78 protein-coding genes, 2 tRNA genes, 1 rRNA gene and 1 pseudogene are annotated in these 93,622 nt (G+C 43.6%); 45 read left to right on the top strand and 37 right to left on the bottom strand.

Annotation, left to right across the window (positions count from 1 at the left end):
- Positions 1–4: 4 nt before the first annotated feature.
- A 5S ribosomal RNA gene (rrf, locus tag JMX83_RS07500) occupies positions 5–118 on the top strand.
- Between the two features lie 171 nt (positions 119–289).
- Complete coding sequence (locus tag JMX83_RS07495; RefSeq protein ID WP_201600187.1) at positions 290–1,660, top strand: hypothetical protein; 1,371 nt, start codon at positions 290–292, stop codon at positions 1,658–1,660.
- A 56-nt stretch (positions 1,661–1,716) separates the two neighbouring features.
- On the opposite strand, the gene JMX83_RS07490 is transcribed toward JMX83_RS07495, so the two are convergent.
- Complete coding sequence (locus tag JMX83_RS07490; RefSeq protein ID WP_201600184.1) at positions 1,717–1,977, bottom strand: DUF1289 domain-containing protein; 261 nt, start codon at positions 1,975–1,977, stop codon at positions 1,717–1,719.
- A gap of 188 nt (positions 1,978–2,165) precedes the next feature.
- Here JMX83_RS07490 and JMX83_RS07485 point away from each other — a divergent pair, with 188 nt between their 5' ends.
- The 3 genes from JMX83_RS07485 (at position 2,166) to JMX83_RS07475 (ending at position 5,676) form a co-directional block, all read left to right on the top strand.
- On the top strand, positions 2,166–2,819 hold the full coding sequence (locus JMX83_RS07485; protein WP_201600181.1) for a YqiA/YcfP family alpha/beta fold hydrolase: 654 nt from the start codon (positions 2,166–2,168) through the stop codon (positions 2,817–2,819).
- A 110-nt stretch (positions 2,820–2,929) separates the two neighbouring features.
- Positions 2,930–4,816 carry a DNA topoisomerase IV subunit B gene (parE, locus tag JMX83_RS07480; RefSeq protein WP_201600178.1) on the top strand — a complete coding sequence of 629 codons (1,887 nt, stop codon included), beginning with the start codon at positions 2,930–2,932 and terminating at the stop codon, positions 4,814–4,816.
- Between the two features lie 131 nt (positions 4,817–4,947).
- Positions 4,948–5,676, top strand: coding sequence for a lysophospholipid acyltransferase family protein (locus tag JMX83_RS07475; RefSeq protein ID WP_227675779.1), 729 nt, complete (start codon positions 4,948–4,950; stop codon positions 5,674–5,676).
- Between the two features lie 141 nt (positions 5,677–5,817).
- Here JMX83_RS07475 and JMX83_RS07470 read toward each other — a convergent pair whose 3' ends face one another.
- A complete protein-coding gene (locus JMX83_RS07470) occupies positions 5,818–6,600 on the bottom strand; it encodes an SDR family NAD(P)-dependent oxidoreductase (RefSeq protein ID WP_075106519.1) in 783 nt (260 codons plus the stop codon).
- 294 nt (positions 6,601–6,894) lie between these two features.
- Here JMX83_RS07470 and JMX83_RS07465 point away from each other — a divergent pair, with 294 nt between their 5' ends.
- Positions 6,895–8,334 carry a hypothetical protein gene (locus JMX83_RS07465; RefSeq protein ID WP_201600175.1) on the top strand — a complete coding sequence of 480 codons (1,440 nt, stop codon included), beginning with the start codon at positions 6,895–6,897 and terminating at the stop codon, positions 8,332–8,334.
- 137 nt (positions 8,335–8,471) lie between these two features.
- On the opposite strand, the gene JMX83_RS07460 is transcribed toward JMX83_RS07465, so the two are convergent.
- Positions 8,472–10,142, bottom strand: coding sequence for a mechanosensitive ion channel (locus JMX83_RS07460; protein WP_201600172.1), 1,671 nt, complete (start codon positions 10,140–10,142; stop codon positions 8,472–8,474).
- 462 nt (positions 10,143–10,604) lie between these two features.
- Between JMX83_RS07460 and JMX83_RS07455 the strand changes: the two genes are divergently transcribed.
- Positions 10,605–11,336 carry an FKBP-type peptidyl-prolyl cis-trans isomerase gene (locus tag JMX83_RS07455; protein WP_058025059.1) on the top strand — a complete coding sequence of 244 codons (732 nt, stop codon included), beginning with the start codon at positions 10,605–10,607 and terminating at the stop codon, positions 11,334–11,336.
- Between the two features lie 93 nt (positions 11,337–11,429).
- Here JMX83_RS07455 and argA read toward each other — a convergent pair whose 3' ends face one another.
- Entirely contained in the window at positions 11,430–12,752 is a 1,323-nt protein-coding gene (gene argA / locus JMX83_RS07450; RefSeq protein ID WP_201600169.1) for an amino-acid N-acetyltransferase, read from the bottom strand.
- Between the two features lie 340 nt (positions 12,753–13,092).
- On the opposite strand from argA, the gene JMX83_RS07445 reads away from it, so the two are divergent.
- Positions 13,093–13,680: a hypothetical protein gene (locus tag JMX83_RS07445; RefSeq protein WP_058025061.1), complete on the top strand. Its 588-nt coding sequence runs from the start codon at positions 13,093–13,095 to the stop codon at positions 13,678–13,680.
- Positions 13,681–13,821: 141 nt separating this feature from the next.
- On the opposite strand, the gene JMX83_RS07440 is transcribed toward JMX83_RS07445, so the two are convergent.
- Complete coding sequence (locus JMX83_RS07440) at positions 13,822–14,808, bottom strand: patatin-like phospholipase family protein (protein ID WP_201600165.1); 987 nt, start codon at positions 14,806–14,808, stop codon at positions 13,822–13,824.
- 301 nt (positions 14,809–15,109) lie between these two features.
- Here JMX83_RS07440 and recG point away from each other — a divergent pair, with 301 nt between their 5' ends.
- The 7 genes from recG (at position 15,110) to ahr (ending at position 25,758) form a co-directional block, all read left to right on the top strand.
- Complete coding sequence (gene recG, locus JMX83_RS07435; protein WP_201600162.1) at positions 15,110–17,461, top strand: ATP-dependent DNA helicase RecG; 2,352 nt, start codon at positions 15,110–15,112, stop codon at positions 17,459–17,461.
- A gap of 73 nt (positions 17,462–17,534) precedes the next feature.
- Positions 17,535–18,218 (top strand): TetR/AcrR family transcriptional regulator, encoded by a 684-nt coding sequence (locus JMX83_RS07430; RefSeq protein WP_201600160.1) that lies wholly within the window; start codon positions 17,535–17,537, stop codon positions 18,216–18,218.
- Positions 18,219–18,320: 102 nt separating this feature from the next.
- Positions 18,321–19,661 (top strand): efflux RND transporter periplasmic adaptor subunit, encoded by a 1,341-nt coding sequence (locus tag JMX83_RS07425; RefSeq protein WP_201600159.1) that lies wholly within the window; start codon positions 18,321–18,323, stop codon positions 19,659–19,661.
- Positions 19,658–22,750, top strand: coding sequence for an efflux RND transporter permease subunit (locus tag JMX83_RS07420; RefSeq protein WP_201600158.1), 3,093 nt, complete (start codon positions 19,658–19,660; stop codon positions 22,748–22,750). The genes JMX83_RS07425 and JMX83_RS07420 overlap by 4 nt, the downstream gene beginning before the upstream one ends.
- A gap of 52 nt (positions 22,751–22,802) precedes the next feature.
- Entirely contained in the window at positions 22,803–23,513 is a 711-nt protein-coding gene (locus tag JMX83_RS07415) for a helix-turn-helix domain-containing protein (RefSeq protein WP_201600157.1), read from the top strand.
- Between the two features lie 65 nt (positions 23,514–23,578).
- Complete coding sequence (locus JMX83_RS07410) at positions 23,579–24,541, top strand: DMT family transporter (RefSeq protein WP_227675778.1); 963 nt, start codon at positions 23,579–23,581, stop codon at positions 24,539–24,541.
- A gap of 215 nt (positions 24,542–24,756) precedes the next feature.
- Positions 24,757–25,758, top strand: coding sequence for an NADPH-dependent aldehyde reductase Ahr (gene ahr / locus JMX83_RS07405; protein WP_227675777.1), 1,002 nt, complete (start codon positions 24,757–24,759; stop codon positions 25,756–25,758).
- Positions 25,759–25,938: 180 nt separating this feature from the next.
- Here ahr and JMX83_RS07400 read toward each other — a convergent pair whose 3' ends face one another.
- Positions 25,939–26,874, bottom strand: a complete 936-nt coding sequence (locus tag JMX83_RS07400; RefSeq protein WP_201600156.1) for a LysR family transcriptional regulator — start codon at positions 26,872–26,874, stop codon at positions 25,939–25,941.
- Positions 26,875–26,971: 97 nt separating this feature from the next.
- On the opposite strand from JMX83_RS07400, the gene JMX83_RS07395 reads away from it, so the two are divergent.
- From JMX83_RS07395 to JMX83_RS07370, 6 genes are all read left to right on the top strand, one after another.
- Complete coding sequence (locus JMX83_RS07395; RefSeq protein WP_201600155.1) at positions 26,972–27,406, top strand: DMT family transporter; 435 nt, start codon at positions 26,972–26,974, stop codon at positions 27,404–27,406.
- 8 nt (positions 27,407–27,414) lie between these two features.
- Positions 27,415–27,876 carry a DMT family transporter gene (locus JMX83_RS07390; protein ID WP_201600193.1) on the top strand — a complete coding sequence of 154 codons (462 nt, stop codon included), beginning with the start codon at positions 27,415–27,417 and terminating at the stop codon, positions 27,874–27,876.
- Between the two features lie 394 nt (positions 27,877–28,270).
- Positions 28,271–29,263, top strand: coding sequence for a DUF1852 domain-containing protein (locus JMX83_RS07385; protein ID WP_201600153.1), 993 nt, complete (start codon positions 28,271–28,273; stop codon positions 29,261–29,263).
- A 57-nt stretch (positions 29,264–29,320) separates the two neighbouring features.
- Entirely contained in the window at positions 29,321–30,349 is a 1,029-nt protein-coding gene (locus tag JMX83_RS07380; protein ID WP_201600151.1) for a methionine synthase, read from the top strand.
- 38 nt (positions 30,350–30,387) lie between these two features.
- Positions 30,388–30,900, top strand: a complete 513-nt coding sequence (locus tag JMX83_RS07375) for a flavin reductase (RefSeq protein WP_201600148.1) — start codon at positions 30,388–30,390, stop codon at positions 30,898–30,900.
- A gap of 38 nt (positions 30,901–30,938) precedes the next feature.
- Positions 30,939–31,754: a sulfite exporter TauE/SafE family protein gene (locus JMX83_RS07370; RefSeq protein WP_201600147.1), complete on the top strand. Its 816-nt coding sequence runs from the start codon at positions 30,939–30,941 to the stop codon at positions 31,752–31,754.
- Positions 31,755–32,633: 879 nt separating this feature from the next.
- Here the strand turns inward: JMX83_RS07370 and truC are convergent.
- The 8 genes and pseudogenes from truC to hisF all read right to left on the bottom strand — a co-directional run bounded on the left by truC (position 32,634) and on the right by hisF (position 41,350).
- The gene (gene truC, locus JMX83_RS07365) at positions 32,634–33,392 is read right to left on the bottom strand and encodes a tRNA pseudouridine(65) synthase TruC (RefSeq protein ID WP_201600146.1); all 759 of its coding nucleotides are present in this window, start codon (positions 33,390–33,392) and stop codon (positions 32,634–32,636) included.
- Between the two features lie 180 nt (positions 33,393–33,572).
- A complete protein-coding gene (glmS, locus tag JMX83_RS07360) occupies positions 33,573–35,417 on the bottom strand; it encodes a glutamine--fructose-6-phosphate transaminase (isomerizing) (RefSeq protein ID WP_201600145.1) in 1,845 nt (614 codons plus the stop codon).
- A 183-nt stretch (positions 35,418–35,600) separates the two neighbouring features.
- Positions 35,601–36,977, bottom strand: a complete 1,377-nt coding sequence (gene glmU / locus JMX83_RS07355) for a bifunctional UDP-N-acetylglucosamine diphosphorylase/glucosamine-1-phosphate N-acetyltransferase GlmU (protein ID WP_201600144.1) — start codon at positions 36,975–36,977, stop codon at positions 35,601–35,603.
- A 167-nt stretch (positions 36,978–37,144) separates the two neighbouring features.
- Positions 37,145–37,750 (bottom strand): phosphatidylglycerophosphatase A family protein, encoded by a 606-nt coding sequence (locus JMX83_RS07350; RefSeq protein ID WP_201600143.1) that lies wholly within the window; start codon positions 37,748–37,750, stop codon positions 37,145–37,147.
- A 3-nt stretch (positions 37,751–37,753) separates the two neighbouring features.
- Positions 37,754–38,785: a thiamine-phosphate kinase gene (gene thiL / locus JMX83_RS07345; protein ID WP_201600141.1), complete on the bottom strand. Its 1,032-nt coding sequence runs from the start codon at positions 38,783–38,785 to the stop codon at positions 37,754–37,756.
- Positions 38,786–38,814: 29 nt separating this feature from the next.
- Positions 38,815–39,645, bottom strand: a pseudogene (gene nusB, locus JMX83_RS07340) (transcription antitermination factor NusB); the annotation flags it as partial.
- A 215-nt stretch (positions 39,646–39,860) separates the two neighbouring features.
- The gene (gene ribH, locus JMX83_RS07335) at positions 39,861–40,382 is read right to left on the bottom strand and encodes a 6,7-dimethyl-8-ribityllumazine synthase (protein WP_058023462.1); all 522 of its coding nucleotides are present in this window, start codon (positions 40,380–40,382) and stop codon (positions 39,861–39,863) included.
- Between the two features lie 185 nt (positions 40,383–40,567).
- Entirely contained in the window at positions 40,568–41,350 is a 783-nt protein-coding gene (hisF, locus tag JMX83_RS07330; protein WP_201600137.1) for an imidazole glycerol phosphate synthase subunit HisF, read from the bottom strand.
- 185 nt (positions 41,351–41,535) lie between these two features.
- Here hisF and JMX83_RS07325 point away from each other — a divergent pair, with 185 nt between their 5' ends.
- The 4 genes from JMX83_RS07325 (at position 41,536) to JMX83_RS07310 (ending at position 45,371) form a co-directional block, all read left to right on the top strand.
- Positions 41,536–42,699, top strand: a complete 1,164-nt coding sequence (locus tag JMX83_RS07325) for a homoserine kinase (protein WP_201600135.1) — start codon at positions 41,536–41,538, stop codon at positions 42,697–42,699.
- Between the two features lie 72 nt (positions 42,700–42,771).
- Positions 42,772–43,101, top strand: coding sequence for a hypothetical protein (locus tag JMX83_RS07320; protein ID WP_227675776.1), 330 nt, complete (start codon positions 42,772–42,774; stop codon positions 43,099–43,101).
- Positions 43,102–44,022, top strand: a complete 921-nt coding sequence (locus tag JMX83_RS07315) for a class II glutamine amidotransferase (RefSeq protein WP_201600133.1) — start codon at positions 43,102–43,104, stop codon at positions 44,020–44,022. It abuts the gene before it with no gap.
- Positions 44,023–44,072: 50 nt separating this feature from the next.
- On the top strand, positions 44,073–45,371 hold the full coding sequence (locus tag JMX83_RS07310) for a PDDEXK-like family protein (RefSeq protein ID WP_201600131.1): 1,299 nt from the start codon (positions 44,073–44,075) through the stop codon (positions 45,369–45,371).
- On the opposite strand, the gene JMX83_RS07305 is transcribed toward JMX83_RS07310, so the two are convergent.
- The gene (locus tag JMX83_RS07305; RefSeq protein ID WP_201600129.1) at positions 45,343–45,903 is read right to left on the bottom strand and encodes a YchJ family protein; all 561 of its coding nucleotides are present in this window, start codon (positions 45,901–45,903) and stop codon (positions 45,343–45,345) included. The two genes, JMX83_RS07310 and JMX83_RS07305, sit on opposite strands and share 29 nt — an antisense overlap.
- A 58-nt stretch (positions 45,904–45,961) precedes the next feature.
- The gene (locus tag JMX83_RS07300) at positions 45,962–46,678 is read right to left on the bottom strand and encodes a metal-dependent hydrolase (protein WP_201600127.1); all 717 of its coding nucleotides are present in this window, start codon (positions 46,676–46,678) and stop codon (positions 45,962–45,964) included.
- Positions 46,679–46,804: 126 nt separating this feature from the next.
- On the opposite strand from JMX83_RS07300, the gene JMX83_RS07295 reads away from it, so the two are divergent.
- Together JMX83_RS07295 and acnA are read left to right on the top strand one after the other, a co-directional pair.
- The gene (locus tag JMX83_RS07295; protein WP_201600125.1) at positions 46,805–47,845 is read left to right on the top strand and encodes a DUF3025 domain-containing protein; all 1,041 of its coding nucleotides are present in this window, start codon (positions 46,805–46,807) and stop codon (positions 47,843–47,845) included.
- A 296-nt stretch (positions 47,846–48,141) separates the two neighbouring features.
- The gene (acnA, locus tag JMX83_RS07290; RefSeq protein ID WP_201600122.1) at positions 48,142–50,982 is read left to right on the top strand and encodes an aconitate hydratase AcnA; all 2,841 of its coding nucleotides are present in this window, start codon (positions 48,142–48,144) and stop codon (positions 50,980–50,982) included.
- 116 nt (positions 50,983–51,098) lie between these two features.
- Here acnA and JMX83_RS07285 read toward each other — a convergent pair whose 3' ends face one another.
- The 7 genes from JMX83_RS07285 to gltX all read right to left on the bottom strand — a co-directional run bounded on the left by JMX83_RS07285 (position 51,099) and on the right by gltX (position 56,547).
- Positions 51,099–52,187, bottom strand: coding sequence for a DNA polymerase beta superfamily protein (locus JMX83_RS07285; RefSeq protein ID WP_201600119.1), 1,089 nt, complete (start codon positions 52,185–52,187; stop codon positions 51,099–51,101).
- A gap of 78 nt (positions 52,188–52,265) precedes the next feature.
- Positions 52,266–53,042 carry a nucleotidyltransferase domain-containing protein gene (locus tag JMX83_RS07280; protein WP_201600116.1) on the bottom strand — a complete coding sequence of 259 codons (777 nt, stop codon included), beginning with the start codon at positions 53,040–53,042 and terminating at the stop codon, positions 52,266–52,268.
- A 155-nt stretch (positions 53,043–53,197) separates the two neighbouring features.
- Complete coding sequence (locus tag JMX83_RS07275) at positions 53,198–53,851, bottom strand: LysE family translocator (RefSeq protein ID WP_201600114.1); 654 nt, start codon at positions 53,849–53,851, stop codon at positions 53,198–53,200.
- Positions 53,852–54,124: 273 nt separating this feature from the next.
- Positions 54,125–54,200 (bottom strand) — tRNA-Glu (locus JMX83_RS07270).
- A gap of 148 nt (positions 54,201–54,348) precedes the next feature.
- Positions 54,349–54,424 (bottom strand) — tRNA-Ala (locus JMX83_RS07265).
- Positions 54,425–54,546: 122 nt separating this feature from the next.
- Positions 54,547–54,912 (bottom strand): hypothetical protein, encoded by a 366-nt coding sequence (locus JMX83_RS07260; protein WP_201600112.1) that lies wholly within the window; start codon positions 54,910–54,912, stop codon positions 54,547–54,549.
- A 114-nt stretch (positions 54,913–55,026) separates the two neighbouring features.
- Positions 55,027–56,547 carry a glutamate--tRNA ligase gene (gltX, locus tag JMX83_RS07255; RefSeq protein ID WP_201600109.1) on the bottom strand — a complete coding sequence of 507 codons (1,521 nt, stop codon included), beginning with the start codon at positions 56,545–56,547 and terminating at the stop codon, positions 55,027–55,029.
- 373 nt (positions 56,548–56,920) lie between these two features.
- Between gltX and rsmH the strand changes: the two genes are divergently transcribed.
- The gene (gene rsmH, locus JMX83_RS07250) at positions 56,921–57,952 is read left to right on the top strand and encodes a 16S rRNA (cytosine(1402)-N(4))-methyltransferase RsmH (protein ID WP_227675780.1); all 1,032 of its coding nucleotides are present in this window, start codon (positions 56,921–56,923) and stop codon (positions 57,950–57,952) included.
- A 242-nt stretch (positions 57,953–58,194) separates the two neighbouring features.
- On the opposite strand, the gene JMX83_RS07245 is transcribed toward rsmH, so the two are convergent.
- Positions 58,195–58,353, bottom strand: a complete 159-nt coding sequence (locus JMX83_RS07245) for a hypothetical protein (protein ID WP_201600107.1) — start codon at positions 58,351–58,353, stop codon at positions 58,195–58,197.
- A gap of 14 nt (positions 58,354–58,367) precedes the next feature.
- Between JMX83_RS07245 and ftsL the strand changes: the two genes are divergently transcribed.
- The 6 genes from ftsL to JMX83_RS07215 all read left to right on the top strand — a co-directional run bounded on the left by ftsL (position 58,368) and on the right by JMX83_RS07215 (position 66,477).
- A complete protein-coding gene (gene ftsL, locus JMX83_RS07240) occupies positions 58,368–58,853 on the top strand; it encodes a cell division protein FtsL (RefSeq protein WP_201600106.1) in 486 nt (161 codons plus the stop codon).
- Positions 58,850–60,934 (top strand): peptidoglycan D,D-transpeptidase FtsI family protein, encoded by a 2,085-nt coding sequence (locus JMX83_RS07235; protein WP_201600105.1) that lies wholly within the window; start codon positions 58,850–58,852, stop codon positions 60,932–60,934. Before ftsL ends, JMX83_RS07235 begins: the two co-directional genes overlap by 4 nt.
- Before the next feature lie 67 nt (positions 60,935–61,001).
- Complete coding sequence (locus tag JMX83_RS07230; RefSeq protein WP_201600104.1) at positions 61,002–62,744, top strand: UDP-N-acetylmuramoyl-L-alanyl-D-glutamate--2,6-diaminopimelate ligase; 1,743 nt, start codon at positions 61,002–61,004, stop codon at positions 62,742–62,744.
- Positions 62,745–62,827: 83 nt separating this feature from the next.
- Positions 62,828–64,276, top strand: a complete 1,449-nt coding sequence (locus JMX83_RS07225; protein WP_201600100.1) for a UDP-N-acetylmuramoyl-tripeptide--D-alanyl-D-alanine ligase — start codon at positions 62,828–62,830, stop codon at positions 64,274–64,276.
- Positions 64,277–64,279: 3 nt separating this feature from the next.
- The gene (gene mraY, locus JMX83_RS07220; RefSeq protein WP_075106486.1) at positions 64,280–65,398 is read left to right on the top strand and encodes a phospho-N-acetylmuramoyl-pentapeptide-transferase; all 1,119 of its coding nucleotides are present in this window, start codon (positions 64,280–64,282) and stop codon (positions 65,396–65,398) included.
- Between the two features lie 128 nt (positions 65,399–65,526).
- Complete coding sequence (locus JMX83_RS07215; protein ID WP_201600190.1) at positions 65,527–66,477, top strand: putative RNA methyltransferase; 951 nt, start codon at positions 65,527–65,529, stop codon at positions 66,475–66,477.
- 35 nt (positions 66,478–66,512) lie between these two features.
- On the opposite strand, the gene JMX83_RS07210 is transcribed toward JMX83_RS07215, so the two are convergent.
- Complete coding sequence (locus JMX83_RS07210) at positions 66,513–67,295, bottom strand: YdcF family protein (protein ID WP_201600097.1); 783 nt, start codon at positions 67,293–67,295, stop codon at positions 66,513–66,515.
- Positions 67,296–67,646: 351 nt separating this feature from the next.
- Between JMX83_RS07210 and JMX83_RS07205 the strand changes: the two genes are divergently transcribed.
- Positions 67,647–67,907, top strand: a complete 261-nt coding sequence (locus tag JMX83_RS07205; protein WP_201600095.1) for a hypothetical protein — start codon at positions 67,647–67,649, stop codon at positions 67,905–67,907.
- Between the two features lie 113 nt (positions 67,908–68,020).
- On the opposite strand, the gene JMX83_RS07200 is transcribed toward JMX83_RS07205, so the two are convergent.
- Genes JMX83_RS07200 through JMX83_RS07190 form a run of 3 tightly spaced genes read right to left on the bottom strand, consistent with a single transcriptional unit; the run spans position 68,021 to position 71,923 of the window.
- The gene (locus tag JMX83_RS07200) at positions 68,021–69,595 is read right to left on the bottom strand and encodes an aldehyde dehydrogenase (NADP(+)) (protein ID WP_201600093.1); all 1,575 of its coding nucleotides are present in this window, start codon (positions 69,593–69,595) and stop codon (positions 68,021–68,023) included.
- 10 nt (positions 69,596–69,605) lie between these two features.
- The gene (gene araD1 / locus JMX83_RS07195; protein ID WP_201600091.1) at positions 69,606–70,604 is read right to left on the bottom strand and encodes an AraD1 family protein; all 999 of its coding nucleotides are present in this window, start codon (positions 70,602–70,604) and stop codon (positions 69,606–69,608) included.
- An 11-nt stretch (positions 70,605–70,615) separates the two neighbouring features.
- Positions 70,616–71,923, bottom strand: coding sequence for an MFS transporter (locus tag JMX83_RS07190; RefSeq protein WP_201600089.1), 1,308 nt, complete (start codon positions 71,921–71,923; stop codon positions 70,616–70,618).
- Between the two features lie 216 nt (positions 71,924–72,139).
- Between JMX83_RS07190 and JMX83_RS07185 the strand changes: the two genes are divergently transcribed.
- Together JMX83_RS07185 and JMX83_RS07180 are read left to right on the top strand one after the other, a co-directional pair.
- Positions 72,140–73,873, top strand: a complete 1,734-nt coding sequence (locus JMX83_RS07185) for an IlvD/Edd family dehydratase (RefSeq protein ID WP_201600088.1) — start codon at positions 72,140–72,142, stop codon at positions 73,871–73,873.
- Positions 73,874–73,974: 101 nt separating this feature from the next.
- The gene (locus tag JMX83_RS07180) at positions 73,975–74,691 is read left to right on the top strand and encodes a FadR/GntR family transcriptional regulator (RefSeq protein WP_201600087.1); all 717 of its coding nucleotides are present in this window, start codon (positions 73,975–73,977) and stop codon (positions 74,689–74,691) included.
- Between the two features lie 174 nt (positions 74,692–74,865).
- Here the strand turns inward: JMX83_RS07180 and JMX83_RS07175 are convergent, their stop codons facing one another.
- Complete coding sequence (locus JMX83_RS07175; protein ID WP_201600086.1) at positions 74,866–75,762, bottom strand: hypothetical protein; 897 nt, start codon at positions 75,760–75,762, stop codon at positions 74,866–74,868.
- 325 nt (positions 75,763–76,087) lie between these two features.
- Positions 76,088–76,231 (bottom strand): hypothetical protein, encoded by a 144-nt coding sequence (locus tag JMX83_RS07170; protein WP_201600084.1) that lies wholly within the window; start codon positions 76,229–76,231, stop codon positions 76,088–76,090.
- Between the two features lie 223 nt (positions 76,232–76,454).
- Between JMX83_RS07170 and JMX83_RS07165 the strand changes: the two genes are divergently transcribed.
- Positions 76,455–77,015 carry a PepSY domain-containing protein gene (locus tag JMX83_RS07165; RefSeq protein WP_201600082.1) on the top strand — a complete coding sequence of 187 codons (561 nt, stop codon included), beginning with the start codon at positions 76,455–76,457 and terminating at the stop codon, positions 77,013–77,015.
- A 486-nt stretch (positions 77,016–77,501) separates the two neighbouring features.
- Here the strand turns inward: JMX83_RS07165 and JMX83_RS07160 are convergent, their stop codons facing one another.
- The 4 genes from JMX83_RS07160 to JMX83_RS07145 form a co-directional block, all read right to left on the bottom strand.
- Positions 77,502–77,780, bottom strand: a complete 279-nt coding sequence (locus JMX83_RS07160; protein ID WP_201600080.1) for a YkgJ family cysteine cluster protein — start codon at positions 77,778–77,780, stop codon at positions 77,502–77,504.
- Between the two features lie 64 nt (positions 77,781–77,844).
- A complete protein-coding gene (locus JMX83_RS07155; RefSeq protein WP_201600078.1) occupies positions 77,845–79,050 on the bottom strand; it encodes a hypothetical protein in 1,206 nt (401 codons plus the stop codon).
- 100 nt (positions 79,051–79,150) lie between these two features.
- Entirely contained in the window at positions 79,151–80,695 is a 1,545-nt protein-coding gene (locus tag JMX83_RS07150) for a hypothetical protein (RefSeq protein ID WP_201600076.1), read from the bottom strand.
- Between the two features lie 88 nt (positions 80,696–80,783).
- Positions 80,784–81,686, bottom strand: a complete 903-nt coding sequence (locus JMX83_RS07145; protein ID WP_201600073.1) for a helix-turn-helix transcriptional regulator — start codon at positions 81,684–81,686, stop codon at positions 80,784–80,786.
- A 409-nt stretch (positions 81,687–82,095) separates the two neighbouring features.
- Between JMX83_RS07145 and JMX83_RS07140 the strand changes: the two genes are divergently transcribed.
- From JMX83_RS07140 to JMX83_RS07110, 7 genes are all read left to right on the top strand, one after another.
- Complete coding sequence (locus JMX83_RS07140) at positions 82,096–85,179, top strand: type I restriction endonuclease subunit R (protein WP_201600070.1); 3,084 nt, start codon at positions 82,096–82,098, stop codon at positions 85,177–85,179.
- Entirely contained in the window at positions 85,173–86,807 is a 1,635-nt protein-coding gene (locus JMX83_RS07135) for an HsdM family class I SAM-dependent methyltransferase (protein ID WP_201600066.1), read from the top strand. The genes JMX83_RS07140 and JMX83_RS07135 overlap by 7 nt, the downstream gene beginning before the upstream one ends.
- Positions 86,800–88,017 carry a restriction endonuclease subunit S gene (locus tag JMX83_RS07130; protein ID WP_201600063.1) on the top strand — a complete coding sequence of 406 codons (1,218 nt, stop codon included), beginning with the start codon at positions 86,800–86,802 and terminating at the stop codon, positions 88,015–88,017. The genes JMX83_RS07135 and JMX83_RS07130 overlap by 8 nt, the downstream gene beginning before the upstream one ends.
- Before the next feature lie 38 nt (positions 88,018–88,055).
- Positions 88,056–88,487 (top strand): hypothetical protein, encoded by a 432-nt coding sequence (locus JMX83_RS07125; protein ID WP_201600060.1) that lies wholly within the window; start codon positions 88,056–88,058, stop codon positions 88,485–88,487.
- Between the two features lie 83 nt (positions 88,488–88,570).
- A complete protein-coding gene (locus JMX83_RS07120) occupies positions 88,571–89,500 on the top strand; it encodes a hypothetical protein (protein ID WP_201600058.1) in 930 nt (309 codons plus the stop codon).
- 350 nt (positions 89,501–89,850) lie between these two features.
- Entirely contained in the window at positions 89,851–90,294 is a 444-nt protein-coding gene (locus JMX83_RS07115; RefSeq protein WP_201600056.1) for a hypothetical protein, read from the top strand.
- 68 nt (positions 90,295–90,362) lie between these two features.
- Positions 90,363–90,743, top strand: a complete 381-nt coding sequence (locus JMX83_RS07110) for a hypothetical protein (RefSeq protein WP_201600054.1) — start codon at positions 90,363–90,365, stop codon at positions 90,741–90,743.
- Positions 90,744–90,964: 221 nt separating this feature from the next.
- Here the strand turns inward: JMX83_RS07110 and JMX83_RS07105 are convergent, their stop codons facing one another.
- From JMX83_RS07105 to JMX83_RS07095, 3 genes are all read right to left on the bottom strand, one after another.
- Positions 90,965–91,225, bottom strand: a complete 261-nt coding sequence (locus JMX83_RS07105) for a helix-turn-helix transcriptional regulator (RefSeq protein ID WP_227675775.1) — start codon at positions 91,223–91,225, stop codon at positions 90,965–90,967.
- Positions 91,226–91,391: 166 nt separating this feature from the next.
- Positions 91,392–92,303: a recombination directionality factor gene (locus JMX83_RS07100; RefSeq protein ID WP_201600051.1), complete on the bottom strand. Its 912-nt coding sequence runs from the start codon at positions 92,301–92,303 to the stop codon at positions 91,392–91,394.
- 140 nt (positions 92,304–92,443) lie between these two features.
- On the bottom strand, positions 92,444–93,568 hold the full coding sequence (locus tag JMX83_RS07095; RefSeq protein WP_201600049.1) for a YqaJ viral recombinase family nuclease: 1,125 nt from the start codon (positions 93,566–93,568) through the stop codon (positions 92,444–92,446).
- Between the last annotated feature and the right edge of the window lie 54 nt (positions 93,569–93,622).

Here is a 93,622-nt window from a genome sequence, read left to right as displayed (position 1 = left end):
CTTTGCTGACGACAATAGCGCGATGGCCCCACCTGATCCCTTCCCGAACTCAGAAGTGAAACATCGTTGCGCCAATGGTAGTGTGGTTCGCCCATGTGAGAGTAGGTCATCGTCAGCTCTCTATTCTAAAGTAAAAGCCCCCTTCGCTAACGCGGAGGGGGCTTTTCTTTGTCTAGCATTAACGTTTTGTTCGTTTTAATATTAATTCAGCTATTTATTTTTTCAACTATAATTAGTCTCAATCAGATATGATAGAAAACTTAACTTATAAATTTTACAGATAAATATTATGTCAATTAAAGATTCAAAATCTTCTAGTTCACACCCGAGTATTATGTCTAAAGGTAAAAAAGAAGTTTTAGGTAGTTATGATTTTTTCACTACAATAGTTACCTTATACTCTACTGATGCTGAAGGTTGGGAAGAAGTAAAAAATTGTATGGTTCGTTTGAAATACTGCATATCTAAAAATGAATATATATCTTATAAAGATTATGATACTTTATCTAAGGTTATACCCTTAATATTTCATGAATATACTCATTTCTATGATTGCTCTTCTACTGTTTGGGGTGCTAGATACCTAGATATGATGGCGAAAGCGTATACAGCTGATAATCTTACTCATGGCGGGAAAGAACAAGACTTCCACCATGCTAAAAAATTCCATGACTTGATAAGATTTTCTCGTTTACCAGAATATTACACAGAAAATACGAAAGTCAAAGATGATAGTCGACCTTGGGATTATTTTGAATCTATAGGCAATAGATTTTCTAGTTCAGGTGAATTAACTGATCATCCGATAGTATTTACATGGTTTCTTAATAAGAATGGAGAGCAATTAGTAAGATCACCAATATCTACAATTTCTTTGTTGGAGTGTGCTGCTATGGCACAAGAGATCAATAAGAATCTTTTTCTTATTGATTTATTAGAGAAGGCTGAAAGGACTATTGAACTCAACATATACAGAAATAAAATTCTCGACTATATCTATAATAGGGATATCACTGAGTATTCAGTTTGTGCTCATCTTGTAGCAAATAAATGTCAGGAAACAGATATATTTCTTGCTTATAAAGTATCCGCGGTACTCTCTCGCCTTGTATTAAACACCCCGTCTAGCGTATTTTTACAAATAGCTGAACATTGTGACTTTGAAAGTATATTTGGTTGTACGGAATCAGCAGGTGAGTACATAGAAAAAATTAGAAAAGGATTGAGGTATTTAGAGCCAGGTTTTTTATATTATCTTATATGCCGTGCCATGTCCGATGGAAAACTAAATAAATTAGATGAAGGCTTTTCATTAATTTGTGCTAGCCTTCAAAAGCTCGGTGTTAATTATGAAGACCTGAAAAATGAGTCAAGAAAAGAGTTTCTAGAGTATTCTAGAGTAGCAGAGTCTTCGAAAATAGAGAGCATTTCTATGATAGCAAAGGCTGGTCAAAGGAATTATGAATTAAATAACTGGAATAATTTTAAGATCGACTTTCATCGTCTAAGTTTACCACCGGCTCGCCTAGATGATTTTAGTCAAGTGGACTTAATTTTAGCGGATGCTAACTCTTTGAAGTCAGTATGTCTAAATAAAATTGAAGAAGAGCTTTCAGTAGGGGAAAGTTGGGTTATAAAGTTTGTAGATGCTTGTGCATGAAAAGTTTAAGACTAAGAATTAAACTTTTAAAAATCCTATATTCAAATCTATATTTCCTAAAACAACTCACCCATCTCAATATCTTCCTCAAAATCAAACCCTAATTGCTCGTTTTTACACAGCCGCATGAGCTCAATACGTAGCTTACGTCCTGCGATCAGCCTTAACACCTCGCGTTGCTGCTCTGTCGTCATATGATGCCATCGTTGGCGCTCGGCTCGACTGCGCAGGCAACCAAAGCAATAGCCTTTTTTATTGCTTTGACAGACACCGATACAAGGGTTGTCAATGTCGAACAGCTCAAACTGTTGATTCATGGCGACTCCATTGCTATTACTGTCATTCCTTTGACTGGCACAAAACGATTATGACCATATTATTATGTCGCAAATACCGACTAATAGTGTGCCGTTTTATTGTTATTATTTTTGTGCATCGGGTGCTATGCTTAGCGTCACTGGCCTATATAAGACAATCATAACAAAATTAATAAGTGAGATGATACGTGAACCTGATTTATATCCATGGACTGGACAGCGATGCGAACTCAACCAAAGGGATGCTGTTAGAAAAATATTGTCAGCATCATTATTCTGATATCACGGTACTGCGTCCTGATTTGAATAAATCGCCTGCGCAAGTGCGTGAGCAGCTGTTGTCATTGATAGAAGGGTTAAATAATAGCAAAGATGAGCAGACGGGATCGTCCAATACGGTATTGGTCGGTAGCTCATTGGGTGGGTATTTTTCTACCTTAATCAGTAATCAAATAGGTTGTCCTGCATTGCTGCTAAATCCTAGCACGCAGCCTCATATTACTCTACAGCGCTTTTCTGATAACTCAGTATCAAATCAAGATAGTAGTGATGAGTCATCGGATAATAGCGTCCTACATACGACGGCGGGCGGCTGGCGTATTACGCCGTCAGATTTACAGTGGTTTGCAGATCATCAGATATTCCAAGTCACTTATCCCAATAAAGTTGCTGTACTGCTCAAACAAGGCGATGAGCTGTTAAATTCTAAACTGTCTCAAGCTTTTTACGAAGGGCAGGGCACATCGTTAACCGTACAAGCGGGCGGCGATCATCGCTTTAGTGACTTCGGTGAGCAGCTACCGATGGTAATAGAAGTGATACAGGGTTTAGTAAAGTCTTAAAGAGACGACATTATATGACGTGAACGATGGACTATTGACCTTAACGTCGCTGTTTTTGGTTATAATGGTTTTATAGAGTTAAACGTACATGAATAGTTAAGGATGCATTTGTGAGTCAATATAATGCGCAATCGTTAGAAGTTTTAGAAGGGCTTGAACCCGTCCGTCGTCGCCCAGGTATGTATACTGACACCACGCGACCAAACCATTTGGCGCAAGAGGTCATTGATAACTCGGTGGATGAAGCATTGGCGGGTTATGCCAAAACCATCAAAGTGCAGCTGCATAGTGATGGGTCACTGTCTGTCGAGGATGACGGGCGCGGTATGCCGACTGATATTCACCCTGAATTTGGTCAATCAGGTATTGAGCTGATTTTGACCCGTTTGCATGCGGGTGGCAAGTTTTCGACCTCTAATTATGAAGTATCAGGCGGCCTACATGGAGTGGGTATCTCTGTCGTCAATGCGCTATCAACTCGCGTTGAGGTTACGGTATGGCGTGATAGCACACAGTTTGATATGGCGTTTGAGAAAGGCGCACCCGTGACGCCGTTGACGGAAGCGGTCAGCTCCAACAAACGCAAACGTGGTACCAGAGTGCATTTCTGGGCCGATGGTAGCTTTTTTGATACGCCAAAATTTAACGTTAAGCAGCTCAAGCACAATCTAAAAGCCAAAGCGGTTTTGGCCGCGGGACTAACGATTGAGTTCACCGATGATATCAACGATGAAAAGGTCGTTTGGCAGTTTACGGATGGGGTTGTCGAGTATCTAAGCGAGCAACTGGATGGTCTTGAGACATTGCCAGAAGCACCGTTTTATTATAATTACGATGCGAAAGCGGGTGAACGTGCTGCCATTACCTTTGCGTTGTCTTGGTTGCCTGATGGTGGCACACCGATTCAAGAAAGCTATGTCAACCTTATCCCGACAGCGCAGGGCGGTACGCACGTCAATGGACTGCGTACAGGTATTTTAGAAGCATTGCGTGAGTTTTGTGATATTCATAACTTGCTACCGCGCAGTGTGAAGCTAACCGCAGAAGATGTCTGGGATGGGGTGAACTATATCTTATCCTTGAAATTCTCTGAGCCGCAGTTTTCTGGACAGACCAAAGAGCGCCTATCGAGCCGTGAGGCTGCTGGCGCTGTACAGACCTTGGCAAAAGATGCCTTTAGTTTGTGGCTAAACCAACATGCGGACATGGGCACGCAAATCGCTGAATTGGCGATTAATAAAGCAGGACGTCGCCTAAAATCAGCCAAAAAAGTCGCCCGTAAGAAAATCACACAAGGACCTGCACTGCCAGGTAAATTGGCAGATTGCCGCGGTGATCTGCGTGATGGTGCGGAACTGTTCTTAGTAGAGGGTGACTCGGCAGGTGGTAGTGCCAAGCAAGCACGTGATCGTCACTATCAGGCGATATTACCTCTGCGCGGTAAGATTTTGAATACGTGGGAAGTGTCCTCAGACACAGTGCTATCCAGCCAAGAGATTCATGATATCGCCATTGCAATCGGTGTGGATCCTGCCTCTGATGATCTGTCCGAGCTGCGTTACGACAAAATATGTATCTTGGCAGATGCTGACTCTGATGGCCTACACATTGCGACGCTGATCTGCGCGTTATTTGTGAAGCATTTCCCTGCGCTAGTGGATGCTGGTCATTTATTTGTGGCCATGCCGCCGTTGTACCGTGTGGATGTGGGTAAAGAGGTGCATTACGCGTTAGATGAGCCAGAGCTTGCGCATATATTAGCCAAGGTACCGGGCAATAAAAAAGCGCAAATTACCCGCTTTAAAGGACTGGGTGAGATGAGTGCTGAGCAATTGCGCGAGACGACGATGAGCCGTGATACACGCAGGTTAGTACAGCTAGATATGGATGATATGGTATTGACCAATGGCATTATGGATATGTTACTAGCGAAAAAACGTGCCGCTGATCGCAAGTCGTGGCTTGAGAGTAAAGGTGATTTGGCTGATATTTCTTAAGTGTCAGTAGTGAGTTTTAAGAAATGTATGTACAAAATATCGTAATGGGTCATTACTTATATTTATAGCTAAGCATTTTTTGCCATAGTAAAAGCACGCAAAAATCAGCCTCGCCTTAGAGGCTTAATGTTATGATGTCAGTATATTCATTATATTATACTGTCATGATACCAAAGATTTTTAAACGCTCTAAGTCTGATGCTGCTCCATCTACGCGCTCAAAAATACTGCCGAATCTTAGTAGAGAGCAGGTGGGTGAAAACGTGCCTAGGCGTGGCAATAAAGTATCGCCCATCATTGGCTCTTGGTTGATGAAAACAGCAGGATGGCGGACAGTCGGTGAGATACCTAATATCTCTCAGGCCGTGGTATTGGCACTACCGCATACCTCTAATGTCGATGGGGTTTACGCGATTCCTAGCTTATTTGCGCTGGATTTGAAAATTAGTATCATGGGTAAGCACACATTATTTAAAGTGCCTGTATTTGCGCAATTATTGAATTGGATAGGAGTCATTCCTATCAATCGTAGTGATAAAGGCTCAGTACTACAATCAAGTATCGATAAATTTAAAACGGGCAAGCCGCTGTTTTTGGGATTAGCACCCGAGGGGACACGGGAATATACCGAGAGCTGGAAAACGGGGTTTTATTATTTGGCCGTTGGTGCTGGTGTTCCTATCTTGCCAGTTGCGCTAGATTATAATACCAAGGAAGTTCGTTTTTTGTCTCTGGTCCATCCAACTGGCGATATCGAAGCAGATTTACCCAAAATCTATGCCCAGTACCAAGGCGTGATGCCGCGCCACCCTGAGCGTTTATCACAGCCACTACAGGATATTAATAACGCAGCTGAATAAAGCTTGTAACAGTATTATCGGTACTAATTTTAATAAATTTCTATAATTTAGCTCCAAAGATAAAAAACCCTTGATATTAAATTATCAGGGGCTTTTTTAAATAGGATCGCTTTAGTATCTATCCATCAGACAGCTAATATACTAAAACTGTGGCTGCCCATTAGATGCGCTGACACCACCATCAACTGGTAGATTTACCCCAGTAATCATAGAGGCATCATTACTGGCTAAAAAGGTAATGGCGGCGGCAATATCTTCTGGTGCTGCCAAACGTCCAAGTGGACAACGGGCTAGAAACTTATCTATTTTACTGTCATTGTCTTGAATAGCAGTCGTCATATTGGTTTTGGTCACGCTTGGGTTGACGGCGTTGACACGCACACCGTCAGGGCCGTGATCCATTGCTAGCGTACGCGTCAAATTGGTGACGCCCGCTTTGGCAGCGTTATAGGCGGCCATGTTCCAGTCACCGCCCATACCTGAGAGAGATGAGACATTGACGATATTGCCTTTGGTGGCGATTAGATGAGGCATGGCGGCTTGGCAGACATAAAACGTACCATTTAAATTGATATTGATAGCCGAGTGCCAATCTTCAGAGGATAGGTTTGTTATTTTACCTTGAATCGCTTTTCCTGCGTTATTTACCAAAATATCAATCTTCTCGAACTTATCAATCGCGCTGCTAATCATCCCTTGTACTTGGCTTTGTACGCTGATATCACAAGTGACACATAGGTAATTGTCGGTATGAATCCACGTATGATCTTCTGGGAATTCTGCTGCTGTCTGCTCTAATGTTTCAGCCGTACGTCCTACCAAAACGACTCTCGCGCCTTCCTCGGCGAAGCGAATAGCAGTTGCCCGGCCAATACCTGAACCTGCTCCAGTAACGATGACGGTTTTTTCTTTAAAACGCTTCATAATGCTCAATCCTTGTTATTATATAGTGCTTATTAAAATTCGATAAACGTACCTGACATTGATATGCGAGCGCAGCTTATAACTATAAGATCCACGCACAAGCATTGCTGCTTTGATATCATCATAACAAGTCATTACGTTGAAAGCGACTGTGTCTGATAGTGCTTATGTAGCGTAATTTTACATTCGTAAAAATGTTGAAACGCTGATAACTATATTTATAAATATGCCACCATTTTAATCAGCCAAAATGCCATTCATCACATATCATAAGATTATAAAGGGCTAGAATCTGTGTCTCATTTGTCTACTACAATATCCGATGGGGGCTATCTTGCTAGTGAGCTGGCCTGTTACTTACAGACAGCAGCGGTAGACATCGCTCTGGCTGGTATGCAGACTATTGAACAGCAATATGATGCTCGCTATAGCGCCCGCCACTATTATTACCAGCTCTCGGCGGGCAAGCTGCAGCTGCTGGCACTGACATTATACTTGCCCATGAGTACAAGCTCAGCTGATATTGAGCGAGCACGTATGACTGCTGTAAAAGCTGCGCTGGCATGGCATAAATCATCATTGTCTCAAAATGAACATGTTGCAGAGACTCATGATGTTTTGGTTTTTGATATTCAGCTTACGGATGTCACTGTAGAAAATGATAAGAAAAATACTGATAGTCAGGACAGCAAGCAATCAAATCACTTGCAACATGCTTTTGGTGCTCGTTATTTTTTAGAGGATTTAGTTGTAGACATGAGTGAGGGCGGGCAGCAATTGCAAGTCTTCAGCTGGCACGACTGGCATTCAATACTGGTTGCGGTACAAACATCCTGCGAGTTGTGGCGGTTTTTGAATTATCACTTAGAGCAACTACAATATTCGGCTATCAGCCATGTCCCAAGTTTTGTATCAGAAGAAGTGTTAGTCGCTGAATTTTTGCAAAGCGCCTCTTTATTCACACCTGCGATCACAGTAGACAATGCACTTATCAAGTATGACATTCAGGATAAACCCAATCCAGCATTGGTGGCCATGGCGCTTGCATATAAGAATCAGAGCACGACTGCGCAGATGTATCAACAGCATATGCAGCAGGCAGCCACGCTATGGTCACAGCTCAGTACACAAATGATAGCAGCATATGCTGATAAGCAGACATTTAATAATGACCAAGAATCATCAACCGAGCCGCTAGGGTTTCGTTGGCAGCATCAATTATTAGATGAGTCTCTATTTTCGCGTCATGAGCTGATCCGTACGCTATATAGGCATCCTAAGCAAAGTAAGGCGCTGCAACAAGATGGTTATATCGTACATCAGCATTCTTACGAAAGTTTGGGTCGGCATTATGTACTGATATTTTATGGACAAGATGCTCAAGCACACAATAGCAAAAATGCTATTCAACCGAATCTAGCCAAGATTGCACAGGATGTTGCGACTCGATTGCCAATAGCAGAGCTGCATCATATCGTTGTACTCGGTATCGACTTTATTACTGAGGCAAATGAAACGTTTATCGACATTGATGTGTGGATTCAGTCAGTGGACGCGATGACGCAAAGAGAGCGGCAGCTAACGAAGCAAATACAACAACTAAAGAGTAAAAAATCGCATCAAAGTATGCAAGAGGCGGAGAAGCAAACCGCTCAAAACTTTGAGAGTCATCCTCAATCTGACAACTTGCCTCAAGTACGTCTAAGTCTTTCTATACCGGCGCGAAAGAAATAATGAGCATGTAACATACTTTTAGAATTGAGCTGGGTATTCTACTAGAAGCTGCTGTAAGACTAATTTATACTGACACTCACAAAAAAAGACAGCCTAGGCTGTCTTTTTCTTATCTAAGAGTAGGTAGTTATTGATACTTATTTATTGATGTCATCGTTAAGATCATTACTAGGAAGGATTTGATCACTGTTATAGATATCATTGGTATCAGTATCTACGCGAGGAGTGTCAATCACATCAGTGCGCAAGCTAGTCGTTGACGTGCTAGCAGCTGAAGGTGTGTTGTCACGCACTGAATCAGCAACTTTTTCTTGCGTTGATGAGCTTGGCTGCAGCGTAGATTTTGCTTTTGCTTCGTCGCGCTCACGATCCATTTTATCTTGCATTTTACGTAGGAAGCGTGCGGCTGCTTCTTGACCACCAAGACCAAATGATAGGGCAAAGGCGACGGCGACGGCACCTAGCGTTAGGCCAAATGCTAGATTCACGATTGAATCTGCAATACCCATTGCTTTTAGACCCATAGCAAGTACAAGGCCCATAATCAATACACGGACAATGTTTGCTAAGAATTGTGAACCTTGCTCAGAACGCTCAACAACACCCGCAATAATATTGGCAAGCCAGAATCCGATAAACAGGATAATTGCACCTAAGATGATGTTAGCGCCAAATGCGATAAACATCGTAATAATAGCTGAGATAGGCTCGAAACCTAGTAAATCAGCAGCTGCAATAGCAGCAAATAGCATAGCAAAGAAGATAATCGCATAAGCAACTAAGTCAGAGATTCTCTTATCACCCATAGTCTCTTGCAAGCCAACTTTGGCAGGCATTTGATTGATTTGAGTGTTTTCAAGCAATCCTTTGACGATATTTGCAACCATACGTACAACATAGAAAGTCACAAACAAGATAGCCACTGCCATGAAGATGTTTGGCAATGCTTCCATGATTTTGTTTAGCATATTGGTCGCAGGGCGAGCAATAACGTCGATTTTTAATGCGTTCAAAGCAGCAATAATCGTTGGGATAATAACTACTAAAAATGCTAGCGAACCGGCAATATTAGGTAGGCTGTTTTGTTCACTTAAGCCAGCTTTCGTCGCTAACTCTTGAACATTAAAAGTAGAAACAAGGTTGGTTACAATGCCGCGTACGACTTTGGCAATGATATAACCAACGACAAAGACCACACCAGCGATTAGAATGTTAGGGATAAAGCTGAAGATTTTGTCGACCATATTTGTCAATGGTGCAAATAAACCATCAAGCTCTAGCTGACCGAGTACCATGGTCAAAACAACCAATAAGATGAACCAATAAACCATATCAGCGATGGTGCTGCTCATCGGTTTTACGCCTGCTTGTGCGCTTAGACGCTCGTCCATTGTTGTTTTAGAAAGCGCCGCATTGATTGCAGTGCGTGCGACAGTGGCGATGACCCAACCAATCACACCAAGCGCAATCGCACCGATGAGGTTAGGGATAAATGCCAATACTTGATTAACCATATTTGCAAATGGTGCCGAAATTGAGTTTAAATTTAGTTGGCTAAGCGCCCCTGAAATAGCAATGATAAAGATAAACCAAAAAACAATCTTGGAGATAATTCCCTCAAGATCGTAAGTTTTACCGGTTGAAGAGTTCATGCGTTGATTAAGATTGACTTTAGAGAGCACACCGCGGACAAGTGCTGCAATACCGAGTGCGACCAGCCAACCAATGATAAATATCAAAATAGCGCCAATGATAGAACCGATAGGCCCACCAAGATAACCGTTAAAAGATGTGTACATTGGGTTCATCTTATCCTCCTTGAATCATCCTATAGGTAACACTCAAAAGTATTGTTAGTACAATCACTGTTGAACGAGACAAATATATAGATGGTTTATTATAAATAGTGTCTTTAAATTGAGTTAGGCGAAGATATTATAATTTTCGAATAAAGAGGATTATCAAAAGTATCAGTCTGGTTTTTAGTTATCGCTTTGCTACTGACGCTCATATATCAACGATAAATACCAACATTCGATTACTTATCTCCTTAACCAATTTAGCTTAGCCTATGTATTGATGGATTTAAAGATAGAAAGCTTTACCTGCCACTATATTTGTGTGATAACTTGTTATTATAATAGGAAATATTAACACAGACTGTACATTCGCCCGATAATTTCATGTAAAGCGTGGTTCCCAAAACTAAGATTTGTTATTATAGAGCAATGTGACATCTCGCCACTATTCTTACAATCAGAGAGTAATCTATGAAAAAAATCACTACTTTAAGCATTAGTGCCCTTGCTAGTGCTATGTTGTTAATGACAGGCTGTAGCACCAATAACGGCAGTCAAGAAACAGCTGCTCAAAGCGTTTCTATCACTGAACAGAGCTCAGCAAGTGAAAAAGTGGGCTATAGCTTAGGATTCATGATGGCAGAAGGCAATAAAGAAGCTGTCAAAGATTTGAACCTGGATACTTTTGAAAAAGGTTTCCGTGATGGTTACGAAGGCAATGATTCAGCATTGACCCAAGAGCAAATGCAAGAAGTATTGATGACGTATCAAAAAGAGCAAGAAGAACAGTTCGCAAAAGACATGCAAACCAAAGCGACAGAAAATAAAACTGCTGGCACAGCATTCTTAGCAGAAAATGCGAAGAAAGAAGGCGTGAAGCAAACAGATTCTGGCCTGCAATATAAAGTATTGAAAGAAGGTACAGGTAAATCGCCAAAAGCAACTGACGTAGTGGAAGTGAACTACGAAGGTAAATTGATCGATGGTACCGTATTTGACAGCTCTTATGAGCGTGGTGAGCCAATTGAGTTCCCACTAAACCAAGTAATCGCTGGCTGGACGGAAGGTCTACAGTTGATGAAAGAGGGCGGCAAGTACGAGTTCTATATCCCATCAGACATCGCCTATGGCGAAGCGGGTAACGCTGGTATCGAGCCAAACAGCACGCTTATCTTTACGGTTGAGCTATTGAAAGTAAAATAATGCGTGATTGAAGCATTAATCTATAAAAAAGCCTTCATAATCATTATGAAGGCTTTTTTATGAGCAAAGGTTTTATATCAGTTTGGCTATAAACTATAGGTTTTTTTGAAAGACTTTAGAGTTACGACCATTGTGATACTTCTCCAGACGTGCTGCTGGCAAGGCACTTGCCTCAACTTCCGCAAAGCCTTGCTCCACGAACCAATGCGCGGTACGAGTGGTCAATACAAACAGCTTGTACAAACCATGGCTGCGCGCTTGCTGCTCTAAAAATGCAAGCAAATCAGCACCGCGACTGCCACTACGATATTCAGGGCGTACGGCAACGCAAGCGATTTCTGCGGACTCTGCATCTAACGTATGTAGCGCTGCACAACCCAAAATCATACCATCACGTTCGATGACGCTATAGTTATCGATTTCTTGCTCTAAGCGTTCACGTGAGCGGCTGACTAAGATACCTTGCTCTTCTAGAGGGGATAACAGCTCGATAAGGCCAACGACGTCATCGATATTGGCACGGCGAATTTCTTCGTAAGGATCATGGCTAATCAGCGTACCAGAACCGTCACGAGTGAATAATTCTTCTAATAGTGCACCGTTTTTGGCATAAGAGATGATATGTGTGCGATGGACACCTTGGCGGCAAGCCAAACTGGCGCAATTCAAGAAGTAATTGATTTCACAGTTCAAATCACGGTCACGTAAGAAGCGATCCACTTCGTTTGGAATCATCTCATGTAGTAAACGATCACCATCATTGATACCTGCTTCTTCACCCAAAAATATCAGCTTATCAGCACCCAGCTCAACCGCAGCGCTAAGCGCAACGTCTTCAGCGAGCAAATTGAATACTTCACCCGTCGCAGAGTAGCCCATAGAGCCTAAAATCACGATATGGTCATGCAGTAGGTTATTCTTGATGGCCTCAACGTCAATAGAGCGCACTTCACCCGTCATTTGATAATCAATGCCTTCACGAATGCCATAAGGGCGCGCCGTGACAAAATTGCCTGAGATGGCATCAATACGTGAGCCGTACATCGGCGAATTAGCCAATCCCATCGATAGCTGTGCTTCGATCTGTAAGCGAATCGCGCCAACCGCTTGCAGGATAGCGGGCATTGCGGCACGCGGCGTGATACGAATGTCTTGATGCAGCGGAGATTCAATATTATCGTCTTTTAGGTTTTTTTCGATCTGCGGTCGCGCCCCGTGTACCAATACCAGCTTGATACCCAAGCTATGGAGCAATGCAAAGTCATGAATCAGCGTGCTGAAGTTAGGATGATTGACCGCTTCACCGCCAAACATAATCACGAAGGTCTTGCCGCGATGCGTATTAATGTATGGAGCAGAGTTACGGAACCAATGGACGTATTCAGGGTTAATCTGTGGCATGGAACTAGTAGTCATAATGGGAGCAGTAGTCGTTAGAATAAGAAAAAGGGCGTAGCAAAAAAATGCCTAACGCTAAAGATTTACCATAGCAAAAAACGCGGTTATGAGCTATCTTTTATTTCAGCTGTGTTGAGGTCTTTTATTGCCCATCAGTGATATACACAACCTCAACACGGGGTTAATGTACACACAAATGCTTTTTGCTATGCTAAGCGCTATTGCTTTACTGTCAATGAACGAAGATAATCAATAAAAATAATGAATCTGATTCTTTTAATTATTGACTATGTGTTAAGACAACTCAGTTTTTGCCATCTGTGCTTTACCGATATATCAATCAGGGATAATGAGAATTATGAAAAAAAGTAACCAATTTGCTAGCCCATTTAGTGCTTGGAGCGGTCATCGCTTATTTCACGTTGTTGCCGGTACGCTCATCGGTGCGATGGTAGTCACGCAGGCATCTGCCATGCTGCCGACACCAGAGCAAGCAGTTGATAGCTCAATGGCAGTTCAGGCCAATACAAATGCGAGCAGCAACTCAAGTGCTCAAGCAGTCAATAGCAAAATCACAGCATCGTTGGTCAGTGTTGATGCCAATGGTCAAGAAGTACTCGTCCCTGTCGATACAAATACTCGTTTGCAATCAGGTAACGTATTGGAATATCAAGGATACTTTACCAACACTAATGCTGATCGCGTTCGTAAAATGACGGTCACCATGAGTATCCCAGATCAAGTAGAATTGCTTGGTACAGTGGCACCTGAATTCCCATATGGTAGTGTCGATGGCAACAACTTCGCCCGTATGCCACTACGTACCAAAGTAGACAACCAGCTACAAGATGTCGCGCTCAAGTATTACAAAGCGGTTCGTTGGGATCTTGAAGGTGTCGGCTTGAATGACACCGTTGCAGTAAAATATCGCGCGCGTGTTAAATAACGCTAAGACTTTTATAGTAAAAAATTCGCCAGATATTGATGTTTATTATTGAAAAAGCACCACCGTTTATAACGGTGGTGCTTTTTTATGCATTGAATCTAATGTCGCTTGAATCTCTTGATGAGTACGCAATAGAGTTAATCAAAGCGTTGCGTATTTGCTAGTAGATTTCTCTCGAATCAGCTGTTTGATGGCGTTGATTTGTGGCGTTGTGGCTTGTGCACCTGCTTCTATCAGCGTACGACGCTGCCTGGTATCTATTGAGCTATTACGACCGACATTTGGCGTAATAACAATGTCCGCGCGATCTCGTTCGCGGCGTATTGATGAGGAGCGACTGGTAGGGGATACGATATTGGTTTCGAGAAATCCCCAAAAGTCGCTTAATGAGCTGATGGTTAGTGCTCTATTATCAGTAGGGCCATTGACTTGAGCGGCAGTCACATCAACGGCAATCACAATATCAGCGCCCAAGTCGCGTGCACTATCAACGGGTACGAGGCTGACCACGCCACCGTCAATATATTTTTTGCCTACTTTTTCTGGAATACGCGGGGCAATAAAAATATTAGGCACGCTACAGGATGCTTGGACAGCAAGCCCTGCATCACCCGTGGTCAGCACGGCTTTTTTTAGGGTGTTTTTTTCTGCTGCAATGGCGGCAAAGGTAATTGGAAAGTCTTCTATGACTTGTCCGCGAACTTTTTCATTCACAAAGTTTTTGAGTTTGATGCCTTCGACAAAGCCTTGATTGGACAGTGTGAAGTCCGTCAACTGGCTATCGGTGGTGGTCAGTGCCAATTGCTCAAGCTGTACCGGCGTGTAACCACTGGCATACAGGCTACCGATTAAGCTGCCGACACTCGTGCCGACGATCAGTGTTGGTTTAATGCCATTCTCTTCTAATGCCTTTATCACACCTACATGAGCAAACCCTTTGGCACCGCCGCCACCCAAGACCAATGCGACGCTAGGTAACTCCACGATAGGCTCTGGCGTTTGGGGTATTTGAGCAGTGGGTGTTAGGGTACTGCAAGCACTGACGCATAACCCAACTATGGCAAGCATACTAAGACGTAATATGCTTAAACCTTGATAAGACGGTCGATACAGAGCAGAGTCTGACATAAAAAACACCTTATAAAATGACCGTGATTTATAAAAACCATGATGCAGAAAAACCATGATGTAGAAAATAAGACAGCTACTATTCATATGATAGATGTAAACAAGTTGTCTTAAGGGGTTTTGCAGTCATGACGGAATAGCTTAGCATAATTCATTGACTGTTCAGCTATAATGAGATGAATCGATGTTTATATTTTGCTGTTTTTACGGGTAATTTTATGACAATCTTTCTTAGGTGAGTTATATTTAAAGCAGTCGACGACGCAGATAAAAATAATAAATAACCTTGTTAGGATCTTTGATGCCAGTATCGGTGAATGTTTCTTCAGCCAATTCAGCAGACCATATAAGGCCTGACTTGCCACCCTCGGCGTTAGATATGCCAGTGACGGCGTTGGCAGGTGTCGGGACAAAGGTGGCTGAGCAATTGGCACAATTGAATATCAAACGGATATTTGATTTACTACTGCATTTGCCGCGTGATTATGAAGATCGAAGTCGACTGGTATCAATCGCAGAAGTGGCGCACGGACAGTCGGCTATGATTACCGGACGCGTGGTCCATGTCGATACTAAACGTAGCGGTATGACCGTCACTGTGGACGATGATACAGGCACCATAGCTTTGCGGTTTTTTAAAGTCTATCGCGGCCTTGCGCAGACCATGAATCTGGGGACGCGATTACAGCTGTTTGGTGAAGTCAAAGTCAGTCGTTACGGCAAACAAATACACCATCCTGAATATCAAATTATCACAGATCATATAGCCACGACCGATACGGGCCTACAGCCCATTTATCCTAGTGTGAAAGGCTTGCACCAAAATAAGCTACGCACTTTGATCAAACTGGCCCTGCAAACAGTTCGTAGTCAGGGTCTACCGATGACGCTGTTTACGACTGAAGACTTCGCAGTCGTGGCTGACTTACCATTAGTGCCTTTTGAGCCAGCCAAATCTGTACTGCTAGAGACAGACTTTCCAGAAGATATTTTTTCGACATTAGCGCGAAGTGTGCCTGATCATGTGATTGGTAATAGTGTGAATAGGCCTACTGCGTCCGTTTACAACGTCAATAATGATAGCCATAGCGCGGCTGCTCGCATCGCTCATAGCAACGTTTACAACTTAACGATATTTGAAGCGCTAGTACTGCTACATACACCGCCCACCTACACCAACGCAAGCCAGCAATATAAACTGTTGACCCAACTGACTGCGCGTACTCATGCTGCCTGTCAGCGCTTGATTATCGAAGAGTTGACCGCCCATCAGCTTAGCTTACTGTATCGTCGTCAGCAGCTGCATCAGCATAAAGCGCCTAAATGTACGACCCACAGTTCGCTGGCTGATAAGCTATTTGGCGCATTGCCGTTTGATCTAACAGGTGCACAAAAACGAGTGATGAAAGACATCACGACTGATATGGCGACCTCTATTCCGATGCTACGACTGGTACAAGGTGATGTGGGCGCTGGCAAGACTTTGGTTGCAGCAGGAGCGGCGGGTTATGCGCTTGATAGTGGCTGGCAGGTAGCAGTAATGGCTCCGACTGAGATTTTGGCAGAGCAGCATCTTGTAAATTTTAAACAATGGTTTGAGCCGCTCGGTATCGGTGTCGGTTGGCTTGCTGGTAAGCAAACTGCTAAACAACGCCGTGAGGCATTGGAGGCGGTGAGTGAGAACACGGTACAAGTTGTTGTGGGTACGCACGCGTTGTTTCAAGAGCAAGTGCAGTTTGCCAAGCTAGGCCTCGTGATCATTGATGAGCAGCATCGATTTGGTGTTGAGCAGCGCATGGCACTGACCAATAAAGGCGTGGCGAATAGTACACCGCATCAGCTAATTATGACCGCTACCCCCATTCCGCGAACGCTTGCCATGAGTGTTTACGGTGATATGGATACCTCTATCATTGATGAGCTGCCGCCGGGACGTACCCCAATTACGACGGTGACCATCGATCGCAATCGCCGCGATGAGGTGATCGAACGCATTGCCGTGAATTGCGAAGCGGGCAGGCAAGCTTACTGGGTGTGCTCCTTAGTAGAAGCATCTAGCGTGCTCGATGCACAAGCAGCTGAAGCCACGTATGAGGACTTAAATGAGCGCTTAGATATTCGCATTGGTTTGGTGCATGGCAAAATGAAATCCGCTGATAAACAAGCCATCATGCAAGCATTCAAGGCGGGTGAATTGGATTTGCTCATTGCCACAACCGTCATCGAGGTGGGGGTCGATGTGCCCAATGCATCACTCATGGTGATCGAAAATGCGGAGCGTCTAGGTCTGTCGCAGTTGCATCAGCTTCGCGGTCGCGTGGGCCGCGGCTCCACCAAAAGTTTCTGTGTACTGTTGTATCAAAAGCCCTTATCAGAAACAGGCACAGAGCGTTTGAACGTGCTACGTGATAGCACCGATGGTTTTGTCATCGCTCAAAAAGACTTAGAGCTGCGTGGGCCGGGTGAACTGCTCGGTAAACGCCAGACAGGCAATATTGGCTACTATTTAGCCGATCTTATCCGTGATGAGCAGTTATTTGCCATTGCGCAGCGTTTGGCGAAGCATTTGATTGCAGACCCTACCAGAAAAGCGGATGTCAGCCAACTGATTCACCGCTGGATGCCTGAGGCGAGTCGTTATACTAATGCTTAAAAGGGCTATTATTATATACCGTTTGGATATCTAAAACGTTTGACTCAATCAATTGATTGATTAATAATGACCCATGACTAAATTATCTGAAATTGACTTTGAAACCTCGCTTGATCGAGTCGAATCTGAACCTAATAGTAGCGCCGCCTCCATTTTACGATGCGCCGAAGCGCTGTTTTCGGCTAAAGGCTTTAAAGCGGTTACTACTCGAGATATCGCAAAAGCATCTGGCAAGAATATTTCCACCATTCACTTTCACTGGCAGAGCAAACGGTCGCTGTATGAAGCGGTATGCAGAATGCATGCTCGTCAGCTGTTGGCTTTTGTATCTCAAACGGAAGCCGCGATTGCAGATAGCACACTTGCGCCCGCCCAAGCGTTAGAGCAGTGGGTCGATAAAACTTTGGATTTACTGATTGAGAATCCAGCGATTGCTAAGCTAGCGTCACAGAATATCTCAGTACAAAATAACCCAGAAATGGTGACTTTGTTTGAACATGACATTCAAGTATTGGCACGGTTTCAAGGCTATCTGTCCACATTTCTTGGTCCCACTGACGATCACACTAAGCCATTGCGCCTGTTCACCTTGCTTTATTTTACCATCGGTATGTTTACTGACTCGTCACTACAACAAGCCACGCTTGGCGGGTCGGTTTATAAACAACCAGAGTTACAACAACAGCTTAAATCGTTTGCAAAAAATCTCGCAATGAGCTTGCTACAAAAGGATAGCGCACTAACCACTAATTCATAGGCTGTTCTGACTAGTGGCTGTCCAGTGATTGTTTTTGAGTAATGGTTTAAGTGAACGTTTAAGCGCTGCTTTTATTATTATCCGTATTTATAGAGACCGACTATGAGTGACTTTAAAGACCCTGATAATAAGCAAGAACCGACTAGCGGACAGCAAACCAATATTGAGATACCTCAACACGCTGAGCTACCACCGTATCGTCAATCTGATGCCTCATCTAAAAACTCTCCTGCAAAAATGCCATTATGGTTGTTGCCAGCATTGGTTGCGGTGCTTGTGATTGGAGTTGTGCTGGGTAAGTATTGGGGCAGTAGTACAGACGAGTTACGAGATGAGCCGGTAGCCTCTAGTGGTGTGGCAGGTGTCAATGAAGTTGATAGCACTGCGAGTACGGAGCAGTCTGTCTTGTCAGTAGAAACTGTTAGCCCAAGCCAAGATGATATCGGTCGCACACTCAGCGCTGATGGCACCATCAACGCCAAAGATATTGCTAATGTCAGTGCAAAAGTCAGTGGTGTGGCTATCGAGCGTGTATTGGTCGAAGAGGGCGACCGCGTGAGAGCGGGGCAAATGCTCGCCATGTTTGATACCGATGCGATGGAGCAGCAAGTGCTGCAAGCTGAGGCAGACGTGGCAGAGGCAGAAGCTACACTTGCCAACGCCAGCGCCGATGCGGCCCGCGTATTACCACTCATCGATATCGATGCCATTAGTAAACAAGAAGCCGATCGCTATCGCACTTCTGAGGTGCGTGCCCGTGCAGCGTTGCAAGCGTCCAAAGCCCGTTTAAGTAATCAGCGTTTGACCCTCAACAATGCCACAGTAGTCGCGCCTGTCAGTGGCATTATCAGTGAAAAAATGATCGAGGTTGGGCAGGTCGCAGGTGGTGAGCCATTATTTACGATTATCAAAGGCGGCATATTGGAGTGGCGAGCAGAGTTAGATCCGAAGCTGATTGGCGATATCAATATTGGCACACCCGTACGAGTAAGCCTGCCGGGTGATGATAATGTGATGGGGCAAGTGAGCCGTATCGCACCGACGGCAGATAATAATCGCCAAATCACGATTTATGCGAGCCTCGCTACTAATTCAAAAATCCGCGCTGGCATGTATCAGACTGGTGAGTTCCTGCTCGGCAGTGCCAGCACTCAAACGATTCCGAATAGCGCTATCGTCAGCAACGATGGCTATGATTATGTGATGCTAGTGACTGACCTGACCACGACAGAGGATAAGTCGATGGGTCGTATCAAACAACAACGAGTGACCTTAGGCGAGCGACTTGGTGAAAATGTCGCCGTACTAGAGCCATTGCCGAGTGACAGCCATATTGTGAAGCAAGGCGGTAGTTTCTTAAACGATGGAGATTTGGTGCGTATCGTTAATGGTGTGAGCCAAACCAGTACCGCTGTCAATACAGCAGCGCAGGCACAGTCATGAGTCTAAACGTCTCCGCTTACTCGATCAAAAACCCGCTCGTCGCGATATTGCTATTTGTACTCCTCACATTAGGGGGTATTTATGGCTTTATGAAAATGAAGGTACAGCAGTTTCCGGATATCGATTTGCCCGCTGTAGTGGTGACAGTCACGTTGCCTGGTGCCGCGCCCTCGCAGCTTGAAAACGATATCGCCAAGAAAATTGAAAACAAACTGACCAGTATCGAAGGCGTAAGTCATATCCGCACCACGTTACAGACTGGTGCTGCGACAATGGCGACCGAGTTTGTGTTAGAAAAAGACATTCAAGAAGCTGTCGACGATGTACGCTCGGCGGTGGGTGAGGTACGCGGCGATCTACCTGCTGCTGCTAATGACCCTATTATTACCAAGGTATCTACCGCAGGGTTCCCAGTAGTCACGTACTCTGTGGCTTCTGACAATATGAGCGTAGAGGATCTGTCGTGGTTTGTGGATGATACGGTCACCAAGCGGCTCTCTGATATACCGGGTGTGAGTACCGTCAGCCGTGTTGGCGGGCTTCAGCGTGAGATTACCGTTGCCGCTGATCCGATTGCGCTGAGTGGTTTAAAATTATCCATCTCGCAACTCTCGCAACAAATCGCGGGCATTCAGCAAGACAGCTCTGGCGGAGAGGCAGAAGTCGGAAATACGACGCAGACTATTCGTGTCCTTGGTGCGGTTGAGCGGGCGAATGAACTTAACGATGTACAAGTCGCCGTTCCTACTGGCGGTACGCAGGCGCTTGGACGGATGGCAAAAATCACTGATGGCGCAGCCGACCCAAGCTCGATTGCCAAGCTCGATGGTAAAACGGTGGTGGCATTTAACATCACTCGCTCGCGCGGTGCCAGTGAGGTCGATGTCATGGCGCTTGTCGATGATGAGCTTGCCAAGCTGACTGCTGATACTGGCAATATCAGTATCGAAAAAGTCTATGATCGCGCGACGCCCATTGCTGAGGATTATGAAGCCTCTCTACGGATGTTAATCGAAGGCGGTCTGCTGGCCGTGGTGGTGGTGTTCTTATTTTTGCGCAATATTCGAGCGACGATTGTTGCCGCTGTTGCCTTGCCTTTATCCGTGATTCCTACCTTTTTGGGCATGTATCTCTTTGGCTTTAGCCTCAATATCATCTCGCTACTGGCATTATCGCTCGTCATTGGCGTACTGGTCGATGATGCGATCGTTGAGGTCGAAAATATCATACGGCATTTGCGTATGGGCAAGACCCCTTATGAAGCGGCGATGGAAGCGGCTGATGAGATTGGTCTGGCAGTGGTAGCAACGACCTTTACTTTGATTGCGGTGTTTTTACCAACAGCCTTTATGGGCGGTATCGTTGGACAGTTTTTCCGTCAGTTTGGTTGGACGGCGGCGTTATCTATTTTTGCATCGCTTATGGTGGCGCGTTTGATTACACCGATGATGGCGGCATATATATTGCGACCTGAAAAAAACCACGTCGAGAAGCAAAGCGCGATGATGGGGTATTATCTCAAAATCGTCTCATGGACATTGCATCGTCGCTGGCTGACGATGGGAGCAACGCTGGTGCTGTTTGTGGCATCGCTTGGTCTGGTCAAGCTATTGCCAACCGCATTTATCCCTGATAACGATATCGATCAAACGAGAGTGGCGATTGAACTGACGCCTGATGTGGCATTAGAAGATACAGAACGGGTGGCAGCGCTTGCCAGTGCTCGTATTCTAGCCATGCCTGAGGTGACGAATATCTTTACCTCAGTGGGAGAGGCGCAGGCGTCGATGGGTGCGTCGGATGGTGGCGGCGGTAAAGCTGAAAATATTGCGGGCTTAGATATTGTGCTTGCCCCGCGTGCAGAACGAGGCACCAAGCAAGAGATCGAACGTAAAATTAGCCAGTTAATGACCGAAGTGCCGGGTGCTCGATTTACCGTTGGGCTATCAAGTGGCGGGGAGAGTGGATATAATTTTTCATTGACCAGTACCAATCCTCAACTGCTCGAGCAGACCGCCCAGCAAATCATGACGGAGATACGCGGACTGCCAAGTGCCGGCGCTGTCACCAGTGATCGCAGCCTGCCACGCCAAGAGCTGACGGTAACACCTGATAGACTGGCAATGGCTGATAAAGGGGTGACGACGCAAGACATTGCGACCACGTTACGTGTGGCGACTGTTGGCGACTATGAGCAGCGCTTGTCTAAGCTCAATCTAGACACGCGTCAGATTCCTATCGTGGTGCGTCTACCAGATGTTGCCAAGCAAAATGTCAGTCAGTTAGAAGGCTTATATGTGCCAAGTACACTGCCTGCTGGGCAAGGGGTACGCGTGGGCGAAGTCGCCACGCTTGATTTTGGTACAGGGCCTGCGCAGATCAGTAGGCTAGATCGGGAGCGTGCAATTAGCATCACAGTGCAACCAGCAGATGGCGAGCTAGGCGATTTGGTGCAAGCGGTCAAATCCGTGCCAACGATGCAGCAATTACCGCCTGCGATTACCATCATTGATCAAGGTCAAGCTGAGAACATGGCGGATCTCTTTAGTGGTTTTATCATCGCCATGTCGGTGGGTGTGGTCTGTATCTTAGGTGTTCTAATCTTACTGTTTGGTCGTTTATTGCAGCCATTTACTATTTTGATGGCACTGCCGTTATCGATAGGCGGCGCGTTTGTGGGTTTGGTGATTACCAATAGCAGTCTGTCGATGCCTTCGATGATTGGATTTATTATGCTCATGGGTATCGCAACCAAAAATTCGATCTTGTTGGTCGATTACGCGCTGATTGCTCAACGCCGAGGGCTGGCGCGTTTTGAGGCCATTATGGATGCCTGTCGCAAGCGTGCGCGGCCTATCATCATGACCACCATTGCGATGGGGGCAGGCATGTTGCCACTAGTATTTGGCTGGGGCGATGCCGATCCTACGTTTAGGCGACCGATGGCAGCAGCAGTATTGGGCGGGCTAGTGACGTCAACGCTACTCAGTCTGGTAGTTATTCCAGTTGTCTATACGTTGATGGACGATGTGTCAGGATGGTTTGCCAAATGGCTGGTGCCACATGGTAAACAGCGTGATATAAAGTAGTGAGCCGAATAACAGTATCGATAGGAAGAACGATGTATACGGGATACGATCAATGATCAATACACTCTCTATTAGGTCGTATACTCGTCAAACCCGCGGGCATTCTCATGACTTTCATCAGATTGTGTTGCCACTGCGAGGCGTGATAAATATTGAAGTGGCAAGCTATCGCGGTAAAGTGACGCCAAGCGAATGCGTCATCGTCAAAGCCAATGAAACGCACTACTTTAGTGCTGAAGAGAATGCCAAGTTTATCGTTGTGGATACAGACAGTTTGCCGTTACATATTTTGCATTCGGCACACATTGTTTTTTCGATCAGCGCGCCATTATTGTCATTTTTAGAATTTTCGGAGAGTCAGTTAAAGCATCAAATCAATCCTGAGATTGAAGCGTTGATGTTTGCTACCTTCTATAAATTGTTAGAAGAGCAAAAGCTGTTTTTTCAATACGACCACAGAATCAGAGAGGTCGTGTTTTATATCACTCATAACCTTTCAAAAACGCTCACCATAGACGTGTTAGCCAATATCGCTTGCTTGAGTCCCACGCAGCTCAAAAAGAACTTTAAGGCGCAAACTGAGCAGACAGTGACCGAGTACATCACCAAACTCAGAATGCAAAAGGCGCAGGTCCTACTACTACATACAGATTCTCCCATCGCTATCGTCGCTGAGCTGGTCGGTTATACCGATGTCAGTGCGTTTAGCCGTCGATTTTCACAGTATTTCGGGGTTGCACCCTCCACGCTAAAACACGTCTAACCAGTCAACAAAACCGTCCAATCTGCAAAGTATTTCATAATCAGCGCTCTATAATAGTATGATTCATGATAACTTTCGAGATGACCGTTATGTTGCAGATTCAATCTGGTTTGAGCGCAGTATTATGTGTGGTAGTCGCCAGTATCCTTTGGGGCACGACAGGGACTGCTTCTGCTTTTATACCTGATGTGAGTCCGTTAGGTATCGGGGCGTTTGCCATGGGTGTAGGCGGTATTTTACTGGTGTTAAATGCCAAAAAACACCTAGTTAGCGATAAAGTAAAACTACTGTCTCAGCCTAAAGTGTTACTCATCGGCAGTATCTGTGTTTCCATCTATCCTCTGGCTTTTTATTCCTCCATGCGTCTTGCGGGTGTGGCTATCGGCACTGTTATCTCTATTGCGAGCGCACCGTTTTTTACGGTCATGATGGAGCGTCTGATCAGCAATAAACACATCACTAGACGCTGGAAGATAAGTTTTGCCTTTGGCACGGCTGGTGTCGTCTTGCTAACCTTAGGGAAAATGCAATATTTGGACATAAATGCAACGTCGAGCAATCAGGTATTGGGTGTGTTGCTCGGTCTGATTGCTGGCTTGACCTATGCCACCTACTCGTGGTCAGCGCGCCAAATGATAGAAAATGGCGTCAATGCCAAATCAGCCATGGCAAGCATGTTTGGTCTGTCAGCCATCTTACTGTTGCCGTCATTGCTATTTACCAGTGACAACTTATTTTTAGACATTAAACATATCAGTGTTTCGTTATATATGGCCATCGCGCCCATGTTTTTGGGTTACCTACTTTTTGGTCAAGCGTTAAAAGCGATTGAAGCGAGCCGAGCGACACTTATCACGTTACTGGAACCTATTGTAGCGACCATACTGGCTATCATCATCATTGGAGAAGCTTTTTCTCCTATCGGTTGGCTAGGGATGGGGCTGATGGTGATCTGTTTATTATTACAAGTCATCAAAATCCCAAAGCCAAAAGTATCTCCCGAAAGTCACAGATTACCTATCAGCTGAAAATGCAGGTTGCGGTGGGTGAAGGTTAAATGTGAGGACTCAATCGCTATCAAGTATGACACTTTGTATTAGCCTAGTCCTAATTTGTTAAGTAGGGTGGTGCGCTCGAACAGCTCTTTGCTATAGTCGTTTTGGTTAATGTTATCAAAGAAATTTTTTATATCTTGTTATCGATATAAACCAGCCTCCATCCATACTAAAAACAAGGAATAATTATGATTAATGCATATGCAGCAAAAGAGAAAGGTGGCAAGTTTGAACCTTATGAGTACGATCCGGGCACTCTAGGCGATCACGAGGTAGAAATCGAAGTGCATAGCTGCGGTATCTGCCATAGTGATCTGTCAATGTGGCAAAACGAATGGGGTATGACCGAGTATCCGTTCGTGGGTGGTCATGAAGTCGCGGGCAAAGTCCTAGCAAAAGGTAAACACGTCAAGCATCTGGAGCTAGGCGATAAAGTCGGACTTGGCTGGCATAAAGGGTATTGCAACGTTTGTGATCTGTGTATCGATGGCGACCATAACCTGTGCCCTGAGCAAGAAGGAACCATCATTGGCAACCATGGCGGCTTTGCAGATAAAGTACGGGCAAAAGATACCAGTGTCATAAAAGTCCCTGAAGGCTTAGATTTTAATGCGGTAGGACCACTACTGTGTGGCGGCGTCACGGTGTTTAACCCACTTGTAGAGTACGGTATCACACCAACCTCTAGAGTGGCAGTTATTGGTATCGGCGGCTTGGGTCATCTTGCGTTACAGTTTGCCAATGCATGGGGCTGTGAAGTGACAGCGTTTACTAGCGAGTCGAAACTGGAAGAAGCAAAAGAGATGGGCGCTCATCACTCATTGAACTCACGAAATGATAGCGAAATCGAAAAAGTCGCAGGTTCTTTTGATTTAATCATCTCAACGGTGAACGTCGATATGAATTGGGATCTTGTCGTCCAGACCTTGAAACCAAAGGGCAAACTACACTTTGTTGGTATATTAGAAGCACCGCTAGAGATATCGGCCGCGCCCATGATTATGGCTCAAAAAAGCCTATCAGGCTCACCAGTTGGCTCACCATCGACACTGCGCAAAATGCTAGATTTTGCTGCGCGCCATGATATTCAGCCAGTAACTGAAACTTATAAAATGTCTGAGATCAACGAAGCATTTGAGCGCTTAGAAAGCGGCAATGCTCGCTATAGAGTGGTGTTAGAAAGAGAGTAGCTTCTAAAGTTATTAATTTAAAGATAGAGCGTTTTAAGCATAGTAGCGATAGGTCATTTAACAGATGACCTATCGCTACTATTTTTTTGTCTGATATACATGCTTGATGCTATTTTTCTTGTTCTATCTGAATTTTTCTATAAAGCTTGCGGCAGGTTATAGCGTTTCATTCATGGCTTCTTAGCTAACTTGCCAATACAGAGGCTCGCCGTAAACCTCAGCGAAATAATCAATCAAAGTTCTGACATTCAACGAGATGTGACGTGTATTCGGATAGATAGCGGCGACATGCTGAGGCGTCGTCTTGATAGCGGCCTCATAGTCAGGCAGCAGCTTCACCAATTTACCATTTTTGAGATGATCACCGATCAACCAATCTGGAAACAGTACAATCCCCATCCCTTTAAGCGCTGATACGAGCAACGACTCTGCATTGTTCGACATGAGCAATGCAGGGGCGGCAAATGGTGTCCAGTTTTCATTATCTTTCTTGAAAAACCAGCGGTTTGGCCCTGAAGAGCCCTTATAAACCAAGCATTTATGATGAGCCAAGTCGGATGGCGCTTGTAGGGTGTCGTGCTTATTTATATATTCTGGAGCGGCGGCAAGGTGATAGGTTTGCTCACCGAAAATACGTGCATGAAAGGACGAATCATTCAAGGTGCCAATCCGAAAAATAACGTCGGTGGCATAATGATGAGGATCCACAAAATCATCAGTGAGCGTCAAATCTATTTGTAATTTGGGATAGCGATGACTCAGTGCTGGTATCCAAGGTGCGATGTGCCGTTGACCAAAAAACACAGGGGCGTTAATTCTTAATAAACCACCCGGCTCTAAAGTCCTGTCTTGCAACTCCTTCTGCGCCGCATTCATGCTTTCGGTCATCGCATGTGCGTAGCTCATAAACACGCGTCCCGCCTCGGTAGGAATGACGGCGCGTGTATTACGATAAAAAAGCTGTTGCCCTAGCGAGTCCTCTAGTTGCTTGATGATACGAGACACTTTTGAGGCAGACACCCCTTCTTTTCGTGCCACGACAGAGAAACTCTGGGCGTTAAAGACGCTGATAAAAAACAGTAAAGTTTTTATGCTGATGTTGTCGACGGTATTCATCTGTGCAACTTATGCAAAAGTCATTTCTATATTATAGCGTTTTTCGTGGGTATAGGCTGCGCTAAACTACGCGGCATTGCTCATTGAGGATTGTTTTATGCAGATTTTATTGATACTGGTGGTGGTTTTAGGCGGTATGGGTTTGTCGGTCGAGGCTGGACTGCTTGGTCCCCTAGGCAGTCAGGTGGGTGAGCTCTGGGCGACGCTCAGTATTTTTGGCGTTGGGGCCGCATTGACGTTCTTTTTGATGCTGTTTTTTAGTCCACGAGAGAGCCCGTCGTTTTTCTCACAGCCGCCACTGCTATTGATTGGTGGCATTTTGGGGCCTGTCTATGTGGTGGTGTTAACGGTGGTCACACCCGTCATTGGGATTGCATTGACGATGATTGGCATACTTGCAGGTCAGGTCTTTCAGAGCTTGATCATTGACCACTATGGGCTGTTTGAAACCGAGGAGCGCAAAATAGATATTAGACGAGTGATTGCGTTAGGTTTCATTATTGCAGCACTCATTTTTATGGCAAAGGGGTAGACCACATGATGCTTATTTTAATGACTGTATTAGCGATAATTGGTGGTGCGACCTTGAGCGTACAAGCGGCATTGAATGGTCGGTTGGGTAGTAATGTGGGCGTGTTCAAAAGTGCGTTTTTGACGTTTTCTGTTGGTGCCGTGGTGACGGCCTTGCTGATTTTCTTCTTTGAGCCAAATCACGCGGTGACGTTGATGGATGTCCCTAAATGGCAGCTGCTTGGCGCATTGTGCGGTGTGCCCTATATCGTCATCATGGTAGTTGCGGTACAGCGTATTGGCACAGCTGTGGCTACGGTGGCGGTGATCTTTGGTCAGCTGAGCATGAGTGTGCTCATCGATAACTTTGGTTGGCTTGGCAATGAAGCGATAAGCCTGTCAGGCAGTCGCATTAGTGCGTTGGTGTGCTTAGCGATTGCGCTTTACTTTATTTACTCGAGTAATAAGCCTAAGCCTAAAGTAATCAGTTAAGTCCGTTTTACACGCTCTTAGAAGTATAAAAATTTGAAAGCCCACAACCCCTGCTATTCAATTCAGTGTAGTGGGGGTTATGTGTTTCAATAACTAGGACAGTATTTTATCACTCGTCTACAAACTCTAGTTATACGTCAATTATCTGTCCTATTCAATGACCAAAGCCCTCATTTCTCACTACTTATTTTTCACTACCTTATAGGCTTAAATCCTCTTTAGTTTAGTAGTCAGAACTAAAGAGGATTTAGCTACATTGCCTTTCAAACTGCCACTATCATGAATATTATTCATCTTATATTAAAATAGTATCGTTTTTATTCATGTGAGGATTTGGGTATGATTCATCCATACCGACATTTTGTTCTATTTAATATTAAGGTAGTGAATCGCCATGACTAAAGAATTTAGCTGTTCCATTAAGAGCATTCGTTTTGATGAAAACTATCAGCCTGCTGACAGCACGCGTCTGACGACGAACTTTGCCAATCTGGCACGCGGCGAGCAGCGTGAGGATAATCTACGCAAAACATTGACGATGATTAACAATCGCTTCAACGCGCTGGCGCATTGGGACAATCCAAATGCCGACCGTTATTCTGTCGAAGTCGACATCATTTCTGTAGACATGGATATTGCAGGCAATGGCGATGCTTTTCCTGTTATCGAAACGCTAAAAACGACGATCATCGATCACAAAGAAAACAAGCGCATCGATGGCATGATTGGTAATAGCTTTTCGTCTTATGTGCGTGATTATGATTTTAGTGTTGTACTCCCAGAGCACCGCGACCAGCAGTCAGACTCGCTCACGCCCGCAAATTTTGGCGAGCTACATGGCAAACTGTTTCAATACTTACTGAATTCAGAAGCTTATAAAGCCAATTTTGATAAAAAACCAGTCATCTGCTTGAGCGTCTCAACCAGCAAAACCTATTACCGCACTACCAATCAGCATCCGGTATTGGGCGTTGAGTACCAGCAAGACGAGTACTCCTTAACCGACGACTATTTTCACAAAATGGGCTTAACCGTGCGCTATTTTAAGCCTGAGGGCAGCGCCGCGCCATTAGCGTTTTATTTTGCGGGTGATTTGACCAGCGACTATACCGATCTTGAGCTCATCAGTGCAATCAGCACCATGGAGACCTTTCAAAAGATCTACCGTCCTGAGATTTACAACGCCAATTCAAGCGCGGGTCAAGTGTATCAACCCAGCCTGAACTACCAAGATTATTCATTGACGCAAGTGGTCTATGATCGCGTTGAGCGCAGCCAAATGGCGGTCAAACAAGGTAAATTTACCGAAACGCATTTTATCAAGCCTTACCAAGATATTCTTGAAACATGGGCGGCCAATTACGCTGTAAACAAGAACGTCGCTTAAAAAATCCAAATATAAAAGCGCACGCTACAACACCTAAAATAGAGAAGATAATACGACATGACTTTATTATTACCAACATCGACCGCTGGCAGCTTACCAAAACCCTCTTGGCTGGCAGAACCTGAGAAAATCTGGTCGCCTTGGCAACTCGACGGTGAAGAACTGATTCAGGCAAAACAAGATGCGCTGCTGGTGTCATTGCAGGAGCAAGTGCGAGCAGGCGTAGATATCGTCAGTGACGGCGAGCAGACCCGTCAGCACTTTGTCACTACCTTTATTGAGCATTTAGATGGTGTGGATTTTAACCAGCGCGAAACCGTGCGTATCCGCAATCGCTATGATGCCAGCGTACCGACAGTGGTTGGTGCCGTGAGCCGCCAAAAACCTGTGTTCGTCGAAGATGCCAAGTTTTTACGTCAGCATACTGACAAGCCGATCAAGTGGGCACTGCCTGGGCCGATGACCATGATTGATACGCTGTATGACGATCACTATAAGAGCCGCGAAAAGTTGGCATGGGAATTTGCCACTATTCTCAATCAAGAAGCCAAAGAACTAGAAGCGGCTGGCGTGGATATCATTCAGTTCGATGAACCTGCATTCAATGTATTCTTCGATGATGTCAACGACTGGGGTATTGCCACCCTTGAGCGTGCTATCGAGGGCTTAAAGTGCGAAACGGCGGTACATATTTGCTACGGCTATGGCATCAAAGCCAATAACGATTGGAAAAAGACGCTGGGTTCAGAATGGCGTCAGTATGAAAAAGCCTTCCCTAAACTACAGCAGTCAAAAGTTGATATTGTGTCGCTTGAGTGTCAGAACTCGCGCGTACCGATGGACTTGATTGAGCTGATTCGTGGTAAAAAAGTGATGGTCGGTGCGATTGATGTGGCGACCAATGACATTGAGACGCCTGAGGCAGTTGCTGATACCTTACGCAAAGCATTGCAATTTGTAGATGCCGACAAACTATATCCTTCGACCAACTGTGGCATGGCACCGTTGTCGCGCCAAGTGGCAACAGGTAAATTGCAAGCGCTGAGCGCAGGCGCAGACATCGTTCGTCAAGAGCTGGCAGGTTAAGCAGACGATAGTAATAATCCAAATTCGAGGTGTGAGTGATGAGTGAAGCAAGCAGTTTTAGAAACGCCATGTCGTTACTGACGACGGCAGTCAATGTGGTCACGACTGCAGGCGATGCGGGCATACACGGGTTCACTGCCTCGGCGGTGTGCAGTGTCAGCGACAATCCGCCGACCTTGTTGGTCTGTATGAATCAATCATCGCGCTCGCACCCCCCTTTTGTGGATAATAAAGTCTTGACCGTCAACGTACTTGGCGCACATCATGAGCACCTATCTAATGTTTTTGCCTCCAAGCTTGAGTCAGATGAGCGCTTTACCCATGGCGCGTGGCACACCTTAGCAACGGGCGCGCCTGTGCTAGACGATGCACTCGTCAGCTTTGATTGTGAGATTGAGCAAGTGCAAGCCGTGGGTACGCACAGTGTTTTTATGTGCCGCGTCGTTGCCATCAAGCATTCTGAGCGAGCGGGCGAGCCAGACGAGAGTTTAGTCTATTTCAATCGTCGCTATCACTCGGTTGGTCAAGTATGTCAAATTGACATGGCTTAACCTTATCCTTCCATCATCCAACCAAAAGTAACGATTCTGTGGAACTTATTATTTTTTTAATTATTGGGGCGGTAGCAGGGTTTGCAGCCGGTCTGTTTGGGGTGGGCGGTGGTACCATCATCGTACCGCTATTATTCATTGTTTTTACCCAAATGGATTACAGTCCTGATACGGTCATGCATTTGGCGCTCGGCACCTCGCTTGCCACCATCATCGTCACCTCCATCAGCTCGCTCATGGCGCACAATAAAAAAGGCGCTGTGATGTGGCCTGTTTTTAAAAATCTCACACCGGGCATGGCGATTGGCTGCTTTTTTGGGGCAGGAATTGCAGGCGCGATCTCGGGCGGTCATCTACAAATCATCGTGGGTACCTTTTTGCTATGGGTCGCCTTTAACATGTTTACTGGCGGCAAAAAGCGGCTAGGTTCTGATGTCAGTACTGGCGATACTGTATTACCATCAACACCTAAGCAGCTAGCAGCAGGGGCAAGTATTGGCGTGGCTTCTGCCATTTTTGGCATCGGCGGCGGCAGTTTAACGGTGCCATATCTCACCCGCTATAATGTGGTGATGCAAAAGGCAGTGGGCACGTCCGCGGCTTGTGGTCTGCCGATTGCGATTGCAGGCGCGCTTGGCTTTATGGTGTTTGGGATGAAAGAACACGTCAATATCCCCAACGCGATTGGCTTTGTGCATATTTATGCATTTTTGGGTATTAGCATCATGAGCTTTTTTACCGCAAAAGTGGGCGCAAAGGTCGCGCACCAATTATCACCGACATTACTAAAAAAATGCTTTGCGGTGCTACTCATGATTGTGAGCTGCTTCTTTTTGTATAAAGGGTTTTTTTGAGGATTTGGATTGGTGTGTTTGAAATATGAAGACTAAGAACGATATGATATTGCTTAATATTGAAAATCACGCCTAGTTTAGTAGTCTGGTATAAGTGGTTTTATTGATTTGGTCTATTTTGGGTGGTTTATTAATAAGTTTGAGTGGTAAGGTGACTGGTTCAGATAGGGTATAACTCAATAAAAATAAATATTAAATCAGACAATCTGAAATGATAGTATCCCAAGTTAATACTTACGGATTTGACAGCAAAGGTAAACTTGCTATCTTTTTAATATAAAGAAAATACCAAACCTTAACCTTTTTTAACTGGTTTGGAGTTTAAGAATATCGTAACTATTGCAAATACAATGGAAGCTACAACTAGAATTAATTGACTTAAATGTAAAAAATAGACTGAGCCAAATATAATAAAATATATACAAACTGATATAACCTCCAAGTCGTAAGTATGTTCTTTAAAGAACTTAAATATAATAATTAGAAGAAGCGCTATACCTACTACAAGGAAGAAAGTCCCATCAAGAAACATATCTTTCATAAAAAAATAGTAAACCAAAGCAAATATAATATAAACACCTACACCAATTTTTTTATAAATTGACTTTTTCTGTGTTGGCTTAGTATTTTCTAGGTTATCTCTCATTAAATTTATTAGCCTTTATCATCTAACATAAGATTGTAGGTCAACCATTTTTTTATGCTGATCTACTTTAATAATTTTTTACTATAACATCTGTTATTGAAAAACCGTCGATGTCTGTATAGCGCACTAATCATGAATAGAATATGTATGGTAAGCACACTGTGACTATTTCAGCGAGTTAAGACGTTGATATTATTAGCCTCCAGTCACGTTTTTAAGTCCTCCCTAGGAACTTAATTCTCAGCATCCTCTACCCAAGAAAACTCCTCTAAGATACGCATCCATTGATCGTCCAATCCTGCTTTTAGCAATAATGGCTCACCAGTGACCGGATGGCTGAGCGCCAACGTCTGAGCATGTAAGAGCATGCGCGTACAGTCATAATGAGTGCGAAAAAATCGCGTGTGCCGTATATCACCGTGGCTGGTATCACCGATGATATGATGGAATACATGTCTCATATGCCGACGCAGCTGATGCTTGCGTCCCGTCTCGGGTGTCAAGCGCACAAGGCTATAGCGGCTGGTGGCATGCTTTTTTGACACTGCAAATGGCAGCTCAATCTGCGCCAAACTTTGCCAGTGAGTCACCGCCTCTTGCGCGGGTTTGTCCACATTGGCAAACTTATCCGCGATTGCGTCGGGCTTAAAGCTAAGCGCATAATCGACCGTCCCTTGCTCTGGCATAAAACCGCGTACCACGGCCAAATACTGCTTGGTAACCCTACGTTCAGTAAAGGCTTCAGTCAGGCTGCGCGCCACCGCTGAGCTCTTGGCAAACAACAACACACCTGATGTCGGCTTGTCTAACCGATGCACAGGAAAGACATGACAACCGACTGCATTACGGGTGAGCTGCATGGCAAAGCGCGTCTCGCCTTTATCCAGCCAACTACGATGCACCAGCAGCCCCGCTTCTTTATTAATCGCCACCAGATGTTCATCTTCGTAGATGATGTCTATTTGGTTAGCGTTTTCGCTTTCGATTTCCATGTGTTCAATGCCTATACTGTAGAGACTAGAACCATATAAATGATGGATAGTTTCTTATTTCGTTATTCAAAAAAAATCCTTTGCCATCTCGTTGATACAAGATAGCAAAGGATGAATCGTCACACAATAGTATGATGGGTAATTTATTAATGAAAATTATAATAAAATCAATAACTTATATTATTCCACCGTTACTGATTTGGCAAGGTTACGCGGCTGATCGACATCGGTACCACGCATTACTGCTACATGGTAAGACAGTAGCTGTACGGGTACGCTGTAGACGATAGGGGCAAGCGTCTCGCAAACTGCTTTAACATATACCACATGTAGGCGGTCTTCAGCAACGATTTGGCTATCTTCACTAGCAAAGACGAACAGCTCGCCGTGACGGGCATGTACTTCTTGCATGTTGGCTTTGAGCTTATCGAGCATACTGTCTTTGGGTGCCAGCACTACGATTGGCATGTCCTTGTCAACAAGCGCTAGCGGACCGTGTTTGAGCTCACCGGCGGCGTAGCCTTCAGCGTGGATATAAGAGATTTCTTTGAGCTTCAATGCGCCTTCTAGAGCAATAGGGAACTGTAGACCGCGCCCTAAAAATAAGCAGCTTTTCTTATCTTCGAAGTGCTCCGCCATCGCTTTGATCGGAGCATCAAGGTGCAAGCTGGCATAGAGTTGACCGGGCAGCTTTTGTAGCTCGCCAAGTAAAGTACTTAGGTTTGCGCTGTCGATGCGCTGCTGTACTGCGCCTGTTTTTAAGATCAATAGCATGAGTGCGACCAGCTGGGTAGTAAAGGCTTTGGTCGATGCCACACCAATCTCAGGACCTGCAAGAGTTGGCAAGAATATGTCTGTCTCACGAACCAATGATGAGGTAGGCACGTTACATAGCGCTAGACTCACAAGGCCTGCTGGGTTTTGTTTTTTGATGTCACGCAGGGCTGATAAGGTATCGGCTGTTTCACCAGACTGAGAGATACAAATCACCAGCGAGTTGTCGAGTACCACAGGATTGCGATAGCGGAATTCACTGGCAACCTCAACAGAGCAGGATAGGCGCATCAAGCTCTCAAACCAATATTTAGCAACCATTCCTGCATGATAACTAGTGCCACAGGCGATAATTTGTACGTGCTGTACGCCTGATAACTGCGCTTCATTTCGTGCTAAAAAGTCATCACGTAAGGTTGACGCTTGGCGATTATCAATGGCCATCTCAAGCGTACGAGCGACTGCATCTGGCTGCTCATAGATTTCTTTGAGCATATAGTGCTTAAACTCACCTTTGTCAGCATTGTGCTGCTTGGCATCGATTTCATGCACTTCGCGGCTGACTTCCTCGCCATCGACATAGACTTTAATACTGTCACGGGTCAATTTGGCAATATCGCCTTCTTCTAGGTACATAAAGCGGTTGGTGACAGGCAGTAGTGCCAGTTGATCTGAGGCGATAAAGTTTTCACCAATACCAACACCGATGACCAAAGGCGAGCCTAAGCGTACCGTGACCAGCTCATCTGGTGTGTCCACGTGAATGATGCCAAGGGCGAACGCGCCATGCAGCTTAGGAATCACTGCGCGTACCGCTTCTAGCAAATCATTGGTTTGCTCATAGATGTCATGAATCAGATGCGCTACCACTTCGGTATCGGTCTGTGAGGTAAATACATAGCCTTTGGCTATTAACACTTCTTTTAACTCAGCGTAGTTTTCGACGATGCCATTATGGACGACGGCAATCTTACCAGATACGTGCGGATGTGCATTGCGCTGTGCAGGCTCACCATGAGTGGCCCAGCGGGTATGAGCGATACCGATATTACCATCAAAAAATTCTGGATTGATAGAGACAGCATCGACCAGCGCTTGTACTTTACCCACTTGACGCTCACGATGTAATTCACCATCACGAATGACAGTTAAACCAGCCGAATCGTAGCCCCGATATTCTAGACGCTTAAGACCTTCAAGCAAGATATTCGCAATATTGCGTTCAGCAACTGCGCCAACGATTCCGCACATGGCTTTTCCTTAAATTTGTTTTTTAATAATTCAATATATGATGGTATAAGACTAGTAAGTGTCGTTAGCTACCAATGCTCAGTTATTAGCTCAAAAGTATGATGAAGCAGTACCACCAAGTTTGCCGTACTGCTTAGGTTTACTCAAGTATGACGGCGATTGATCAAACTTTCGATAAATCAGTTATTTTTTAGTCGGTCGTTGAAAGTCATTTTTTTGTACCTGACGAGCTCGGCCAAATGCTAGAGCGCTACTATCAACGTCTTTGGTAATGACAGAACCTGCAGCGATGGTAGCCGTATCTCCGATGGTTACTGGCGCGACTAGGCTCGCATTGGAACCAATAAAGGCATTGTCTCCAATGATAGTCTGCGACTTGTTGACGCCGTCATAGTTACAAGTAATCACGCCTGCGCCAACATTGACATTGGCACCAACGGTTGCATCGCCGATATAGCTCAAGTGATTTACTTTACTACCTTGACCGATTGTTGATTTCTTAATCTCTACAAAGTTACCGACTTTGCTGTTGTCAGACAATACCGTATCAGGACGCAAGTGTGCAAAAGGTCCTATGTCGACACCAGCTCCAATGTTAGCGTGATCAATCACACAGTAAGGCTTGATATAACAAGCATTACCAATCTGGGCATTTTTGATCACACAGCCTGCTTCAATATAGACATTGTCGCCTAAAGTGCAGTCGCCTTCAAAGACCACGTTGACGTCAATAAATACATCTTGTCCGGCAGTCAACGACCCGCGAATGTCCACGCGCGTGGGATCGGCAAATTGAACGCCCGCTTCTTGTAGGTCGGCGACTATCTTGCGTTGCCACGTGCGCTCCAGACTTGCGAGTTGTTGGCGGTTATTAACCCCTTCAATCTCAAACGTATGCTCAGGCTCAATCGCCGCAATCGTAATACCATCAGCGACGGCCATTTTGACGATGTCAGTGAGGTAATATTCTTGTTGCGCGTTATTGTTAGAGAGCTCAGGTAAATATTTGTGCAGTAGCGCATTGTCTACGCAGTAAATACCACTGTTAATCTCTCTAATATTTTGCTCGTCAGCATTGGCATCTTTTTGCTCAACGATGGCTTCAATATTGCCGTTTTGGTCACGTTTGATACGACCCAACCCAAACGGATTATCGACAGTCAATGTCAGCATAGACATACCATCGGTATTGGCAGCTTTTAAAGCAGCTAATGTCTGGCAGCTGACCAATGGCACATCACCATACAGAATGAGACTTTGCCCTGATTTCGGTAAATCAGACAGTGTTACTTTGACCGCATGACCCGTTCCTAACTGCTCAGTTTGAGCAACCCAAGTAAACGTCGATTGTGTATATTGGTTGGTAATCTCTGATTTTACCTGATCACCGCCAAAACCATGGACAATGATGGTTTCATCAACAGTGAGCTGATGACAAGTATCTAATACATGGGCCAACAATGACTTACCAGCTAGGGTCTGCAAAACCTTTGGCTTTGCCGACTGCATACGTGTGCCTTTACCGGCCGCTAAAATAATTACAGAAAGAGGAGATGTCATAATAAGCCTACAAATGTAACAAAATATAATGTTGAATTATAGCGTAAAAACTTGCACATAAAAAATTATGACGTGCAGGCTTTGTAACTTGAGTACCCAAAACTTAAGCAAGCAAAATCAAATGAGCAAGAAGACTAAACCGAAGTAATTATTTCCGCGGAGCAATATCAAAAAGATATAAACATCATCACAATGATATAAATAATCAGCCAAATCACTGCTGCCATAATCCCTGCAATAATGTCATCCAACATTACCCCAAGGCCGCCCGCAACCTTTTTGTCTGCCCAGCCAATCGGTGGCGGCTTTAAAATATCAAATACGCGAAACAGGATAAAAGCGGTCGGTAGCCAGCCCCAAAACATCGGCAGCATCATTATCGATACGGTGCTTTCAGACGTAGGAAATACATAGGACAGAATATAAGATAATGGCAATAAGGTGATCCACATGCCAGCCCATTCATCCCACACAATATGCGGATCATCGTGTACCTGCATCAACTCAGACGTACGCCCGCAAATCCAAACACCAACCAAACACGATAAAATCGTTAGCACTAAAAAAGGGATAAAACCCAAGCTCATGAGCGGCACACCCACAATCAGACCACCAACCGTGCCCCATGTGCCGGGTGCGCGTCGAGGTAGGCCGCTGCCCAAACCTAGTCCGAGCCAATAAACCATGCGGTCAAGCATACTGGCACCGACTGGTAGAGGTGGGCAGTCATTTGCTTGTCGGATATCAGGCTTAGATAGGTGTTGATCAGTCATGGATTAGCCTGTGAAATGTTGATAACCGGTGAGATTGGGCCACGTAGAGAAGGGTGCAGATTGAGTCGGTGTGACTGGCTGATTTTGATAAAACAGTTCAAGACGTGAGTGATGAGGCGATTTGGCGTCTGTCGCAATAAAATCTGCGAGCGCAACGACTTCTCCAATACAAGTGACAGGCGTATTGGTAACAGGTGGTTCAATATGTGCAGGCAAGGTAAAAACCAATTCGTAGTCATCGCCGCCCGCTAATTGACATAACAAACGCTCAGATAACTCTACTGTGGCTAGTGACTCGCTACTCGGTAACTGATTTAAATGAATACGCAGACTAACTGAGCTTTGCTGACAGATATGTCCAAGATCTTGATAAAGACCGTCAGAGATATCGATCATCGATGTGGCACCAGCTCCTGCTAATGCTGCACCCAAAGCGATGCGCGGCGTCGGCATGTGCAAGCGATGCGCCAGTTCTATGCCTTGTGCGCTGTCAGGATTTTGTAACGCATAAGCGGCATCACCAAGGGTGCCTGAGACATAGATTTTATCGCCAACTTGTGCCCCTGAGCGATAAACAGCTGGTGTACCTGCGGCAAGCAACCCTTGCGCACTGACACTTAGCACTAGGCGCTCGCTACGGGTAGTATCACCGCCAATCAGCGTCACGCCAAACAGCTGGCAGGCATGAAACAATCCTTTGGCAAATGTCGTGAGCCATTCATGATTTGCTAGACGCTCAGGCAATGCCAACGCTAGCAAAATACTATGCGGCGTCGCACCCATCGCTGCAATGTCTGAAACATTAACCGCGACAGCTTTATAACCAATTTCAAACGCAAGCTTATCTACTTGTGCAAAGTCAGCATGAAAGTGACGGCCTTGAACCAATGTATCAATGCAGCTAACCAAGCGTGATCCTGCTGGCAATGCCATCACAGCCGCGTCATCACCGATACCTTTTTCGATACCCGTTAATGGCGCATGCGTGGCCTGCATCTGTGAGAATATACGCTCAATCAGCTCAAACTCATTCATGGCTAGTCTTAGTCTTTAGTATCGTTAGCGTTTTTCTTGCTCGCCTTGAAGTCACTGATATTGGCACTGGCTTTACTGGCACTACTGCGTTTGACATTGGCTTTGTTGGCGCTGATACGCGGCTTATTTGATGCAGTCGGTGCATTATCGATCGCGCTTTCTGTTTCAGCAGCCGCTTCGATATTGTCAGCCACCGTTACTTCAGCCGAATTTGCTTCAGATTGTTTAGCCGCCACTTTTTGTGACGTACGTAGATTGGCATTGGTATCTGCTTGTACCTCTAAAGCACGCAGCTCACCAGCCATTTTATCCAGTACCGCATTGATCAATTTATGAGCGTCAGTCGCGCCAAAGTGATTATTTAGCTTCATTGCTTCATCAAGCACAACCTTATATGGAATCTCCATACGGTTTTGTAGCTCGTACGCACCAATGAGCAAAATAGCATGTTCAACCGTATCTAATTTATCAACCTCACGATCGAGATGCTGACTGATAAGCGCATCTAACGCTTCAATTTGCTCTGGGATATCGCGCATCATTTCGTGATAGTAGCCGATATGGACGGTGTGCATAGCGTTGGTTGCGCGCGTGCGTGCCGCGATATCATGCGGTGCATTGTCTTTCCAGCCAAGCTTGCCATCTACATCAAAGCGGCGGTCGGTGACGAGCCACTCGTATAGACCTTGCATGGCAAAGCGGCGCGCCTTACGGATAGCAGTGTGACTGGTCTTATAAGAAGACTCACTCATATCGAAGGTTTGATCACCTGCACTACTGCTCGCTATACGGGTAGCTTCAGCTTGATTGGCTTGTGCGGTTTTCGCAGCGCTGATAGCGCGCTTGAGTTGGTCAGTCATAGGGGGTCTGTACCTAAATTTTTGAGATGATACCCAGTCAAAATATAAATAACAAAGTAGCTTTTTAGCTTTGTTTATTCAAAATTTTAAAGGGTATAGAAATACGGCGAAAATTCAAAAAATAGCCAATTATTTTGATAGCTGGCTTGTGCTATGGAGTGCTGCTATTGCTCAATAGCAGCACCAGTTAAACTAATAAATTTGGGCTTTAAAGCTTATGCTTCATCGATATCGTCGTCGATGTCTAGCTGTGATAAAACAGCGATCATCTCTAATACGACCATCGCAGCTTCAGAGCCTTTGTTGCCCGCTTTAGTACCAGAGCGCTCAATAGCTTGCTCGATGCTATCAGTAGTGATGATACCGTTGGCAACAGGGATATTATAATCCATTGCCACAGCGCTCAAACCTTTGGCCGACTCGCTGGCTACAATATCAAAATGCGGCGTGCTACCACGGATGATTGCACCCAATGCCACAATCGCGTCAAAACGGTCAGACTCCGCAGCGCGCTGGGCCACAAGTGGCAGCTCGAATGCGCCAGGAACGCGGATAACGGTAATGTTGCTACCCAATACACCATGACGGAGTAGGGCATCGATTGCACCATCGACCAATGACTCAACGACAAAACCATTAAAACGACCAACAACGATACCAATGCGAGCGTCAGCGTTCTGATGCAAGTTACCATCGATATGGGTCACGTCGTTGCGCTGCTGTTGTAAATTCGACATAAAAAATCCTTTGCTTAATAAGCGTTCAATTGAAATATAGGCGTCAATAAATAGCTAAATAGTCTGATGCGCTCAATCGACTTAGCCGCCTATTATTTTGGCGTTGCTCTAGTTAATTGAACGAAAATAAATGGTTAGCGCTATGATAGCATTTTTTTGGGTTTTATTTGTATATTACGAGCGTACTAAAGACGCATCTGTATCCCTTGTGCTGCCATATATTCTTTGGCCTCTTGTACCGTATACTCACCGAAGTGAAAAATACTGGCGGCAAGTACGGCATCGACGCCGCCTTCTAGTACGCCTTCTGCCAAATGTTGCAGGTTACCAACACCGCCTGAGGCAATAACAGGCACATTGACGCGGCTCGTAATTTGCTTCATCAATGCCAAATCATAGCCTTTTTTGGTGCCATCACCGTCCATCGAAGTGACTAGTAATTCACCAGCGCCCAGTTCAGCCATTTTGCTCGCCCAAGCGACGGCATCGATACCCGTTGGCTTGCGACCGCCGTGAGTGAAAATCTCCCAACGCGGCACAGTAATCCCATCGACGTTGATATCAGCAACGCGTTTGGCATCGATGGCCACAACGATACATTGGTTGCCAAACTTCTGTGCCGCTTCACCGACGAACTCAGGCGTAAATACCGCAGCTGAGTTAATTGCCACTTTATCTGCGCCCGCATTGAGCAAATTGCGGATATCAGCGATTTTACGCACGCCGCCGCCAACAGTCAGCGGAACAAATACCGTCTCAGCCATACGCTCGACCGTATGATAGGTAGTATCGCGCTCATCATTGGTCGCAGTAATATCCAAAAAAGTAATCTCATCAGCGCCTTGTTCATTGTAGCGGCGGGCGACTTCGACAGGATCGCCTGCATCTTTGATATCGACAAACTGCACGCCTTTGACCACGCGGCCATTGTCAACGTCCAAGCAAGGAATGATACGCTTTGCTAACATAGGGTCTTTCACCTTATAATCAATTCATAGGCGCTAGTCTAGCAAAATCACTGCTATTTCAGGCAGGTTTTCGCAAGATTATTACGCTTTTCACCATCGTTTTATCATGCGCGGTACAATTGCTGTCATTACCGCAGAAATTTATCCTATTTAACTTCTTATCCAATTGCTATAAGTGAGATGTCATGTCCGTCTATACCCAGTTAACCGACGACCAGTTTGCCGCCTTTTGCCAAAGCTTTGGCGTATCGTTTGCCCGCGCGATTCCGATCACTCAAGGTATTAAAAACTCAAACTGGTTTATTCAAACGACTGACGATGTAGATGGCACCTACTCTTACGTGTTTACGTTATTTGAAGAGCGTCCGCCCGCTGATATCGAAAAAATGGCCGTTATCCTCAATCAATTAAATGGCAAGCTACCAGTCGCCGCGCCGCTAGCCGTTATTGAATCAACTGGTTCGCAAACGGATGGCGATGATAAACGCTATGTCATCCATTATGAAGACAAAGCGATTACGCTAGTGCCGTGTCTAGCAGGTTCACATCCGGAGCAAACCACGCAAGCGATGTGTCATGATATTGGCGCAGCATTAGCGATGCTGCATGAGACACTCCAAGCACTGCAACCCAGCGAGCAGTACGGCGTGCCTTTGTATCCATGGAGCGACGTGCGTGACCGTGAAATGCAGTTCATGCCAGGTGACGAAGCCAAGCTGATGAGCGATATTTGGCGCTCTTATTCAGAATTACCACTAGCCACTTTGCCAAAAGGTCTGTGCCATTTAGATATGTTTGCCGACAATACCTTATGGAATCTACAAAAAGGCGAAGCGCGTTTGACAGGTCTACTAGACTTCACCGAAGTCAGTGTCGAGCATTACGTGATGGATATTGCCATTACTATCAATGATTTTTGTACCACGTGGGGCGTTGCAGAGCAAGGCGAATCCGTTAACTTTGACCGCAGTAAAATGGCAGCATTCTTACAAGGTTATGAATCGATCCGCCCGCTAAATAACGACGAAAACCGTGCACTACCTGTTATGCTGGCAAAAGCTGCGGTGATTTTCTGGTTATTACGCCTAAATGTGATTCACTACAACCGTACAGAAGGCCGTACTGGTGATAACATCATGGTCAAAAACCCTGACTTGATGAAACGTCTGGCCGCTTACCATTGGGCGCATGTTGAAAAATCGCAAAATACCGTATTTGTACTATTAAACAAACCAGACAATCAAATAGTCGGCGTGTTTAGCAGTATTACCCAAGCTGAGCAAGCACAAGAAAAATTAAATAGTAGTGAGTTTGCAATCAAAGAATATACGCTCGATCAATTATCGTAAGCATTGCTGATTCATTTATTCTAGTACCAATGCTAGTACTAATTTTAGTACCGAAACCTTAGAGGCGACCCCATGACCGATCAAGTTGATAACTGGCACAAACTGGCGCGCTTTGATACCAATATGCAAGGCGAGCTGCATGCCAATCTATTACGTAATAACGGCATAACTGTGTCCTTGCAGCCGCTCAGCGCGATCCCTGGTATGAACTCTGGTATCGTTCTGTGGGTAGAAGACACCGACTTGGTAGAAGCTCAACGCATTTTGGATACCATCCCAACTGATGGTGCCGCTTTGCTTGATGAAATGAGTGATGCTGACTTTGATGCGCTATCTGCCAATCAAAGCAATGCTACTCAAGGCAATTCAATAATAGACGACAATAACGGCGGTACTTTATAAATGTGTCAACTCTTAGGAATGAACTGTAATACCCCAACGGATATTGGCTTTAGCTTTGCAGGATTTCGCAAGCGCGGCGGGATGACGGACAGTCATGAAGATGGCTTTGGCATTGCATTTTTTGAGCGCAGCGAATGCAGCAATAATGACAAAACGAACGATGAGACGGCAAATGACTCAACGGGTTTGCGTTTGTTTCATGATAATCGTCCAAGCCATCTATCGCCAGTCGCTGATTTGGTCAATAATTACCCAATCAAAGCCATGAACGTCATCGCGCATATTCGTAAAGCGACTCAAGGGCAGAACTGTTTGGCAAATACCCATCCATTCGTCCGTGAAGTCTGGGGCGAGCAGTGGGTGTTTGCGCACAATGGACAGATGAATAGCGAATTTATCAAACGTTGTCAGCGCTTACAAGACAATGGCAATGCCGCGCATTGTCAGCCAGTCGGTTCAACTGATTCTGAGATGGCGTTTTGCTATTTGGTCAATCGTCTAAAAAGCAGCTTTAAATCGCGTCCTGATGACAAGACCCTGTTTAATTTTTTGACTACGCAATGTCGCTATCTCTCTGCCAATGGGTTATTTAATTGCTTAATATCCAATGGCAGGTGGCAACTGGCTTATGCGGGCAGCTTACTGTTTTATCTCACGCGTAAAGCGCCATTTGGTGAAGCCAAACTTGCTGATGATGATATGGCGATTAACTTTGGTGATGTGACCACAGACACAGATAAAGTCACGATTTTGGTCACTGTGCCATTGACTGAAAATGAGAAATGGCAACAGTTGGCTGTCAATGAATGCTTAATATTTCAAGATGGTGATGTCATTTATAAAGACAGTCCAAGCCAGCGCAAGTTTTTAACAGTGGACGAAGGCATTGCCATTGCACGGGAAGTTGGGGCGAGTGTTTAGGAATAAGTGTAGCAGTCAATATTAACATCGATGAAAAGTAACGAGCGATTATGGTCTACAATAATCTTTTTCAAGCGTTAGAAAAAATTGATCAGGCATCAACAGAAGAAGCATTCAATACAAAATATGGTTTCAATGTATTCTCCATTTTAAGAAGAGATGATGAAGAAGTGGGTCTACATTCTAAGTTTTTAGCGGAGCTTTTAAGTCCAACAGGTAGCCATGGTATGGATGCCTTTCAAAAACTATTTATCGACCAAGTAGTGAACGTAGCTGTTGGAAATCAAGACTGGGAACGTCTACCGCTTTGTCCAAATCAGAACTATATGTGTCAAACTGAAGTGGCTATCAAAAATTCTGGTCGGATAGATATTATTTTGAAGAATCATGAAAACATCATCGTTATTGAAAATAAAATCCACGCTTCGGATCAAGAAAAACAACTACAACGCTATTATGAAGCTTATAAAAATATAGGTTATAAACCAAAAAATATTTATATCTTATATTTAAATAAATATGGCGATCCAGTTGGTGCTTATGGTAAAGGGAATTTAAAAGATATTGATTTTGCGCAAATCAGCTATAAAGAGGATATTGCAAATTGGTTAGATGCTTGTATTGCTGAGGCAAAACAATATCCGCATATTGAGCACACGCTGTTACAGTACAGAAGATTGGTTGGAAAATTGACTGGTGATACAAGGTCGGCAAAAATGAAACAAGCACATATTGAATTGTTATACCAAAAAGACAATTTTAAACTGGCGCACGAGCTGAGTGAGTCTTTTGTAAGCTTTCAAATTGACCTGCAAAAGAAAGTGTGGGAAGGTCTACAAGAGGCTTTGAAAGCAAAAGGCTATACTTTTGAATTTTGCGATAAGAAATTACAAGTATGCGATTTTAGAGTAGCGGTCAAGCATTACTATAAGCCCAGAAATGCTTCGAAGCTATATGGGATACACTGCAAAATTGGTACGGTAAAGGCATATGATATTCATTGCTTTATACAAGTTAATGAAAACATTTACTACGGTATGACTATTTCTCAAAATACGATGCGCCTTCAATACCCAAGCTCTCTCATCGATTTGGCAGGTGGAATGAGTAACCTATATCCAAATGGACGTATGAGTGATAGTAAATGGTTTTTAGGCGTAAATATATTGCCGAACACGCCAATAAATTTTAAAAAACCAAGCAATTTATATAAATTGGTTGGTAAAGACGACAGAGATAATTGGATTGAACAAACTACCAATGAGATTGTGTCTTTTATTGAAAATGTCAAAAGCTTAGGGCTTATTGATGTTCAGTCGGCTACACATACATCCCACAACATCGCTTAAATTTCTCACCAGATCCGCAAATACACGGCTGCTTTTGCGTCACCGCCATCGCAACCGTCGGGTCTAAAAAGTACCAACGCGCATCATTATTAGTCTTGTCTTTTACCTTTACGAAAGTAGATAGTTCATGATGCGCCTGTATTTTTTCTGCTAAATCATTTGCATTATCTCTGGCATTAAAATATGCCTTAAACTCAACCTGTGCATGTCTTTTGCCAAGTTTTGGCGTGTGTTCTACAATCTCTAATCCTGCCCAATCTGTCTCTTTAGCCCAGCTTTCAATCGCGTCAAAGTCAAGCAAGCTTTGCTGCGCAGGTACTGTGGTCTTGACAATATACTCTGGTTTCACGAGCACAAATGCACTATAGCGCGTACGCATGAGCCGTTCGGCTGTTTCCGCTTTTATACCATCTACTTCTTCATTATAAAAAGCATCATGATAGGGCTGACAGCAGTCTTGATAAGAGAGCGGCGAGTTTGTGTCTGATAATGGATTGATCTGGCAAGGGCATACGGGTAAGGAAGATTGCATGTTTGACTCTAATTTCGTTTGGGCTTATTCGTTTATGCTTAATGGTCTCATGATAACTTTATTGCAGCATACTCTTTATTAACTCTGGCAATATACCGACTTTGAGCTGCGCCCATGCGGAAGGGTCGCTCAGTCGTGACCAAAACATCTCGAAGGGCGGGGCAACATATACCAGTAGTGCAAGGATAGTATATAAGAGCAGATACCACCATTTGTCTTTTGGCTGATAAAACTTCATCGCAGTGCCTGATGAGCGTTTCATTTTCATATTGGACAGATTGACGCTATACAGTTCATCCAATGATAAGTGCACCATCGCGCCACCAAATAAAAACAGACCATAAAACCAACTGGTCGTCAGCGGTAGATGCAGACCATAATAGCTTAGACAGGTTAACCCCAGTCCAAGTATCGCCATATAAGGCACAGAGTGGATAACGCCGCGATGCACCGTCATAGTGGTAAAAATATGAAAGACCACATAACGCATAAAACCGTAACCCACCAGCCATAATGCGATCAATGCGAGCAAGCTCAAATCACTGCGCCAATGCATGACCAAGCCAAAGGCAAAGACAAACGAGGTGATATTAAAACCCAGCTTAATCGGCGTTGAGTTATCTGAATCCAAATCTGGCAGCAATCCACCGATGGTACCAAGCGCCACGCATACTAAAAACCCTGAATCATCAATCAATCCTGCTTTATAAACCGTCAAACTCAGGGTGCCGCTTACCATAAAAGCGACATTTAGGTGGGTATTAAAATTTGCCATAAAACTCATTCATCCATAGCGCTCAAAAAGACCTTTCGAGCGGTGCATCTAGCTGTAAAAAAGCGCACCATGATACCATAGACCGTCCATACGTCTAACAGAGATAGCCTGTAAGAGAGAGCTTCTATGCCTGCCAATGATTTACCCGCCAAACTTGATTCTGATACCTGTACCGACCACTCGCCTGTTATAGAAGGCAAGCTTGATAACAGCTTTGCTGAGATTGATTGGCAAGCACCATGGTTGTCACATATCGTTCAACTACATTACCTCAGCAACAGCATTGAGCATCTCAGTAGGCCAAGTCAGCAGAATAGCTTAAGTGAATCGGATAGTTTAGATGAGCAGTATGTAAATGCTTCTGACATCAGTACGCCTGACACGGTTGCCAAGGTCTTAAAAACGGCGATGCAGCAGCAGGCCAATCATTTAGAGCAGCCATTACCGCAGACCAAACCTACCCATAACCAAACGCCTCAAACGCTACAGTTCGTCTCACAAAATGCATTGCCTGAAGGGGAGGCTTACGAGCATTTCATCGGCACAACTGGCAACATTCCGACGCGTGATAACTTGCATGACTTATTTAACGGCAGTATCTGGCTGACGTTTCCCAAGACCAAAGCGGTGCTGAATTATTACCACATGCTGGAAATCGCCAAACAAGGCATCAGTGAGCGCCGAGGGCGTGTGCGCGACACTATTACGGTGTTTGATGAGAATGGGGCGATGCTGGTCACGGCAGACCCTAGTATCGGTGAGGCATTGGTTGATTTCGACTGGCAGGCAAGTTTGGTGAGACCCCGTGCTAAATGGGATAGCCCAATACAATCTAATAGCAGTGCTCAAGCCGCAGTCTATATCTTTGGGCATGCCTTGCTAGAGCAGTTACTACAGCCGCGCAAACCCTTATGTGCGCACAGCATTGTCATTCACGTGACGCAAAGTTTCTTTACCCTACCATTAGCTGAGCGTATACGTTTTTTGGATGACAAAGTTGCCGAATACATCGACACATTATTATCAAAAGATGACGTGACACCGCGCCAGCTTGCGCCATTACCGATTTTAGGTGTGCCGCATTTCTGGGCAGAAAATACCGATACTGAGTTTTATGAAGACAGCTATGTATTCCGCAGTGGACGTCGTCAGAAAAATAAAAAATAAATAGGAATGAGTCACTCAAGATTGGTTAGCCAAACCTTTGTTACGTTTACGATTGTGCCACGATTTGACAACGTCCAGACGTTAACAAAGCCTCATATGTTTGTTATGGTAAAAGGACGTTTCTGTTAAACAGGAAAGAAATGGTTATCTCTTTTGTTAACACAAAGTCATATCAGACAGTTTTATTAAACTGCTCTGCTGATTAAAGATATATCGATCATCTATTGAGCCACCAGTTATACATAAACTTATAATAATTTATGTCTAGGATTTATAACAACGATAAGGAAGCTATCATGAGTGATATTTTTAATGTAAAAGACACCCTTTCAGTTGCGGGCAAGGAACATGCCTACTACAGCCTGCCCAAACTTACCGAAACTTACGAGCATATCAAAACACTACCATTTTGTATGAAGGTGGTATTAGAGAATCTATTGCGTAACGAAGACGGTGGTCAGTCAGTCGGCAAAAACCATATCGAAGCGGTTGCCAATTGGGATGCAGGCGCTGAGGCGTCAAAAGAAATTGCCTTTATGCCAGCGCGTGTGGTATTGCAGGATTTCACTGGTGTGCCCTCAGTCGTTGATTTGGCTGCGATGCGTGATGCAGTGGTCGAGCTTGGCGGAAAGGCTGAGCAGATTAACCCATTTATCCCAAGCGAGCTAGTCGTCGATCACTCTGTACAGGTCGATGCTTATGGCCGAGAAGACGCGCTCGATTTGAACGAAAAGATTGAATTCAAACGCAACAACGAGCGTTATGAGTTTTTGCATTGGGGCAAGCAAGCCTTTGAAAACTTCGTTGTCGTACCACCAGCGACGGGTATTGTGCATCAGGTCAACCTTGAGTATCTAGCCCGTGTTGTGATGGCAGCAGATGTTGACGGCGAGCTGATGGCGTATCCAGATACGGTGTTTGGTACCGACAGTCATACCACCATGATTAATGGTATTGGCGTGCTTGGTTGGGGTGTGGGCGGTATTGAGGCGGAAGCGGCGATGCTCGGTCAACCATCATCGATGCTGATTCCACAAGTGGTCGGTTTTGAGCTAAAAGGCAAGCTAACTGAAGGTGTCACCGCAACCGATTTAGTATTACGTGTCGTTGAAATGCTACGTGCACACGGTGTGGTTGGCAAGTTCGTCGAGTTTTATGGCGAAGGCTTACACAGTATGCCGCTAGCTGATCGTGCCACGATTGCTAATATGTCACCAGAGTATGGCGCAACTTGTGGTATTTTCCCGATTGACCAAATGGCGATTGATTATCTGCGTCTATCAGGTCGCGAAGAAGCACAGATCGAGCTGGTCGAAAAATATGCTAAAGCGCAAGGTTTATGGCACGATGCCGATACGCCAGCGGCGACTTATTCGAGCAAGCTAGAGCTCGATCTGTCGTCAGTACAACCAGCGCTTGCTGGCCCTAACTTGCCACAGCAGCGTATTAATTTGTCTGATATGCATGAGAAGTTTGGCGAAACGTTAGAAAAAATGACCAAAGATCGCAAGTCAGAAGTCGAAGGTAAAGTACGCTTTGATCAAGAAGGCGGCGAGCAAGAGCAAGCGGAACACTTGGCAGCCGAACCAAACATCGATGTTGATACCGAAACTGACGATAGTAAAGGCTATCAGCCAGCTAATAATGTGTTCTCAAGCGTTAATATTGACGACAAAGAGCACAAACTGCGTGATGGTTCAGTAGTGATTGCTGCTATTACCTCTTGTACCAACACCTCAAACCCAGCTGTAATGATTGGTGCAGGTCTAGTGGCCAAAAAAGCTGCTGCTAAAGGCCTAAAAGCAAAGCCATGGGTCAAAACCTCACTCGCACCGGGTTCTAAAGTCGTCACCGACTATCTAGAAAAAACTCATCTGATGGATGAGCTAGAAAAAACAGGCTTTTACCTCGTCGGTTATGGTTGTACCACTTGTATTGGTAACTCAGGGCCATTGTCAGAAGAGATTGAAAAAGGCATCGAAGAGAACGATTTGGTAGCGGCAGCGGTGCTATCTGGTAACCGTAACTTTGAAGGTCGTATTCACTCGCATGTCAAAGCCAGTTACTTGGCATCACCACCATTGGTTGTCGCCTATGCGCTAGCAGGTACGGTCGATATCGATATGACGACCCATCCGCTAGGCCAAGACCAAGACGGTAATGATGTATTCTTAAAAGATATCTGGCCAACTTCAGAAGAAATTAACGAGCTGATTGCCAATAACATCGACGCTGATATGTTCCGTAAAAACTACGGCGAAGTGTTCGACGGTAGTGCCGCATGGAACGCCATTAGCTCAGCGGATAGCCAGCTGTATCCGTGGGATGAAGGATCGACGTATATCAAAAACCCGCCGTTCTTTGATGGTATGACCATGGAGCCAGAAGGTATTCCTGACATTGAGGGCGCGCGTATCTTAGGTCTGTTTGGTGACTCAATTACGACCGATCATATCTCACCAGCAGGTAATATCGATCCAGACTCACCAGCCGGTAAGTACTTGCAAGAGCGCGGTGTGATGGAAGCAGATTTCAACAGCTATGGCTCACGCCGTGGTAATGATGCAGTCATGACCCGTGGTACCTTTGCCAATATTCGTATCAAAAACACCATGATGGGTGGCAAAGAGGGCGGCTATACCTATTACTTCAAAGGTGATAGCGCTACGCTACAAGATGGTGAAGAAATGCCTATCTATAACGCAGCGATGAAGTATAAAGAAGATAAGCGTCCGCTCGTTGTACTTGGTGGATCAGAGTATGGTTCAGGCTCTAGCCGTGACTGGGCAGCCAAAGGTACGATCTTGCTCGGCGTAAAAGCGGTATTGACCAGCTCGTTTGAGCGTATTCACCGCTCAAACCTCGTTGGTATGGGCGTGTTGCCATTGACGTTCAAAGACGGTCAAAATGCAGAGACTTATAAACTAGATGGTTCTGAAGTTCTGAGCATCACGGGTCTGGACAATGGCGAGAGTAAAACAGCCACGGTTACAGCTACACGTGCTGACGGAACGGCAGAAACCTTTGAGGTCAACGTCGGTCTACAAACGCCAAAAGAGCGCGAATATGTGCGACATGGCGGTGTATTACATTATGTACTACGTCAATTGGCTGCTGAGAGTAAAGAAGCAGGCTAGTAGTTAGTTATACTCAATATGGAATGTAAGTATCATAAAAAATGCTCAGCCGATTGGTTGAGCATTTTTGTGTCCGCTACGATTTTCATATCAGCATCATATATCGCTGAATAGGTTCAATCTGTACTTGCATACAACCGATCTCTGACCGTGACTAAAGCTGACAATGCTGCTTGCTCATTGGGTGCATCAGGCAAATGACTGCGCTCAAAAGCGGTGGCAATCTGGATGCTTAGATGATCAGCCTGCTCCAATAGTTCGTTGTACTCACTTTGACCTGCTTTGATGCTCAGCAACGCATCACGATTAGGACGCTCGACGATGACTTTGCCAGTCGTGGCAATATCGTATGCCATCTCAAGCAGACGAATGGTATGCATCATATTTTTAGCATCATATTCTTTGGCGTGAGCAATGGTAGATTGATAGCGCGTTTCATTGCGGTTAGCAACCCATTCCCAATATTCTTTATAGTCTCGGCAGTATTTACTATAGCCTTGTTCATTAAACGACAGATAAGCGATAGGCGTCATACCTTTTGGAATGGCACTTAGGCGCAGCTGAGTGGCATCTGCATGCTGATATAAGCCCGAAAACCCAAGTGTCTCAGTTTTATCAATATACATGGCATACATGTGCGTCGCTTTTGCCATCGCTGCCAGTCCAATGCTGCGCTGATCGGTTGCGGTTTTTTGTGACCACTCGTTCAGCGGCATACTACGCCCATCTATAAATACGCTGCAAAATTCCAAAATGGACTTTTTTTTACGGCTCATCGGATTGACGATCTTTTTGTTTAATCCGCGTGCTTTTTTGATTTGACTACTGGCAAAGCCTGTGAAGGTTTTTTGACACAATTTGCTAATGAACCAATCAGCAGAAAAATGTGCCATGAGCGGATGTTGATATAGGATGTGCTCGGCTGGTGTGGCGAGTAGCTCCATCATATTGGGATTGTTTTGTAGCAACAGCTCCACATAACGACCAAGCTCATAGTAGACGATATCATTGCTACGATTACTGACTTGCGCGATATAGTCGCTGTGGCGAGCAAAGTAATAAGACTTTGGCAGATAAAACACGCCTTTGATGTCAGTGTCTGAATCGGCGGTCGCGAGGCCATAAGCGCGACTACCTGAGACGCACTCTAATAGAATCATCCCTTCAGCTCTGAGGCGTTCTATGGTTAAAGGGGCTGCTGGCATAACGGGCCTCTCTTTTTTTGATATTGAATGTGTGATCTATATTGGTTGCCATTTAACCTAAATATTAGCCATATACTGTTATATCGAGCGTACAACGCTACGATAAAACGCATTTAAGGGGGCAATATCGGAAGCCGTAGTAGGTGCAAAAGTGGGGTTGTCGATGCTGGCGCGTAGTGATGCAATCGCGCTGATCATTATTGGTGAAAGCTGATGTATATAACTTTCATTTTGCGTACGCTTGATATCAATCAAGGTTAATATCTCAGTTTGCACTTTCTGATCGACTAGCTCAAGCATCTGCATCATTATTACTGGTGGCGGCGTATGCATTGTTAATATCCACTTTGCCGCAAGTAATGCGCGCAGTAAGTAAAACACTTTTTTGAGGCGCACAGGTGCATTAAGGTCGAGACCATGACTGGCATTTTTTGCCATACCGAGGTAATGGTGAAACACGGTGATAGGCTGAAAATAGTCTATGCTCAATGCTTGCAAGTGTGCCATTAGATCGGTCTTCTGCTCATAAACAATAGGTGAGTGCAGCCATTCAAATACCACTGCATTGGATTTATAGAGTAGCTGTAGAGCTTTTTTGATGTCCCAGCCACCAATATCAAATGGTACTGAGAGCAGATCGTTTTGGATAAATTCAAACGTGTCTTTATCCTCAAACAAACTCAAGTACCAGTCAGACGGTTGGCAATACAGCAGACGGACATCATAGTCGCTATCAGGTGAGGCGAAGCCCCATGCACGGCTGCCACTTTCAATAGCGTGCAGATAAGTAATATGCCGCGTCTGACAAACCTGCTGTATGGCTTGAATAATGTGATCGGTATCGTTGTTTTGCATAGAAGATATCATCGGCGGTTGTTTGTTAATGAGTATACAACAGGATAAAGGAGATGTGCGGTAATGATGAAATAGCAATCTTGATATATTAGGGTGGGATGGTAGATTGTTATTGCTATGGACGAATTTCCAACACACCCTAGCTCAAAAATTACTCAAGCCTTCTCAGTCAATAACTTAATCCCTAGCCCAATAAACACCATACCGCTGACTCTATTTAACATTGTTTCAATAGAGGGATTTTCCCGCAAGTGTGTACTAAACCGCGCAGCCAATAGCGCCAAACATAAGCACCATATAAAGCCAGTGGTAGCGAAAGTCAGTCCCAATATCAAAAATGACAGCATGCCATAAGCATAAGTAGCGTCGATAAACTGCGGAAAGAACGCCAAGAAGAATAAGGCGACCTTTGGATTAAATAGATTGGTCAACACGCCTTGCTGATAGATTTTCCAGCCGTCTACGGCCTTTTGGTTAGTCACATTCTGAGCTTTAGACAAATGGTTCGCTATTGAGTTCGACTTTTTGCTCGTCAGCATCTTAAAGCCTAAATAACATAAGTAAGCCGCACCAATATATTTTACGAGCATAAAAGCCGTAGGGGAGTTGGCAAGCAGTACTGACAGTCCTAGCGCCGCGAATAATGTGTGTACCAAAGCACCTGTGGTAATGCCTAACACAGAATAAACCCCTGCGGCTTGTCCTTGCGAGACACTGCGGGTGATGATATACATGCTATCGGTGCCGGGCGTGAGGTTTAATAAAATAGCGGCTAAGACAAACCCTAGGTAGTTTTCAATGCCGAACATAGCTAATCCCTTACTTTAATAGCACCAAAAATTCATACGTCGTAGAGCATTTTTATATTGTATAAAATGCTGATGAGATAGATAGTAGCGAGCATTAGATAGGTTGGCAATAGCGCGGATAGCTATAAGGTGATGAGAGCAGCGTTAAGACATATTGGAGAAATGACAGATGTAAAAAAGCCCAGTCACCGTATGATGACTGGGCTTTTTTAGTGTTCGCTTATTAGTCTAATCTGATGCTAAGCAAAAGTGCTAATAAGTGACGCCGAATAGTGGCGTCCCCAGGGGGATTCGAACCCCCGTTACCGCCGTGAAAGGGCGGTGTCCTAGGCCTCTAGACGATGGGGACGCATAGAGTGTTATAACCAGTGGTTACAACGGTACTTCACAATATCAGATAGCTTAGTAAATAAGCATTGCCTAGGTGCTGATATCGTCCTACTAGCGAGTATTTATGATTACGTTTCAGTAATACTGAGCGTTGCTATAAATAAGTATGGTGGAGCTAAACGGAGTCGAACCGTTGACCCCTTGCATGCCATGCAAGTGCTCTACCAACTGAGCTATAGCCCCTCGCTAAGAGTGTGCGTATTTTATGTAAGAGCGGCAGTCTTGTCAACAACTATTTTAAAAATAATTTATAAATATGCAAAAAAAAGCGTTTTAGCCTATTTTAAAGGTCCAACAAGCCCAAATTAGCGTGGATTTTGTTTAAGCGCGATCTCTTTAATCGCTTTATCGGTATAAAACTCTGCTTCGCTACCATCAGAAAAAATAATCGCGCAGCATTCCGTTGGCACATATTGACCACCTTTTTCTCGGATCGTTCTGATACCTTTGACGCCAATGATGTCATATTTGCCTAATTTATCTAGATTATGTTTGGTGTAACGGCAGTAAGTGCTATATATCCATTTTAAATCTTCAAAATCCTGACCTGTAGTTAGGGTAAGGTTTGCCTCGAAAAGCTCTTTTATGATGGTATCATAGTATTTCTGCGCTTCTTTTAGGGTATTAAAGACATAGTCTTTACTTTCTATGGTGACGGTTTTGGCAGCCATGTTTAGTTCCAAATAAGATGTTTGATAGTCTGAGAGTAGTGTCACTTAGTAATAATGAAAAAAAGGGTCAGAAATAATCTAACCCTTTTTTTATATCATAAGTTTTTAACGACTTTATTCAGCAGCCAAAAAGTCTGGCAACTCTGCCGCTTGTTTCTCAAGTTTTTTCAATTTCTTTTTACCGAGGCCTCCCAGCACATCAACCGCATGACGTAAGCGAGTCAGCGTCATATCAGCACCGATTATCGCCATAGAGTTCATGACGGGCGTTGATGAGGTACTACCAGCGATCGCGATAAAGAACGGCGCCATAAAGTCGCGCATCTTAATATCAAGGTGAGCAGCAAGGCCTTTTAGCGTGGCGTAAATGTTTTCTTCTGACCAAGTTGGCAAGACTTCTAATTGCCAAAGCGCTAATTGCAGCATCTCGATAATTTGCTCAGGCGTGAGTGATTTATGAGTGAAGCTCTCAGCATTGATGTCAGGTAGGTTTTGGAAATAGAAACCACCCCAATTAACCGCATCAGACAATAGCTCGATACGTGGTTGAATTGCGGCTGCGATAGCGGTTAGCTTGTCACTGTTGCTGGCCCACTCAAGGATTTTATTCTTTAGCTCTTCAGGGCTAAGCGCACGTAGCCATTCTGCATTGAGCCAGTTTAGCTTTTCGATATCGAAGATAGGGCCACCAAGCGACACACGCTGAATATCAAAGCTGGCAATCATTTCTTCTAGCGTAAACTGCTCAGCATCATTAGGCATTGAGTAACCCATACGACCGAGATAGTTGAGCAACGCTTCAGGCAGCACGCCTGCATCACGATAGTAAGTGATAGAGGTTGGGTTTTTACGCTTAGACAGTTTTGATTTGTCAGGGTTACGTAGGAGCGGCATATGGCAAAGCGTTGGCATTTCCCAACCAAAATAATCATACAGCAGTTGATGCTTGGGCGCAGAGTTCAGCCACTCTTCACCGCGCATGACGTGGGTGATTTCCATCAAGTGGTCATCGACGACGTTGGCGAGGTGATAGGTTGGCATACCATCGGTTTTTAGCAGTACTTGCATGTCGACTTGGGTCCAAGGGAACTCAACCGTACCGCGCAGCATGTCTTGTACCTGACAAGTGCCTTCGGTCGGCACTCGCATACGAATCACGTGTGGTTTGCCCTCGCTTACTAATTGCGCGGTTTTTTCTGGAGCAATATGTGCGCAGCGACCGTCATAACGCGGCGTCTCGCCATTGGCCATTTGCTCAGCACGCATAGCATCTAATTCTTCAGGGGTACAAAAACAGCGAAACGCATGGTCTTTTTCTATGAGTATCTCAGCGTGTTTTTTATAGATATCACTACGCTCGCTCTGACGATAAGGGGCATGTGGGCCGCCAATGTCTGGACCCTCGCTCCAATCTAGACCAACCCAGTGCAAGGCATCTAAAATCATTTGCTCTGATTGCTCAGTCGAGCGCGTCTGGTCGGTATCTTCAATACGTAAGATAAATTCGCCGCCGTGCGCTTTGGCGAAAGCCAAGTTAAACAGGGCGATATAAGCAGTACCTACGTGCGGGAAGCCAGTTGGTGATGGGGCGATACGCGTGCGTACAGGGCGCTTGCTGTCAGTAGAGGTGTGCATGATAAAAGTCTCAAAGTTTACTATCAATATAAGCTATTAGTATAAATAGCGATGAAAGATATGAAGTCGATGTGAAGAAATAGCGTAAAATATAGCGCTAGTATAACAGAGACATGTGATATTTTTAATGAAAAGCCCTTCTAGTGCTTGACTAGCCGTGTATCCTTGCGATAATAATGCTAAGCAAGTCATAACTTGTTTATTTTCATCCAATTACTGGCCAGTATGGTCGTCATCTATTGAGTTGTTTGTGTCCCTATCTAAATCTAAGTCAAATGCTAACGCTAACCATTCTTCAGTCGCGGCTGCTCCTAAGCCTGCGATCAGCCCCTCTTCGATAGAAAATGATGCAGCTCAAAACCTGCAATCGTCGATAGAAGATTCTGCCACGTCTAATGAGCTGGATTTTGTCCACGATGCGGTGCTACTGCAAGAGACTGTCGCTGCAGTACTTGGCGTAAAATCCTTGCCCAAGCAAACAGGCAGTGCTACTCAAAGCAATAACGACCAAAATGGCTTAAATATAAGTGGTATCTACGTTGATGCGACCTTTGGTCGTGGCGGTCATAGCAGGTTACTATTAAGTCAACTTGCCGATGACGCCACACTGATTGTCTTTGATAAAGATCCGACGGCCATTAGCGTGGCGCAGGAATTGGCAAGTAAAGACAGCCGTGTACGCGTGGTGCATGACAGCTTTGCAACGTTGACTGATAGTCTGGCTGCTATGGGTATTACGCAAGTGGATGGCTTGATGGCGGATTTGGGCATTTCATCACCGCAAATTGATGATGGTAGCCGCGGCTTTAGTTTTATGCGTGATGGGGCAGTGGACATGCGCATGGATACCAGCCGTGGCAAGTCAGTTGCCGAATGGCTTGAGCAGGTTGACGATGAGACATTGGCCAATGTGCTCTATGAGTTTGGCGAAGAGCGTCATAGTCGCCGTATTGCGCGCGCTATCAAGCAAATGGAAAGCTACGACTCTACGCTTGAGCTGGCAGAGGTAATCAAAGAGGCGCATCCCAATTGGCAGCGCGGCAAGCACCCAGCCACGCAAAGCTTTCAGGCCATGCGTATTTTTATTAACAATGAGCTAGGCGATGTCGACGACTTTTTAGCGCAAAGTATTCCTATCTTAAAGTCAGACGGGCAGCTAGCGGTCATTAGTTTTCACTCACTAGAAGATCGCCGTATCAAGCAGTTTTTGCAGCGTCATAGCAAAGGGCAGTATCCAGAAGATGAAAACTTGCCGATGCCGCCCAATCGTCCACGTTACTTTAGCAAACCTAAACGCGTTGGCCCCAGCAAAGCTGAAACGAGCCAAAACCCACGCGCGCGCAGTGCATGGTTGCGTATGGCAACTCGTACCGACACAGAGTATCAGCAGACGGCCGCGCCATAAATCATGGATGAAAACACTGAGTAAATCGCATATGATTGCTATTGTTTGTCTGAATGATGCATAAATGTCTTAATCGCTACGCCACTGTTAAAAAGCTGTAAATATTGTCTGTTAGGCTCAGCAAATAATTTTCCGTCATTTATCAGTTGAGAGTGGCTGAGATATCAAGCAACTCAGTCGTTTTTCACTCTAAAATAACATGGTTGTTTATTCGACCTATTCGACTTTGCAAGATAGCAGGTTTAGTAAGGCAGCAGGTTTTGATATGACATATCGCTATAGCGGTAGGCTGTTGCCGCTATAAGACGGTTATCTTTGGTTTTATTTTTATCAATGGTATGGCTGAGCAATGATGCATTCATTGCTTGCAGACCATTATCTACTTTATCGTTTACGTTCACTTTTTGAGATCGTCATGGCAATATCTGACAAACCTGCAAACCGCCGCGCCGCCGCGCCCTATAACACCGATATCGGCGAGCTATTCGTGCGTCGGTTCAATGTGGTGAGCATTTATGTGGTCGTATTACTGCTCTTGGCAGCCGCAATCGTATGGAGCGGCATCAAGACTGCCGAAGCCGTTCAGCAATATCATCAGGATTATAAAACCTTGCAAGACATGAAAAAACAAGAGCGTAAGCTACAAATAGAACATCAGCGTCTATTGATTGAACAGCAAACCTTTAGCGCCACACCGCAAATCGCCAGTCGTGCAGTGGCGGAATTGGGTATGTACTCACCGACATTGAAGGATAAGCTGATTATTCAGCCTGGTGTCGCCACTGCCTTAGCACCAGTGGTCTCTGATGATGACGACGATGAGTTAGATTTAGATGTGGTCGGACCACGAGCCTCTACCGATATCTCCCCTGAAGAACCGGTAGCGGAGGCAGGACAATGAGTGACAAAAAACCTAAATCCACACCAGCAAAAAACACCAGCAAAAAACCAGCCAGTGGCAAGGTGACCAAACCATTACGCCGTGCGAGCACTGCCAAATCTGGACAAATGGGTGATAAAGCGGCAGGCAGTCGTAAAGCCAAATTATTTGATCGTATCAAAAAGAGTGACACGAAAGGGACGCATACCAGTGCCAGAAACCCAAAGAGTAAAAGAGGGTTTTTAGGTAAAGCCTCTGGCGCGTCCTCTCGTGGCGGCTTTGAGCAGGATAAAAACCGTTTCCGTACCGTTTGGGGTTTGGCGCTGGTTATATTGGTGCTATTGATTGGCCGTGCCTACTATATTCAGGTAGCCAACGCGCAGTTCTATCAAGACAAAGGCAATGAGCTCATTACTAGTGAGCGCACGCAAAAATCCTATCGAGGTATGATCACCGACCGTAATGATTTACCACTTGCGGTGAGCGCACCGCTGGCGACTGTGTCATTTAGCCCGCATGATTATGCGAGTGAATACTACGAGCTCAAACGTATTATCTTGACCAATCCTAGCAGTCCACAATTGCAGGCGCGTATGCAAAAGCGTCTAGACAATATGGATCTGACGACACTGGCTGCGGCTGCCAATATCTCTGTCGATGAGCTAAAAAAAGCCACGGCAATCGATGACAGTATTGATGTGACCGATGAAGCAGCAGTCAAAGCGGCGCTGCCATCTGGTGCAGGCTCGCATTATTTACCCCTTCTCAATAAGGTCACACCTGAGATTGCACAAAGTGTTAGCTCGCTTGATTTCCCTGGTGTCCATGAGAAAAACTTCTTTCAGCGTTATTATCCGCAGCCGCAATCTAATGCGCAGCTGTTAGGATTTATGGGACAAAACGCCAACGACCCTGAGGGTGGTTACGAAGGACGTGCTGGTATTGAGCGCCAGTATGAAAAAGATTTAGCAGGTGATGATGGTAAGGTGCTTGTTTTAAAAGATGCCAAACAAAACAGCTTAAAAGAGATCAAGCAACTTGAGCCTGAGATACCAGGCAAAGATGTGGCGCTGACGATTGATTCGCGGTTGCAATATTTGCTCTATAAAGAGCTAGAAAAAGCAGGGCGTCTGCAAAAAGCGCGCTGGTCGACGGGTATGATCGTCGATGTACAGACTGGTGAAGTGCTGGCGCTATCCACATGGCCATCATTCAACTCAAACAATCTCAATGAGATGACTGGTGAGAACCAGCGTAACCGTGCGCTATTGGATGTGTTTGAACCAGGTTCGGTGATGAAGCCCTTTACCGTTGCCGCCGCTCTAGACTCAGGCAAATATACGCCGACTACTTTAATTGATACCAACCCAGGTTCAATTCGCGTGCGTGGCTATACCATCCGCGATCATAATAACTTGGGCATGATCAATATGGCAACGCTACTACAGAAGTCTAGTAACGTGGCTTCGACTAAGATTGCGTTGTCGCTACCGCCTGATGCCATTACTAATATGCAACGACAGTTTGGCTTTGGTTCAAAAACACCTTTACAGTTCCCAGGTGAGGGCAGTGGTCTCATTGTGACGCCAAAAGAGAAAGAAACCTCACGCCGTGCGACAGTCAGTTATGGTTATGGTTTACAAGTGACACTAGCGCAAGTAGCGCAGGCTTATTCAGCCCTCGCAGCAGGCGGAGTGATGCACCCATTGACTTTGATTAAGAACGACAAGCCGCAACCAAGCAAACGCATTATGGCGCGCGAGCAGGCGATGTCTATTGTACAGATGCTTGAAAGTGTGACCGAGGCAGGTGGAACAGCTAAAGCCGCCGCCATTGACGGATACCGTGTGGCAGGCAAGACTGGTACCTCGCGCCGTATCAATCCAGAAGGTGGTTATTATACTGATCAGTATCGTAACGTCTTTGCTGGTATGGCACCAGCGTCTAATCCAAAGCTTGTGGGCGTCATGCTTATTGAAGATCCGCGCGGTCAGATTTATGCGGGTCTAACGGTCGCACCTGTGTTCCACAACGTGATGAAAGAGGCGTTACGATTATACAATGTGCCTTTAGATAAGCCGCTCAAAACAGAACCACAGTAGGCGTTCAATGATTTTAAGTAGTCAGCTCTTTAGGGGCTGATTTGTATTAACTGTTTAGGATTTGCCCATGACCATGCCTACCTTATCGTCAAATAGCGCCACTGTTACGACGGCCACTCTACAGCAGCTTATCGATACTAGCGATAAGCTGCTGGCGCAACAGCTAACCGCGATGATCGCAACATCGGTTCAACAGGCACCGAGTCAGTCAGGGGCGGATCAGATTCAATCTGTTGCTCATATTCCTTTTCAGCAGTTCCAACTAGACAGCCGTCAACTATCAAATAATGACGTATTCATCCTTTTAAAAAGCCATACGCCAAACTTTCAAAAAAGTCATGACTATCTGCTACAAGCCGCTGAGAAGGCCGCTTTTGTCCTCTCAGAGATGGATCCTGTTGCCTTGATTAGCGAAGCAAATACTCCGCTGAAGATGAATGGTGAGTTTAACGCACAGCAGCAATTAGCAGCGTTGCCGTGCTCAATCTTATATGTCCCTAACATTCGTGATTTCTTAGGCAGCTTAATCCAAGCATATCTGCAATATCAGCAGCCAGTGACCCTGCCAAAGGTAGTCGCTGTCACGGGCACCAATGGTAAAACCACCATCAGTCAATTGGTGGCGCAGCTGACCCAATTAACAGGCATGAGCAGTGCTGTGATGGGTACGGCAGGTAATGGTCGCCTTGGCGCTTTGGTGCAAGCCAGCCATACCACTGGAGACGCCTTGGCTGTACAGCAGTTTTTGTATCAAATGGGCACCGAGAATGCTGAAATATTGGCGTTAGAGGCCAGCTCTCATGGTTTGGATCAGCAGCGTTTACAAGGCGTGCCAGTTAGCATTGCGATTTATACCAATCTGAGTCGTGACCACTTAGACTATCATGCTGATATGGAAGAATACGCGTCTGCCAAAGCCAAGCTATTTGATAAAGCTCACTTCCCAGATTTGACCCATGCCATCATCAACGCCGATGATGAGCATGCTCAGATTATGTTGGATACAGCCACTGCTAGCAACTTGACGGTATGGACGTATAGTCTAGAGCCTGCAACATCTGCTACTTTTGTCGCTGCTGATATCGAGCCAAGTCTACAGGGTGTAAAGATAAGTCTGCGTACTGACTTTAATGATAAAACAGTTGGTGATGAGAAAACGGATATTATCGAGATTGTCAGTCCATTACTCGGCCGCTTTAATGTTGCTAATTTGCTTGCCGCTATCGCAGCAGCAGTAGCGACTGGTATTGTTACTAGTACTGAGTCTGCTACTGAGTCAAATGTGGATATTGGGCGCATTGCGACTGCGGTCACGCAGCTACAAGGTGCGGTTGGGCGTATGCAACGTGTGCCATCGAATGATGGCTGTTTTATTGTTGATTATGCGCATACGCCAGATGCCTTAAGTCAAGTGCTGGCGAGCCTGAAAACTCACTGTAAAGGTAAGCTATGGGCAGTGTTTGGTTGCGGCGGCGATCGTGATGCAGGTAAGCGTCCATTGATGGCACAAGCGGGCCTCACAGGTGCTGATCAAGTTGTCTTGACCGCTGACAATCCACGTACCGAAGACCCTAATGTCATCTTACAGGATATGCAGGCTGGGATGAGTGCTGAGCAATATCAACGTACGCATATAGAACCTGCTCGCCAAAAGGCCATTGAGTATGCCGTCAGTCAGGCAGGTCCAGACGATATTGTCGTCATCGCTGGTAAAGGCCATGAGACCTATCAAGAGATTAACAACGTCCGTTATGATTTTGATGACAGTGTTATTTTGCAGCAGGCATTAGCGCAAGCGGGCCGTATATAGTCGATTGACTATCGATACGCTTATTATCAAAAAATTAATCATTAAATATAAAAATGAAGTAGTCATTATATAAGGTAACCATTATGACAGCCGACCACGATAACACCATCCAGTCGCAAGGGCTTTATGTCTGGCAAATGGATAATATGCTCGCAGCGACAGCATCGCTCGATAGTCACTGGCAGTTGCCACAAGACTATGCAGATGCAGAGCAAGCATCATTAGCCAGTAAGCGTATTGCGACCGACACTCGTACGATAAAGCCTGGTGATATCTTTTTGGCGTTAAGTGGTCAGAATTTTGATGGTCATGACTATATCGACATGGCAGCATCAAAAGGTGCCATCGCAGCCATCGTGTCTCGTCCTATCTTATCTGAGTCAAATGCGATTCCGCAGCTGGTTGTCAGTGATACCCGTTTGGCGTTAGGTCAGCTGGCAAGCTATCGTCGTCAGCAGCATGAAGATCTGACTGTGATCGCGATTACTGGCTCTAGCGGTAAAACCACCTGTAAAGAAATGCTAGGCAGTATTTTTGGTCGATTGGCACCGACATTGATTACCCGTGGTAACCTCAATAATGATTTGGGTGTGCCAATGATGCTGCTTGAGTTATCAGACCATCATCGTTATGCCATTTTAGAGTTAGGTGCCAACCACATTGGTGAGATCGCCTATACGACTGAGATTGTGCGCCCTGATGTGGCCTGTATCCTAAATATTGGTACGGCTCATCTGGGTGAGTTCGGTAGCCGTGAAGGCATTTGCCAAACCAAAGCAGAGATTTATCACACCTTAACGGATGCGCAGTTTGCGATTGTTCCTGACAAGGATGATTTTACAAATCAGTTGCGCCGCATTGCTGAAAAGCACACGTCGCATGTGATTGGGTTTGGTAATACCGATGTCAGCGCGAGCCATTTAGATGTAGAGCCAGAGCGTAGTGAGTTTAAGCTACATATCGGTAATCAGATTCATGATATCAACTTGCCATTAGCAGGCGAACACAATGTCAATAATGCTTTGGCTGCTGCAGCCTGTGCGCATGCGTTAAATATCGACGTCAGTGACATTGTGATCGGCCTTGAAAACGCGCGTCCAGCTAAAGGTCGTCTGAACAGTCAGATACTGGGTAAGCACCGCCTAATTGATGATACGTACAATGCCAACCCACACTCGGTACGCGCCGCTGCCAAAGTATTGGCTGCACAAACGGGTACGCAAGTGATGGTATTGGGTGATATCGGCGAGCTAGGAGAGGCGGCAGTTAGTGAGCATCAAAGCCTCGGCCGTACTATCGCGACCACAGGTATCGATGTGCTACTCTGTGTTGGCGAATACGCCAAGGCCACCGTTGCTGGTGCGAAAGAGATTGCTGATATCAATGCTCATGCATTCGCAGACAAAGACAGTTTATTACAGTATTTACAGCCGTATTTGCAAGCGCAACAAGCTAAGCCTTGTACTGTGTTGTTCAAAGGCTCGCGTTCCATGACAATGGAAACACTTATTCATGCGCTAGTAGAGGAGTAGGCGGTGTTAGTTTGGTTGTTTGGCTGGCTTGGCCAGTATTATACGCCGTTTTCTGCGGTTTCTTCGTTGACGTTGCGAGCGCTGCTTGCGGTGGTCACTGCCCTCGCATTTAGCATGTTTTTTGGCGGGCGTGTCATTCAGCACCTGCGTTCACTCAAATACGGTCAGGCTATTCGCAATGATGGGCCTCAATCGCATTTGGTCAAGACCGGTACGCCAACCATGGGCGGGGTATTGATTCTCAGTGCTATTGGCGTATCGACTCTGCTATGGGCACGTTTGAACAATCCTTATGTTTGGATTTTACTCGTCGTTATGGTGATCTTTGGTGCCGTAGGTTGGGCGGATGATTGGCTCAAAATCAAGTACAAAGACCCCAAAGGCCTGATTGCGCGAAAGAAATATTTTTGGTTATCGATGGGCGCATTATTCGTCGGCGTCTCTCTATACTACATCGCCACACTACAGCCGGATATCAACACCACTCGCGAGATGCAGGACTTGTTGATACCGATCTTTAAAGATTGGATGATTCCATTTTCGGCAGTGCCTTTTGGTATTGGCTTTATTATCTTTACCTACTTTGTGATCAATGGTGCGTCCAATGCGGTCAACTTAACGGATGGCTTGGATGGCTTGGCGATATTACCAGTAGTGCTTGTCGCAGCAGGCTTGGGTGCGATGGCTTATGTATCGGGCGATGTGCGCTTTGCTGATTATTTGCATGTTCCGTACATTCCCTATAACTCTGAAGTTATTATCGTTTGTGGCGCCATGGTCGGGGCAGGTCTTGGGTTTTTGTGGTTCAACGCGCATCCCGCACAAGTATTCATGGGCGATGTGGGCGCGCTGGCACTGGGTGCGATGCTCGGTACGATTGCCGTGATGACACGACAAGAGATTGCCTTTGCGATTATGGGCGGTCTATTTGTTGCCGAAGCGCTATCAGTGATGTTGCAAGTTGGCTCTTATAAATTGCGCAAAAAACGCGTTTTCCGTATGGCTCCGCTACATCATCATTTCGAAGAAATTGGCTGGAAAGAAACGCAGGTGGTGACGCGGTTTTGGATTATCGCCATTATTTTGGTCATCCTTGGGCTAATGACTTTGAAGCTGCGTTAGAAAAACAAGCCTCAAATGTACCTAACTTTTCTGCTTAGAAGCCATCTCAATGAGTATTGAGGTGGCTTTTTATCGTTTAAGGCACACGAAATTTGTTAAAATGCGGGTCATATTGCTATGACTTCGAGATACCTGTGTCTTTATTTATTTGCCCACTTTGTCAGTCACCACTACAGCCAGCCGCAGATACGTGGCGCTGTGATGGTAGTTTGCACCCCAAGCAAACCTCGCATCCGTTTGATGTTGCTCGCCAAGGTTACGTCAACCTGTTGCCTGTACAGCAGAAGAAATCAAAAGCACCTGGCGACAGTCAAGAATCTATCAATGCCCGCAAGCGATTTTTGAACCATGGTCACTATGCGCCGTTACAAAATCTGATTGTCCAGAAGATGGCAGCGCTACTGTCAAAAAGTAATGCCACAGAGGCGCAGGATACTCAGTCTGTGAATTGGCTTGATATTGGCTGCGGCGAAGGCTACTACACGCAAGCAATGGCACAACTGGGCTCGGATATCATAGATACTCTTATAGCGGCAGATATCAGCAAGCCTGCATTGATGGAATTGGCTAAAGTGAGTAAAGCGGCAGGTCGTCTTTGGTATCAGCGCAAGAATACTAACGCTGCCAAGACGACGGTGATTTATCCATTAGTGACCAGCGCCGCGCATCTACCGTTACGCTCTCATAGTGTGACGGCTATTAGCAGTATTTTTAGTCCTATTTTGCCTGAAGCGTTCGCTGAGGTATTGGCTGATGATGGGTATTTAATCATTGCCAAACCAGATGCTGGACACTTAGCGACGATGCGTGATGCCTTATTCGATAATGTGCGTGAGCATGATTCTGATAAGTTTTTACACGAATTGGCACCATACTTTACGTTGACTGGGACTGACCATGTCAGTACAGAGATGACATTATCAGCGGATGATTTGGCTGATTTAATGACGATGACGCCTTATGCCTACCGCGCACGTAGTGAAAAAAGACAAGCGTTATTGGCAGCAGTAGAGAAAGCGTCATTTAAAACAGAGGCAAAATTCGTGGTTTATATTTTGCAAAAAAAAGCGTTAAGTTGAGCGCCTTTTAATATTTTTGTTACGGCATCTGCTGATCAGTATTCTTGTAATAGCCAACCGCTACCAAAGGCAAAATACTCTCGAAACCATGCGTTGTAGCGAATAGATAATGGTGTTGTACTGGCAAGTGTAATTGGTTGCGTATAACCTTGATGGCGAGCTATAGCAGCCGCTCGGATAGTATGAAAGTCACTGGTGACAATGGCGATGGGTGCCTCTTTATCAATACCATGCTGTTCAAGTATGACTTGACTGTAGGCCAGATTTTCTTCAGTACTGGTGCTTTTGCCTTCTTGATAAATACGATCTAGTGGAATGTCATGTGCTTGCTGCAAGTAAGTCGCCATGATGTCCGCCTCACTGCGCGTGCGCTCATAGCCCACACCGCCACTCGTAATAATGAGCGCCTGTGGTTGCTGCTCGATCAGTTGTGCTGCCGTATCTAAGCGACTAGCTAAGGTAGGGGTCGGCTTGCCATCGACCGTCCCAGAACCGAGTACAATAATAGCCGCCACAGGTGGCAAATCTTGCCTGCTCTGTGCAATCTGCTGCTGCAATGAATAAAAAAAGACTAAAAAGCTGACGAGCCATAATCCAAACATTAGCCACAATCCGTACCAAACACGCCGCAGTAAAGGATTGTTGGAAAGTATTTTCGCAATTAAGGGTGCACCTAGTCCATGGCCTACAAAAACCACGCCTATCAAAAAAGGCAGCACTGTACCAAAATTAATCTTATCAACAGCCATCAAAGTAACGCAGTCGATAATGAGTATCGCCCCAAGCACGGTTAATAAAACACGTAATAACCCAAACATAAATTTTTTATCCAGTCAGCGCTGATAGAAGAGTCGCGCTGTGTATAGTTGTCAGATGCTAATCACTATAAATTAGTTGTACGGTTGGCAAAATCATTATATAGAGGTTGGTGGGTTCAATCGATGCCAGCCAACACCAGCAAATAGTGTAATTCTTTAGATTTCTACCCTTTAGTGTGTGAATGTGCTTAGTAGTGGTAACAATCGCAACCTTTCTTCAAGTTTCATAAAGCTACTTAATACGTGAACCAGTTATCATTTCCTTTGTCGATAGAGCGATGCTTTATCGTGATACTTCATAAGGTATCTTTAATCATAATTTATTAATATGAATTAAATTAGGAAAAAACAATGAAAAAGATAATAGTAAGTTCGATTCTAGCGGCTACTGCCTGTTTGTCGATGGTTGGTCAAGCCAATGCTGCACCAAATTATTCACAACATCATGCGTCTCAAGTACAGCACCAAAAACATGGTAACAAGGCAGATAGTAAGCATAAAGTTGTCAAAAATAAGGCGAAGGATTCTCACTATAGATCAAAGGCGGCAGCTGCTAAATATAAGATTAAAGGTAAATATCAAGGTAAAAATACTCATGAACATCGTTCTTAAAACTAACCTTCGATAATCCAAAAATGACGCCTTAAATGGGCGTTATTTTTTAATAGTATATACAATAAAAAAAAGACCATTAATTGGTCTCTTTTTTTTGTTAAATTCTTATATCAAATTTTATTTCGGGTCATTTCACCATTAACTAGTCTCAAAATATTGAACGGATTTTCATCCTTCAATGCTTCTGGTAATAAGCTTTGGGGGTAGTTTTGATAACACACAGGACGTAGATAGCGATCGATTGCCAGCGTTCCGACCGAAGTGCCACGTGCATCAGACGTTGCAGGATAAGGCCCGCCGTGTACCATTGCCTCGCAAACTTCTACTCCTGTTGGATAACCGTTTAAGAGTAGGCGTCCAGCTTTCTCTTCTAATACAGGTACCACGTCTGCAAATTCAGCAAAATCGGCTTCATCAGCAATCAAAGCGGCTGTCAGTTGACCGTTCATGCTACTGAGTGCTTGAATCAGCTGTGCCTTATCTTGGACTTCAATGATTATGGTCGCAGGACCAAAAATTTCTTCTTGTAGCAACTGATTGCCTGCCAGCAGTAACTCCACATCTGCTTTGAACAGTTGCGGCTGCGCTTGATTCTCTTGTTGAGGCTGTCCGGCTAAATGCTGGAACCCTTCATGTGTCATCAAATCTTCCAGACCCAATGAGTAGCTTTCTAATGTGCCTGCGTTCAACATGGTTTGTGCAGGTTTGGCATCGATAATAGTTGTCAGATTTTCAATAAACTGACTGTATTCAGGTGATTTAATACCAATGATTAAACCAGGATTGGTACAAAACTGTCCACAGCCCATCACGACAGAATCTGCTAAGTCTTGAGCAATACTATCTCCACGATTTTTTAGGGCAGCGGGTAGCATGAGCATAGGATTGATACTACTCATTTCTGCAAATACTGGAATAGGATTGGGGCGAGCGGCTGCCATCGCACTCAATGCCTGCCCACCTTTTAGCGAGCCTGTAAAACCAACCGCTTGAATCAAGGGGTGTTTTACCAGCATTTCACCGACACCACTGCCATAAACCATACTGAAAACGCCTTTAGGCATATTGGTGCTTGCAACCGCTCTATCGATCGCTTGTGCTACTTGATCCGCCGTTACCATATGACCACTATGAGCTTTGACCACGACAGGACACCCTGCCGCTAACGCAGAAGAGGTATCACCGCCTGCGGTCGAAAAGGCTAAAGGAAAGTTACTTGCCCCAAACACAGCAATCGGACCGACCCCTATCTTTACTTGGCGCAAATCTACACGCGGCATAGGCTCACGTTCAGGCAGTGCCGTATCGATACGCACCCCTAAATAATCACCGCGGCGTAGCACTTTAGCGAATAAACGCATTTGACCACTGGTACGCCCTCGCTCTCCTTGTAAACGTGCAAGTGGTAGCGCTGTCTCTTGTGAAATATCGTCGAGAAAGTCTTGTCCCAGCGCATCTAGTTCATCGGCAATCGCTTCTAGAAATAACGCGCGCTGTTCAGGTGACGTATTACGATAGCTTTTGAAGGCCTCACTGGCGGCTTCGCAGGCCTGATTGACTTCTTCTTCAGTGGCTTGATGAAACTCATAAGCCAAGGCTTCGCCTGTGCTGGCATCAACGCTTTGTAAGACTTTGCTGCCAAGCGCACTGCGTTGACCTGCAATAAAATTATGTCCAATAACCATAATATTCTCCTTAGAGTGTTTTAACTGAACCAATGGGTAGTTCAGGTTGAGTATGTGTAATTTTATTTTTTAAAGAATGACCAAATTCTTTCATCTCAATCTCAAACTCATCACCGACTTGGGTTTGCATACCGTCTGCAAATGACAGCGTCGCCGTACCAAAATAATGAACATGTACATCACCTGGTTTTACGAATTGCTGATATTTAAAATGGTGGTATTCAAGATTGGTTAGGCTGTGACACATATTGTCTTCACCTGATAAAAATTCTTTTTCCCAAATCACGTCACCATCACGGCGTAGGCGACTGGCACCGACCAAATGCTTTGGCAGCTCACCTGTGCGTAACTCTGGCCCATAACTGCAAAAACGTAATTTAGAATGTGCAAGATATAAGTAGTTGCGACGTTCCATAATGTGATCAGAAAACTCATTACCCATGGCAAAGCCAATTCGATAGGGTTTTGAATCTGGACCAATCACATACAGACCTACAATTTCAGGTTCTTCGCCGCCATCCTCTGCAAAATTAGGCATCGGCAGGTCGGCACCAGGACGAACCACAATAGAGCCATCGCCTTTATAGAACCATTCAGGTTGGGCGCCCACCTCACCGTCAGTAGGTTTACCTTTTTCAATCCCTAACTGGAATATACGCATGGTGTCGGTTACTGATGCGGTATCAGCTGAATTCTGCTGGTGCATTTTGTCACGAGTAGACGCTGAGCCTAGATGGGTCAAACCCGTCCCTGAGACAAAACAATGTGCGGTATCTGGATGATCTAAAGGCGCAAGTACCTGTAAGTTGTCTAATAATTGTGCGTATTCATAGTTCTCAGCGGCAAAGCCTAATTGTTCGATTTGTTGCTCTAGGCTCAGTGTGTTTTCGATTGCCATTAATGCTAAGTCTCGAACCGTCGTCACCTGATTGATTGGCTTGACAGTATTGTTTTCGACAATGCCAACCGCGCGCTGCTGATCTTGGGTTTCAAATTGAATGATGTTCATAAGTAATGTCCTTAGTATGCTTGTTCGCTAACGGTTGTTTTTTCAGATTTCTTTTTTTCAAACTTGGCATAGACGAAATAAGTCAAAATCAAGCCAAATACCATTACCACAGAGAGAAAATACAAGCCTGCTGCCATATGGCCTGTGTATTCCTTTAATAAGCCAATGCCATAAGGTCCCAAATAACCGCCCAAGTTACCTACTGAGTTGATCAAGGCAATACCAGCTGCCGCACTACTGCCTGTTAAGAAGCGGCCTGGTAGTGTCCAAAAAACAGCCGTTGTCGAAAATAAGCAAAAAGCGACGGCAGATAGAGCAACCAATTGCAAGACAGGCGAGGTGAGCCAAGCACTTAAGAACATGGCAAAAGCACCTACCGCATAAAGAAAACCAAGATGCCCATAGCGATCATCCAAGCGATCTGTACTGCGTGGAATAATTAACAGACCGACGACCCCAAACAGATACGGAATACTTGATAAAAAACCAACTTGTAAATCACTGCCACCACCAAACTGCTTGATAATCGTGGGTAGCCATAGATTTAAACCATAAATACTCAAGGTGACAGGTAGGTAATACAGCGCAAGGAGTAACACACGTTTGTCTTTTAGCGCATGTAAAGGGTTGGCATGCCTTGTTTGCTTATATTCAGACTCATCTTTAACCAATTCATTTTGCAACCAACTTTTTTGCTCTGCAGTTAACCAGTTGGCTGTTTTAATATCATCTGGCAAATATAAGTACGTGGGTAGCGCCAAAAGAACAGCAGGTAAGCCGACAGCTATGAATAACCATTGCCAGCCATGCATGTTTGCCATGCCATCCATACCGAGTAAGGCACCGGATAATGGCCCTGCAATTACCATTGCAATAGGTTGTGACAGTACAAACATGCCCATAATTTTGCCGCGATGACGCACTGGAAACCATTGGGTAATCAAATATAGAACGCCAGGGAAAAAACCTGCCTCAGCAACACCGAGTAAGAACCTAAGCGCATAGAAGCTCTTAGGGCCTTGTATAAGCGCCATCGCCATGGTGATCAAACCCCATGTCAATAAAATGCGAGTGAACCACTTACGTGCTCCAAACTTGGCCAATAGCAAGTTACTGGGCACCTCAAACATGAAGTAACCAATAAAGAATAAGCCTGCGCCAAATCCATAAGCGGCGTCGCCGATACCAACATCAGCGCCCATATGTAGATGGGCAAAGCCGACTGCACCGCGATCAATATAAGCGACCACATAAAGCAAAATTAATGCAGGGATTAATCTGTAGGTCACTGTTCGTATAACGTTCTTTTCGAAATCCATATCCGACTCCACGTTCCATGTGGTAATTCTCAGGCATCATGCCAAAGAGAAATTATCTGTAATTAAGGGTGTTATCAGTCGATAACTGAAATAATGTATAAAAGCTTTAACTAAAATATAGTAATACTATTTAAATGTAAACCCTTTTAAAAAGATTGTTTTTAGTGTATTTTGATTAATATTATTTAAATAGTATTACTATATAAGGATATAGAGATGTCAAAAAAGAAGCCACTACGCTCGGCAGCTTGGTTTGGAACGGCGGATAAAAATGGATTTATGTACCGTAGCTGGATGAAAAATCAAGGTATTCCAGATCATGAGTTTGATGGTAGACCCATTATCGGTATTTGTAATACGTGGTCAGAATTGACCCCATGTAACGCCCATTTCCGCAAAATCGCTGAGCATGTAAAAAAAGGTATTTTAGAAGCGGGTGGATATCCTGTTGAATTTCCTGTTTTCTCTAATGGAGAATCTAACCTACGCCCGACGGCGATGCTGACGCGTAATTTAGCGAGTATGGATGTAGAAGAAGCGATTCGCGGTAACCCGATGGATGGGGTTGTGCTATTAACAGGCTGTGATAAAACCACACCTGCGTTACTGATGGGTGCGGCCAGTTGTGATGTTCCTGCCATTGTCGTCACTGGCGGGCCGATGCTAAATGGCAAACATAAAGGAAAAGATATTGGCGCGGGTACCATTGTCTGGCAAATGCATGAAGAGCTAAAGGCTGGCAAGATTGATCTCAATGAATTTTTATCTGCAGAATCAGGCATGTCACGCTCAGCGGGTACCTGTAATACGATGGGCACAGCTTCGACAATGGCCTGTATGGCTGAAGCTTTAGGGACCTCTTTACCACACAATGCCGCTATTCCAGCCGTGGACTCGCGCCGTTATGTTTTGGCGCATTTATCAGGTATGCGTATCGTTGACATGGTCAAAGAAGATTTGACATTATCTAAAATTTTAACCAAAGAAGCATTTGAGAATGCGATTAAAGTCAACGCCGCTATTGGTGGATCAACCAATGCGGTAATTCATTTAAAAGCCATTGCTGGGCGTATTGGTGTTGATTTAGAGCTAGAAGATTGGAATCGCATTGGTCGCGGTATGCCTACCATTGTGGATTTGCAGCCGTCAGGACGATTTTTGATGGAAGAGTTTTATTATAGCGGTGGTTTGCCTGCAGTACTGCGCCGTATGGGTGAGCACAATTTGCTGCCGCATCCGCAAGCACTGACTGCGAACGGACAAAGCATTTGGGAGAACTGTCAAAGCTCGCCTATCTATAATGATGAGGTCATTCGTCAAGTGGACAATCCACTGAGTAGAGATGGTGGAATGTGCATCTTACATGGCAATCTAGCACCAAAAGGGGCCGTGCTCAAACCATCTGCCGCCTCAGCGGAACTGATGAAACATCGTGGTCGTGCCGTGGTATTTGAAGACCTTGATGACTATAAAGCCCGTATTGTAGATCCAGATTTAGATGTCGATGAAACCTGTATTTTGGTACTCCAAAACGCAGGCCCTAAAGGGTACCCAGGTATGGCGGAAGTCGGCAATATGGGACTGCCGCCCAAGCTGCTGGAAAAAGGGATCACAGACATGCTACGAATCTCTGATGCGCGTATGAGTGGTACTGCGTATGGTAGCGTGGTACTACATGTAGCACCAGAAGCTCGCGCAGGCGGACCATTAGCTGCGGTACAAAACGGTGATTTTATTGAGCTTGATGCCTACGCAGGTAAGTTGCATTTAGATGTCAGCAATGAAGAACTACAGCAGCGCTTAGCGAATTTACCACCACCACCGACACCCAACTTTATTGGCGGCTATCGCGAACTCTATGTTAAGCATGTGCTACAAGCGGATGAAGGCTGTGATTTTGATTTTCTGGTCGGTTGTCGCGGTTCTGAGGTACCTCGTCATTCGCACTAATTTGCTCAAAAATTGGCACTAGTTTATGCAAAATAGAAGACCTTGTTTATTGATAAGGTCTTCTATAACATACTAGTGTCAAATATGAGTAACGATAATATATGAGCACTGCCGACTACAAAAACCCCGTTCCAAGCAAAAGCCAACATGCATTAATTGTTCAACAATTGGGTCTAAAAATCGTTTCTGGTCATTTTCCTGAAAACGAAAAACTACCCTCTTCAGATGAGCTGTGTGAGGAGTTTCAGGTCAGCCGTCCTGTCTCTCGTGAAGCCATACGGGTACTGAACTCTAAAGGTCTGACATACTCGCGTCCCAAAGTCGGTACGGTCGTGCGTCCCAAAGACGAATGGCATATGCTTGATCCAGATGTGCTATTTTGGTTGATTGAATCTACACCAGAGAATGATTTTTTCAAAACCTTATCGACCGTTCGACGTGTGTTAGAGCCTGAGATGGCGTATATTGCTGCTACCACTGCAACCGATGACGATATTTTACAGATCAAAACAGCGTATGAAGGCATGGAAAAGGCGACTAATGCAGAAGAATTTATGCAACCTGACATAGAATTCCATCTTGCCATTGCCAAGGCCACACATAATGACCTACTGGCTTATATGTCAAAAATGTTGGTATTACCGCTACAACAATCTATTAAGCTGACCAGCTTAAGACCTAACTTACAAACGCATTCACTGCCAAGGCACAAAGCAATCTTAACGGCCATCGAAAATAAAGATCCGCTATCAGCCAGACTGGCGTCTTTAGTGCAGTTGGATGATACCAACGTGGCCTATACCTTAATCAAAAAGTAATAAACGTTTGATCGATCTTTTGAACGATAAAATATCTACTCAATAGAGTTTGGTCATCTGTGCTAATTCTCGAATACTTACGCAGTGTCGTAATATAAAAAAATAGCGCCCATTGTAGGCGCTATTTTTTGTCTTAATGTATACAAGTAGCTAGGTCTCAATTCACAGCTAATATTAATAATTAGCCTTGATTTGTGTTTCCAAGAATTTAGTCGCTACATCGTTATACTGATTACAGTAAACTTCTGAAACACCAGGATCAGTGTTTTCTTTTTCTTGGATTCCTTCCTGACTATATGAAGCGCTGTATATCAAACCGTTGTATCTAATAGCGGCAATAATATCGCCATCTTCGTCAGTATATCTAACAGCTGGTAGCTCATTATTGAGTCCGACATATTCTTTGACAACATTAGTGACTGTATACCATTCTTGCTGGTTAGTAATCCACTCATCTATAGTCATGCTACCTTCATCCTCATCTTCAGAAAAAGTATAGAAAGTTTGATTGGGTGTTTCTAAAAATATATAGCATTGAGAGCCACTAGGAAAAGTGGCATTAAATCCATCAGGGAAATAATCTAAATCAGTATCTATACCAGTAGTAGCATTGCGTGGTTGCTTGCCTACGCCCGTAAGGTCAAGAGTAGCAATGTCATAAGTAGAGTTAAAAGTTGAATTATTTGACTGAACTTTTAGTGTAAAGGTATCGCTATCAACGAAGTTGATTTTATAAAACTTACTGTCAAAATTTTCAGGAACAGCAGCGAACGCGTTTTTGCCAGCGTAATATTCCAGCTCATCATCGTCGCTTCTACTATTTTGATAAGCAGTAGGTGAGCTTCCTACCACAGTAAAGATTGTTTGTATCAAGCCATTATTACTGAGTTTGTACGCGAGCTTGCCCCAGCCATCTTGATATTCATCATTTGACATATCGGTGAAAGGATCAAAAACTGTATAGTCCAATTCGTTATTAACGGTAGGGCCGACCTCGTTATCATCACCGCACCCTGTCAATATCATTGTACTTGCCAAGGCGATCCCTGCGTATAGCTTATTGATTTTCATATTGTTACCTATCGTTAGTTTCCCGTAAGAAAATAATCATAGATAAAGCTATGGTTAATTGCAAAACAAATTTTCGGTTTTAACAGTGTCGCTACAATAGAATTTACGTTTTGCTCACATGTGATATTCAAAAAACCAGTATCTTCATTAACCATAAGATTGCAGCGTTTTGAGCCTTATTCGAAATGGCAATGCACACTATATTTATAAAAAATGAGGCAATCGAAGTATCATTATTCGCTACAACTATTCACCATTTTAAAAAGTATCTAAAGCGCCTCAATGCTCACCCAAATCAATCAAGACAACATTAACGAAGCTGTCTTCAACTATCTGTGATAACTTCCGTGTTGATCAACAACAGTAACTCTATACCAAAATTAATCTTGGCAGCGATCGTCGAGGCAGCGCCGCCGATGAGGAATGCCAAGCCAATTACCGTTAATACAATGCAGAGTAGTTTGACCATGACCTCTCTTTTGATAAACTCTATATTTCGAAAAGTAGTAAACAATTTGGCCACGCTTTGACATAGTTACAAAATATTTTACCTTGTAAACACAACATAAGTTACTTTTTATCAGCATAAATTATTTAGACAGGACGCGGCGGACTGTGTCACTATCTTTCACGACATTATTTCAATAAATAACGATCTCGATAACATATCTGGAAAACCTGAAGGCCTTATTATGAAAAACATATCAACATTAAAAAAATCATTAGCAGTAGCATTGAGTGTCGCTACCCTTAGCGCGGCTGCTATTCCATTGAGCCAAGCTGCTACGTCAATGAATGAAACCGTCGCGGCATCACAGAGTAAAATCAGCTTAGAGCAAGCGATGATTCTCGCGAATAAGACGGTAGCAGGTAATATTATTAGTGCAGGCTTTGATCAAGAAGACCGTATGGAAGATAACCATTATGAGATTAAAATTATTGCCAATAACAACGAGCAAGAGGTCATCGTCAATGCCAATACAGGTAAAGTGATACAAGATGAGAGAGAGCGTTTAGATAAAGAAGATTTGGCTGAATATAACACCATGAAGCAAGCAAAAACTAGCCTGCCACAAGCCATAAAAAGTGCCAATACAACGCTAAATGGCACGGTGCTGGAAGCCGAATTTGATATGGATTATGGTAAACCTATTTATAAGGTTGAAATTGGTAAAGGCAATCAAATCTACGATGTTGTGGTCGATAGCATGACGGGTAAGGTTTTGAGTAGTCATGTGGTTTATGACGATTAATCATTGATAGACGATATCAATTTTTTGCTCCAAGCGACTTTTTAGTAGTTTGGGGCTTTTTTATGCAATATTTCTCATCATGAGCCAATATCATCGACACGGCTGAATCATTCAGAATTGAAATATTATCTATAGGTAAATAACAAGCATAAAAAAAACGCTAGACGCGTTATATATATAGAGTATTCAGGAATATTGGGGGCAAGGTGGGAAAGCTGATATTTGAGACGATTTTATAAGATTGGCGGTGAAGGAGGAATTCGAACTATATACGTAAGTATTTGATTTAATATAATTTTATATGAATATAATTGTTCCTAGACCAGCAATTAGACCAATAGCGACGCAGTATTGGAGGCAAGATAAATAATGGGATTTTTCTCGCAAATATTTGTAACTAAATATTTCTAACATCTCATCTAGTCTCAAATACATATTATCATTAAAAAATCAGTTTTAGCAGTATAGGCCCTTTTTAGAACTCTACTACTTAGGAATTTTATTACTATCTTTCAGCTGTTTACAAACTTCCAGATTCATTTTTACAAATCCGTCCCAGTCATACAAATGAGATAGATATTTCTCGTGATAATCTTCGATACGACAAATGATCGGACGCTGTTCGTAGATAGTACAAAGTAGACTTTTATCATCGAGATGACGACATGTGCCATCACCTCGGTCCAGAGAATTAGTATATTCGCTTAAATGGACATTTTTGCAACATTGGCCACAAGCTGTACATGGGAATGAGGTTTTAGACATATATTCTACTCTCAACTAGAGTGTGTCATCAATTGGTACAGTCATCTTAGTATAAGTTAACCAATCATTCCGTTTGTGTTATCCGCTTGCTTTTTATTCCTGTACGATTGATTTTTATTCCTGTGTGCTTGCTTTTTAGTGCCTCCTCACTTAGTTGATGACATAACTGTGGCTTTAACCCAGCTTTGTAATTTTTCAAAGCCACTAACTGTGTTAAAAGCGCTATTCTATAGTGATCTATATCAAGTTGAGAGTCGGGTCCATTCTCTATTTTAGAAAAACCATTATCGATACTAAAATTTATTTGAGTTAGTTTTGCAGAGGCACTACCGAACAGTCTGCCTTGCTCATCAAGAATTGGTGTATCAATAGCAACCTTAAGAACTTGAAGTATTTTTACATTGCGTAAAACTATCATTTTTGCAGCATCATTGTATTGTGAAAAGTCGGTTCCTTGTGTATCAATTACTTCTTCAAGTTTATTCAAGTTAAGACTTAGGTGTTTACATAAAGTAGAAATGATTGCCGTCGCTTTGTCAGCCACTGCTCTAATGCCGTTTGTTAATGCTACCGCTTTATCTATATCAGCCGCAAACTCTTTAGCTTTAGCAATGTTACTATGAGCATCATTCAACTTAGTTTTCGCTTTACTACCCATATACCAGCCAGCAATGAGCAGACCAGGCCCTGCTGTCAGAGCCTGAAGAGCCAGTACACCACCAGCAATACCCATACCGCCCGTGGCTAAAGACCCACCACCCAACCATGCGAGGGTTGCATTGGTTGCAGCTATACCACCAAATGAACTGATAGCTGTACCGGTACTTGCAGTTGCAAACATCATCGTACCATTATAGGCGCCAAAAGCAGTTAGAGCTCCTCCAAGAGCTCCACCGCCAACACCTAAACCAGAATCGATAACGAATGACAATTCTTGTTTAAGCTCTGCGAGTACGACATTGCTAAAATCTTTGGCGATTAAGTTGCCTAGATCACCACTATGTTGAAAATCGATATTTTTAATTTTCTCAAAAGTAGTTATGAAAGAGGTAATAACACCTGTGAAAGTTTCAGCTTTCTTTGCACCTAATGTCGCTAGAGATTCTTGACATTGTTCACGAGATCTCTCTAGATTACGTTCTGCTCGTTTTGCTATACCTTGAGCAGTAGCATTTGCTTCTGAAGATTTTTTATTATCATACAAAGCTTTGCCTGTTTTCCCTGCTCCTACTAAGCCTGCGGCTATACCGATTACTAATGGAATTGGCATGATATTTCCCTTTTGTTATATTTACTGACTAAATATTAAATATCAACAATTTTTTCAATAGATAAAAAATCTTTGATATGTTTGCTTTGTGTACATTGTTTTAAATGACTAATGGTTCGTCAGAGATCATAGCGGCTTCAAGTTCAGCCATATTCTTAATAGAAATTTTTGTCCCAAGTTCTTCAGCAAAGCGATTCATTCTTAAACAAAACTCTTCAGGATCAATGTCAGGTGAGTCTATAGCATCGAACATATCGTTACTGTATATTTCTAGCTCTTTAATACGGTAGGTAAATAATTCCTTAATTTTTAACTCATATTCTTTTGAAAGTAGTCTTGCGGCTTCACATTGCATTTCTATAAGCTGTCTACGTTCGGTTGATAACTTAGCATCTTTCAAAACACTGAAGAAGCTTTGATAAACTGTATTGGTCAGGGCGTAACCAACCATACCGCCAATTAATGCACCCAAAACTGGAATAGGTATGGCGACTTGACCAATAGCAGCAAACATAGAAGATGACATCATGCCAGTAACTGATAAACCAACTTCTTGAGCAAGCTCCGCTTCATTAAGCTCACCGATAGCATACTTCTTTATACTTTTACCCGTTGATAGGCAAGCGGTTACCACCATCGCTGGCATATTGCTTTTTGAGATATTACGTACTATTTCCTTTGACGACTGTGCCATGTAAGTTTTTATAGCAGTACCTGAAGCAGCTGTAGCATAGCCAGTGGCACCTGAAATCAAAGTGTCTTTACTTGTAGCCAATATAGCTTCTGAGAAATCTTTATTACCTGAGTAAACAGCTATAATATTACTTACAGCAGAAATAGAGCCACCAATAGCCACACCAAACTTTAAACCTTCAACACCAGCTCTATGACTTACCTTAGCGATATCCTTACGAACCATAGCTTTAGGGTCGAGCCTATATTTAATTGCTTCTTCAGTCGTTAATCCGGAATCCGTTATTTTCTTTTCTAAAGCTTCATAGTTCTTTGCTTGTTTTAATGCTTTATCGGCTAGCTCGGTTTTACCTAAACTTTTAAGAATCTCACTTTGCTCAGTAAGTTTCTGAGCTTCGCTTCGACATATGGCTTTCATCTCACTAACTTGTTCGGTTGGTACTTCAAGTTTATCAATGCTAAGATAACGTGAAAAATCTTTCGTTTTACCTTCTCCACAAGCGATACTTTTTAGTAGATTTTCTTTGTTCGTGACAAACTTCATCTGTGAAGTAATTTCGGTTTCATCTAACAACTCTACGATGTCAACTACACTATGATTCTTACCATAGCCTACAGTATCTTCACTTCTAGCAAAGCGAGGCGCTTCCTTATTGATAATAGCGTCAGCATTACGTTTTGAAACGCTGGCAACTTCAGCTGAATACCCTGCCTGCTGTTTTATGTTCTGTTCATAATAATCAGGATTTAATTTCCCTTCAGCTATACTTAGCAGGCTTCTATCAAATTCTTTAGCAGTTTCATGATCAATACCGCGAAGACCAGTTAAAAACTGACTACCTGCTGTACCATAACGTTGAATCAGTTCGTGCTCTGCGCTTGCGATTGCAATATTTCGTAAGTCAGAAGCCATACTTCCTTGCTGCTTATATTCCTTAACTACAGTATTCATTATCAACCTCTTAAATATCAGTTACTTCCCTTGATTTAATGGAAGCTAATAGTAAAACAGTCATCTCAATATTGCTTATGAAACCTTTCTACATAGACACATAGCTTTTTAAAACTTTCTCCATTTGCTCCTGAACAGTAGAGGGACTGATAATTTTGATATGGGGTAGCCAATATTGCACAATCGGTGTGACCTCACGTGGGTGTACCTGACGACAAGCCAGCAATAGATCGCCATTATCCAGCTTACGAATCAATTCTTGATTAGGTAGTAGGTCTCGTCGCTCAAAGTACCCTGCTACCTTAGCACTGACCTGCAATACAATCTCATTGATGTGATTATCAAAAAATAAGCTATCTGTGTTTATTAAACCTGCTTTAATTTGCTCATCACAGTCAAAGGTCTTGTCAGTGACACGCAGATTAGATATTTGGGTAAAACAAAAATTACGCGTTTGTGCATCATGTCTACCTATCACATACCAAATACCATTTTTGTTAAGCAGATGATAGGGTTCAAGATGATAGGATTTTTTCGCATTTTCACTATTTTGCTGTCTGACTTTTTGATAATCAAAAGTAATTATTCGGTAATCCCTAATGGCTTGATTGATGAGATTAAATTCTTGAGTTCGTGCTTGAATATTTTCATAGTCAAAACCTTTTATCACAATACTCTGATTTAGCTTGTCATAAAAAAACTGTCGGTCAATCTTAGGCAGTAGGTCTTGCACACTTGCAAAATTTGCGAAGCGTTTAATCTCAGTCAAGTTCAAATATCCAACTCGATTGGGTGATAGCTGATAAAAAACTGGACCTGAGTCACTAAAGTCCAGCATGGCTAAGCGCTCTTGAAAGTCACGTTTAAGCGTACGGGTACAGACTTGATAATCTCGGGTCAGCGTGTCAATGTTGAGACGCTCGCCGTTATTTAGCCGGATGATGATATCTGATAGCCGATAAGCCAAACGTTCGTGTTTTTTACTGCCCATCAACGTATACATCCTATTTTGTTGCTATATATTATTTTTTATTACACGATTGTAATTATCTGCTTTTATACATTGGTGTCAATAGAAATAAAACGAATATTCAGTAATTTGTATTATTGAGCCTACTTTGTTCTTGGTTTATGTTAGCAAGTATAAATAGCAGTAATGACAGGTTGTGTCTAATAATAGGTTAATCGCATTCAATAATGTAAAAATCACAAAAAAGCCCTCAACTAGTGAGGGCAATTATGGAGATATAAAGTACTTAGAGGAGAGAATTCTTAACTGATATTGCTATACTGATGCCTAAAATGAAAAAAAACTAACGACACCGATTGACGTATAGTGACTCTTATCTATAGATTTGCTACTACAACCATTTTATTATTGATTAAGTGAGCTATTCATCATGAGCTTCAATGAAGATTCCCGCGTAAAAATCCCAACAATCCTTCATTTGATGAAGCTAGGCTATCAATACTTATCGCTTAAAGATGCTAAATGGGACATCGACACCAACATTTTCCCTGAGCTGTTTCATGATTCCATGATACGAATAAATAAGGGTATTAAAGACGATGAGGTCAAACGCCTATTCGAAGATGTGAAGTTACTCTTAGACAATGAAGACTTAGGGAAAGCTTTTTTCGACAAGCTATCTGAGCGTTCAGGTACGAAGCTGATTGATTTTGAAAACTTTAATAATAATAGCTTTCATGTGGTTACGGAGCTGACCTGCAAAAATGGTGACGAAGAATTCCGTCCTGACATCACCTTGCTCATTAACGGCATGCCATTAGTATTTATAGAGGTCAAAAAGCCGCATAATCGAGAAGGTATTATCGCTGAGAGAAATCGTATCAATACACGATTTGAGAACCCTAAGTTCAAACGGTTCGTTAATATCACGCAGTTTATGATTTTTTCAAATAACATGGACTACGTGGATGGCGACCCTGAACCATTACGAGGGGCGTTTTACGCCAGTTCTTCTTACCATAAACCGATATTCAACTATTTCCGTGAAGAAGAGACGTTTAACTACACGTCATTACTAAAACCAATTACTGAAGCTGATGAGCTTAGAGTACTGAAGGATAACAACTTAGAAGTTATTCGAAATAGTTCAGAGTTTCAAACCAATAAGCAGCCAGAACGCCCTACCAATAGCATCTGTACCTCTCTACTCAGTCGTGAGCGGTTAGCATTTGTTTTGCGTTATGCGTTGGTTTACGTGAACGAGACTAAAGGGCTAGAAAAGCACATCATGCGTTATCCGCAGATATTTGCGACTAAGGCGATTGGTAACAAACTCGATGAAGGCGTTAGAAAAGGCATTATTTGGCATACACAAGGCAGCGGTAAAACTGCCTTGGCTTTTTATAATGTGCGCTTCCTAACAGATTATTTTCAAAAGCAACGAATAACACCTAAGTTTTATTTCATCGTTGATCGATTAGACTTACTACAACAAGCACAGCGCGAGTTTACAGCGCGTGGTCTAAGAGTTCGAACCGTTGACTCCAGAGATGATTTTGCCCGTGATATTAAGGCAACCAAAGCCATTCACAATGATGCAGGCGTACCTGAGATTACGGTGGTCAATATACACAAGTTTAAAGACGATCCTAACGTTGCTTCAACGAAGGACTATAACGTTGATATTCAGCGAATATACTTTTTAGATGAAGTACATCGTAGCTACAACCCTAAAGGCAGTTTCTTAGCGAACCTAAAAGAATCAGATCCTAATGCTATTAAGATCGGTTTAACAGGTACGCCGCTACTGGGTGATGACTATAACTCAAGAGCCTTGTTTGGTGATTATATCCATAAGTACTATTACAATGCTTCTATTGCTGATGGCTATACCCTGCGACTGATAAGAGAAGAGATATCTACCGAGTATAAACTTATCCTACAAGAAGCTCTTGCGAAAGCAAAGGTGTTGGTAGGTGATGTTAAGCGTGAGGATATATATTCTCATTCTTGTTTTGTTGAGCCTATGCTTGAATACATTGTCTCAGATTTTGAAAAAAGCCGTGGCGCGCTAAATGATGCAAGTATAGGCGGCATGGTCATTTGTGATAGCGCACAGCAAGCCAAGCATATGTTTGAGCTGTTTAATAAACTCTATGCTCAAGACGAAGCGGCTACTAACAATCAAGAGCCAGACTCCAATATTAAAACCTTGGCAGAGATACGTCATGCAGAGATAAAGGTTAAGTCTGCCCAGCTGATTTTGCATGATGTTGGTACTAAAGAAGAACGTAAGAACTGGGTAGAAGACTTTAAGGCTGGAAAGATAGACATTTTATTTGTGTACAACATGCTATTGACTGGTTTTGATGCTAAGCGTTTGAAGAAGCTATACCTTGGACGTATGGTTCGTGCACACAATCTCTTGCAGGCGCTCACTCGTGTGAACCGTACCTATAAAGATTTTAGATATGGCTATGTGGTTGATTTTGCAGATATTAGTAAAGAGTTTGATGCGACTAATAAAGCCTATTTTGAAGAACTACAATCGGAGTTTGGCGATGAGATGGAGAGTTACTCACATCTGTTTAAATCGCACGAAGAGATACAGCAGGAAATTGAGCATGTTAAGGATGTACTGTTTCTTTACGAGACGGATAACATGGAAGTATTTAGCGATCAAATTAGCCAGATTCAAGATAGAGAAACGATACTGAGCCTTAAAAAGGTACTGGCCGATGCTAGAAGTCTATATAATCTGGTTCGGCTCCAAGGTGACTACAGATTCTTAGAAGAGCTTGATTTCAATAAGTTAAACGTTCTTTACCGAGAGACCAGTCATCATCTTGATTTACTTAACACAAAGCAAAACCTAGAGCAGGGTATAGGCACAAGCAATTTACTCAACCAAGCCTTAGAGGATGTGATATTTAAGTTTACTAAAATAGGCGAAGAAGAACTGGTCTTAGCTGATGAGCTTAAAAGTACGCTACGTAAAACTCGTGAAGCAATGGCTAGTAACTTTGATCAACAAGATCCTAAGTTTATTAGCCTAAGAGAAGAGCTGGAACGAATCTTTCAAAAGAGAAAGCTTAGTGAAGTTTCACAAGAGCAGATGACTAAAAACATTGATGAGCTTACTAAGATTCATAAACGCATAAAAGAGCTCAACCGTATGAATGAGCAGATGCTACATAAATATAAAGGCGATGTTAAATATGCTCGCATACATAAGCGCCTGACTGAGCATCAGCAGACGGATATAAATAGCTCCGAACGTACCATACATGAAGCACTAATGGCCGTAAAAACCGATGCGGATGAAAAAGTACTTAATAGTAGTCAGATTATCGACAATGAAAGCTACTTTGAAGGGCAGATGATGCCCATCGTCATCAAACGTTTTATGAAAGACCACAAGATCAAATTAAAACCTGACAGCTCACGCTACATCAATAAGCTGGTTGTCTCAGAATACATTAATGAATATAACGTTGGAGCAAGACCATGGTAGAGCTTGAGTTTAAAGCGAAAACCCAAGAGTTAATCGATAGTTTAAAAAGTATTTGTGCCAATTACGGTCTAGGTAATGACGGTAATGAGTTCAAAATCATTACCCAAATATTCTTGTATAAGTTCCTAAACGATAAATTTGCTTATGAGGCTAAGAAAATAGATGAGGATGTCGCTAAAGCTAATAACTGGGAAAAGTCGCTTAGTGATATGAGTGAAGAAGACTATGAGATGCTACAGCTACAGATGAGCGCAGACACTGCTCGTTTGGAGCCTCAGCATTTTATTAGCTATCTATTCAGCCAGAGTAATGCGCCTGACTTTGCTAAGCTATTTGATGACACACTGATTGATATCGCCATTAAGAACAACGACATCTTTGCGGTAAAAACAGACGGTGGTGCAAAGGTCGTGCTATTTGATCGTCTCAGCCAATACATCGCTGATGAGTCTAAGCGTGATGACTTTTGCCGTGCTGTGATTAATAAGCTGATTGAGTTTAGCTTTGAGCGTATCTTTGATCAAAAGTTTGATTTTTATGCGGGTATTTTTGAGTACTTAATTAAAGACTATAACAGTAACTCGGGTGGTAAATATGCTGAGTATTTCACGCCACACGCAGTTGCTCGCATCATGGCTGAGATACTCGTGCCACAAGCGGAGCGTGGTACGGTAAGGGATGTCACCTGTTACGACCCTTCAGCAGGTTCAGGTACGTTATTGATGAATGTTGCCCATGCCATCGGTGAAGATCGCTGCACCATCTATACACAAGACATCTCGCAAAAATCATCGAACCTATTACGATTAAACCTGATTTTAAATAATTTAGTACACTCGATACCCAACGTCATTCAGGGCAATACCATTTATCATCCTTATCATAAAGATGATGAGAAGCTTAAGCAGTTTGACTATATCGTCTCTAATCCACCGTTTAAGCTCGACTTTAGCGACTATCGAGATGCGTTAGATAGCAAAGAAAACAAAGAACGCTTTTTTGCAGGTATTCCAAAGATTAAGCCTAAAAGTGCAGACAAGATGGAGATCTATCAGCTGTTCTTACAGCACATCATTGTTTCGCTTAAAAAGGGTGGTAAGGCAGCCGTAGTTGTACCTACTGGCTTTATCACTGCTCAGTCTGGTATCGATAAAAAAATTCGCCAAAAATTAGTAGATGAAAAGATGCTCGCTGGTGTAGTCTCCATGCCTTCTAATATTTTTGCTACCACTGGTACTAACGTATCAATCTTATTTATTGATGATAGTAATGATGGCAATGTCGTATTGATTGATGCATCTAATTTAGGTGAAAAAGTTAAAGAAGGTAAGAACCAAAAAACGGTATTGAGTGCTAAAGAAGAACAACAGATTGTTGATGTGTTTAATAATAAAGACCAAGTCGATGATTTGTCAGTAGCTGTCAGCTACGATGATATAAAGGCAAAAAATTATAGTTTTAGTGCAGGACAGTATTTCGAAGTGAAGATTGAATATACGGATATTACACCTGATCAATTCAAAGAAAAGATGCAGTGTTTCACTAATAATTTGGACAGCTTATTTGAGCAATCTAATGAGCTAGAAACTGATATTAAAAAGCAGTTGGCGGGTCTAAAATATGAATAAACTTTCTTTTTCGCAATTAGCGTATATTACAATGGGGCAGTCTCCTAACGGCGAATACTGTGGCATAAATATTGAAGGAGTTCCGCTCTTAAATGGTCCCGCAGAGTTTACTGAATTTGCTCCTGTTCCAGTTCAATACACTTCTGACCCGAAAAAAATGAGTAAAGTAGGAGACATTCTCTTTTGTGTTCGTGGGTCAACGACTGGGAGAATGAACTGGTCTAATCAGGAATATGCTATTGGGCGTGGACTAGCAGCTATAACTCATAAGGAAGGAAAGCAGTATAATCATTTTTTAAAATATCTGATTGAAAACTACCTTTCATCTTTATTAAATAATACTAACGGTTCAACGTTCCCAAATTTAACTAGTAGTTTATTGGCTGACTTCATTGTTGATGTTCCTGACTTACCAATTCAAAAAGAAATATCAAATATTCTAGCAAACATTGACAAAAAAATTGAACTCAACAACCAAATTAACGCTGAGTTAGAAGCTATGGCGAAAACGCTATATGACTACTGGTTTGTACAGTTTGACTTTCCTGATGCAAACGGCAAGCCTTACAAATCGTCTGGTGGTAAGATGGCTTATAACGAGACTTTGAAGCGTGAGATACCTGATGGATGGGAAGCAAAGGTCTTAGCTGATATTGCCACTACTGGTTCTGGAGGTACACCATTAAGCTCAAAGAAGGAGTATTACGCTAACGGTGATATTCCTTGGATAAATAGCGGTGAGTTAAATACCCCGTTTATTGTATCGACGAATAATTTCATTACGAAATTGGGTTTAGAAAAGTCTAGTGCAAAATTATTTAAAAAAAATACAATTCTAATGGCTATGTATGGAGCAACTGCTGGCAAAGTAAGTTTTATAGACTTTCCATCTACTACTAATCAAGCAATATGTGGTATTAACCCCATAGATCAACATATGAATGTATATTTGAAGTTTAACCTAGAAAGGCTTTATCAATACTTGGTTAATCTAAGTTCGGGTTCAGCTAGAGATAACTTGTCGCAAGATAAGATTAGAAACCTCGATATAGTTGTACCTAGTCATTATATTTTAAGTAAATTTGACGGTATAGTTCAAGGTAAAATGCAGCTGATTTTAAATAATATAAAACAGAATCAAGAGCTTGAGAAGCTTAGAGATTGGCTGCTTCCTATGCTGATGAATGGTCAGGTGACGGTAAAGCAGTAAGTGTCAACGTATTTTAAATGATAATCAGGGAAAGTATTATGGAGCTTGTAGCAAATATTTGGCCAATCATAGATCAAATGACGGGTGTCGTTCAGCGCTTTCTATTTAGAGCTTATGCTTTAGAAGCCAATGATGAGGAAATAAGTACTGTTCTTAATATACTCGCTCGTTCTGACTATCGAACGGCACAGGTAGTAAAGATTCCTGATAATTACAAGCTTAGCTCTGAGCATGGGACGATGTCTGGGGCTGTGGAAGCACCTTTATTTAATCAATATATGCATAGCATTTTAGAGGACACATTAATAGCTGCTGAAAAGTCCTTTGCTAATATGAATAACTATGGAATAGGCGTAGATGGCCCACTAATCCCTGAAGCCTTAACATTTCCAGCAGAGCCCTATTTTGTGACAACCTACCTTATAGAGCTACCTAGTGGTGAGCTGATACCGCATATAAAAGCAGGTTAGCTGAGCTTCGAAACTGGGTAGTGCCTATGCTGATGAATGGTCAGATGACAGTAAATCAATAAAGTCATACAGGAGTCAATTTGATGATAGAAGAATCATGGTTTAATCGTCACCATCAAGACGCGATCTATAGCAAATACGAGAACTATTATCATTTATTTGAAGCGTTATTACATCCAGATGGCCATGGGTTTTTGAGTTACCAGCTAAAGGGCAAGTCATTTTCGGCATATGAACTTGAGCTAATATTGATGCTACGTCAAACCTTTGATATAGATCGGTCAGATAATGACAACATAATAAATAGCTTTAACCAACTGGCTGAACGGTTTCAGCAATTAGAGCACGATGTAGCTGACTGTGATTATCTTTTTGTTCAAGCATATATAGCGCTTATATGTGACCAGGCTAAAGATTACTCTATTGCTAGACATCTTAGAAAGAGAACTCAAAATAATCTAACTCAGTTAGCGCAATTCTCTGTTGATATGGCTAAGTTCTATAGCAATAGAAGCACCCAGTATAATGATATTTGTTTGCCTCATATAGCATTAGAAGAGTATGTAGAAAAGCGGAATCAGAATTTATATGAGCTACTGTATTCGCTAGGTAGCCTATCTTTAGCATCTAAAGATAATTTAGTTGAAAAAATTGTTAGTACTATAAAGAAGGAATACCTTCAACAGTCGTCATTAGATGACGATGGTTTTGCTAACCTGTATGAGTATTTGGGTTATATAGATTATCATGGTGGCGACCACTTTTTGTACCAGATAGCAATTGATGAACTGGATAATGATATTCATTGTGAAGTGTCTCATCTTTCATTGCCTGATTTGTTTACCCTTCTTGAAGATGAAATTCACGACATTATTGACAATAGTGATTCGCAAGATTTAAGTGATTGGAACATATTAGAGTCATATATAAAAGAGACTCATGAGTTTGACCAATTGTTACAAGAAATAAAAAAAGAGTTTATGCGCGGTGTGCCTGAATATTTTCCTGAATGATAAGTTTAAATGAGACATGACAAATAGTTGTTTGCAGTAAAGAAAGCCCCTCAGCGAACAGCTAAAGGGCTTTCTGATGCGTAGCTATAGACTATACTTGAGGTTATAAAAAATATTATTAGCAGTGCTGTATCAAGCCTACGTTCTCTCAACTATATTTCATATTATCTGAGAAAGTGTAAACTTATAAATAGTTTATTTTTAATTAATAAAGTTATATTGCTTGAATGTTACCAATCAGTTATATTCATATTATCGAAATATTTCTAAATAAACTAAATGTATTAGTGATAAGTGATGAAACTACTTTGCTACTTGAAAGCTGATTCAACTATCAGATAGGAAGTTTTATGATTTTTTTGAACAAAATAGCGATTGGCTTAACCTTGATGTTTGTAACTGCAGCTTCTGCTAACGCTTATTCTGCTAGAGCTTACTCAACTGAAGGACAAGACTTCGCAATAATTACAGTTTATGAGAATTCACATGGTGCTAGTCTTAGTGATTATGGAAAATCAACTGTATGGGAAGCCAGTTTAAGTGAAGTGATTTCATATAACAAAAGAACGAAAAGACCTGAAATAGTAGACATTATTGTACAAACATATGGTTATGACGATAGATGGAATTATGCTGCACGGATTAACTGTGTTGAACCAGCTAAATCCTACATTAAAGAGCATGGTAATCCTAAAAATAAAACTAGTTTCAAGAAAGCTATGCAACTTGATTATGGTAATCCATTTTTTATAGAAAGGAAGGCTGTTGAAGGTATATTCTCTAACTACTGCTAATTATGACTCATCTATTATCAAGTCAGGATACTTCAAATAAAAATACATAAAGTCGTAAGGATATGAACTTGGGATTTTCAAAAAAACTAATAATTGTGCTTTTATCAACAGCCTCTATTTTAAGTGCTAATCAGACCTCAGCACGGCCAACAACAGATAAAATGACAATCTGCTATGGTGTAGATAAACAAGATAATATGTCTTTTAAGACACCTTGTATGGCAAGTGACTGGGGAGGGGCTGGATTAAGTGTTCTTACGTATCGAATAAATGGTAAAGATTATGATATTGAAAGTTCTAACGATGGTGACTTCCTCAATGGGAAAGCATATACGACTTATTTAAGAGATGCTTTTTTTAGTCGTGTTCCTGATAGTAGTAACGTATATACTTACTATTGTTATAAATCAACGGCAGCTCATTTTTGTTCTCAACAGAATAACAATTGATTAATTTGGCTTGATAGTAGAGTGTTTGTGAGATTGTCTGAGAGCTATGTTCAAGGTGACACTTATAATACTCTAAGAAATACTTACCAATTAAGATTATATATTCACGTATTTTCTTGAGTTTATATCATTCACAGCTAGCAGGTTGAGTAAAATATTTTTCTCAGAATTAATTAGCAAAAAAATAAGCCGCTCTACGTGGCTTATTTTTTTATCGTTGCTCAATGAACTCGGGCAGCTATCTTGCTCTCAATCCACTCAGCCACCTCGCTTTCAACCCATGCTACACGTCCCTTTGATAGCTTGACCTGAATAGGGAAAGTGGGGTCATAACGATTCGATCTTTTATCAAGCATGTCATAGATCGTCGTGCTACTAAGCCCTGTATAATGTATGACTTGCTTTAGCGGAAGCATGCGAGGTATTTGTGGCATGCTTGGCGTTGAGGTGTTTTGCTGAGTGTTTACGTTTAAGTTTTCCATGATTATCTCCTTGTAAGTGAATGAGAGCATCACCTCTCATATACTTACCGAGTCCCATATTTTTTTATGGCGTCCTATGCCGTCCAACGACTGTCCTTAGACAAAACAATAAAAAAGGAGCTGAATAATCAGCTCCTTTTTTATGCCTTATATCCTTACCACTGCTTTAACTTATAGCTGTCACACTCTCCCTTAGACTTCTTTCGATATTACCGACATTGTAGGGAGCAATACCATTTTGGGGCCCTCCTTGATGACTACTGTTAGCTTCATCTGTCTCTACTGGATAAAACTCTTCTGCCACATCCAATAGATTATCGCTATCAACCTCAAAGCAAGAATTGACGTAGCCTTGCTTAGCAGCTATCTCTAACGCTGCTTGGTCAAAACCATGTTCACTTAACTCGGCATCAATAGCCCCCGCATCTTGTACTGCTTGCTTCAAAGTCACGTCATCACGTAGCGTTAAATCCACAAAGTAGATAGGCGTACGATAGCTTTGCGTGGTACTTTTGCCTCTTAGTGTTAATTGCAGTGGCAAGCATGAGAGCTTGTTGCCTGACACCGCAGCAAAGTAGCTTAGTCTTGCCGCAAGCGTTCTAATACTATTAAAGCCTGTGGTGCGAAAGATAAACGTGCCTAGCTCATCGTCTTCACTAAGATTCACGTAGAGCCTCCCATAGGGCTTACAAGCACCCCCTTGCGCTAGTGGGCAGCGATCGGGTGATGGGCATGGCAGCTGCTCAACACCGTTGCTGGTTCGGCGCTGGCAATGTTCGCCATCGCCTACGCAAAGTGGGCGTCCAGTCTGCCTATCAAATAGCGTGTATTCAGCTCTTAGGTTCAGCTCAGGATCATTGAACAGCAGTCGTACTGGTATTTGTCTTAGCTTACCGTCATTATTCGCACGAAGTTTTTCATCAAGTGGATGATTAATCCAGCCATCCTTATTTTGGATTTGGCTAGTGATGGTGAATTGGTCATCTTTAGCAGGGAGACGCTTGCCGTCTTTGTGAACGACTTTACCGATGCTAATGCGACCGAGTACTGGCGGGGTTATCGTGAGACCTTTAATCATGGTTATATTCCTTGTGTGTTTAATAAAATGTGTTTAGCCATAAAAAAGCCCACCTGTGATAGGTGGGCGGTTATGTGCTTGCTTTGATTAATTAGCTTTGACTGATTGTTTATTGTGTTGATGATTGAGTGATATTTAGCTTAGTCATTAAGTACAACAAAGCGACGACTGCCTTGCTTTGTTTTACTAAATTGAGTGAGTAAGTCAGGATGTGCCTTGATAACCGCTTTACTATCAAGACCGATACTGTCTTTAGAGCGCTTCCATGAAATAGCGCCTTTATTGAAGATCGCCACCTCATTATCTTTGATAAGCGTTTGTAGCTGATGCTTAATTTGGTCATGACGTTGCTCTAGCTCCTCAATAGACATGCGATGATTAAGCAACTTATCAAACAGCTTGTTAGCACCTTCATCGTCTCGCAAATCAACTTTACTTGACGGCTTAGGCTTTGGATAAAGCTGCTTTAATGCTCGCGCTGCTGACTCGCTATGGTCAGGGGTTGGTGGTGTGTCGGTCTCTACATACTGCCAAAACAGACGCTCGTGCCATAGAATGCTATTAATCAGCTGCTCATCACGCTCAACCTTGTATATTTTGGCTTCATGTCCGCATAGCAGCACGCAGATATGCGCCGCGCTTTTACCTGTGACCGCTAGCTGATGCTGCACTTGGCAAGTCACATAGAGCGGTACGCCATGCTTCCAAAGCTTAGCACCATGCTCCCCTGCTGTTTTGCACTCTAGTATCTGTACCTCATCATTGCCTGTTACTGCATAATCTAAATTGGCTAGCATAAAGTGCTTGTCAGGGTCGGCGTGTTGCAAGACGGCATTTACCCGACGAACTTTATTACCTGTATGCTCTTGGTAGTATTTAGCGACCATTGGTTCAAGCGTATTACCCCAGTACAATGGAGAGTAACCCTCAATGCCGTTATTACTACTGGCATCAATGTTTGAGGTCATGCGTCCCGTCTTAATCATCCATAGCTCAAGCATAGAAAGGTAGGGATGAATACCGCAGGCAGCGGCAGCATCAGAGCTACCAACACCTTGCTTTCGAACGGCTAACCAGTCTTCACGGCTCAAGCCCTTGGTGCTGACAAGACGTTTAGCGTTGGTTGATTGAGTCGATGGCACCAAAGACGTTGGGTGCTCAATGTTGGCTTTCGTGTTTGAAGGTAGGCGCGTTGTTTTTGCTTTAACAGTTGAACGCTTTGCGCGTCTTGGCTGAGTGGTTGTGTTTAATGCGATGGTTTCCATAATAAATTCCTTATAAATGGCTTAATGAATTAAGGTGGCTGGTTAAATAATGGA

This window comes from Psychrobacter piscatorii, assembly GCF_904846415.1.
GTDB lineage: Bacteria > Pseudomonadota > Gammaproteobacteria > Pseudomonadales > Moraxellaceae > Psychrobacter > Psychrobacter piscatorii.
This window is presented reverse-complemented; position numbering and strand designations above follow the sequence as displayed.

What these genes read in the sequence shown, in the direction of transcription:
- JMX83_RS07350 (WP_201600143.1), bottom strand. Translation starts at nt 37,750, where the DNA reads ATGACTGATCAACACCTATCTAAGCCTGATATCCGACAAGCAAATGAC.
- JMX83_RS07095 (WP_201600049.1), bottom strand. Translation starts at nt 93,568, where the DNA reads ATGGAAACCATCGCATTAAACACAACCACTCAGCCAAGACGCGCAAAG.
- JMX83_RS07400 (WP_201600156.1), bottom strand. Translation starts at nt 26,874, where the DNA reads ATGAATACCGTCGACAACATCAGCATAAAAACTTTACTGTTTTTTATC.
- JMX83_RS07205 (WP_201600095.1), top strand. Translation starts at nt 67,647, where the DNA reads ATGAAAAAGATAATAGTAAGTTCGATTCTAGCGGCTACTGCCTGTTTG.
- JMX83_RS07115 (WP_201600056.1), top strand. Translation starts at nt 89,851, where the DNA reads ATGATTTTTTTGAACAAAATAGCGATTGGCTTAACCTTGATGTTTGTA.
- JMX83_RS07375 (WP_201600148.1), top strand. Translation starts at nt 30,388, where the DNA reads ATGAGTGAAGCAAGCAGTTTTAGAAACGCCATGTCGTTACTGACGACG.
- JMX83_RS07495 (WP_201600187.1), top strand. Translation starts at nt 290, where the DNA reads ATGTCAATTAAAGATTCAAAATCTTCTAGTTCACACCCGAGTATTATG.
- JMX83_RS07150 (WP_201600076.1), bottom strand. Translation starts at nt 80,695, where the DNA reads ATGAATACTGTAGTTAAGGAATATAAGCAGCAAGGAAGTATGGCTTCT.
- JMX83_RS07125 (WP_201600060.1), top strand. Translation starts at nt 88,056, where the DNA reads ATGGAGCTTGTAGCAAATATTTGGCCAATCATAGATCAAATGACGGGT.
- JMX83_RS07305 (WP_201600129.1), bottom strand. Translation starts at nt 45,903, where the DNA reads ATGCAATCTTCCTTACCCGTATGCCCTTGCCAGATCAATCCATTATCA.
- araD1 (WP_201600091.1), bottom strand. Translation starts at nt 70,604, where the DNA reads ATGAACATCATTCAATTTGAAACCCAAGATCAGCAGCGCGCGGTTGGC.
- JMX83_RS07170 (WP_201600084.1), bottom strand. Translation starts at nt 76,231, where the DNA reads ATGGTCAAACTACTCTGCATTGTATTAACGGTAATTGGCTTGGCATTC.
- JMX83_RS07470 (WP_075106519.1), bottom strand. Translation starts at nt 6,600, where the DNA reads ATGAAGCGTTTTAAAGAAAAAACCGTCATCGTTACTGGAGCAGGTTCA.
- JMX83_RS07445 (WP_058025061.1), top strand. Translation starts at nt 13,093, where the DNA reads ATGAAAAAAAGTAACCAATTTGCTAGCCCATTTAGTGCTTGGAGCGGT.
- JMX83_RS07410 (WP_227675778.1), top strand. Translation starts at nt 23,579, where the DNA reads ATGATAACTTTCGAGATGACCGTTATGTTGCAGATTCAATCTGGTTTG.
- ftsL (WP_201600106.1), top strand. Translation starts at nt 58,368, where the DNA reads ATGGCAATATCTGACAAACCTGCAAACCGCCGCGCCGCCGCGCCCTAT.
- JMX83_RS07165 (WP_201600082.1), top strand. Translation starts at nt 76,455, where the DNA reads ATGAAAAACATATCAACATTAAAAAAATCATTAGCAGTAGCATTGAGT.
- JMX83_RS07325 (WP_201600135.1), top strand. Translation starts at nt 41,536, where the DNA reads ATGTCCGTCTATACCCAGTTAACCGACGACCAGTTTGCCGCCTTTTGC.
- JMX83_RS07285 (WP_201600119.1), bottom strand. Translation starts at nt 52,187, where the DNA reads ATGCCAGCAGCCCCTTTAACCATAGAACGCCTCAGAGCTGAAGGGATG.
- JMX83_RS07390 (WP_201600193.1), top strand. Translation starts at nt 27,415, where the DNA reads ATGCTTATTTTAATGACTGTATTAGCGATAATTGGTGGTGCGACCTTG.
- JMX83_RS07200 (WP_201600093.1), bottom strand. Translation starts at nt 69,595, where the DNA reads ATGGTTATTGGACATAATTTTATTGCAGGTCAACGCAGTGCGCTTGGC.
- acnA (WP_201600122.1), top strand. Translation starts at nt 48,142, where the DNA reads ATGAGTGATATTTTTAATGTAAAAGACACCCTTTCAGTTGCGGGCAAG.
- JMX83_RS07230 (WP_201600104.1), top strand. Translation starts at nt 61,002, where the DNA reads ATGACCATGCCTACCTTATCGTCAAATAGCGCCACTGTTACGACGGCC.
- JMX83_RS07260 (WP_201600112.1), bottom strand. Translation starts at nt 54,912, where the DNA reads ATGGCTGCCAAAACCGTCACCATAGAAAGTAAAGACTATGTCTTTAAT.
- JMX83_RS07395 (WP_201600155.1), top strand. Translation starts at nt 26,972, where the DNA reads ATGCAGATTTTATTGATACTGGTGGTGGTTTTAGGCGGTATGGGTTTG.
- JMX83_RS07135 (WP_201600066.1), top strand. Translation starts at nt 85,173, where the DNA reads ATGGTAGAGCTTGAGTTTAAAGCGAAAACCCAAGAGTTAATCGATAGT.
- JMX83_RS07295 (WP_201600125.1), top strand. Translation starts at nt 46,805, where the DNA reads ATGCCTGCCAATGATTTACCCGCCAAACTTGATTCTGATACCTGTACC.
- JMX83_RS07280 (WP_201600116.1), bottom strand. Translation starts at nt 53,042, where the DNA reads ATGCAAAACAACGATACCGATCACATTATTCAAGCCATACAGCAGGTT.
- JMX83_RS07490 (WP_201600184.1), bottom strand. Translation starts at nt 1,977, where the DNA reads ATGAATCAACAGTTTGAGCTGTTCGACATTGACAACCCTTGTATCGGT.
- JMX83_RS07380 (WP_201600151.1), top strand. Translation starts at nt 29,321, where the DNA reads ATGACTTTATTATTACCAACATCGACCGCTGGCAGCTTACCAAAACCC.
- JMX83_RS07430 (WP_201600160.1), top strand. Translation starts at nt 17,535, where the DNA reads ATGACTAAATTATCTGAAATTGACTTTGAAACCTCGCTTGATCGAGTC.
- JMX83_RS07425 (WP_201600159.1), top strand. Translation starts at nt 18,321, where the DNA reads ATGAGTGACTTTAAAGACCCTGATAATAAGCAAGAACCGACTAGCGGA.
- gltX (WP_201600109.1), bottom strand. Translation starts at nt 56,547, where the DNA reads ATGCACACCTCTACTGACAGCAAGCGCCCTGTACGCACGCGTATCGCC.
- JMX83_RS07415 (WP_201600157.1), top strand. Translation starts at nt 22,803, where the DNA reads ATGATCAATACACTCTCTATTAGGTCGTATACTCGTCAAACCCGCGGG.
- JMX83_RS07130 (WP_201600063.1), top strand. Translation starts at nt 86,800, where the DNA reads ATGAATAAACTTTCTTTTTCGCAATTAGCGTATATTACAATGGGGCAG.
- JMX83_RS07120 (WP_201600058.1), top strand. Translation starts at nt 88,571, where the DNA reads ATGATAGAAGAATCATGGTTTAATCGTCACCATCAAGACGCGATCTAT.
- JMX83_RS07140 (WP_201600070.1), top strand. Translation starts at nt 82,096, where the DNA reads ATGAGCTTCAATGAAGATTCCCGCGTAAAAATCCCAACAATCCTTCAT.
- JMX83_RS07300 (WP_201600127.1), bottom strand. Translation starts at nt 46,678, where the DNA reads ATGGCAAATTTTAATACCCACCTAAATGTCGCTTTTATGGTAAGCGGC.
- glmS (WP_201600145.1), bottom strand. Translation starts at nt 35,417, where the DNA reads ATGTGCGGAATCGTTGGCGCAGTTGCTGAACGCAATATTGCGAATATC.
- JMX83_RS07475 (WP_227675779.1), top strand. Translation starts at nt 4,948, where the DNA reads ATGATGTCAGTATATTCATTATATTATACTGTCATGATACCAAAGATT.
- JMX83_RS07175 (WP_201600086.1), bottom strand. Translation starts at nt 75,762, where the DNA reads ATGAAAATCAATAAGCTATACGCAGGGATCGCCTTGGCAAGTACAATG.
- JMX83_RS07420 (WP_201600158.1), top strand. Translation starts at nt 19,658, where the DNA reads ATGAGTCTAAACGTCTCCGCTTACTCGATCAAAAACCCGCTCGTCGCG.
- hisF (WP_201600137.1), bottom strand. Translation starts at nt 41,350, where the DNA reads ATGTTAGCAAAGCGTATCATTCCTTGCTTGGACGTTGACAATGGCCGC.
- JMX83_RS07155 (WP_201600078.1), bottom strand. Translation starts at nt 79,050, where the DNA reads ATGCCAATTCCATTAGTAATCGGTATAGCCGCAGGCTTAGTAGGAGCA.
- JMX83_RS07160 (WP_201600080.1), bottom strand. Translation starts at nt 77,780, where the DNA reads ATGTCTAAAACCTCATTCCCATGTACAGCTTGTGGCCAATGTTGCAAA.
- JMX83_RS07455 (WP_058025059.1), top strand. Translation starts at nt 10,605, where the DNA reads ATGAAAAAAATCACTACTTTAAGCATTAGTGCCCTTGCTAGTGCTATG.
- recG (WP_201600162.1), top strand. Translation starts at nt 15,110, where the DNA reads ATGCCAGTATCGGTGAATGTTTCTTCAGCCAATTCAGCAGACCATATA.
- JMX83_RS07180 (WP_201600087.1), top strand. Translation starts at nt 73,975, where the DNA reads ATGAGCACTGCCGACTACAAAAACCCCGTTCCAAGCAAAAGCCAACAT.
- JMX83_RS07185 (WP_201600088.1), top strand. Translation starts at nt 72,140, where the DNA reads ATGTCAAAAAAGAAGCCACTACGCTCGGCAGCTTGGTTTGGAACGGCG.
- JMX83_RS07225 (WP_201600100.1), top strand. Translation starts at nt 62,828, where the DNA reads ATGACAGCCGACCACGATAACACCATCCAGTCGCAAGGGCTTTATGTC.
- JMX83_RS07210 (WP_201600097.1), bottom strand. Translation starts at nt 67,295, where the DNA reads ATGTTTGGGTTATTACGTGTTTTATTAACCGTGCTTGGGGCGATACTC.
- JMX83_RS07145 (WP_201600073.1), bottom strand. Translation starts at nt 81,686, where the DNA reads ATGGGCAGTAAAAAACACGAACGTTTGGCTTATCGGCTATCAGATATC.
- argA (WP_201600169.1), bottom strand. Translation starts at nt 12,752, where the DNA reads ATGACTACTAGTTCCATGCCACAGATTAACCCTGAATACGTCCATTGG.
- JMX83_RS07310 (WP_201600131.1), top strand. Translation starts at nt 44,073, where the DNA reads ATGGTCTACAATAATCTTTTTCAAGCGTTAGAAAAAATTGATCAGGCA.
- JMX83_RS07315 (WP_201600133.1), top strand. Translation starts at nt 43,102, where the DNA reads ATGTGTCAACTCTTAGGAATGAACTGTAATACCCCAACGGATATTGGC.
- glmU (WP_201600144.1), bottom strand. Translation starts at nt 36,977, where the DNA reads ATGACATCTCCTCTTTCTGTAATTATTTTAGCGGCCGGTAAAGGCACA.
- JMX83_RS07440 (WP_201600165.1), bottom strand. Translation starts at nt 14,808, where the DNA reads ATGTCAGACTCTGCTCTGTATCGACCGTCTTATCAAGGTTTAAGCATA.
- JMX83_RS07105 (WP_227675775.1), bottom strand. Translation starts at nt 91,225, where the DNA reads ATGGAAAACTTAAACGTAAACACTCAGCAAAACACCTCAACGCCAAGC.
- ribH (WP_058023462.1), bottom strand. Translation starts at nt 40,382, where the DNA reads ATGTCGAATTTACAACAGCAGCGCAACGACGTGACCCATATCGATGGT.
- thiL (WP_201600141.1), bottom strand. Translation starts at nt 38,785, where the DNA reads ATGAATGAGTTTGAGCTGATTGAGCGTATATTCTCACAGATGCAGGCC.
- JMX83_RS07275 (WP_201600114.1), bottom strand. Translation starts at nt 53,851, where the DNA reads ATGTTCGGCATTGAAAACTACCTAGGGTTTGTCTTAGCCGCTATTTTA.
- ahr (WP_227675777.1), top strand. Translation starts at nt 24,757, where the DNA reads ATGATTAATGCATATGCAGCAAAAGAGAAAGGTGGCAAGTTTGAACCT.
- JMX83_RS07100 (WP_201600051.1), bottom strand. Translation starts at nt 92,303, where the DNA reads ATGATTAAAGGTCTCACGATAACCCCGCCAGTACTCGGTCGCATTAGC.
- JMX83_RS07190 (WP_201600089.1), bottom strand. Translation starts at nt 71,923, where the DNA reads ATGGATTTCGAAAAGAACGTTATACGAACAGTGACCTACAGATTAATC.
- truC (WP_201600146.1), bottom strand. Translation starts at nt 33,392, where the DNA reads ATGGAAATCGAAAGCGAAAACGCTAACCAAATAGACATCATCTACGAA.
- JMX83_RS07460 (WP_201600172.1), bottom strand. Translation starts at nt 10,142, where the DNA reads ATGAACCCAATGTACACATCTTTTAACGGTTATCTTGGTGGGCCTATC.
- JMX83_RS07385 (WP_201600153.1), top strand. Translation starts at nt 28,271, where the DNA reads ATGACTAAAGAATTTAGCTGTTCCATTAAGAGCATTCGTTTTGATGAA.
- JMX83_RS07235 (WP_201600105.1), top strand. Translation starts at nt 58,850, where the DNA reads ATGAGTGACAAAAAACCTAAATCCACACCAGCAAAAAACACCAGCAAA.
- JMX83_RS07320 (WP_227675776.1), top strand. Translation starts at nt 42,772, where the DNA reads ATGACCGATCAAGTTGATAACTGGCACAAACTGGCGCGCTTTGATACC.